Source organism: Lysobacter yananisis (genome assembly GCF_031199375.1).
GTDB classification, from domain to species: Bacteria; Pseudomonadota; Gammaproteobacteria; order Xanthomonadales; family Xanthomonadaceae; genus Lysobacter; species Lysobacter yananisis.
This window is the reverse complement of the sequence record NZ_CP133568.1, coordinates 2,704,739-2,818,351: the sequence shown is the minus strand read 5'-3', so window position 1 is coordinate 2,818,351 and position 113,613 is coordinate 2,704,739. Positions and strand designations below refer to the sequence as shown.

Genomic DNA, 113,613 nt, shown 5'->3' with positions numbered 1-113,613 from the left:
TCGCCGGCGCGCTGCTGCAGCGCGCCGCGGCGAGCCCGTTGCGCTACCGCAGCGCCAACCTGTTCGCCGGCGAAGCCGGCCTCGGCCTGGCCGCGCTGTCGCTGCACGGCAACGGCGCCGGCGGCGCGCTGGCGCTGGCCGCGGACTGCGCCGGCTATCTGCACCGCACCGCGATCGAAGGCGAGCACGGCGTGCACTGGAAGACCGGCGCCCAGGCGGAACGGGTCCAGTACGGCTACCTGCGCGGCATCGCCGGCATCGCCTGGTTCCTGTCCGAATACGCCCGCGCCGGCGACTGCGCGCGCAGCCGCGAGCTGTCCCGGCTCGCCATCGACTACGTGCTCGCGCATGCGGTCACCGACGCCAAGGGCCGGCTGCAGTGGGGCGTGGACATCAAGGACATGCGGCTGATGCCGTACTGGTCCAACGGCGCGGCGGGCATGGGCGGCGTGCTGCTGCGCATGGGCGTGCTCGACCAGCGCCCGGACTACCTCGCCGTGGCCTGCGATCTGGCCCATTCGGCCTTCAGCAAGCTCTCGGTCAACGTCGGCCAGCTCGACGGGCTGGCCGGCATCGCCGACTTCCTGCACGACCTGTGGCTGGTCACCGGCGAAGCCCGCTTCCGCCATCAACTCGACGAAGTGCTGCAGGGCATCGCCTTGTTCGCCACCCGCACCGACGAAGGCCTGGCCTTCCCCGGCGCGCTGAGCCAGCGGCTGAGCTGCGACTTCGCCACCGGCTCGGCCGGCGTCGGCCTGTGCCTGCTGCGCGCGCGTTCCGGCGGGGCGCGCGTCCTGCACGATTTCGCTCTGCCCAGCGTCGCCCTGTTCGGCGCCGCTGTGTCGGGCGCCGGCCCGACGGCCACCGACGCGCTCGGTGCCGGCGCGCTCGACGCCGACACGTACGCCGCCGGAGAAGCGGCGTGAGCCTGACGCGCCGGGCCGGCAACGTCGCGCGGGTGATCGCGCTGTGCTTCCGCTTCCCGATCCGGCAGATGCGCTGGCGGCGGCGCACGCTGTACCGCATCTTCGCCGTGCACCTGTTGGTTACCTTCGGCTGGTCCTTCGGCGATCCGCTGCTGCAGAAGCTCATGGTCGATCACCTGGTCGCCAAGGACTTCGCCGGCCTCGCCGCGGTGCTGGCGGCGATGCTCGGCATCTACGCGGTGGTCCACTATCTGTCGTGGAAGAACCAACTGGCGCAGGCGCGCGTGCATTACACGCTGCAGGCGCGGTTGATCGACCGCGCCGCGGCCTCGCTCTACGCCGAGCGCATCGGCCGCGACCGCAACGCCGGCGCCAAGCTGCTCGGCCGCCTGCACGCCGAACCCGCGCAGCTCACCGAACTGGTCCAGTTCGACCTGGAAGCGATCGGCATCCTCGCCGGCGGCATTTTCGCCCTGGTGTTCTGCAGCCTGGTCTCGCCGTTCGCGGTGTTGCCGCTGCTGATCCTGGTGCCGCTGGTGCTGTACATGACCGTGCGCGATTTCGGCTCGACCCAGACCGCGGCGGTGCGGGTGGAGCGGCGCAAGAACGAGGCCATCGCCCGGCTCAGCGAGAACCTCGACGCGCTGCCGCTGTTCGCGCCGTTCCGCCTGCTCGGGCGGGTGCGCCGCTCGATCGCGCTGGGGTTCCTGCCGTATCAGCGCTCGGCCTATGCGCTCAGCGCTTCGCGGGCCAAGGTCAGCCGCGACACCCGGATGATGATGACCACCGCCGAGTTGCTGGTGATCCTGACCGCGGCGATGGTGGTGATCTACGCCCAGCTCTCGATCGGCGCGTTCTTCGCCCTGACCGCTTCGTATTGGCGACTGGTCGGCTCGCTGCGCGAATTCGCCGAACGCCTGCCGAACCTGCCGATCCACTACGGCCGCATCCGCCGCTTCGAACGCTTCTGCGCGCGCGCGCCCGGCCGCTGGTACGAGAACGCCTGGCGCGACGCGCGCGGCGAGGCGCTGGAGCTGCGGCGCCTGTCGCTGCGCCTGGACGCGCAGCGCAGCGTCGGCCCGATCGACCTGCGGGTGGAACCCGGCCGCAGCCTGATCCTGCTCGGCCCCAACGGCGCCGGCAAAAGCACCCTGCTCGGCCTGATCGCCGGCAACGGCATGGAGCACGAAGGCGAACTGCGCACGCCCTCGCCGATCAGCCTGGCGCTGTCGCCGCCGCGCTTCCCGCACCTCAGCGCGAGCCGGCTGCTGGCGCTGGACGCGCGCAAACCGCTGGATCGCGACCGCCTGCTCGGGCTGGCGCAGCGCCTGGGCCTGAACCTGGAGCGCTTGCAGGAAGTGCCGGGGCACTGGTCCGACGGCGAGAAGCGCCGGCTGGCGATCCTGCTGGCGCTGAGCAAGCCCGCCGCGCTGTACCTGTTCGACGAACCGCTGTCGGGCGTCGACATCCAGTCCAAGGACGAACTGTTGCGCCTGATCCTGGAGGAAACCTCGCACGCGGTGTGCGTGGTCGCCCTGCACGAACCGGAGATGGCCGCGCGCTTCAGCCAGCGACTGGACATCGAACCCGGCGTGCGGCCGGTGCCGCAAGCGCCGGTGCCGCTGGCGCTCGCGCCCGAACCCGCGCCCGAGTACGACCGCGAGCGCGAGCGCGAACCCATGCCCGAATACGCCTCGCCCGCGGCCTAGCCGCGGGCGCCCTACTCGCCGCCTGCGGACGCGGAGCCCGCAGCCGGCGCGACATCAACGCTCCGCACTATCGAAAAGGAGTTTCACAAATGAACAAGGTCCTCTCGCTGCAGAGCCTGGAAAACACTCAGCAGCGCGCCGCCGCCGCCAGCACGGTCAGCAACCACTGCAGCGCCGCCAGCAACCAGAACTGCACCAACCAGCAGCAGCAGGAACTCCCGCAGCTGCCGTAATCGGCACCTGATCCGGGTCTTCGCCAGTCCGCGGCTGGCGGAGCCCTCTGTGCGCGGCCGTACGCGGCCGCGCTCACGACGAGAACACGTTCATGAACAAAGTACTGTCCTTGCAGCGCATGAACCCCGACGACTGCTCACCGTGCCTGCCCAGCACGCTGAGCTTTTTTTGCAGCGTTTCCAGCTGCCAGAACTGCGTGGTGCAACCGCCGGAGCCCCAGCCCTACCCCTGAGCGGCCGCATCCGCCATTCGGTTCGGTAGCGGATGTGTATTGAAGCTTCGCCGGCAGCCTGTATGCTGCCGCCCGAGGCCCTATGACCGTACCGACCACGCAAGCGCCGGAACTCACCACCGAGGGCAGCGAGCCCTCGCGCTTGCGCCTTTCCGGCTGCTGGACGCTGGAGCACGCGCTGGCCGTCGGCGCCGCGCTCAAGCAAGCGCCGCACGAGGTCGCCGAGGTCGACGCCACCGGGGTACAGCGCCTGGATTCGGTCGGCGTGCTGCAGCTGATGCGCTTCGCGCGCCGGCACGAGCTCGACTTCGACGCGGTGTTCCGCTTCCACGACAGCCACCGCGCGCTGGTCAGCGCGATCGAGGACGTCGCCGACGAGCGCCCGAAGAAGAAGCGCGAGTACGGCTTCCAGGCCGCGCTCGGACGCCTGGGCTTCGCGGTCACCGACAACTGGAAGGAAGTGCTGGCGCTGGTGGCCTTCTTCGGCGAAACGCTGGTGAAGATGCTGCGGCTGTTCAAGAACCCCAGCCGCTTCCGCCCCACCGCCACCGTCCACCACATGGAGCAGGTCGGCCTCGACGCGGTGCCGCTGATCGCGCTGCTGTGTTATCTGGTCGGCGCGGTGGTGGCGTTCCTGGGCTCGACCATCCTCAAGGATTTCGGCGCGACCATCTTCGTGGTCGAGTTGGTCAGCATCGCCTTCCTGCGCGAGTTCGGCGTGCTGCTGACCGCGATCGTACTGGCCGGCCGCACCGCCAGCGCGTTCACCGCGCAGATCGGCGCGATGGTCAGCCGCGAGGAAGTCGACGCGATCCGCACCCTGGGCATGGACCCGGTCGACCTGCTGGTGATCCCGCGGGTGCTGGCGCTGCTGGTGATGCTGCCGCTGCTGACCTTCGTCGCCATGATCGCCGGCCTGCTCGGCGGCCTCACCGTCGGCGCCTACGGCCTGGACATCCCGCCGCAGCAATACCTGGCGCGCATGCACGAGACCATGCAGCTGCGCCACTTCCTGGTCGGCATGTCGAAAGCGCCGATCTTCGCCCTGCTGATCAGCCTGATCGGTTGCCTGGAAGGCCTGCAGGTCAAGGGCACCGCGCAGTCGGTCGGCGAGCGCACCACCTCCAGCGTGGTCCAGTCGATCTCGCTGGTGATCGTGCTGGATGCGTTCTTCGCGATCTGGTTCATGGAGATGGGCTGGTGAGCCTGGCCATCGCGAAGCGCGACGCGGAGACGCCACGGTGACGAGCGCCGATTCCCCGGCGGTCCCGACCGCCCGCGCCGACGGCGAGGCCGGCGACGACGTCATCATCCGCATCCGCGGCCTGGTCAACCATTTCGGCGAGCAGGTGGTCCACGACGGCCTCGACCTGGACGTCAAACGCGGCGAGATCATCGGCGTGGTCGGCGGCTCGGGCACCGGCAAGTCGGTGATGATGCGTTCGATCCTGGGCCTGCGTAAGCCCAACGCCGGGCAAATCGAAGTGCTCGGCATCGACGCGCGCAACCCGGACCCGCAACTGCGCCGCGAGATCGAGCGCAACACCGGCGTGCTGTTCCAGGACGGCGCGCTGTTCTCCTCGCTGACCGTGGGCGAGAACGTGCAGGTGCCGCTGAAGGAGTACCACAGCGAACTGCCCGACTCGCTGCGCTACGAACTGGCGCTGCTCAAGGTCAAGCTCTCGGGCCTGCCGGCCGACGCGATCGACAAGCTGCCGTCGCAGCTGTCCGGCGGCATGCGCAAGCGCGCCGGCCTGGCCCGTGCGCTGGCGCTGGACCCGCCGCTGCTGTTCCTCGACGAACCCACCGCCGGCCTCGACCCGATCGGCGCGGCCGCGTTCGACCGGCTGATCCGCACCCTGCAGCAGGCGCTGGGCCTGACCGTGTTCCTGATCACCCACGACCTGGACACGCTGTACGCCATCTGCGACCGCATCGCGGTGCTGGCCGACAAGAAGGTCATCGCCTGCGCACCGATCGAAGAGGTCGAGAAGCTCGACCATCCGTGGGTGCAGGAATACTTCCACGGCCCGCGCGCGCGCGCGGCGCAGGTGGCGCGCGACAAGAACGAACATGGCCGGGACGCGCACGCCAGCCGCACGCACGATGGTGCCGGCAAGCGCGACCCGGCCCACGGCGCGGACGAGGATGCAGCGGCGCGATGAACGCCTTGCTCGCCGATACCGGCACGCTGTGGAGCGTGTCGATCTGGGGGCTGTTGTGCGCGGCCGCGGCGACGCTGTGGTGGCGCAAGGCGCGCATCGCGACGCTGGCGCTGTTGGGACTGGCGCTGGCCGCGGCGTTCGTGCGCGGCCTGCTCGCGCCGCCGGCGCTGGCCGCGTTGGCGTTGCTGGCGCTGGCCGCATGGCTGGTGCGTCCGGCGCGGCCGCGTGCGGCGCGCATCGGCGGTCACGTGGTGTTCGTGCTGACCGCGTTCGCGCTCGGCCTGCACCTGCTGCCGGGCTTCGACAATCCGCGCTTGCTCGCCGACCTCACGCTCAGCGCCGGCTCGGCGCCGATGTCGCTGTACTTCAACTTCGACAAGCCGCTGGCCGGATTCTGGCTGCTGCTGTGCTGGCCGCTGCTGCGCCTGTACGGCCCGGGCGAACGGCCGCTGGCGGCCTCGCTCGGCGCGGGCCTGGCCGGCGCGGCGGCCGCGGCGGCGCTGTGCCTGGGCCTCGGCGTCGCCTTGGGCCTGCTCGCCTGGGCGCCGAAGTGGCCGTGGTTCGGCGCGCTGTGGGCGCTCAACAACCTGCTGCTGGTGGCGCTGACCGAGGAAGCGATGTTCCGCGGCTACCTGCAGGAAAGCCTGCAGCGGCGCTGGCAGTCGCAGCGCTGGGGCGCGCACGCGGCTATCGCGGTCACGGCGCTGGCGTTCGGGCTGGTCCATCTCGGCGGCGGCTGGCGGTTCGCGCTGGCGGCGACGCTGGCCGGGCTGGCCTATGGCTGGGCCTACCGCAAGGGCGGCCTGGCCGCCGCGGTGCTGGCCCATTTCGGCCTCAACCTCGTGCATTTCACCCTGTTCACCTACCCCTGGCTGGCATGATGCCGGCCGTGGCTCTGCCGTTCGAAGGTGCCTGATGGAAACCAAGGCCAACTACGTGCTGATCGGTGCGTTCACCATCGTGGTGACGCTGTTCCTGTTGCTGTTCGCCTTGTGGGCGGCCAAGTACTCCTCGGAGAAGAGCTGGCGCGAATACGCGGTGATCTTCAACGAGCCGGTCACCGGCCTGTCGGAAGGCAGCACCGTGCAATACAACGGCATCGGCGTGGGCACGGTGCAGCAGCTGAGCCTGGCGCCGGACGATCCGCGCCGGGTCATCGCCAAGCTGCGCCTGCAGGCCGACGCGCCGGTCAAGACCGACACCCGCGCCAAGCTGTCGCTGACCGGCATCACCGGCACCCCGATCATCCAGCTCACCGGCGGCAGCCCCAACAGCCCGCGCCTGGCCGAGTCCGGCAACGGCGACGTGCCGATCATCCAGACCGAGGCCTCGGCGCTGCAGAACATCGCCGACACCGCCAACCGCCTGGTCGCGCGCCTGGACCAGGTGCTCAGCGACGACAACGTCCAGCACGTGTCCAAGACCCTGGCCAACATCGAATCGCTGACCGGCTCGATCGCCGACCAGCGCGGCGACCTGCGCGACCTGATCGCCAACGCCAAGAAGTCCAGCGAGCAGCTCAGCCAGACCCTGGCCACCACCAACCGCGCGGTCGAAAGCGTCGACCGCGAACTGGCGCAGAAGCTGCCGGGCGTCATCGACAAGCTCGACAGCACCCTGACCAAGCTCGATTCGGCCGCTTCCGGCGCCAACGGCATCCTCAACGACAACCGCGCCGCGATCAGCAGCTTCGCCAACGACGGCCTGGCCCAGCTCGGCCCGACCCTGGCCGAACTGCGCGCGCTGGTGCGCGACCTGCGCCGGATCAGCGACCGCCTCGACAGCAACCCGACCCGTTACCTGCTCGGCCGCGACGCCGCCAAGGAATTCGAGCCCGAGAAGGCCGCCCGATGAACTCCGCGACCCGCCGCCCCGACCGCCGCCACGCGAACGCCACGACCATGCCGACGACCCGCGCGCTACGCCCCTTCTCCGCCGCGCCGCTGCGCCTGTTCGGCGCCGGCCTCGCCGCCGCGCTGGCGCTGTCGGGCTGCTCGATCCTCGACGAAAAGCCCAAGACCCCGACCGTGCAGTACGCGCCGGACCCGCGCGTGCCGGCCGATCCGTCCTGGCCGCAGGCGAACTGGCAGTTGTCGGTGAGCGTGCCGAGCGCGGCGCGCATGATCGACAGCCTGCGCATCGCGGTGCGCCCGAGCGGCGACGAAGTCCAGGTCTACAAGGGCGCGGCCTGGGCCAAGCTGCCCAGCAACATGATCGAGGACGCGCTGCTGCGCACGCTGGAGGACTCGGGCAAGATCGCCGCCGTCGCGCGCCAAGGCAGCGGCATCGGCGCCGAGTACAAGCTGGTGCTGGACCTGCGCCGGTTCGAATCCGACTACGCCGGCAACGCGGTGCCGTCGGCGGTGATCGAGATCAACGCCAAGCTGTTCCACACCGTCGACCAGAAAGTGGTCGCCTCGCGCACCTTCCTGCAGTCCACGCCGGCGGCGACGACCGAAGTGCGCGACGTGGTCGCCGCGTTCGAGCGCTCGCTGGCCGCGGGCACGGGCGAGATCGCCGGCTGGACGCTGGCGTCGGGCGACGCGCACGAGAACAGCCACAAGCGCTGATCGGACACGTGCCGCCCGCCGTGCCGGCACGCCTCGGAACCACGGCGACGGCCGCGCGCGAGCGCGGCCGTTCGCGTTTGTCGCATGGCGTTTGTCGCGCTGAGTCCGCTGCGCTGACGCATTCGCTCTCGGCTAAGGACCTTAAGACCCGGCGCGTCCGCTCTTGTCGGAGCGCCTCAGATCCGACGCGTTCGCGCTTGTGGGAGCGCCTCAGACCCGACGCCTTGTCTCGTGGGAGGGCCTTCAGGCCCGACGCCTTCCGCTCCGATCGCCGCGCCCCCGATTACCGCCGCGGCGCAATCACCCGGAACGTCAGATTGATCCGCTCCCCCACCGGCCGCGCGGTCCGCGGCAGCGCATGTCGGTAATTCGCCTGGGTCGGCCCGGACATCACCAACAAGCTGCCATGGCCCAGTTCCAGCGCCGCCTTCAACGACGGATCGCGCCGGTGCTTGAGCGCGAAGCGCCGCCGCGCGCCCAGGCTCAGCGAGGCGATGACCGGCGCCGGGCCGAGCTCGGGTTCGTCGTCGCTGTGCCAGCCCATCGCGTCGCGGCCGTCGCGGTAGCGGTTGGCCAGCACGCTGTTGAACGCTGCGCCGAGTTCGCGCGCGAGCCGTTCGCGCACCGGCCGCAGCGCCGGCGGCCACGGCTGCGGGCGGAACTCGGCGCCGGAATAGCGATAGCGCGCGTCGGGGTCGCCGATCCAACTGCTCAGCCGCGGCGAATCGTGCTCGCGCCCGAACAGGCGGATGCGGTGCACTTCCCACGCGACCTGCGCCAGCACCGCCGCGTACAGCGCATCGGCCGCGTCGGCGTCGAGCCAGTGCGGGTCGTAGGCCAGGTCGGCGTCTTGCAGCGGCAGGCGGGTCGGCGGCATCGGTCGGCACGCTAGCACGCGCGCTGCGGCGGCCGCGATCCGATTCCTGTGCCCGCCCGCGCCGGCCCGCGCGACGGCGGGCCTCCATACCCGGCCGCACCGATCCGGCTGGAAATCGTTTCAAACACACCGCGAACGTGCGTGCTTGCGCGTCGCGGGCGCGCGCGCCGCCGCGAATCGCGCCAGCGGAAATGGCGCCTGCCGGGCAAACCCGCGACAATGGCCGGATTGCACGCAAGAGTACCGCCAGCATGAGCGAACAGCCGACCGGCACGGTCCCGTCCGACACGCCAGCCATCGAGATCGAACGCGACGTCATGGAGTACGACGTCGTCACCGTCGGCGCCGGTCCGGCCGGCCTGGCGTTCGCGATCCGGCTCAAGCAGCTCAATCCGGAGCTGTCGGTCTGCGTGATCGAGAAGTCCAGCACCATCGGCGCGCACATCCTGTCCGGCGCGGTGATCGAACCCGGCCCGCTCGACGCGCTGCTGCCGGGCTGGCGCGACAACCCGCCGCCGATCTGCGTGCCGGCCGGGCAGGACGAGTTCTGGTTCATGACCAAGACCGGCGGCTACAAGTCGCCGATCGTGCCGCCGGACATGAACAACCACGGCAACTTCATCGTCAGCCTCGGCGCGATGTGCGCGTGGATGGCGCCGCAGGCCGAAGCCCTCGGCGTGGAGATCTACGCCGGCTTCGCCGCCGCCGAAACCCTGCACGACACCGACGGCCGCGTCGCCGGCGTGCGCATCGGCGACATGGGCATCGCCAAGGACGGAACCCACAAGCCCGGCTTCACCGCCGGCATCGACATCCGCGCCAAGGTCACCGTGTTCGCCGAAGGCGCGCGCGGCCATCTGACCAAGCGCCTGATCAAGCGTTTCGAGCTCGACGCCGACAGCGATCCGCAAGGCTATTCGATCGGCATCAAGGAGCTGTGGCAGGTCCCCGAGGATCGCGTCACCCCGGGCAAGATCGTGCACAGCGTCGGCTGGCCGGCCGACAGCCGCACCTACGGCGGCAGCTTCCTCTACCACCTGGACAAGGGCCGCATCGCCCTGGGCTACGTCAGCGGCCTGGATTACAGCGACCCGGACTACAAGCCCTGGGAAGCGTTCCAGCAGTGGAAGAACCACCCGCTGATCAAGCCGCTGCTGGAAGGCGGCAACCTGGTCTCGTCCGGCGCGCGCGCCATCGTCACCGGCGGCTGGCAGTCGCTGCCGAAACTCGACATGCCCGGCGCGCTGCTGATCGGCGACACCGCCGGCCTGCTCAACGTGCCCAAGATCAAGGGCACCCATCAGGCGATCCGCTCGGGCATGCTCGCCGCCGAGCATCTGGCCGCGCAGCCGCAGCTCGACAGCGCCGGCTTCGACGCCAAGCTGCGCGCGTCCGAGGCGATGGCCGAGCTCAAGAAGGTGCGCAACATCAAACCCGGCTTCAAGAAGGGCTTCTGGTTCGGCATGCTCAACGCGGCCTGGGAAACGGTCACCGCCGGCGGCTCGCCGTGGACGCTGAAGAACAAGGCCGACTGGTCCTCGCTGGACAAGCTCGGCCAGGCCGAACAGCCCAAGCGCGACTACGCCGACCGCACCCTCGCCCCGCGCGACCGCCTCGCCGGCGTGTACTTCGCCGCGACCGAGCACGACGAAGACCAGCCGGTGCACCTCAAGGTCGCCGACACCAACGTCTGCGTGACCCAGTGCGCGAGCGAGTACGGCAACCCGTGCACGCGCTTCTGCCCGGCCGGCGTGTACGAGATCGTCGAGGAAGAAGGCGCCAAGCGCCTGCAGATCAACGCCGCCAACTGCGTGCACTGCAAGACCTGCGACATCAAGGACCCGTACGAGATCATCACCTGGGTCACGCCGGAGGGCGGGTCGGGGCCGAACTACCAGAACATGTAGCTTGGTCGCTTGCGCGCGCCGACGGCGCGCGCGAGGCCCGCAAACGAAGAGGCGCGGCAACCTAGTTGCCGCGCCTCTTGTGTTTTTGCGGTCGCCCTTGCGCGATGCGTGCGCAGTCCGGGCGCGCGAAGCAGGCTGGCGAAACGCGCTTGCCGGTGCGCTCGCGCTTCAACACCGCACGCCCGCATCGACGCATCCGCTCCGCCGGCGATCCGCGGCGCCGGCGTGACGCTACCGAACCGAACCGAACCGAATCGAACCGGATCGCAGCCGCCGCCGCCGCAGCCGCCGTCAGCGGCTGACGATCTTCCAGTTCATGTCGCCGACCGTGTACACGCCGCCGCCGGACTTCACCGTCGGCCCGTCGAGCAGGTGCACGTAGTTCTGGCCGGTGCTGCGGTTGCGCCAGAAGATGTCGTCGCGGCCGTCGCCGTCGTAGTCGCCGCTGTTGGCGACCTGCCAGTTCTGGTCGGGCTCGTTGTGGGCCAGGTTGACCACGCTCGGCGCGATGCCGCTCATCGTCCAGACGTAGCACTCGCCGCTGGCGCTGCTGCGCCAGTAGATGTCGCTGCGCCCGTCGCCGTTGAAGTCGCCGATCGCGGCGACCCGGTAGTTGCGGTCGGCCACCAGCGGCGCGGCGCCGGAGCCGGCGATGACGCGGGTGCCGGCCATCAGGTGGATGTAGTTCTGGCCGTTGGCGGCGTTGCGCCAGAAGATGTCGGCCATGCCGTCGCCGTTGAAGTCGCCCGCGCCGGCCACCTGCCAGTTCTGGTCGGGTTCGACGTGCACGGTGGCGACGCTGCTCGGCTGCAGGCCGTTCATCAGCCACACGTCGTTGGCGCCGGTGGCGCTGTTGCGCCAGTACAGGTCGGTGCGCTTGTCGCCGTTGAAGTCGCCGGTCGCCACGATCTTCCAGTTGCCGTCGGCGACCAGGGTCGAGTAGCCCGAGGACACCACCCGGCCGCCGTCCATCAGGTGGACGAAGGTCTGGCCGGTGGCGGAGTTGCGCCAGAACGCGTCGTAGCGGCCGTCGCCGTTGAAATCGCCGGTGGCGACGACCTGCCAGGCCTGGTCGGGCTCGACGTGCACGGTGGCCGCGCGCGCCAGCCAGGCGCCGCTCATGAACCAGACATCGTTGGAACCGGTCGCCGAGTTGCGCCAGTACACGTCCGACTTGCCGTCGCCGTCGAAGTCGTTGCGCGCGCCGGAACCGACCTTGGTCGCGCGGAACGTGGCCGCGATCGGCGCGGTCTGGTCGAAGGTGCGGGCCACGTCGGCCTGGCCCTCGACGCCGCAGGCGCGGTCGCCGCACAGGTTCACGCGCGGATTGGAGAACACGCGGTAGGCGGTCTGGCCGGAATCGCCGTAGGCCATGATGTCGTAGAAATTGCCTTCGGCCGCACTGGTCTTGTAGCCGAACGAGTAGGCGAAGGCGCCGTACTTGAGCGAACCGCCCGACGACGCGGTGGCGCGGTCGTGCTGCGCGCCGAGGTTGTGGCCCAGCTCGTGGGCGAAGGTTTCCTCGCGGCAGAAATAGGTCGTGCCGCCCTGGACCTCGCGGCCGTCGCTGACCACCGAATAGCCCGAATTGGCCGAGCGCGCGGTATAGGCCTGCTGGCCGCCGCCGATGATCCAGGCCACGCCGCAGCCGTTGTGGGTCGCGCGGTCGTACTTGCGCACGAACGAAACCAGGTCGGCGCCGTATTCCTCGCGCGCGGCGCGCAGGGCGTTGAAGGCCGGATCGATCGTGGCGCCGTTGACCCCGCTGAGCGCGTCGAGCGTATCGCCGTTGTCGCCGCTATCGGTGTAGTTGACCTGCAAGGTGCCGACCAGGCGCAGGCGCGCGCCGGTCTGGCTGTTGCGATAGGCCTCGTTGGTGATGTCGACCAGGTTGCTCACCCGGGTCACCGCCTGCGAGGCGCCGCCGAGGCCCGCGGCGAAACCGTTGCTGTAGCCGATCAGCACGTCGATGGTGGCGACCGCGCCGCCGGCGGCGTTGGCCGACACCGCGGCGGCTGCGGCCACCGGCCCGCTGTAGGCCTGCTCGGCCGCGTGCGGGATCTTGAAGTCGTCGGCCTGCACCGAGGCTTCCTGCCCGGTCAGCGCCAACCGCACCGGATCGGTCTCCACCAGCCAAGAGGCGCCGTCGCGCATGGTCAGCTTCAGCGAGGGCTTGCCGGGCTGGTCGATCACGCCGAACACCGCGTGCGCGCCGAAGGTGACGATGGCCTGCTTGCCGGCGTCGCCGTCCTCGACCTGGCCGATCCAGGTCCAGTCGCCGCTGTCGTGCTCGACATGGCGCTGGTAGCGGAACGACAGGGTCTGGCCCGAAGGCGTGGTCACCCGCAAGCGGCCGCTGGCGATGGCGGCGAGCGCATGGCGCTCGCTGAGCCCGGCGCGATGCCAGGTGTAGGCACCGTCGCTCAGGATTTGCGGCTTGGCGGAGTAATCGACCAGATCGCCGCGGTCGGGGGCGGCGGCGAAGCCGGCGGCGGCGCGTTGCGGCAACGGCGCGGGCACGGCGCGGAAGCCGTCGCGGGCCTGAGCCGCGCTCGCGCCTGCGCTGGCGAAGCCCGCGGGCGCCGCCGGCTGCGGCGCCGCCGGCGGGCCGGCCTGCGCGATGCGCTGCGAGGTTTCGCCCCATCCCCACCAGCCCGCGGCCCCCATCAAGGCCACGGCTCCCACCAAGAACGTACGACGCATGACGAACCGACCGATTTCGAGTTGAACTGCGCTGCGCATCCTGCATGGATGAACGAGCGACTGCAACGGGCTGAACGCCGCCGGCCGCTGTCACGCAAGCGAAGCAATCCACCATTGCGCACAGTTTTCGCATGCGGCGGCGGCAACGCCGGCGATCGGCCGCTGTTCAGCGCCGCGGTTTCCCGATTCAGGCGCCCGGGCGCTGGCCGGCGCGGACGTGAACCACCGGTCCGGGGCCGGTCCGGGGCCGGTCCCGCGTCGGCCGATCGCCGGCCGACCGCCCCCGCCCCCCGCCCGCGGCGCGGCCGGCGCCGCAAACGCAGAAGCCGCCTCGCGGCGGCTTCTGCATCGGTCCGGCGGCGCGGCCCGGCTCAGGCCTTGCGCAGCGGCACGCCGGTCTTTTCCCGCAGTTCGTCCTCGCCGACGCCCGGCGCGGTCTCCACCAGCACCAGCCCGTCGGCGGTCACGTCCATCACCGCCAGTTCGGTGATGATGCGGTTCACCACGCCCAGGCCGGTCAGCGGCAGGGTGCACTCGGGCAGGATCTTGTGCTCGCCGTTCTTGGCGGTGTGCTCCATCAGCACCACCACGCGCTTGACCCCGGCGACCAGATCCATCGCGCCGCCCATGCCCTTGACCATCTTGCCGGGCACCATCCAGTTGGCGAGGTCGCCCTGGTGGGTGACCTGCATGGCGCCGAGGATGGCCAGGTCGATGTGGCCGCCGCGGATCATCGCGAAGCTGTCGTGGCTGCCGAAGTAGCTGGCGCCGGCGCGCGCGGTGACGGTCTGCTTGCCGGCGTTGATCAGGTCGGCGTCGACTTCGTCTTCGGTCGGGAACGGGCCGATGCCGAGCAGGCCGTTCTCGGACTGCAGCCACACGTCCATGCCGTCGGGAATGAAGTTGGCCACCAGGGTCGGCAGGCCGATGCCGAGATTGACGTAGGCGCCGTCGGTGAGTTCCTGCGCGGCGCGCTGCGCCATTTCGTCGCGGGTCCAGGGCATTTCGAATTCCTCAAAGAAAGGGGCGGCGGCCTCAGGCGCGCACGGTGCGCTGCTCGATGCGCTTCTCGGGCGTGGCGTTGACCACTATGCGGTCGACATAGATGCCCGGCAGGTGCACCTGGTCCGGATCGAGCTGGCCGATCTCGACCAGTTCCTCGACCTCGACGATGCAGACCTTGCCGGCCATCGCGCAGGCCGGATTGAAGTTGCGCGCGGTCTTGCGGAACACCAGGTTGCCGGCCTTGTCGGCCTTCCACGCCTTGACCAGCGATACGTCGGCCTTGAGCGCGGTTTCCATCACGTAGTGGTGGCCGTCGAACTCGCGCGTTTCCTTGCCTTCGGCCACCACCGTGCCGTAGCCGGTGCGGGTGAAGAACGCCGGGATGCCGGCGCCGCCGGCGCGCAGGCGCTCGGCCAGGGTGCCTTGCGGGTTGAATTCCAGTTCCAGTTCGCCGGACAGGAACTGGCGTTCGAACTCCTTGTTCTCGCCGACGTAGGACGAAATCATCTTCTTGATCTGGCGCGTTTCCAGCAGCAGGCCCAGGCCGAAACCGTCGACGCCGGCGTTGTTGGAGATCGCGGTCAGGCCCTTGGCGCCGCTGTCGCGCAACGCGCCGATCAGCGCCTCGGGAATGCCGCACAGGCCGAAGCCGCCGACCGCGAGGGTCTGGCCGTCGGCGACGACGCCCTGCAGCGCGTCGTGTGCGTTGGGATACAACTTGCTCTTGGCGGCGACCGCGTCGGCCATGGGACAGCTCCTGTGAGGGATGCGCCCAGTTTAGCGCGCGGCCGCGCGCGGCAGCAGCGGACTTTCGGGCAATGCCCGCACAGCGCAACGGCTGTGCCTGGATTGCAGGCGAAGGCTAGACTTGCGGCATGAGCCGACTCGCCCTGGTCACCGCCATCGCCAGCGCCGGACAGGACGACGACCTGTCGCCGCTGCTCGCCGCCTGCCTCGCCCGCGGCCTGCGCGCCGAGATCCGCGCCTGGGACGACCCCAGCGTGGCCTGGGCCCGATACGACGCCGTATTGCTGCGTTCGCCGTGGGACTACAGCGCCCGCTACGGCGAGTTCCTGGCGTGGTGCGAGCGCGTCGACGCCGCCAGCCGCCTGCTCAATCCCTGGCCGGTGCTGCGCTGGAACAGCGACAAGCGCTACCTCGCCGACCTCGCCGCGCGCGGCGTGCCGGTGGTGCCGACCGCCTTCGTCGGCGCCGACGGCGATCCGCTGCCGGCGTTGCAGGAATTCCTGGCCGCGCACGCCGACGCCGAGGAGTTCGTGGTCAAGCCGACCGTCAGCGCCGGCTCGCGCGACACCCAGCGCTATGCGCGCGCGCAGGAGTTCGCCGCCGCCAACCACCTGGCGCGGCTGCTCGACGAAGGCCGCGACGCGATGCTGCAACCCTACCTGGCCGCGGTGGACCGCGACGGCGAGACCGCGCTGATCCACTTCAACGGCGGCTTTAGCCACGCCATCCGCAAGGGCGCGATGCTGCAGCGCGAGAACGCGCTGAACCTGCGCGCGGTCGAACGCATCGCCGCGCGCGAGGCCGGCGAAGACGAGCGCACCGTCGCCCTGCACGCGCTCAACGCCGCCAGCGCGCGGCTGGACCTGGAAGAGCCGCTGGCCTATGCGCGGGTCGACCTGATCCGCGATGCGCAGGGGCTGCCGCAGGTGCTGGAACTGGAGTTGTGCGAACCGTCGTTGTTCTTCGCCCACGCGCCGGGCAGCGCGGAGCGGTTCGCGCAGGTGCTGGACGAACTGCTGGCGACGTCGGGCGCCGGCTAAGTTTCGATGCCTTCCTGTAGGAGCGACGCAAGTCGCGACCGCGACAACGCGGCTACGACGAGAGTTGCGGCGCAGTTGCGTTGTCGCGGTCGCGGCTCGCGCCGCTCCTACAGGTGGATCACGCAGATTCTCGCGCCTTAAAAAACGAAGACCGGCCTGGGCCGGTCTTCGCAATGCATCGAAAACAGCCGAGCCCTTACGAACGCCCGTACACGTCCTCGAGCCGGACGATGTCGTCCTCGCCCAGGTAGCTGCCGGACTGCACTTCGATCAGCTCGACCGGTTCGGTGCCGCGGTTGCGCAGGCGGTGCACGCTGCCCAGCGGGATGTAGGTGCTCTGGTTCTCGCGCAGTTCGAACACCTTGTCGTCGCAGGTGACCTCGGCCACGCCCGACACCACGATCCAGTGCTCGGCGCGCTTGTGGTGCTTCTGCAGGCTCAGCACGCCGCCGGGCTTGACCTCGATGCGCTTGACCTGGAAACGCTCGCCCATGTCGATGGAGTCGTAGTTGCCCCACGGCCGGTAGACCTTGCGGTGGAACAGATGTTCCTGGCGCCCGGCCTGCTTGAGCTTGTCGACGATCGTCTTGACATCCTGCACCCGGTCCTTGCGCGCGACCAGGGTCGCATCGGGCGTATCGACGATGACCAGGTCTTCCACGCCGATGGTCGCGATCATGCGCCGGTCGGACGCGCGCACCAGGCTGTCGCGGGTGTCGACCGAGATCACGTCGCCCTCGTAGCGGTTGCCGTCGGCGTCGCGCTCGGCCACCGCCCACAGCGACGACCACGAGCCGATGTCGCTCCAGCCGCAGCTGACCGGCACCACCGCGGCGCGCGCGGTCTTTTCCATCACCGCGTAATCGATGGAATCGTTCGGGCTGGCGGCGAATTCGTCCTTGCCGACGCGGATGAAGTCGAGATCGCGGTTGGCCTTGGCGTAGGCGGCGCGCGCGGCGGCGAGGATCGCCGGCGCCAGCGCCTGCAGTTCGTCCAGGTAGCGCTGGGCCTTGAACAGGAACATGCCCGAGTTCCAGGCATAGGTGCCGGCGGCGAGATAGCTCTCGGCGGTCGCCAGGTCGGGCTTTTCGACGAAGCGGTCGACCTTGAACCCGCCCTCGCCGAGCGCGTCGCCGCGGGCGATGTAGCCGTAGCCGGTCTCCGGATAGTCCGGGGTGATGCCGAAGGTGACCAGCCAGTCCTGCTCGGCCAGCACGGCGGCGCGCGCGACCGCGTCGCGGAAGGCGTCGACGTCTTCGATCAGGTGGTCGGCCGGCAGCACCAGCATGGTCGCCGCCGGGTCCTCGGCCACCAGGTGCAGCGCGGCCAGGGCGATCGCCGGGGCGGTGTTGCGCGCGCTGGGTTCCAGCACGATGGCGCCGTTGGCCACGCCGATGCCTTGCAGCTGTTCGCCGACCATGAAGCGGTGGTCTTCGGCGCAGACGGTGACCGGGGCGCCGGTGTCCGGCAGCGCGTTGGCGCGCAGCAGGGTTTCCTGGAACAGCGAATGGTCGCCGATCAGCGACAGGAACTGCTTGGGCTGATTCTGGCGCGACAGCGGCCACAGGCGAGAGCCGCTGCCTCCGCTCAATACGACGGGGTGAAGCATCCTGGCTCCAGATTTCGGAACGGAAAGGGGCGCCAAGGATAGCCGAAGCCCCGTTCTCCCCGGCTTCACGACCGCTAAACCGCACCTGTCGAGCGCCCGTTACTATGACCGGCGTGCCAGCTTGGCGCGGCCCGCGCCGCCATGCTGGCGAATTTCGCCTCCCCATGGACGGAACGATGAACGCGCCTGCCCTGCCCGCCCCCTTGATCCTGAACGGCCCCGGCGACGCCCGGGTCGAAGCCAGCGCCTTCGGCGCCCACCTGCTGTCCTGGCACTGCCGCGGCCAGGAGCGCCTGTACCTCAGCCCGAACGCCGGCTTCGGCGCCGGCAAGGCGATCCGCGGCGGCGTGCCGGTGATCTTTCCGCAGTTCGGCGAGCGCGGCGACGGCCCGCGCCACGGCTTCGCCCGCACCCTGACCTGGGAGGCCGAACCGGCCGATCCGCAGGCCGCGCGCCTGTCGTTCCGCCTCGCCGACCGCGAGGAAACCCGCCGCCACTGGCCGCACCGCTTCGAGGCCGGCCTGGACATCGAGCCCGGCGCCGACCGCCTGCGCATCGCCCTGAGCGTGCGCAACCGCGACCGCAACGCGTTCGAATTCAGCGCCGCCCTGCACACCTACCTGGCCGTGAGCGACATCGCCACGACCCTGGTCCACGGCCTGGAAGACCGGCCCTACCTCGACAGCGCCCGGGCCGGCGCGGCCTGTCCGGCCAGCGACGCGCCGGTGCGCTTCGACGGCGAGGTCGACCGCATCTACGCCGACACCCGCCGCCCGCTGCGCATCACCGACGGCGAGCAGATGCTGCGCTGCGAAGCCGAGGGTTTCGCCGACACCGTGGTGTGGAATCCCGGCGAAGCGCTCGCCGCCGGCATCGCCGACCTGGCGCCCGGCGGCCATCGCCGCTTCGTCTGCGTGGAAGCCGCGCAGGTGCTGCGGCCGGTGCGGTTGGAGCCGGGCGAGGCCTGGACCGGCGCGCAGATCCTGATCCTGGAGGGCTCGGCCGCGCAGTACCGGATCGGCGGCTGAGCGCGCAGCGGTAGCTGACGTCGGCCACGCTGTTGCGGAACGGATCGGTGAGGTCGTCGGAATACTCGCCCAGCAGCAGCCGCTGGCGCGGCAGCAGGTTGCCGCGGAAGAACCGGCTGAAGCCGACCAGGCCGCGGCCGCGCTCGGTCAGGCGCACGCAGTCCTCGATCACCTCGATCGTGCCCGACTGCAGTTGCTCGGTGAGGCGCACGTCGATCAGGCGGTGCTCGACCATGTATTCCTGGGTCACCACGTGGTGCAGGCGGTCGACGTGGATGCCGCCGCCGCGCTGGTGGATCTTCTCCAGCAGGTAGAACGACAGCGAGCGGTCGATCACCGTCGGCACCGAGATCGCGAAGGCGTAGCCGCCGAGCATCCACAGGCACAGCATCTGCACTTTCTCGAAGCGGCTGAACTCGGCGAAGGCCTTCAGCGCGAACAGCCCGCCGCCGACGATCGCCGCGGCCAGGGCCGCGTCCAGGACCGCGCTGTACAGCACCACGTCGACCTTGCCGTAGCGCACGTGCGCGGCGTAGACCGCCAGCAGTACGAGCACGAACGCGAACGTCGCCGCCAACGCCTTGAGGTACTTCATCGCCAGCCTTCTCCTTAGCCGTGCCTGTGCGGGGCTGCCCGTCGGGGCGCGCCTGTCGGGGTATGAACGCAATACGGGCCCGGGCGCGGACCGGATGCGGCCAGGACCGCGGCCGCGGCGCACTGTGCCGGGTCGGTCCGCCGGCTTGCCCCCGCCGGCGCTCGCGATCCCCTCGCGCAGCACCGCGCGCCACGATAGCAGCGCCGGCGACCGCGGCGCTCGCCGCCCGTCCGCCGGCGCCGCGCCGGGGGCGGGCTGCGACCGGCGCCCGTTGCGGGCGTGCCCGCGGTCGCGCCGGGAGCCGGCGCGGGCCGCCCGCGCCGCGCTCGCCCGGCCCCGGGCCCGACGGGGGCCGGACCGGCCGACCTGCGTCGGCTGGCCGTCTCCGCTAGAATCGAGGGCTGTCGGCCGCTCCCGGCCGGACACCCCCCACAAGGAAATCCCGCACGATGAAGATCCTCGTCGGCTACAAGCGCGTGGTGGACTACAACGTCCGCATCCAGGTCAAGCCGGACGGTTCCGGCGTGGTCACCGACGGCGTCAAGCTGTCGGCCAATCCGTTCGACGAAATCGCCCTCGAAGAAGCCCTGCGCCTGCGCGACAAGGGCATCGCGACCGAAGTCGTGGTCGCCACCATCGCCCCCGCCGACGCCCAGGCGCACCTGCGCAACGGCCTGGCGATGGGCGCCAACCGCGCCATCCACGTGGTCAGCGACCAGCCGATCCAGCCGCTGACCGCCGCGCGCACCCTGCTCAAGCTGATCGAGAAGGAACAGCCGGACATCGTCATCCTCGGCAAGCAGGCCATCGACGACGACGCCAACCAGACCGGCCAGATGCTCGCCACGCTGTGGGGCCGCCCGCAGGCCACCTTCGCCTCCAAGCTCGACGTCGAAGCCGGCAAGGCCACGGTCACGCGCGAAGTCGACGCCGGCCTGGAAACCCTGGAAGTCGACCTGCCGGCGGTGGTCACCACCGACCTGCGCCTCAACGAGCCGCGCTTCATCAAGCTGCCGGACATCATGAAGGCCAAGAGCAAGCCGCTGGAAACGATCCAGTTCGCCGACCTCGGCGTCGACGCCGGCGACACGCTCAAGACCACCCATTACGCGCCGCCGCCGAAGCGCAGCAAGGGCGTGATGGTCAAGGACGCGGCCGAACTGGTCGCCGCACTGAAGCAGAAGGGGTTGCTGTAAAGCCCCTTGAGTCAAGGGGCTGCCGCGTCCCGCGCAGCGGGATGCGGCGGGGTTATGGAAGCATGACCTCCTGCAGCCGAAGCCACTCATCTTCAAATTTGGGAAATATTCTTCAATGAGCAAGGTTTTGATCGTCGCCGAACATCTCGAAGGCAAGCTCAACGCGTCGACCGCCAAGTGCGTGTCGGCCGCGCAGGCGCTCAAGCCCGAATCCATCGACATCGTCGTGCTCGCCGCCGATCCGGCCGGCGTCGCCGCGCAGGCCGCGCAGATCGCCGGCGTGAACAAGGTGCTGGCCGTCGCCAACGCCGCCAACGCCAACGCCATCGCCCAGGTGCAGGCGCCGCAGGTCGCCGCGCTGGCGCAGGGCTACAGCCACGTGTTCGGCCCCTCGACCACCTTCGGCAAGGACCTGATGCCGTGCGTGGCCGCGCTGCTGGGCGTGGCCCAGGTCTCGGACGTGATGGCGGTCGAAAGCAGCCACACCTTCAAGCGCCCGATCTACGCCGGCAACGCCATCGTCACCGTCGAGGCCCCGGCCGACCACGCCGTGGTCGCGACCGTGCGCACCGCGTCGTGGCCGGAAGCGGCCGGCGGCGGCAGCGCCGCGGTCGAAGCCGCGTCCGTCGACGCCGCCCTGCCGAGCCACACCCGCTATGTCGGGCTGGCCGCCGGCAAGTCCGACCGTCCCGACCTGCAGAGCGCCAAGCGCGTGGTCTCCGGCGGCCGCGGCGTCGGCTCGCAGGAGAACTTCAAGATCATCTACGACTTCGCCGACAAGCTCGGCGCGGCGGTCGGCGCCTCGCGCGCCGCGGTCGACGCCGGCTACGTCCCGAACGAACTGCAGGTCGGCCAGACCGGCAAAATCATCGCCCCGGAGCTGTACGTCGCCGTCGGCATCAGCGGCGCGATCCAGCACCTGACCGGCATCAAGGACGCCGGCACCATCGTCGCGATCAACAAGGACGGCGAAGCGCCGATCTTCGAGATCGCCGACATCGGCCTGGTCGGCGATCTGTTCAAGCTGCTGCCGGAACTGGAAACCGCGCTGGGCTAAGCGGCGCTGGGATAAGCGGCGCTGGAATAGGCGCTGGCGACGGGCGTCCGCAACGGCCGCCCGTCGCGACCGCGCCGGCGCGCCTCAGGCCTGCCGGTGCGCGGCGGTCGCCGCGGCGAACTGCGCCCAGCTCGGGCCGCCGCGGCGCTCGTACAACATCGCCCCCGCGTGCGGCCGCTGCGCGGTGCGGCGCGGATCAACCGGCTGGCGCCGGAACGCATCGGCGCCGAGCATGCGCCACAGATAGAACGGCAACAGGCCGACGAAACTCTTCCACTGCGAACGGTACGCCAGGCACGCCGCGGCGTAGCGCAGGCGCTCGCCCAGCGTCGTCGGCAGGACCTCGCTCGCGCCGTTGTCCGGCAGCGGCGAGAGCACCTTGAACCACGGGCCGCGCAGGCCTTCGCCGTGGTACAGCGAGAACTGCCACATGCGCGCGCCGCGCGCCTGCGCCACGGCGATGCCGACCAGGTGTCCGGCGTCGTGATCGTGATGGCCGCCTTCCCAGGCCGGCATCAACACCTCGCCGCCGCGCACCGAGCCGAAACGCTCGAGCGCGCGCGGCACCGCCTCGTCCAGGCGCAGATGCAGGCCGCCGTCGGCGATGCCCCATTGCTCGCCGCAGAAATGCATGCGCGCCGGGTCCATCCCCAACGCCGACAGCACCGCGACGCTTTCGGCGCGGCGGCGGGCCATGTCCTGCCCGCCCCAGCCGCCGTCGGTCAGCCACACCGCATCGACCGCGCGGCCTTCGGCCAACGCGCGGCGCAGCCATGGGAACGCGGCGAATTCGTCGTCGGGGTGTACGAACACCGCCAGCAACGGCGGCGCCTGTGCGGGAACGTCAGAACGCATCGAAGTCCAATTGTCCCAGGCGCACCGAGTCCGCGGCGGGCACCGCCACGCCTTCGGCCAAGGGACGGAAGATCATGTTCAACGGGCTCGGACGCAGGCGCTGCGGAATCTCGAACCACAGCCCCTGCGGACGTCCGCCGCCGGGCCGCAGCCCCAGGTGCAGGCGCATCGCCCACGCCGGCGAGCGCGCCGGCGACGGCATGCCGGCCGGCAGCGCGAGTTCGTCCCAGGCCAGCAGGCCGGGCTTGCCGGTCGCGGCTTCCGCCCCGATCGTGCCGTCGCCCGCGCGCACCAGCCGATAGGCGCGCTGCGGGTTGGCGATGCGCCACTCCAGCGCCGCCTGCGACCAGTCGCGACGGAAACCGTCGGCCGCGGCGACCGGCGCCGCGCGCTCGATCCGGCCGAAGCCGACGCGCGCATCGAGCGGCCGCACCAGGGCGAAGCCGAGCTTGCGCAGGAAACCCGGCGTCGAATTCGCGTTGGCCACGCCGTACACCGCGCCGATGCCGGCCTGCGCGCCGAGCTGGTAGGTCGCATCGGCCAGGCGGGTGAACAACCCCTTGCCCTGGAAATCCGGGTGGGTCGCGGTATTGAGCGACAGCATCGTCCGCATCGCGCGTCCGTTGACCACCGCCTGCGCCGGCACGCAGACGTAATGCGCCGCGAGCCGCTCGCCTTCCCAGGCGTCGCAACCGATCACCGTGCCGGCGGGATTGCGCGCATACAGCCATTGCAGGTAGGCGGCGTTGAGATGCCCGGCGCCGGGAAAACAGGCGCGGAACAACGCTTCGTAGCTCGCCAATGCCGCGGCGTCGGTGCCGACCGGACGGATTTCCACGTTCGCTTTCCTCTCGTTACCGGCGCCGCCGCTCAGCCTGCGAGTGTATCGGGGCGCGCGAGGGCCACCTACCCATTGCGTCCATCATGCCGGTCGCGCCCGCGGCCGAGCCAAAAATGCCGCGTCCGCGCGCCGCGCCTCACTCATCGTGCGAAATGCGCTTGATCAAGGGACGCCGGGCCAGCAGCTGCGACAACGGCCGCCGCGGCACCGACGCGATGTCGTAACCGAAGAACGCGAGCAGGAACTGCAGGCCCGAGACCACCGCGACGGTGGCGATCATCACCGTGCCCACCGGCGTGGCGCTTTCGGCCTGGACCGAACGCACCCAGTGCCAACCGCCGAAGCCCAGGCCGAAGCCGAGCAGCAGCACCGCCGCCAGCAGCTCCAGCGAAGCCAGCGACAGGTCGCGCAGGAAGTAGTTGTAGCCCACGCGCTTGCCCAGGTTGCGCGCGTGCTTGAACAGGAATTCGAAGAAGATCTTCGAGGCCTTCAGGCCGCTGGTCTCGTCGCCGTAGCGCGCGTCCATCGGCACGTCGATCACCACCGCGCGCACGGTGTTGAGCCGGAACAGGATGTCGGTCTCGAAGAAATAGCGCTTGCTGATGCTGTTGAACGGCAGCATCGCGGCGACGCGGGCGTGAATCGCGGTGTAGCCGTTGGTCGGGTCGAACACGTCCCAGTAGCCGGTCGACGCCTTGGCCATGAAGCTCAGGCCGAGATTGCCGATGCGCCGCGCCAGCGGCATCTGCCGGATCTGGGCCAGGTCCCAGAAGCGGTTGCCCTTGGTGTAGTCGGCCTCGCCGGCGAGGATCGGCGCGACGAACGCCGGCAGCAGCGCCGGATCCATCTGCCCGTCGCCGTCGATCTTGACGATCACCGTGGCGCCGTCGGCGATGGCTTGCTGGTAGCCGGTGATCATCGCCCCGCCCACGCCCTGGTTGTGCGGATTGCGCAGCACCCGCACGCGCGGGTCGGTGGCGTTGCGCTCGATGAACTCGCCGCTGTTGTCGGGACAGGCGTCGTCCACGCAGTAGACCGCATCGACCTCCGGGCCGATCGCGGCGAGCACGCCGAGGATGTGCCGCGTCACCTTGTAGCTCGGGATGACCACGGCGATGCCGCTGGTCCAGGAGCATGGGGCGTTCGCGTCGCGAGTCATTCGGAATTCCAGGGCGGCTTGCAGCAGGGGCGGGCCGAAGCGGCGGCCGCCGCCGGCAGGTCGGCCATCTTAGCCGATCGCAACCGGACAGGTACGTAAATCAGGGAGTTAGGGCCGCCAGGCGTCGGCGCCGGGGCGCCAAGGCACCCCGGGCCGCGCGGCGCGGCCGGCCTACTTCGTCGGAGCCGGAGCCGGAGCCGGGGCCGGCTTCGACGGCTCGGTCGAGGACAGCGAGATCCCGTCCTCGTCCTCGCGCGGCGTGAGCCCGCACGGCACGCCGATCCCGTGCAGCGCGATCACGGTCGACGGCCCCTCGATCAGGCGGCAGTCGAACTCCTGGCCCGGCTGCAGGTAGATCGCGGTGCCGTCGCCGATCATGTAGAACGCGGAACGGTAGGCGTCCGCGTCGAGCTGCCTGAACAAGGCGAACTGATGGCCCGAGCGCTTGCCCTCGCGGTCGATGCGCTCACCGTAGCGGTCGATCGCGCCGGGCTGGTTGGCCCCGCGCCGGACCTTGTCGACCTGAGTGCTGTTCCATGCCAGGTACAGCACCATCGCCGCCAGGATCGCCTTGCCGGCATGACGCGGCCGCAGCACGAACACCGCCAGCGCCGCCCACGCGGCGAGCATGCAGTTGTAGCGGATGAAGCGGTCATCAAAGGCCGACAGGCCGAGCGCGAAATCGGTGTGGTACTGGTAGACCTCGCGCAGCAGCCACCAGTAGCCCGCCGACGACGCCACCAGCACCGTCGCCGCCACCGCCAGGCGCAGACGCAGGCTCCACAGGCGCCATTCCACCGACGCCACCAGCACCGCGTACATCAGCAGCGGCACCAGCGCGAATTCGTAGTAGCGGCCGTGCACGCGGTCCAGGCTCTCGTACATGCCGGTGCCGGCGACCGCGGCGGAGAACACCAGCGTCACCGCGAAGAAGCAGCCGAAGCCGGCCAGCACGAACCACACCGCCGGACGCATCCAGGCGAACTGTGGCTCCAGCGCCTGCGGACGCAGCAGGTTGCGCACCGCGCTGACCGCGACCAGCAGCAGCGGCAGCGACATCAGCGTGGCCAGGAACGCGAAATGGTTGCGCAGCGCCACGATGCCCTTGCTCAGCAGCAGCGCCGGGCTCAGACCGTTCTCGATGACCGAGGACTGCGCGCCGTAGTGGCCGCCGAACGGATTGAGCACCAGCTTGCCGAAGATCGCGCTCTCCAGCGCGACATAGCTGGCCACCGTCGCCGCCGCATACAAGCCCGCCATGGCCAGCGCCGACGCCGACCAGCCCACGCGCCGCGTGCGCGCGTCGTACACGGCCAGCAGCAGCGCGAACGGCGGCAACAGGAACAGGCCGTGCGGCTTGGTCGCGATCAACAGCCCGTGCAGCAACGCCGCCCACAGCAGCAGCGACGCGCGCGGCTGGCGCAGGTACGCGAACAGCATCGACAGCAGGCCCACGTACAAGGCCGCAAACAGGCTTTCCGGCATGAAAAAGGCGATGTAGCCGCCGAGCCCCGCCCAGGCGAACGCGATCGCCAGCAGCAGCGCGCCGCGCGGCCGGTACACCTGGACCGCAATGCGGTACAGCGGCACGATCGCCAGCGCGGTGACCAGCACGTTGAGCAGGCGCGCCTTGACGATCAACTCGCCGCCGCGCGAATGCGCCAGCGAATACAGCAGCGAGAAGAACCAGTTGTTGACCAGCGGCGCCTGCCCGGGCATGACCTCGCGGTGCAGCACCCAGTACGACCACGCCGCATAGCTGTACTCGTCGGCGAACACCATCGGCGGGCCGAGCGCCGCCACGCGCGAAAGCAGCAGGTAGAACGCGGCGACCATCGCCAGGATGCAGGCGGTGGTCGACAACGGCCAGTCGCGTGGCGGGTTCGCGCCGGAGTCCGCCGAAGCCCCCTGGATACTGCTCATTCAAGCCTGCTTTATGCGTAGAATTAACGACTTACTATAGCCAGCGGCCGGCTCCCGGACAAACCGGCGGCGGCCTTGCGCGGTGCCTCGCGGGGTGCGCCTGGCACAGCAGGAGACCGACCCGATGAGCGCACGATCCTCCCTTCCGTCCCCGGCCTGGGCGGCCCGAGCGCGTCCGCTGCGCGCCGGCGCGGCCGCCGCCGCGCTGGCCCTCGCGCTGTGCGCGTGCAAGCCGCCGGACATCCCGGGCCCGGTCGCCGAGACCGAGTACAAGCTCGGCGCGGTGCCGGAGTCGTCGGTCGGCAAGATCAAGCTCAACTATTGGAAGCTGGAAGGCCCGGTCAAGGCCGGCCAGCCGTTCGCCCTGGGCATCAGCATCAGCAACGGCAGCGAAGTCTGGCTCGCCGCCGGCACCGCCGATTCCCTGCGCCTGTCGGCGAGCTGGCTGGAACCCACGACCTATGCCGCGCGCGCGCCGACCGTGACCATCGAGCGCAAGACCGGAGTCGGCTCGGGCGTGTCCGGCGCTGAGCAATTCACCCTGGTCGCGCCGCCGGCCGCCGGCCGCGTGCTGCTGAAGCTGGTGCTGACCGACGCCGACGGCACGTCGCTGGAAGCGGCCGGGGTGGGGCCGCTGCACTACGACCTCACCGTCGATCCCTGAGCCCGCCCGCCGCCGGCGCGGGCCTCAGCCGCGCTTGCGGATCACCTTGCGCATGCCGCGCAGCAGCAGTTCCTCGCGGGTGTAGCCGCGCTCCAGACAGCGCGCGAAGTTCGGATGCGCCTCGCCGTCGGGATGCGCGCAGCCGGCCCATTCCGACTCGTGCAGGAACTCGGCCCGCGCGCGCACCGAATCGAACGCCGCGCGGTAGTCGGCCAGGCGCCGGCGGTTCATCGCATAACGGTATTCCTCGGCCTCGCCATCGCTGCCGCCGGCGCGCTTGAGCGCGGCGACGAATTCCTCGTCGTCGCTGAGCAGGTGCTGCCACGGCTCCGGCACGCGGTACTGGAAGTGGCTGCCGCTGTCGCAGGTCCACATCGGATCGAACTTCATGCAGATCGTCCCGCCGGGCTTGAGCACGCGCAGCATCTCGCTCAGGGCCTTGGCCGGATCGGGAATGTGTTCGAACGCATCGAAGGAGAAGATCGCGTCGAACAGGCCGTCGCGGTAGATCAGGTCCATCGCGTCGACGCGGTGGAACTCCAGCCGCCCGGACGGCAGTTCGTAGCCGTTGCGCTGGGCTTTTTCCTGCAGCAGCTTGACCAGTTCGCCGCCGAAACGCGCGTTCTGGTCGCTGAAGTCGCTGCAATAGATGCGGCCGACCCGGCCGGCGATCATCGCGCTGTGCGCGCCGGCGCCGCCGCCGACGTCGAGCACCAGCGCATCGGCGGCGGGCAGCGCGCCGCACTGCGCCAGCACTTCGAACGCGTAATCGACTTCGGCGCGGTGGGCGGCGACGTCGCTGGCTTCGTCGTAGCCGCCGGCGGCGACCGCCGGTTCGGCGGAGGATTCGGCGGAGGATCCGGCCGGCTCGGGCGCGGCGTCGATCAGCTCCAGCGCCAGCTCGCGCGGCAGGTAGAACGTGTTGGTGCAGGCGCCGTGGAACTTCGCCATGCCCTCGCCTTCCCAGCGATAAGGCGCGTAATCCAGCCCGTCCAGCAATTCGGTGACGTTGTGCCAGTCGCTGTTCTCGACCAGCAGCGCGGGCCGGCAGCGGCGGATGGTCTCGACCAGCCCGCGCAGGGCCTGCGCTTCGAAACCTTCGACGTCGACCTTGATCAGGTCCGGCTGCAATTGGAAATCGTCGCCGCGCACGATCGGCACGCGCACCGATTCCAGTTCCAGGCCACCGCGCTCCTGGTACTTCTCGCGCACCCAGGGCTTGTCGAACTGCGCCGGGTCCAGCGACGACTCTTCCAGGTAAACCACGCCGTCCACCGAGGGCACCAGCAAGGTCAGTTCGCCGGGCTCGGCGCCGAGGCCGCAGCGGTGGATCTCGATCGCGCCGCCGGCCAGTCCGGCGATGCGGTCCAGCCCCGGCCACAGCCGCGGGTTGGCTTCGAAGCAGTGGATCGCGACGTCGCCGCCGAGCACGGCGCGCAGGGTCGCCACGGTCTGGCCGCCGTTGGCGCCGACATCCAGCACCGTGCGCAGCGGCCGCATCTGCCGCCCGATCCAGTCCAGGGCCCGGAAATCGGGATCGTGGATGCTCTTGCTATGCAGCTGGTGGAGCACCCTCTCGTGCAGCGCCGAAACGTCGTTCATCCAAAACTCCCGAGACAATGTCCCAAAGCCTGTCTGCCACCCCGTCCCACCCGAAGCCGCGGGCGATGTCGCGTCCCGCCGCGCCGTGCCGGTCGGCCAGGTCGCGATCGTCGATATAACGCTTGAGTTGCGCGGCCAACTCGTCCACCGAGTCGGCCAGATACCCGTTTTCCCCTTCTTCGACCAGCTCGGCGAACGCGGCGGTGGAGCCGCGCGCGACCACCGGGCGGCCCGCCATCCACGATTCCAGCAACACGATGCCGAAACTCTCGCTTTCGCTCATGTTGGCCAGGCAGCGCGCCTGCGACAGCGCGCCGACCACCACCTCGCGCGGCTGCGGGCCATAGTAATACACGCCCTCGCCGGCCAATGGCGCGCCGTCGTCGTCCGGGCCGATCAGCACCACGTCGACGCCGGTGCCAGCCGCGTTCAGGCGCTGGCAGGCCTGCACCGTCGCGGCGTAATGCTTGGCCGCGGTCTTGCGCCCCAGCACCAGCACGAACGGGCGCTCGCCGCGGTGCAGGCGGGCGAACGCTTCGCGTCCGCGGGCGACGAAGTCGGGAGCGAAGTCGGCCGCGTTCAGGCCGCCGCCGGCGATGCCCACCGAATGCGCGCCGACCTTGTCGAAGAACGCGCGCCGGCTTTCCTCGGGGAACGCCAGCACCCGGTCGGCGGCGGCGAACGCGTCGTAGAAATCGCGCCAGTGGTAGTAGCGGTCTTCCATGTGGAAATGCGGCAGCACGATCGACGGCAGCCCGTGCCGCGCCGCCGTGCGCACGCCCAGCAGCGAGCTGGCGAACGGCACGCCCTGGGCCAGGATCACGTCGTAATCGGCGGCATGCCGATCCAGCCAGCGCTCCATCTCGGCGCTGTGCGGGCCGCGGATCCTGCAGAAGCGGCGGTCGACGTCGCGCGCGCGGCGCTTGGCCGCGGCGATCAGTTCGCCGATCCAGCGCTCCGGCGCGGCGCGGCGCGCGCGCTCTTCCATGCCCTCGCCCAGGTCGATCGCGGCGGTCTCGCCGTCGGCGCCGACGGCATCGATGGCGGACACGATCACGCCCAGTTCGCGCGCATCGTCCTCGCTGTGCATCAACGCCGACACGCGCAGCTCGAGCAAGGTGCCGGGGCCGGCGAAGGCATGCCGGAACGAGAACCGGCCGGAGACGTTCTTGGCCTCCAGTTCGATGTCGTCCACGCGCACCGACACCCGCACCGGCTGCAAGGCCACGCCGGCGATGCGCACGCCTTCGCTGCCCTCGGGCAGCAGCGCCTGGGCGATCCGCCCGGTCCAGCGCACCACCCGGCCGTCGCTGCGTTCGGGATAGTTCCAGCCGCCGAGCAGGCCCGGGCCGATGTCCACCGCGAGATCGGCGCCGATGCGCAGCGACTCCTGCATCCACGCCGAATTCAGGATCGCGGCCTGGGCGAAGCGGTCCGCCGGCGGCGGATCGGGCCGGAACAGGCGCACCTGCCCCTTCATCGTCGGTACGCCGTCGGTCGCCGTCGGCGGTTCGTAGTCGGCGGAGAAATGCAGGCGGTCGTGGATCGGCCCGACCGCCGGAGCGACCACGTCGATCTCCAGGCCCTCGCGCTTCTCCAGCGCGCGCAGCAGGTTGAGCAGGTAGACCTCGGCGCCGCCGCGCGCCGGTTCGCCGAAGCGGTAGGTCAGCACCAGCATCCGGCACGGGCCGTCGCGGCCGATCAACTGGCGCAACTCGCGGCGCATGCGCCCGCCGAGCACGCGCCAGTCCAGATGGGTGGCGACGTAGTCCATGGCCTCGGCGGAAATGCGCGCGCTCAGGCCGCGGTCGCCGCACAGCTTGGGGATCCACTCGGCCATCGCCTCGGGACCGGCCTCGATGTAGTGGGTGCCCGCGCGCAGGCCGCCGAATCCGCGCACGCCGATCGGCGAGGTCAGCAGCGGCAGGCCCGCGGCGAGGAAGTCGGGTACCTTGAGGCTGGAGCCGCCGCCTTCGAACAGCGGATTCACCGCCAGATCGGCCAGCGCGAACAGCGCCTGCTTGTCGGCCAGGCTCAGGAAGCCGAGCAGGGCCACGTTGGGCGGTACCTCGGCCACGTCGATCGCCTCGCACACCGAGCCGACCAGGGCGAAGTTGACCCGCGGGTTGCGCGCGGCCAGCTCATCGACGATGAACTGCGCGGCGCGCACGTTCGGCGGATGCGCGCTGCCGACGAACACCGCCAGCGGCGGCTGTTCCGGCCGCTCCTCGCGCGCCAGGCCGTTGCGGTGCACCTGCGGCAGGCGCACGCCGTTCTCCACGGTCAGCACCCGGCGCGCGCCGTAGCGCTCGCGCAGGCGCGCGGCGTCGGCGTCGGACACGCAGAACACCAGGTCGGCGCGCGACGCGACCTCGCGCTCGAGTTGTTCGGCCAGCTCGATCCACTTGTCGCCGTCCTCGCGCGAGGCCAGCAGTTCGCGCTTGAGTTCGGCCTCGACGTTGTGCGAGGAATGCACCACCGGCATCGCCTGCGGCACCAGCGACAGCAGCGGCGCCAGGAAGCAGTGCTCGAAATCGACCAGATCGGCGCGCGCGAGCTCCTCGCGGAACGCCGCCAGCAGCGCTTCGTTGTCCAGGCAGTGCTTGGCCGCGACCAGATCGGCCACCGACACGCTGTAGCCCTTGAGCGACTTGACGTCCTCGCGGCGGTGCGCGGCGGTCTTGGGGATCGAGCGCTGGACCACGCCCGGGGCGATCGTGCAGCGCTCCTCGCTCTCGCCGTTGTTCAGGCACAGCAGGGTGACGTCGAACTCGCGCCCCAGCTCAGTCAGCAGTTCGTTGATCCGCACTTGGCCGCCGCCGGCGGCGCGGTGGGTTTCGTAGTCGCACACCGCCAGGATGCGCTTGCGCGCGCTGGCGACGGCCGGCGCCGACAGCGTTTGCGCGATCGCCTGCGCGCTGCGCGCGGCGATGGCTTCCCAGGTGTAGCGCGCGCGCGCGAACCCGGCGCCGCGCTCGCCCAGCGCGCGGCTCGCGCCGGCGTCGTCGAGCAGGCCACGCAACGCGCCGGCGAAGCCGTCGAGTTCGCTGATCGCGGCCTGCGTGCCGGCCTCGATCTCCAGGCCGCGCGCGCCGATCGGCGTGGACAGCACCGGCGCGGCGTGGCCCATGTAATCGAGCATCTTCAGGTTGGTGCCGGCGCCGCTGCGCAGCGGGTTGATCGCCGCGCCGCAGCGCCACAACAGCGCGTCCTTCTCGGCCGCGTCGACGAAGCCCAGCAGCTTCACGTTGGCCGGCACCGGCTTGTCGTAGGCCTTGCAGACCGAGCCCAGCGCATAGAAAGTGACGTCCTTCAGCGCCGGCGCCAGTTCCTCGGCGATGAACGCCAGCGCTTCCACGTTCGGCGGATGCGCGCTGCCGAGGAACAGCGCCGAGCGCTCGCGCGCCGGCGCCGGCTCGGGCGCGGCGACCGGCTCGTAGCCGTTGGGCGCGAGGAAAATGCGCTCGGACGGGAAACCGAACGCGTCGTGGAACGCGCCGCGCTCTTCCTCGCTGATCGCCAGCAGCGCCGAGCAGCAGCCCAGCAGGCGCGCTTCCAGCTCGCGCACGAACGCGGCGCCGCGGCGGCCGATCTCGCCCTCGAACATCTGCTCGGCGAGCCGGTACTCGACGTTGTAGGCGTTGTACATGCGCAGCTTGCCGTCGCTGCCGGCGCCGCGGTCGTACGGCAGGGTGAACGGCGACTCGTGCACGACCACGTCGGCCGCGCGCACCAGCTCGCCCATGCGCCGGCCCAGTTCGGTATCGAACTCGCCGGCCAGCGCCAACGCCAGGCCCGAGCATTCCGGGCCGATGCGTTCGTTGTCGAGCTTCCAGTGGATCTGGTCGGCCTCGCGCGGCTTGGGCACGCGGATCTCGCGGAAGCTCGGCGAGTGCTCGATGGTCTCGGTCTTGGCGTCGGCGTAGGTCGCCGACAGCAGGGTCACGTCGAAGGCTTCGCTGAGATAGCGATACAGCATGTAGTAACGCTGCTCTCCCCCGCTCCGCGGCGGCACGAAGGCCGGGAAGAAGTTGATCGCCAGTAGCTTACGTCGCTTCTCTGCCATTTCCAGTTCCGGTCATTCCTTTAAATCTTTGGATCGCCGCCGGCCCGCCCTCCCCCGAGCCGGCGGTAGCGCTTACCGCGCGCCGAGGCGGCGAAGGTCCGCGTCCACCATCATCGTGATCAGCTGCTGCAGCGAGGTCTTCGGCGCCCATCCCAGCGCGGCCTTGGCCTTGGCCGGGTTGCCGAGCAGGACGTCGACCTCGGCCGGGCGGAAGAACTTCTCGTCGATCACCAGGTGCGCGTCCATGTCCAGGCCGACGTGGCCGAAGGCGATCTTGCACATGTCGCGCACGGTGGTGGTCTGGCCGGTGGCGACCACGTAGTCGCCGCCGCGCTCCTGCTGGGTCATCAGCCACATCGCCTCGACGTAGTCGCCGGCGAAGCCCCAGTCGCGTTTGGCGTCGATGTTGCCCAGGCGAAGCTCCTTCTGCAGGCCCAGCTTGATCCGGGCGACGGCGTCGGTGACCTTGCGGGTGACGAACTCGATCCCGCGCAGCGGCGACTCATGGTTGAAGAGGATGCCGCTGGACGCGTGAAGACCGAAGCTTTCCCGGTAGTTGACCGTCGCCCAGTGCGCCATCAGCTTGGCCACGCCGTAGGGGCTGCGGGGGTAGAACGGGGTGGTCTCGTCCTGCATCTCGGCCTGGATCAGGCCGAACATCTCGCTGGTGGAGGCCTGGTAGAAGCGCGCCTGCGGGTTGACGATGCGCACCGCCTCCAGCACGTTCAGGGCGCCGACGCCGTCGACCTGGGCGGTCAGCAGCGGCTGCTGCCAGGACGAGCCGACGAAGCTCTGCGCGCCGAGGTTGTAGACCTCGTCGGCCTTGGAGGTCTGCATCGCCCGGATCAGCGACGACAGGTCGGTCAGGTCGCCGTCGAGCAGGGTCACCTGGTCGGCGATGCCCAGCTCGCGCAGGCGCCACAGGGTGTCGGAGCTGCGCCGCGCCAGGATGCCGTACACGCCGTAGCCCTTGGACAGCAGCAACTGCGAAAGGTAGGCGCCGTCCTGGCCGGTGATGCCGGTGATCAATGCGTTCTTGTTGCTCATGACTGGTTCCGCTGATCGAGAAGAATGTCTTGCAGGGTCTGTTCCATGGGGATGCGCGGCGCCCAACCGGTCGCCTCGCGCAGCGCGCCGGCCGAGCCGACCATCCGCCGCTGCTCGGCGCGGCGCAGCTTGGCCGGGTCCTGGCGGACCTCGACCTGCACGCCTTCGATCCGGCACATCGCTTCGAGCAGGTCGCGCACCTTGCGCTCCACCCCCGAGGCGACCAGGTACAGCTGGCCGGACACGCCGTCGCGCAAGGCCGCGGCGTAGGCGGCGACGATGTCGCGCACGTCGGTGAAATCGCGGGTGGTGTCGATGTCGCCGGCCTCGATCACCGGCGCCTGCCGGCCCTGGGCGATCGCCGCCACCTGGCTGGCCAGCGCCGGCAGCACGAACTGCCGGCCCTGGCCCGGGCCGATATGGTTGAACGGGCGCAGCACGATCGCGTCCAGCCCCTCGCTGCGCTGCCACTGCAGGCACAGCTGCTCGGCGGCGAGCTTGCTGACCGCGTAGGGATTGCGCGGCGCCGGCAGCAGCGCCTCGGTCACCGGCATCTGCGCCTCGGCCACCTGGCCGTACACGTCGCCGGAACTGATGTAGAGCAGGCGCCCGTCGAACCCGGCGCGCTTGAGCGCCTGCAACAGGTTTAACGTACCCAGCGTGTTGATCTCGAAGGTTTCGCGCGGGTCTTCGAACGAGCGCGGCACGAAGCTCTGCGCGGCCAGGTGCAGCACCGCGTGCGGACGCAGTTCCTCGACCGCGCGGTTCACCGCCTCGGCGTCGCGGATGTCCCAGCCCTGGTCGGGAGTGTGGAATTCGTAGTCGCCGAAATCGCCGGCGCGCACCGCCGCCTCGACGTAGCGGCCGACGAATCCGCTGCCACCGGTCACCAGCAGCCGGCGCGGCGCGTCCGCGGCGTTCGCGGCGCTCATGGACGCCTCGCCACGATGGCGTAGTCCGGAGCGATGTGCATGCTCCACAACATGTCGTTGAGCGACTTGGAGCCCGGCACTTCCGGCGGCAGCAACGGCGGCGCGTTGAGCGGGCGGTGCGCGCTCAGGCGCTCGATGCGCGACTCGGCGAAGCCGCGGTTCTCCACCACCCAGCGCAGCATCGCCGGCGGCAGCGGGTTGAGATGGGTGGGGTCCATGTAGAAGTAGTGCGAGCCGACCATGATGTTTTCCGGGTTCGGCGTTTCCAGCAGCAGCAGGCCGCCGGGCCGCAGCGCGCGCAGCGCCGCGTCGATCAGCGCCACCACCCGCTCGAACGGCAGGTGCTCGACCAGGTGCATCGAGGTGACGGCGCCGAGCGAACCCTCCGGCATCTCGCGCAGCACGTCCACCGCGTCGCCGGCGACCACCTTCAGGCCGGTGCCGGCGCAGCTGTCGACGAAATCGCGGTTGAGGTCGATGCCGCTGGCCTGCAGGCCGTGCTCGGCGAGCAGTTCCAGCCATTCGCCGCGGCCGCAGCCGATGTCGACCACCGGCGCGTCGGCGCCGCCGGCGCCGGCCTCGCGGACCCAGTCCAGGTACGGCTCGATCCGCGCCCGCACCAGCTCGCGCGAGCCGCGGAATTCGTCCTCGAAATCGGCGTAGAGCTTGTCCATGGTCGGCTGGAAGCGCTCGCGCTCGAGTTCGGCGGCGTGCATGCGCTCGAACATCGGCATCATCCGCGCGACGTTGCGCAGCAACCCGGCCTGCTGGCCGCGCACCTGCTTCAACTCGTCCATCAGCAGATTGACGTGGCGGCCCAGCTCGTGCGCCTCGCGCGCCTGGGTCGCTTCGATCGTGTACTGGCGGTCGAACAGGCTGCCCAGCCGCGCCACTCCGTGCAGCCACGACAGCGCGCGGCCGAACACCGGCTTGCGTTTCCACTGCTGCAGCTTGTACGGCAGCATCAACCCGTCGATATGGACCTGCTTGGCCATGCCCTCTTCCGACCAACGCAGCGCGCCGAGCACCTCGACCTTGGTGGTGTGGCCCGAGCGCAGCTCGTGCAGGAAGTAGTTGAAGCCGTCCGGATCGGGCTCGCGCCGCAACACCACGCGATAGGCCATCTCGACGAAGCTGGCGTCGGCCGGGCCGAGCAGTTCCGACAGCACGTATTCGCGCTTGACCGGAATCGAATGGGTGACCGAGCGCCAGTGCTGCAGTTCCTCGCCGTCGCCGCCGCGCCGCGCGAACGCGCGATCGAGCTGGCTGCGCATGCGTTCGACCGCGCCGTCGGCGCCGGCGACGCCGTCGCTCTCGACCGGAATCGCCTCGCGCAGGCGCGCGGAGACGGCCTGCATGACCGCATCGACGTCCAGCGGGTCCAGGGCCTGGTTCATCGCACCGCCTCCGGTCGCGCCGGCGCCGCGGAAGCGGCCACTTCGATGACGGGCGGAATCCAGGCGGTGCCTACGAACATCGGCTTGTCCAGGTTGGCCACGGTGAACACCAGCGCGAGGTCGCGCCATTGGTAGTTCTTCTGCAAGTGGGTTTCCGCGCCGGTCAGCGCCACCGAGAACGAATAGGTGCCCACGCCGAGATTGGCCGGGAAACGCACCCGGAACTCGACCTCGCTGCCGGCCTGCAACTGTTCGTTGGCCTGGCCGGTGTGGTGGGTGTTGGTGCCGTACAGCGCCTGTCCCAACCGGTCGCGGATCATGTAGCCGAACACCAGCCGCTCCAGCGTCTGGTGCACGCGCACCCGCGCGCGCAGCGTCACCGGATGGCCGACGCCGACGAACTCGACCGGCGCGCCGCCCTCGTCCAGCAGCTGCAGGTCGACGATCTCCGCCTCGCCGGTGCCCGACTCGGTCGCGACCTTGCCGTCCTTGGACAGTTCGGTCTTGACCGAGCTGTTCTCGCGCTGGGCGATCAGCGCGTTGTAATAGTCGAAGACCTCGTAGGGATCGCTGTCGAGCACGGCCTTGCCGCCGTCGAGCAGGATCGCGCGGTCGCACAGCGCCTGGATCGCCACCGCGTCGTGCGAGACGATCAGCAGCGTGGTGCCGGCGTCGCGGAACTCGTGGATGCGCTTGAAGCACTTGTGCACGAAGTAGGTGTCGCCGACCGACAGCGCCTCGTCGACGATCAGCACGTCCGGCCGCACCGCGGTCGCCACCGCGAACGCGACCCGCATCTGCATGCCGCTGGAATAGGTGCGCACGGCCTGGTCGAAGTATTCGCCGACCTCGGCGAAGTCCTCGATCTGCGGCATCAATTCCTCGATCTTGTCCTGCGGCAGGCCCATCAGGCCGGCGGCGTGGACCACGTTCTGGCGGCCGGTCAGCTCGCCGTTGAAGCCCAGGCCGAGCTCCAGCAGCGCCGACACCCGGCCGTTCACCGACACCCGGCCCGCGCTGGGCTTGGTGGTGCCGGTGATCATCTTCAGCAGGGTGCTCTTGCCGGCGCCGTTCTGGCCGATGATGCCGATCGACTCGCCCTGGTGGACGCTGAAGGACACGTCGCGGATCACCCAGTGCTCGTGCCGCGGCTTGACCGGGATGCCGAACCAACGCGCGAAGCGCTGCAGTTCGCTGGCGTACTCGACGTACGACTTGCCGACCTTCTCCACCACCATCACCGGGCCGCTCACAGCACGTCCACCATTTCCGCCGAGGCGCGGCGGAACAGGAACATCGCGATCGCCAGCAGCACCGCCGCGGTGACCGCCACCATCACCAGGCTCTGCTGCGGCGCGCGCTCGTAGACGATGACGTCGTGGTAGGCCATCGCCAGCGGCGCCACCGGGTTGAACGCCAGCGAGGCCTTGAACCCGGACGGCACGATCTTGATCGGATAGATGATCGGGGTGACCCAGAACCAGAACTGCAGCAGCACCGCCATCACGTGGCCGACGTCGCGCACGAACACGTTCAGCACGCCGACGATCAGGCCCACGCCGGTGGCCAGGGCCACGGTCAGCGCGATCAGCAGCGGCAGCCACAGGTAATGCGAGTTCGGATAGACGCCCAGGATCGGCAGGATCACCATCACCACGCACAGCAGCGCGATGTTGTTGACCAGCGACGAACCGACCGAGATCACCGGCAGGGCGATGCGCGGGAACTGCATCTTCTTGAGCAGGGTGGTGTTGTCGATGAACACGTTCTGCAGGCGCTGCACGATCTCGGCGAACAGCGACCAGCACAGGATGCCCGACATCAGGTAGATGGCGTAGGCGTACTTGCTGTCGACGCCTTCCAGGCGCGCGGCGAGCACGTTGGACAGGATCGTGGCGAAGATGATGACCTGCGCCAGCGGCTGCAGGATGATCCACAAGGCGCCGAAGGTGCTGCGCGAGAAGCGCGCCTTGAACTCGTTCACCACCGACGAGGCGATGAAACCGCGGTAGCGCCAGGCGGCGCCGAACATACCCACCATGATCAGGGACTCCCCTCGATTGCAGGACGCGACGGCGCGGCGTCGCGCGCCAGGGTCGCGGAAATGTCGCGCAGCCGCGCGGCGATGGCGTCGGCGGCCGCCTGCGGCGCCAGCGTGCGCCGCACCGATTCGCGCGCGCGCCGGCCCAGTTCGGCGGCGAAGGCGCGATCGTCGGCGAGCCGGCGCATGTGCGCGGCGGCCTGCTCGACATCGGCCTGCGCCCACATCGCGCCGGGCGGATGCGGGTACTCGCCCTCGCCGACCGGCACCAGGCTATAGCCGACCAGGCAGCTGTCGTTTTCGTCCATGAATTCCAGATTGCCGGACCAGCCGGTGCCGATCACCGGCTTGCCCAGCGCCATGCTTTCGGCCAGGCCCAGGCCGAAACCCTCGGCCCGGTGCAGCGACACGTAGGCGTCGGCGCAGCGCTGCAGCGCGTGCACGTGGGCGCGATCGATCACCTCGTCGCGCACGACGATGCGCGGATCGCGCGCGCCCAGCGCCAGCAGGCTGAGGAAATTGTCGGGATGACGGTAGCCGTTGCTGGACTTAAGCAACAGCTGCACGTCGTCGCGCTCGGGCGGGAACGCGCGCTGGAACGCCTCGACCACCGCGAACGGGTTCTTGCGGTGGATCCAGGAATTGAAGTCGAAGGTCACCAGGAACACGAAGCGCTCCGGCGCCAGGCCGAAGTCCTCGCGGGTCAGGCCGCTGTCGGGCACCGGGCACAACGGCAGCGGCACGCGCAGGATCGGCTTGGCGGTCACGCGCCGGAACGCGCGCTCGACGAACTCGGTGGCGACCAGGATCTCGTCGACCTGATCCAGCGCCGGCAGCCAGTCGGCCGGAATCTCCTCCAGCTCCCAGAACCAGCAGGCGATCAGATAACGCCCCTTGAGCTTGGCTTCGCCGATGTGGCGCAGCGCCTCGTCGAGGTAATCGGGGTTGACGAAGATGATGCTGATCGCGTGCGTCGCGTCTTCGCCGATGTGGGCGTCGAGGCTGCGGTCGGCCAGGCCGTGCGGCAGGTCGATGGCGATGTCGTGCAGGGCGACCGGATAGCCGGCCTCGATCAGCGCGCGGCCGTACATGCGCGCGCTCTCGGCCAGACCGAACTGGCCGCGCAGGTAGGCGAAGATGTTGACGCCCGGCGTGTCGTCGCGCACGGCGGCCGGCGCGGCGATCGCCGCCTGCTCCGGCAGCGCGCGCGACCACGCCGGCGTATGCGCGAAACGCGCGCGCCGGCTGGCGCGCGCGGCCAGCATGAACGACACCTTGTCGCGCAGGCGCTGCGGGAAGCGCCGGTACAGCGCGCGCAGCCACGACTGCCGGCGCACCCACGCCGACAGCCCGAGCAGCAGCATTCCCGAATCGGCGCTGGACATCGCGGTCTGGCCCGAGGATCGGTCCGGCGTGGCGTCGGCGGAAGCGGCCACCGGCCTCAACCCGCCAGGGCCCGCTCGAGCTCGTCGCGCAGGTCCGCCACGTCCTCCACGCCCACGCTCAGGCGCACGAGGTTGTCGCCGATGCCGAGCGCGGCGCGGCGGTCGGGCGGGATCGAGGCATGGGTCATCACCGCCGGGTGGTTGACCAGGCTCTCCACGCCGCCGAGCGATTCGGCGATGGTGAACAGATGGCAGCGCTCCATCATCCGGCGCGCGCCGTCCATGCCGCCCTTGACGTAGAGGCTGATCATGCCGCCGAAGCCGTGCATCTGGCGCTTGGCCAGCTCGTGCTGCGGATGCGACTTCAGGCCCGGGTACAGGACCTTCTCGACGTTCGGGTGGGTTTCCAGCCATTCGGCCAGCGCCTGCGCGTTCTCGCAGTGCGCCTTCATGCGCAGGTGCAGGGTCTTCAGGCCGCGCAGGGCGAGGAAGCTGTCGAACGGGCCCTGGATGCCGCCGACCGCGTTCTGCAGGAAGGTCAGCTGCTCTTCCAGTTCCGGCGCGTCGCCGACCACGGCGATGCCGCCGACGATGTCGGAGTGGCCGTTGAGGTACTTGGTCGCCGAGTGCATGACGATGTGCGCGCCCAGTTCCAGCGGGCGCTGCAGGATCGGCGAGGAGAAGGTGTTGTCGACCACCACGATCAGCCCGCGCTTGCGCGCGATCTCGGCGATCCGGGCGATGTCGACCAGCTTCAGCAGCGGGTTGGTCGGGGTCTCGATCCACACCAGCTTGGTTTCGGGGCGGATCGCCGCCTCGAACGCGGCCGCGTCGCTCAAGTCGACCCAGCTGAAGTCGAGCCCGGCGCTGCGCCGGCGCACGCGCTCGAACAGGCGGTAGGTGCCGCCGTAGACGTCGTCCATGGCGATCACATGGCTGCCGGCGTCGAGCGTCTCCAGGATCGTCGAGGTCGCGGCCAGGCCGGAGGCGAAGGCGTAGCCGCGGCGGCCGCCTTCCAGGCCGGCGATGCAACGCTCGTAGGCGAAGCGGGTCGGGTTGTGGCTGCGCGAGTACTCGAAGCCCTGGTGCTGGCCGGGGCTGCTCTGGGCGTAGGTCGAGGTCGCGTAGATCGGCGGCATGACCGCGCCGGTGCTGGGGTCCGGGGACTGGCCGGCGTGGATCGCCAGGGTGCCCAGGCCGGGCTTGCGCGAGCCGTCTTGCGGCGGTTGGTGGCTCATCGAATTCGGTTCCGTGCGCTGTATGACGGCCGGGAATTCGGCCGAATAGGCGTAACCGTGAATTCTAACATCGCCTGCGTGAGGCTCCGGGTTCACGCGTTGGCACTTCAGCGCGCATGCAGTGGCACTGTGACGGAGCCCGCGCCTGCGGCCCGGGCCAGACAATCGGGGCGCAGGCTGAACGCGGATTCAGGAAGGCGGCGGATCGCCGCGGCCGCGTGCGCCGGCCTCCGCGCCGCGGCGCCCGGCCGGCATCGGCCGGGAGAGGCGCCGGCCGCCACGGAGGCGGCCGGCGCGGTCGCGATCACTGCACCCGGCGGCGCAGGAAGTTGAGCAGGTCGATGCGGGTGATCAGGCCGAGGAAGCGGTCGCCGTCGGCCACGATCGCGACATGGCCGCGGTCGAACACCGGCAGCAGCGATTCGATCGGCTCGCCGACCTGGATCTTGTCGAGCTTGCTGACCATCGCGGTCGAGACCGGATCGCGGAAGCGCGACTCGTCGCCGTACACGTGCAGCAGCACGTCGCTCTCGTCGACGATGCCGACGATCTGCTCGCCGTCCATCACCGGCAGCTGCGATACGTCGTAGAGCTTCATGCGCTGGTAGGCGGTCACCAACAGGTCGTTGGGGCCGACCACGACCGTATCGCGCTGCGAATACGGACGCAGGATCAGGTCGCGCAGGTCGCCGTGCTGGTCGCGCTGGATGAAGCCGTTGTCGAGCATCCAGTAGTCGTTGTACATCTTCGACAGGTACTTGTTGCCGGTGTCGCAGACGAACACCAGCACCTTCTTCGGCGCGGTCTGTTCGCGGCAGTACTTCAGCGCCGCGGCCAGCAGGGTGCCGGTCGAGGAGCCGCCGAGGATGCCCTCTTTCTCCAGCAGCTCGCGCGCGGTCAGGAAGCTTTCCTTGTCGGCGATGGCATAGGCCTTCTTGACCCGGGTGAAGTCGGAGATCGGCGGCAGGAAGTCCTCGCCGATGCCTTCGACCATCCAACTGGCGGACTTGTCCGACAGCGTGCCGCGGTTGATGTACTCCTCCAGGATCGAACCGACCGGATCGGCCAGCACCAGCTCGGTGGTCGGCGAGTGCTCGGCGAAGGCGCGCGACAGGCCGGTCATGGTGCCGGAGCTGCCGCAGCCGAACACGATCGCGTCGAGCTGGCCGCCCATCTGCGCCAGGATCTCCGGCCCGGTGCCGAACTCGTGCGCGGCCGGGTTGTCGGGATTGCCGAACTGGTTGATGAAGTAGGCGCCGGGGGTTTCGCGGGCGATGCGCTCGGCCAGGTCCTGGTAGTAGTCCGGATGGCCCTTGGCCACGTCCGAACGGGTCAGCACGACCTGCGCGCCCATCGCCTTGAGGTTGAAGATCTTCTCCCGGCTCATCTTGTCCGGGACCACCAGCAGCAGCTTGTAGCCCTTCTGCTGGGCGACCAGGGCCAGGCCGATGCCGGTATTGCCGGCGGTGCCTTCGACCAGGGTGTCGCCGGGCTTGATCTTGCCGGCCTTCTCGGCCGCCTCGATCATCGACAGGCCGATGCGGTCCTTGATCGAGCCGCCCGGATTCTGCGATTCGAGCTTGAGATAAAGCTCGCACACGCCGGTGTCCAGGCGCTGGGCCTTGACGATCGGGGTGTTGCCGATGAGTTCGAGTACCGAGTTGTGGATGGCCATGCGATTCCTGCGAGCCGCTACCGTGCGGCGAATCGCGCCATTCTAGCCAGCCGCGCGGCGGCGGGGGACGGCGGCGGCCGAGGCAGGGCGCCAGGGGCCGGCGTCCAGGCCAGCTAAGACGGCTCCGGCTGGGAGCTCTTGTGGGAGGGGCTTCAGCCCCGACGCTCTTGTGCCCGGTCGCTGCGATCCGAGCGGAAAGCGTCGGGGCTGAAGCCCCTCCCACAAGAGCGGCCCGCCTAAAGACGGCCGGCCCCTGGACAGTCCGCCGAAGCAGGCGGCTGCCCGAAGCCATCGTCCGGATTCGCAAGTATCAGCCGCGGACGGCGGCGACCGACGAGGATGGCCGCCGCCGCCCGCGCTGAGTCTGGAGGCCGCGCCGCGGGTCGGCACCGGCTTCGAGAACGAGGCGGCCTGGACCGGCCCCGCCCTGGATCGATGACCGGCTCCGCGCCGGCCGGCGGACCTCCGGCGCAGCGCCGGGGGTCCGCACCCGCATCCGCCGTCGTGGCGGCGCGGGCGGTGGCTCAGTGGTGTTGCTGTTCGTACAGCAGCAGCAGGCGGTCTTTCGCGGCCAGCTTCTCGCGCTTCATCTGTCCGAGCGTGGTGTCGTCGATCGGCAACACGCCGAGTTCGGCGTCCATGACCTTCTTGTCCAGGTCCTTGTGGCGCTGATAGAGCTGCTTGAACTCGGGGTTGCTCTTGATGAGCGCGTCGATTTCAGGCTGCGGTCGTTCTTCGAACATGAAAAGCCTCCTTCAGCACGAATGCGAACGCCCCGGCCTTGCGGCCAGGGCGTTACGGGGGAGCGTGAGATGGTCGGTCAGGCAGGGCGCGGCGCCGGCTTCACGAAGTCCGGCCGCGCCCTCGTGGGCGGCACCGGACTCCTGCTGAAGGGGTATTTGCGTCATCGGCCTGGCTCTTCGCCGAGCGTTATTCGCGCCGCTCGGATAACCGACCCTACTCCTGCATTTCGGTTCCGGCAAGGGTGCGATGCAAGCGGTTTCAGGTTCCGGCAAGATCGCCGACGAATGGCGGCGCGATGGCACAAGCGGCTGATTTTTCTTGGTTTTCCGAGGCACACCCAACGCGACCCCGTTGTGCGCTCGCCGCGCTCAAACCCAGGCCCCGCCTGGCTTTGGCCGCCGGTCGGGCGAGCCTATCCGCCGGCCGGGCCCGGCCCAGTGGGAGGGGCTTCAGCCCCGACGCTTTGCGTTCGGATCGCGGCGGCCGGACACGGGAGCGTCGGGGCTGAAGCCCCTCCCACAAAAGCGTTCGGGTCGGCGCGCAAAGGCGCTACGCCAGCGGTCGCTTCGCATCCGAAACCGCGGCGCCAAACGCAACGAGCCGGGCGCAGGCCCGGCTCGTCGGCGATGCTCGCAGCGCCCGGGGCCCGGCCCCGCGCGCTCACTTCTTCTTCGGCTTCGGCTTGGGCGTCGCCGGCGGCGGCTCGACCCCGAGCAGCTCGGCTTCCTTGCGCGCCAGCTCGGCGTCGCGCTCGCGCGCGGCGCGCAGCTTGGCCGCCTGCTTGCCGGCGACGTCGTCGAGCAGGCCCTCGGCCTGCTGGCGCGCGGCGGCTTCCTGGTCGGCGGCCTGGCGCAGGCGCTCGGCCTCCTCGGCCTGGATCTGCGCCTGCACGCGCAGGCGCTCGGCCTCGGCGCGGGCGCGGTCGGCGTCGCGGCGGCTGGCTTCCACCAGCAGTTCGCTGCGCTCGCGGTCCAGGCGGTCGAGCTCGCGCTGGGCCAGCTGCGTGCGCACCACGATCTCGGCGGTCTCGACCCGACGGTCGGCCAGTTGCACCGCGGCGGGACGGTCGCGGCTGCGCGCCTCGCGCGCGGCGTCGATGGCCTGGCGCGCGCGGTAGCGCTCGAAGGTGCCGACCTGGGCGGTGTCGGGGCTGGCCTCGAGCACGGTCAGGCGCTGCGACAGGCGGGCGAGCTCCGGATCGTCCGCCGGCGCGGCGGCCGCGCCCGACGCGGCGAGCGAGAGCGCGACGGCGAGGCCGGCGCGCAGGAGCGACTCACGCCGGCTCACTGGCCACCTCCCTGCAAACGGCGGCGCAGCTCGGCCACCTCGTTGCGGCGCTGGTTGAGCTCGGCATTGGTGAGCGCCTCCTTGCTGCGGGCGAAGGCCAGGTCGGCCTCGGCCGACGCGCGCAGCGCCAGCCGCCGCGCGTCCTCGGCCTTGCCCTGCGACAACGCGCCCTGGGCCGCGCTGAGCGCGCTGCGGGCGGCGTTGAGGTCCTGGGGCGCGTACTGGTCGGCGTCGGCGTCGTCGGCGCGCATGACCGCCTGCTGGGCGGCGGACAGCTCGCCGGTCGGCGGAGGCGTGGAGGCGCAACCGGCCAGGGTCGAAGCGAGAACTGCGGCCAGCAGCGGCAAACGAATTTGTGCGAAGCTTGCGGACATTCTGGGGAGTGCCGTGCGGAAGGGAAGACGCGCGGTGAACATTGTCGTCAAGCCGCCAGCCTGCTTGCAACGGCTCGCGGCGTCAACAACGGGGTGAGAACGCATGGACATCGGCTATTTCTTGAAGCTGATGACGGAAAAGAACGCGTCGGACATGTTCCTGACCACTGGCGCGCCGGTCTACATCAAGGTCGAGGGGCGCCTGTACCCGCTCGGCAACACCGGCTTGCCGCCGGGCATGGTCAAGAAGATCGCCTACTCGCTGATGGACGAGGGCCAGGTCCCGCAGTTCGAGCGCGACCTCGAACTCAACATGGCGCTGGCCCTGCCCGACGCCGGCCGCTTCCGCATCAACGTGTTCAAGCAGCGCGGCGAAGTCGGCATGGTGATCCGCGCGATCCGCAGCGTGATCCCCAGCATCGAGGAACTGCAGCTGCCGCAGGTGCTCAAGAGCATCATCATGGCCCCGCGCGGCCTGGTGCTGATCGTCGGCTCCACCGGCTCGGGCAAGTCGACCACGCTGGCCTCGATGATCGACCACCGCAACAGCAACACCGCCGGCCACATCCTCACCATCGAGGACCCGATCGAGTACCTGCACAAGCACAAGAAGTCGATCGTCAACCAGCGCGAGGTCGGCCTGGACACCCACGCCTTCCACAACGCGCTGAAGAACGCGATGCGCGAAGCGCCGGACGTGATCCTGATCGGCGAAATCCTCGACGCCACCACGATGGAGGCGGCCATCGCCTTCGCCGAAACCGGCCACCTGTGCCTGGCGACGCTGCACTCCAACAACGCCGACCAGACGCTGGAGCGCATCCTCAACTTCTTCCCCGAGGCCGCGCACAAGAACGTGCTGATGAACCTGGCGCTGAACCTCAAGGCGGTGGTGTCGCAGCGCCTGGTGGTCGGCACCGACGGGCGCCGCATTCCGGCCGCGGAGGTGCTGATCAACACCCCGCACATCCGCGACCTGATGCGCCGCGGCCAGGTGCACGAGATCAAGCAGGCGATGGAAGAGTCGCTGGAAGACGGCATGGAGTCGTTCGACCAGTGCCTGTTCCGCCTGTACAAGGAAGGCAGAATCGAGATGGAGGAGGCGCTCAAGGCGGCCGACTCGCGCGACGGCCTGGCGCTGAAGTTCCGCCTGTCCGAGGGCGGCACCGGCGAGCACGATCCGTATGCGGACATGTACGACGCGTCGGCGGCGCACTGAGCGATCGCCGGGCAGGAAACAGGACGGCCGCCTTCGGGCGGCCGTTTTCGTTGCAGCGTCCGTCGCGGCGGAGCGGAAAGCGTCGGGGCTGAAGCCTCTCCCACAAAAGCCTTGGCCGCGAAGTCGGCTTTTGTGGGAGGGGCTTCAGCCCCGACGCTTTTGTTACAGCCGCCCGGCCTGTCCCAGCCCGCCGCGCCTCAGGCCGGCGGACAATCCGGCTGGTTCTCCGGCCGCGCCCGATCGAACTCCGGCAGCTCCAGGCAGGCCCGCTCGATCCGCAGCAGGGTCGGGAACGCCTCCAGCGGCGCGCCGAAGCGGCGCGCGTTGTAGAGCTGCGGGATCAGGCAGCAATCGGCCAGCCCGGGCGTGTCACCCTCGCAAAAGACCCCGGTGGCCGGATGCTCGCGCAGCATCGCCTCGACCGCGGTGAAACCCTCGACGATCCAGTGCTTGATCCAGCCCTCGCGCTCGGGCTGCGGCACGTTCCAGGTTCCGTCCAGGTACTGCAGCACGCGCAGGTTGTTGAGCGGGTGGATCTCGCAGGCGATGGTCTGGGCGATCGCGCGCACCCGGTGGCGGTCGCGCGCGGTGGTCGGCAACAGGTTCGGCCGCGGCCAGACCTCATCGAGGTACTCCAGGATCGCGATCGACTGGGTCAGCGTGCGCGAGCCGTGCTGCAGCACCGGCACCAGGCCCTGCGGGTTGAGCGCGCGATAGGCCGGATCGTGCTGCTCGCCGCCGTTGCGGACCAGGTGCACGGGCACGGTCTCGTACTCCAGGCCCTTGAGGTTGAGGCCGATGCGCACGCGATAGGAGGCGCTGGAGCGCCAGTACGAATGAAGACGCAGTTGATCGTTCACCGGTAGACCTTGCTGGGAACTCGTTGGGGCGGAATGCAACGGGCGAAGCGGGGCGACGGAGCGTCGGTGCGGAACCGAAGCGGCGCGGCCCGCACGCGCGTCCGCGTATGCGCGTTGGGCACCTTAGCCGGGCGCGACGGCGCGCGCATCGCCGTTCGTCCCGCGCCCGCCACCGTCAGGCGGGAGCGCGGCGCAACAAAAAAGGGGAGCGGACGCGGCGGGGCCGCGCCCGTTCCCCTGTGGTCGTGCGAGCGTAGCGGGTACGCGCGCCGGCGAAGCGCTTACGGCTTCTCGATGCGCTGCTCGATCGCGCCGAAGATGCTGGCGCCGGCGGCGTCGAACATCTCGATGCGCACGGTGTCGCCGTACTTCATGAACGGGGTCAGCGGCTTGCCGTGCTCCAGCGTTTCCACCGTGCGCTTCTCGGCGAAGCACGACGCGCCGAGCGAGGTGTCCTCGTTGGCGACGGTGCCCGAGCCGACGATGGTGCCGGCCGACAACGGCCGGGTCTTGGCCGCGTGCGCCACCAGTTCGGCGAAGCTGAATTGCATGTCCACGCCGGCTTCCGGCGCGCCGAACCATTCGCCGTTGATGTGGGTGGTCAGGGGGCGGTGCACCTTGCTGTCGATCCAGGCCGGGCCGAGCTCGTCCGGGGTCACGAACACCGGGCTCAGCGCCGAGCGCGGCTTGGACTGCAGGAAGCCGAAGCCCTTGGCCAGCTCGTTCGGGATCAGGTTGCGCAGCGAAACGTCGTTGACCAGGCCGACCAACTGGATGTGGCCGGCGGCCTGCTCCGGCGTCGCCGCCATCGGCACGTCGTCGGTGACGATCACCACTTCGGCCTCCAGGTCGATGCCGTAGGCCTCGTCGGGCACGCGCACCGGATCGCGCGGGCCGTAGAACCCGGCGCTGACCGCTTGGTACATCAGCGGATCGACGTAGAAGCTTTCCGGCACCTCGGCGCCGCGGGCGCGGCGCACGCGCTCGACGTGCGGCAGGTAGGCGCTGCCATCGACGAACTCGTAGGCGCGCGGCAGCGGCGAGGCCAGGGCGGCGAAGTCGAGCGCGAAGACGCCGTCGGCGCGGAACTCGTGGAGCGCGTCGGACAGCGCGTTCAAGCGCGGCGCCACGTTCGACCAGTCCTCCAGCGCGCGCTGCAGGGTGTCGGCGATGCCGGTGGCGCGCACGGCGCAGCTCAGGTCGCGCGCGACGACGATCAGCGTGCCGTCGCGGCCGCCTTCCTTCAGGGTTCCGAGTTTCATCCAGGCCTCGATTCGGTGCAGTCGGTACCGGCGCTCCCCGCTCGGGAGCGCAATTGGTTTCAAGTGTAACGGATTTGCCGGCCGACTCGCGCAGTCGCGGCCGGCGCCCGCGACAGACGCGATTGTGGGCCAGCGCCGGCCGCTTGCCGAGGGCCTGCGGAGCCGCGGGCCGCAGTCGCCAGACCCGACCTCACCGCATGGCGCGGCGCTGGGTAGAGTTCGGGCATGGATTCCCACGCCCCATCCACCACACGCGTCGCCGGACCCAGTGCGTTGCACACGCTCGAACCGGGCGACCGCGACGCCGTGCGCGCATTCCTGCGGCAACGCTGGAACAGCGCCACGATCCTGCTCGACGGCCGCGCCATCGACGCCGCCGCCCTGCCCGGCTTCCTCGCCCGCGACGCCGGCGGGATCGCCGCGCTGATCACCCTGCTCGACGAAAGCGAACACTGCGAGATCGTCACCCTCGACGCCGTGCGTCCGCGCGCCGGCCTCGGCACGGCCCTGATCGAACGCGCCGCGCAGCGCGCCCGCGCGCTCGGCCTGCGGCGGTTGCTCACCCGCACCACCAACGACAATCTCGACGCACTGCGTTTCTACCAGCGCCGCGGCTTCCGTCTGTACCGACTGGTGCCGGGCGCGATCGACCTGGAACGCGAAGCCGACCCGACGATCGCGCTCATCGGCCGCCACGGCATCCCGCTGCGCGACGAAATCAGCCTGATCCGCGAGCTGGACTGAAGCGTCCCGGAGCCCCCTGTAGGAGCGGCGCAAGCCGCGACGCGGCCGCGGCGAATGCCGAGGAAAACGGACGTGCGCGATGTCGCACATCGCGGATGCCGCGCCCGCGAACGGTTGCGCGATGGATGCAGTGTCGCGGTCGCGGCTTGCGCCGCTCCTACAGGGAGCACAGGCTGATCCGCGACTGCGGACAACAAAAAACCCGCCTCGCGGCGGGTTTTTTGTTGCGCCTGGAACCTTGCGGTCCTCAGCGATCTTGTTTGGCAGCCCCGGATGGATTCGAACCACCGAATGTCTGAGTCAGAGTCAGATGCCTTACCGCTTGGCGACGGGGCTATAAAACGGATTCTAGCGCAAAATTCCGCGACTGCAAAAACAATTTGAAGCCGCGGAACGACCAGCCTGCGAAGATTAGCGCTTCGAGAACTGGGTGGCGCGACGCGCCTTGTGCAGACCGACCTTCTTACGCTCGACTTCGCGCGCGTCACGGGTCATGAAGCCCGCCTTGCGCAGCTCGCCCTTGAGCGTTTCGTCGTACTCGACCAGCGCGCGGGCGATGCCCAGGCGGATCGCACCGGCCTGGCCGGTGATGCCGCCGCCGGCGACGGTGATGGTCAGGTCGAACTTGTCGGTCGACTGGGTCAGTTCCAGCGGCTGGCGCACGATCATGCGCGCGGTCTCGCGGCCGAAGAATTCTTCGAGCGAGCGCTGGTTGATGGTGATCTTGCCGTCGCCCTTGCGCAGGAACACGCGGGCGGTGGAGGACTTGCGGCGGCCGGTGCCGTAATTCTGCTGGATAGCCATATTCGTGCCTTTACCTTAGATGTCCAGCGGCTGCGGCTGCTGGGCGGCATGCGGATGCTCGGAGCCCTTGTACACCTTGAGCTTGCGGTACATGGCGCGACCCAGCGGGTTCTTCGGCAGCATGCCCTTGACCGCGATTTCGATCACGCGCTCCGGGTGGCGCTCCAGGGCCTGGCCGAGGGTCTCGCTCTTCAGGTTGCCGATGTAGCCGGTGAACCGGTAGTACATCTTGTCCTGCAGCTTGTTGCCGGTGACCGCGATCTTCTCGGCGTTGATCACCACCAGGTAATCGCCGGTATCGACGTGCGGGGTGTAGACGGGCTTGTGCTTGCCACGCAGGCGGCGGGCCAGCTCGGTGCTGAGACGACCGAGGGTCTTGCCGGTCGCGTCGACGATGTACCAGTCGCGCTGGACGGTCTCGTTCTTAGCGGTAAAGGTCTTCATTGAGAGTCTGCTATGGGTGCCTGGTCGGGCTGGTTCCGGTCGCGGCCCAGGCGGGCAACCTGCGGCGGAACTTCGCCTCGCGTTGTGGAATACGAAACGCAAGAGGCGGAATGATAGCGGCCGTCCGCGCTGCGTGCAAGTCGGCGGAACGGGCCGCCGAACCGCCCATGCTAGCATCGCGCCCATGTCCGCCGCCCCGCCGCAGCCCGCTCCGCCAGGCCCCGGGGCCTTGCCGACCGCCCCGCCCGGGGGCTTCGCAGCGGCTGCGGTCCAGAGCGATCCACTGGCGGCGCTGGCCGACCGCTGCGTGCAATGCGGCCTGTGCCTGCCGGCCTGCCCGACCTACGGCCACGACCGGCTGGAAGCCGAATCCCCGCGCGGCCGCATCGCCCTGGCCCGGGCCTGGGCGCTGGACACGATCCCCGCCACCGCCGCGTCCGACACCCACCTGGACCACTGCCTGGGCTGCCGCAGCTGCGAGGCGGTATGCCCGGCCGGGGTCGAATACGGCCGCCTGCTGGTCGCCGCGCGCAGCCGCCAGCGCGAACGGCGCCCCGCCGGCTGGCGCCAGCGGCTGGTCGAACGCCTGGCGGCGCGGCCGCGCGCGCTCGCCGCGGGCCTGGCCGTCTACCGCGCCGCCTACCCGTTGCTGCCGGCCGCCGCGCGACCGTTGCCGCGGCCGCCAGGCCGGGTTCGCGCCCTGCCGCGCCGGGCCGGCGCGTCGACGGCGCGGGTTTCGCTGTTCGTCGGCTGCGTCGCCGGCGCCTATGAAGCGCCGTTGCGCGCGGCGCTGGCGCGGCTGTGCGGCGGCCTCGGCATCGAGCTCGACATCGCTGCGGACCAAGGCTGCTGCGGCGCCCTGCATGAGCACGCCGGCGATACCGCCGCCGCGGCCGCGCTGGCGGCGCGCAATCGCGCCGCCTTCGCCGGCCGCGGCACCGTGCTGAGCCTCGCCAGCGGCTGCCACGACAGCCTGCGCCGGGCGCTCGGCGACGGCGCCCACGCGACCGACGCGCTGGCGTTCGTGGCCGAACGCGCCGGCGCGCTGCGCTGGCGGCGCACGCCGCAGCGGGTCGCGCTGCACCTGCCGTGCACGCAGCGCAACGTGGTCAAGTCGGTGCCGGCGCTGCGCCGGTTGCTGGCGGCGGTGCCGGGGCTGGAGGTGATCGAACTCGATGCCGGATTCGGCTGCTGCGGCGCGTCGGGGACGCAGATGCTGACCGAACCGGCGCGTGCGGCGGAGTACCGCGCGCCGCTGCTGGCGCAGTTCGAACGCAGCGGGGCGACGAGGCTGTTGAGCGCGAACGTCGGCTGCCGGCTGCATCTCGCCAACGCGACCGCGGCGCCGGTGCTGCATCCGCTGGAGTTCCTGGCCGAGTGCCTGGACGACGGGTCCGCGGCGGGCTGAGCGCAACGCGTCGGGCCTGAAGGCCTCCCACAGGAACCCGTGGCCCGCGCCCGGGACGATTTGTCCACCCCGCTTAACCGACTTCTACCCCGCGCCCGCCGTAGAATCGGCGCATGAACGCCCGTGCCCTCAGCCCCCTGGATCGCGTGCTCAGCGAAGCGCAGCGCGCCCTCGACACCGTGTTCGGCGCGCCGCTGGCCGAACGCCCGAATCCAGCCGGCAGCACCGCCGAACTGGTGCTGGAACCGCAGGAAAAACGCCATTCGGCCGGATTGATGCGGATCAACCACGTCGGCGAGGTCTGCGCCCAGGCGCTGTACTGCGGCCAGGCCGCGGTCGCCCGCGACGAATCCACCCGCGAGCACCTGCTGCACGCCGCCCAGGAAGAGACCGACCATCTGGCCTGGTGCGCCGACCGCCTGCGCGAACTCGACAGCCGCCCGAGCCTGCTCAACCCGGTGTGGTACGCCGGCAGCTTCGCCATCGGCGCGCTGGCCGGCCTGCGCGGCGACGGCTGGAACCTGGGCTTCGTGGTGGAGACCGAGCGCCAGGTCGAGGCGCACATCGACGAACACCTGGAGTCGCTGCCCGAGGGCGACCAGCGCAGCCGCGCGATCCTGCGCACGATGAAGGCCGACGAGGCCCGCCACGCCGCCAATGCCGAAGCGGCCGGGGCGCGGATCCTGCCGATGCCGGTGCCGACGATCATGGCGGCGGCGTCGAAGGTGATGAAGGCGGTGGCTTACCGGCTTTGAGGGCGGCGTTCCAGGCGCGGGGCGATTGATCGAGGCCGCTCGACGTCCGCCGCGGAGGCGTTGCTTGCGCCGGCCGCCTGCTGGCGCGGTCGCGGCTTGCGCCGCCCCTACAGCCGCCGCCGAACCGGCCGTAGCTACCTGTAGGAGCGGCGCAAGCCGCGACGCGGCCCTGTCACCGCCGAGGACTTCCGGACCGGCGACCGCTCCACCCCGCCGCCTCCCCGACCGCTCCACTGCCCTGTCTTTCAGGACCACACGCCTCCGGTGCCCGCGCTGGCCGACGAGCGGCGCGGCCGCGGCTTGCGCCGCTCCTACAGGGGCTTCGGATCGAAGCGAAGCATCCGGCCGGACGCGCCTGAACGGGCCCGGCCGGAGAACCGCCTGAACCCGCCCACGAAAAAGGCCGGCTCGCGCCGGCCTTTTCGCATCCGCGCGGGACCGCCCTGGGGCGATCCCGCGGCGCCGGGCCCCGGCCTCAGTCTGCCAGGTTGCGCCCGTGGTAGAGCTCTTCGATCTCGCGCTTGAGCCGCGCCTCGATCTTCATGCGCTCCTTGAACGAGAGGTTCTTGGCCTTCTCCTCGAACAGGTAGGTGTCGAGGTCGAATTCCTTCAGGTGCATCTTCGAATGGAAGATGTTTTCCTGGTAGACGTTGACGTCGATCATCTCGTAGCGCGACTTGATGTTCTTGGCCAGGTAGTCCTGGATCGAGTTGATCTTGTGGTCGATGTAGTGCTTGCGGCCCTTGATGTCGCGGGTGAAGCCGCGCACCCGGTAGTCCATCACCACGATGTCGGACTCGAAGCTCTCGATCAGGTAATTCAGGGCTTTCAGCGGCGAAATGACCCCGCAGGTGGCGACGTCGATGTCGGCGCGGAAGGTCGCGATGCCGTTGTCCGGATGGGTTTCCGGATAGGTGTGCACGGTGATGTGCGACTTGTCCATGTGCGCGACCACGGCGTCGGAAATGATCTCCTTGCCGGCGTCCTTCTTGTCGATCACCGGCTCTTCCGAGATCAGGATCGTGACCGACGCGCCCTGCGGGTCGTAGTCCTGGCGGGCGATGTTCAGGATATTCGCGCCGATGATCTCCGCCACATCCGTCAGGATCTGGGTGAGGCGGTCGGCGTTATACGCCTCGTCGATGTACTCGATATACCGTCGGCGCTCGTCTTCGGAGGCCGCGAAGCAGACATCGTAGATATTGAACGAGAGGGCCTTGGTGAGGTTGTTGAAACCCTGCAACCGCAGGCGCGGCAACGGCTTGACCACTGTAGGAAGATTCCGGAGGGACGGCGAGGGCCGCGATTATGAGGCAATTAGCCCCGGGGGGAAACGCACTGCGTTTTTGGGCCAAGTCGGTGACAAAAGCGTGACCGTCGCTGAACTTCCATCACAGGTCCCTATCGGAGCGGGATTTTCGGCGGCAGGATTTGCCCCAGCGGCCGTATCGCCCTAAGCTCGGTCGAAAACAAAAAGCCCAAATCCCCAATGTCCGCCAACCCGGTAGCTCCCTTGACCGCACTGCGCCGAACCAACAGCCCGTTGTTGCCCGACGGCGCAACGATCGAACGTTTCCTGGCCCACTGCCACCGTCGGCGTTACCCGTCCCGTACGGACGTGTTCCGCCCCGGCGACCCGGCCAGCACCCTCTATTATGTCGTCTCCGGCTCGGTCAGCATCATTACCGAGGAAGAGGACGGCCGCGAACTGGTCCTGGGCTACTTCGGCCCCGGCGAGTTCGTCGGCGAACTCGGCCTGTTCATCGAGAGCGACCATCGCGAGGTGATCCTGCGCACGCGCAGCACCTGCGAGCTGGCCGAGATCGGTCATGAGCGCCTCTACGACCTGCTGCTGACGCGGCTGTCGCTGGACGCGCCCAAGCTGCTGTATGCGATCGGCGCGCAGATTTCCCGGCGCCTGCTCGATACCAGTCGCAAGGCCGGCCGTCTGGCCTTCCTCGACGTGACCGACCGGATCGTGCGCGCCCTGCACGACCTGGCCAAGGAACCCGAGGCGATGAGCCATCCGCAGGGCACTCAGCTGCGGGTGTCGCGCCAGGAGCTTTCGCGCCTGGTCGGCTGCTCGCGCGAAATGGCCGGCCGCGTGCTCAAGAAGCTGCAGGCCGACGGCAAGCTGCACGCCCGCGGCAAGACCGTCGTCCTTTACGGGACCCGCTGAGCCCCGATGGGACGCGCCGCCCCGTCCGACCAGACCGCACCCACGGTGCGGCTGGCGGAAACGGGAGACGCCAGCGACGTGGCCGAGCTGCTGAGCCAGCTCGGCTACCCGTGCACCCGCGACGAAGCCATCGAGCGCATCGCGCACCTGCGCGAGGATCCGCGCCACTACCTTTTGCTGGCCGAGATCGACGGCCACGCCTGCGGGCTGATTTCAAGCCATACCCGCTACTCGCTGACCCACGGCGCCGAGCTGGCGCGGATCACCGCGCTGGTGGTGGCCCGTTCCTGCCACGGCCAGGGCATCGGCAGGCAGCTGCTGCGCGAAGTCGAGCGCCGCGCGCGGCGCGACGGGGTCAGCCGGGTCGAGGTCACCAGCAACGTGTCGCGGACCGAGGCGCATGAGTTCTACCGGCGCTGCGGCTATGCCGACGGGTCGCTGAAGTTCGTCAAGACGCTGGGCGACTAGGTTCGGCCCTGCCCGCTCCCGCCGCCCAATCGCCGCGCTTGTCGCGGCGATCTGCTTTTATGGGGGCTGCTTTTGTGGGAGGGGCTTCCGCCCCGATGCCCTTGTGTCCGATCACCGCGACCTGAGCGCAAGGCGTCGGGCCTGAAGGCCCTCCCACGACAGCCTTCCGCAACAGCCCTGTGGTCCGCATCCGGCTTCATCCGATCCGCTCGCCGCCGCAAGCCGCAGCGATTTCGCTTTTGTGGGAGGGGCTTCAGCCCCGACGCTCTTGTGTCCGATCGCCGGACCTGAGCGCAAGCATCGGGGCTGAAGCCCCTCCCACAACAACGGATCGCCGACCCCGGGCCGAAGCCGCGGGCCGACTCAGCCTGCCGCGGAACCGACCGGTTCGCCGCTGCGGCCAGGGCAACCCCAATTCAGGATCGGGGTGCCGGGCGGCAGGACGCGCTGGAACATCTCGACCCGGCGCGCTTTCGGGTTCACCACCACCGGCTTGCGCGCGGCCTGCAGCAGCGGCAGGTCGGCGCTGCTGTCGGAGTAGGCGCTCTCCACCGGCGCGGTGAAGCCAGCCTCGCGCAGCATGGTCATCTTCATGTGCGAGTGGCAGTGGCGGCGCGCGCCGAGCGCGCCCAGGCGTGGGCCGACCAGGGTGCCGACCACGGGCACGTCCTCGTGGGCGACGAAGGCCAGGATCGCGCGCGCCAGTTCCGGCGGCGCGCCGGTGGCGACCACGACCTGGTCGCCCTGTTCGCGGTGGCGGTGCAGCACGTCGAGCGCGATCGGCAGCAGGCGGGCGCGGATCTGCTCGGTGTGGCCGGCGACGTAGCGGTCGATCGCGGCGTCGAGCGTGCGCGCGCCGCTCATCCCGACCGTGCCGACCCAGACATAAGCCGAGATGCCGACCCGGCGCGTGCGCAGCCAGGCCACCATCGGCCCGGCCAGCGGCGTGATCAGCAGCGCCAGCGCCATCCGCCACCACGAGCGCTTGATCAGCCAGGCGAACAGATGGCTGCCCGAGTCGCCGTCGTAGAGCGTGTGGTCGAAGTCGAACACCACCAGCGGCGCGCCTTCGCGCACCGCCGGGAAGCGCCCGGCGGCGGCCGGACGCAGGCTCATGCGGCGAACAGGCGCTGCAGCGCCGTGCCGGGATCGCGCTCGCGCATGAAGCTTTCGCCGACCAGGAAGGTCTCCACGCCGGCCTCGCGCATGCGCGCGACGTCGCCGGCGGTGGCGATGCCGCTTTCGGTCACCAGGGTGCGGTCGCGCGGCACCGCGCTGCGCAGCGCCAGGGTGGTGTCGAGCGAGACCTCGAAGGTGCGCAGGTTGCGGTTGTTGACCCCGATCAGCTCGCAATCGGTCTGCAGCGCGCGTTCGAGCTCGTCGATGTCGTGCACTTCCACCAGCACGTCCATGCCCAGGTCCATCGCCAGGCCGGCCATCTCGATCATCGGGCCGTCCTCGAGCGCGGCGACGATCAGCAGGATCGCGTCGGCGCCGATCGCGCGCGCCTCGTAGACCTGGTACGGGTCGACGGTGAAGTCCTTGCGCAGCACCGGCAGCGCGCAGGCTTCGCGCGCTTCGGCCAGGTAGGCGTTGCTGCCCTGGAAGAAGTCGACGTCGGTCAGCACCGACAGGCAGGCGGCGCCGCCGGCCTGGTAGCTGCGCGCGATCTGCGTCGGATGGAAGTCGGGACGGATCACGCCCTTGGACGGGCTGGCCTTCTTGACCTCGGCGATCACCGCCGCGGTGCCGGCGGCGTGCTTGTCGCGGATCGCCTGCACGAACCCGCGCGCCGGCGCCTGGGCGCGCGCGCGCGCGCGCAGGTCGTCGAGCGAACGCACGCGCGAGCGCTGCTGAATCTCTTCGTGCTTGCGCGCGATGATGGTGTTGAGGATGTCGCTCATGCCTTGCTCTTGCTCCCATATGCGCGTTCGACCTTGGCCACGCGCAATTCGAAATGGTCGTACCAGTGCTCGCGCCCGTAGGCGCGGGTGGCGGCGTGGTCGGCCTGGCGCTTCCAGGCGGCGATGGCCGCCTCGTCGCGCCAATAGCTTACGGTGATGCCGAAGCCGTCGCTGCCGCGCGCGGATTCCACGCCGAGGAAGCCGGGCTGCTGCGCGGCCAGCTCGACCATGCGCTGGGCGGCTTCGCCGTAGCCGGCGTCATCGCCGGGGCTGCGCAGGGAGCTGAAGATCACCGCGTAGTACGGCGGCGCCGGCAATTTGGCGAAGCTGGCGGACATGCTGGCTCCTGGGGCGGGAAGGCTTGCGGTGTTGGCGGGCGGCGAGCGGCGTTTATTTTCCTGCGAGTTGCGCGGTCAATGCGACGAACTCGTCGAGCTTGGCCCGCGCCGCGCCGCTGGCCAGGGTGCGCCGCGCCAGCTCGATGCCTTCGGCGATGCTCTCGACCTTGCCCGAGACGTACAGCGCCGCGCCGGAGTTGAGCGCGACGATCTCGCGCGGCAGGCCGTCGCGGTTCTCCAGCGCCTGCAGCACCATCGCCTTGGACTCGACCGCGTCCTCGACCCGCAGGTTGCGGCTGGCGGCCATGGCGATGCCGAAATCCTCCGGATGCACTTCGTATTCGCGCACCTGGCCGTCGCGCAGTTCGCCGACCAGGGTGCCGGCGCCGAGCGAGAGTTCGTCCATGCCGTCGCGGCCCCACACCACCAGCGCGCGCTTGGCGCCGAGCTCTTCCAGCACGCGCACCTGGATGCCGACCAGGTCGGGATGGAACACGCCCATCAGGATGCTCGGCGCGTCGGCCGGGTTGGTCAACGGGCCGAGGATGTTGAACAGCGTGCGCACGCCCATCTCGCGCCGCACCGGCGCGACCACCTTCATCGCCGGGTGGTGCACCGGGGCGAACATGAAGCCGATGCCGGCGCGCTCGATGCACTGCGCGACCTGCTCGGGCTGCAGCTCGATCGCCGCGCCGAGCGCTTCGAGCACGTCGGCGCTGCCGGACTTGGACGAGACGCTGCGGTTGCCGTGCTTGGCCACCTTGGCCCCGGCCGCGGCGACCACGAACATGCTGGCGGTGGAGATGTTGAAGGTGTGCGCGCCGTCGCCGCCGGTGCCGACGATGTCGACCAGGTGGCTGCGGTCGGCGACCGGCACCGGCCGCGCGAACTCGCGCAGCACGGTCGCCGCGCCGGCGATCTCGCCGACGGTTTCCTTCTTCACCCGCAGGCCGGTCAGGATCGCCGCGGTCATGGTCGGCGAGACTTCCCCGCGCATGATCGTGCGCATCAGCGCGACCATTTCGTCGTGGAAGATTTCGCGGTGTTCGATGGTGCGTTGCAGGGCTTCTTGCGGGGTCATGGTGTCGGAACCGAAAGTGGGGAGCGGGAAATGCAGGAGTTACGGGAGCGATGCGGCGACGGGCGACCCTCGCCATCGTTGCCCGCCGTCCACGTTCCCGCCGTTCGTTGCCTTCATGGCGCGCGCCTTCGCTTCAGCGCCGCAGGAAATTTCGCAGCAACGCATGACCGTGCTCGGTCTTGATCGATTCGGGATGGAACTGCACGCCCTCCACCGGGTGCTCGCGGTGGCGCAGGCCCATGATTTCCTCGAAGCCGCCGTCCTCGTACTCGGTCCAGGCGGTGACTTCCAGGCCGTCGGGCAGGCTTTCGCGCTCGACCACCAGCGAGTGGTAGCGGGTGGCCTCGTAACCGTCGGGCAAGCCGGCGAACACGCCCGCGCCCTGGTGGCGGATCGCCGAGGTCTTGCCGTGCATGATCCGCTTGGCCCGGATCACCTGGCCGCCGTAGGCCTGGCCCAGGCTCTGGTGGCCCAAGCAAACGCCGAGGATCGGCGTATGCGCGCCCAACCGGCGGATCACCTCGAGCGAGACCCCGGCCTGGTCGGGCGTGCACGGGCCGGGCGAGATCACGATGCGCTGCGGCGCGCGCCGCTCGATCTCGTCCACCGTCAGCTCGTCGTTGCGGATCACCTCGACCTCGCTACCGAGCGCCTGCAGGTACTGCACGAGGTTGTAGGTAAAGCTGTCGTAGTTGTCGATCATCAGGACGGACATGACGCGCCTCGGGTGCGGGTGGAGCCGGGGTGGAGCGAGCGGGCGCGCCGGCGGACGCGCCGGCGCGGGGACAGGGGTACGGATCGGGACCGCGGCGGCGCCCGTCCCCGGCGGCGTCCCCGGCCGCCCATGGGGCCGGCATTATCGCGTGCGCGGGCGACGCCCGGTGCGATCCGCGAAGCGGTCCTTGCGACCGATTCGGGACCCGGGTCCGGGTGCGGGAAGGATGGCGCCGCGGCGTCGCGCAGCGGGAGAACGGCGGCGGCGCGGCGGGCGCGCCGACCGCGGTCAGCGGTCGCGGGGCGGGAAGGCGATGGCGGGGTCACGCGGGAAATCCTCGGAAGACGGCAGCGGGCGGACGGAGGCGCTACGCCACCATCGCCAGCCCAGGCCGGTCTGCGGGGATTTCGTCGGGATCGCACGGGGGATCATGCGGCTACTGTAACCGTTGCGGGGCCGGCGGGGCGAGAGGGCCAGGCAAACGGAGCCCGGACAGAGCCAAACCCGGCACATCCTGGGGGCACGAAAACTTGGACCCGCTCATTGGACCCGCTCACCTCTCAGTTTCACAGGCTGCCGCCGATCGGCGACGACCGCCCTTTGGAAGTCGCCTCGCAGGGAAGCCATCGCCTCATCCAGAAAAAGCGCGTCCTAAGCTCTAGAGCACAAACGACATGGCACACCGACACACTCCAAACGCTCGTAATCGCACCCATCTCCAATCGCCACACGTTTGTCACGTCACGCCCTTACTTGGACCGATGCCGCTGTCGACGTGGAGCATTGCGTGGACGAGTTCGACCGGTTCATCTGCGAACACCATAAAGACCTGAGGAGAATCGCCAGCCACACCCTACGTGAGCATAGCTATCACGACGTAGTCAACGAAGCCTGGGTAATGGCCAACACAATGGCGACCCGGCTGCGGCTGCCCATAGACTTCGGCGACCCCGAGTTCCGCAATCTTCTGCTGAGCCACCTGTATCAGCACTTGGTCCGGTACACGGACGTGAACGTCCGCCGCGCCATCAGGCTCGATCATGCCTGCCGAGACGACGACTCATCAGGAGCCGCGCATCCGCTCCTGAACTCGCTCGCCAGCGACGATGGGCACGATCCGCTGTCCCTGCTACTCGCGGTAGAGGCAAAGCCATTGCCTCCTTCGGAAGCGAACGAACAACACTCGCTGGCGAGCGCATATCTCACGCTGCTGGATCATTTCGGCAATCGCATGCGCCACGTCGCCCGCCATTTGCTTATTTCGCTCTCATACGCTTACCGACGTTGCGCTCACGCCCGACAGGTTACCGCTCGCCAGCATGCATTGCTGCTCGCCCCACCCGCCCCAGCCTCAAGCTTGCGGGCCTGGCGTCGCGCAAGAGCGGCACGAATGCCTCGACAACTGGAGTTCGATTTCGAGGAAAAGCTCTGGCCATGCGCGGGGCAGGAGCCGCAGTAAAGTGCTGCTCGCATTACGCGCCTGTTCCGCGAAGCACCGGCCGGATGATGCGCTCGGCCTGACTGAAACACTCTTCGAAGCTCATTCGCGGACCGATTGCGTCTATTTCTTCGAACTCACGCCTGAGGAGGGTTTCTCGCAAGCTCAGACCGTCCAGGAACGCAGCGCCGTGCCGGGCCATCCACGGCTTGGCAGCCTCGATCTGCTCAGGCTCGGCCCGATCGACTGCGCACAGATCGAACAGATCGCGCGCTTTGGCGCGATCGCCCCGATGCCACATCTTCTTGGCGACGATTTCGCCCGAGGTTTCGACCTTGATCGTACGCCCGCGGTACTCGACCAGATCGAACGGCTGCTCGGTCAACGGCGTTCCGACGACCACGTCGACCTCCCCGCCTGGCAGGAACAGCTTGAGATACTCGGCAGCCTGCTCATAGTCGGCGCTGATCGACTCGGCGACATCGTTCAACCTCGGGCTGACGTAACCGAGATACTGCGGGTCCGGCACGAACAGGTCGATGTCCCTGCTTTGGCGGTGATCGATGCGCAGCATCAGCACGGTCCCGCCGCCAAAGCTCCAAGCCGCACCGGGAACTTGGCGTTCCAGTTCCGCAGTCAGCTCCAACGCGCGCTCGAACAATTCCCGCCATGGCCCGGAGCGCTCCAGGTCTAGCGTGCTCATTGCCATAGGCCTCTCAGGCTTTTCACTCGTCGCGCGAGGCTGCGATAGCGCTTCCATACCTGCTCACGGGCATATCCGCACTCTTCCTGCAGTTGCCCCGCCAGCGCAGCAAGCAAGGACACTGGGGCGTCATCGAGAAGCGCGTGCAAGTGCGGCGCGTACCGATCCGGCACCTCGCCGGTACTCAGCATGCGTCTGAGCTCGTCCGCCGGCAGTTCGCTGCGATAGCTCACGCTGGCGGTTGCCGCCGCCCGCGCGAGGGGCGACATGCGGCTCGGGAGACGCGACGGCGAGGCGAGCCCCGTTTCCACCCGCAGGGACAGTCCAAGCAACTCAGCCAGCCGCTCTGCCTTGTTGAGCCCTAGGTCGGGCACCGCGCCCATCTCCAACTGGTTCACTGTCTGACGCGATAAGCCGCTAAGCACCGCGACTCGCGCTTGGCTGAGCCCCATCTCGGCACGACGTCGGCGCAGAGCCAGTCCAAGTTCAAGAAGGGCGGTCATGCAGGCATCATAGACCGCACAGAAAAAATGTCAAATATATGCGACAGAAATTCCGCAACCCCCCTCCTCTCCAGCCCCTCACTCCGCCTTCGCTTTTCTCCAAGATTGAGCGCCAGAACATGCGTTGCTTGCTCGCGCCAGAACACGCTTTTTTGCCGGTCCCAATACCGATCACCGATCTATATCCAGGCGCAAGTCGTCGAGTAACTGACCCACGACGGCTTCCTCGGCAATGGCTAAACCCCGCTCGCTCATCGCGGCTGTCAGTTCGGCATCCCACTGCGCCTCGACCATGCCCCCAACCAAATTTCGTGCCCGTGACGGGGCTTGCGCGACCGCGACCCGATAGTCCACCGCCCTGAAGCGCCACGGCGCTGCCCGCCAGGTACGGATAACGAAGTTGCCGATGCCAATGCCGGGCCAATCGTAGTCGCCGTGGTACCAAAGCCGCGCTCCGGCAGAGACCAACTGGCCCAGCAGGATACGTTGCGCAGCGGCCGGCATGCCGTCGGTACACACGAGCGGCGCGCAGGTCGCTCCCAAACGGTCGGCGGCAACGGCAACGATATCCGGGTTCTCGCAGACGTGGATGGATCTACCGGCGACCGGCCAGGCCGGCCGATCTCGCAACAGTTGCCGCAACGACAGATAGCCGGGCTCTCCTGCAATCCAGGCGCAACGACCGCCATACGGGACCGGTAGATTCAGGAACAAGACCGGACGCGCCAGTTCGCTGACCGCCACCCCAGCCCGCGCCCATACGTCACGCGGGCGCTCGATGACGACGTCGGCATCGGCGTCCTCGCCCGCTGTCCGTCCAACCCATGCTTGCTCGGACTCAGCCCTGGTCTGCCCCGCGGCTGCGCCCTCATGCCAGCGCCATCCAGCCAGTACGAGCGCGGCGACGGATTTCCCCGAATCCAACGCATGAGCATCGCCCAGAGTCTCGGCGGCCAGTTGCGAGCGCGGCATACCCGTAGCCGGCAGGCGTTCGAGCACGGCATCGGCCGCGACCAACAGAGCTTCTGCGCGCTCGGGATCGCGCCCCAGTCGCTTCAACAGCCCCGTCGCTGCCGGCGACTCATCCAACCAAGCCCGCAACCGTGGACCCAGACCAGGCGCTTTAGCCACCGCGGCCCAGCGGGATTGGAGTTCCCTGCGCGATCCGGCCAGCGAAACGATGGGGCCATCCAGGTGCTCCAGTGCGTCACGCAGCGAATCGGCCAAGCCCGCGCTGCGCAGGCGCGCGTCCAGGTCGGGGATATTCAAGGTCATCGAGCGCGACAGGCGCGACGGCTTTCCGCTCAACTGACACAGCGCGCGGTGCGCATCCGGATCGAGCTGATCCAGACGCACAGAGACCAGTGGCGTGTCCGATTCGATGCGCTCAAACTGGCGACGCAATCTCTGCCGAACGACGGCCAGTTCGGGGCCGCCCAACAGGCGCCGCAAACGTGCATCCGGCGTGCTCATGTCGGCGGAAACCTGCGGTCCGGATCATCTTCGATACGCCGCGCGTTCCCGTCCCAGAACCAGCGCGAGACGAACACCGCATCGACGCCCTCTCGCCGCTGCAATTGGCAAATCGCCACCCCAGGCAGCTCCGCGTAGCAAGCCCACTCGCGTTCGCTGGTGATGACGAAGTCCAGGTCGAACTCGCGCACCAGGCCCATACAGTGCGCGCGGGCGCTGTCGTCGATGCCGGCGAAGGCCTCGTCCAACAGCATCAGCCGCGGGGCCAACTGGCTGCCGCCGTGTTCGTAGAAGCTGGCGATGGCCGCGAACAGCGGCACGGTAAGGCCGAGCGCGCGTTCGCCGCTGGAGGCCGGCCCGGATAGCTTGCGCCACTGTCCGTCCTGCAGGCGTTGGATGCGGAAGCGGTGCCAGTGCCGATAATCGAGAGCACGCGCGAGCTGGTCGAGCAGACTGCCGCCGATGGCATCGGCCTCGGCACGAGCCCGCTCGGCGTCGATCTGCTGCTGCAGCATTTCGCCGACCGTGCGCCTTTCCTCGGGCGACCACAGGTCGGCACTGGTATTGAGGAGCCGCTGGCGAGCTCGTTCCAACCCGACCGGAGCGCCCTCCTCCACCGACAGCGGCTCCCATTGCAGGCGGTAGCGCACGCCGGTAGTCGTCGGACGCTTGTGCAATTCGGCGTTGATGGCATTGACGCGCTCGCCGGCATCGCGCATTAGGCGTTGGATCTGCGCCGCGATCTCCGCCTGCAGATGGTTTTCCAGCACCTCCCGTTCCTTGGCAGAAAGCAGCTCGCTGCGCTGCGCGATGTCTTCGGCCAGCAAGCGCGCCAGGGTTTCCGGGCGCTCGGCGCGATTGTGGTACTGAATGGAGACCGTGAGGCCGAAATCGCTGGGTTCGGAAATGGCCTGGTGGCCGAGCGCGCCCAAGCCGCGCTGCAGTTCGCCCAGGTCTTCGGAAATGCCCTTTTGCACCCTGCCCCAGGCGCTGTCGTTATCGTCGATCCGGGACAGGGCCTGTTCGATACGTCGGGCCAGGCTCAGCGCCGGGTCGATGCTCCATTGCGCAGGCAGCTCCTGGTCCGGCAGGGCCGAGACCAGCAGCCCGCTGACAGCGAACCCATGCAGGCGCTCCACCGCCGCCGTTCTGGCGGCGCTGCGTTCGGCGAGTACCTGCGCGGCCTGTTCGGCGTGGGCGCTGGCGACGGCATGCTCCTTGTCGGCAGCGCTAGCGTCGTTGCGGCGCCGATCCCATGCCTCTTCGCCGCGCTGGGCTTCTTCGCGTGCGGCCGACAATTGGGCACGCAGTTCCTCCACTTTTTGTCCGATCGAGTCGCGCAGCGCTTGAAGATGGGCACTCGCCTGAGTGGCCTGCTCCTCGGCCTCGATCCGCGCCTGCTCGGCCTGTTCGACCGCTTGCCGAGCATCCACCTCACGCCGCTGCTGCAGCAGATGCTCGGGCCACGCGCTCCTCCAATCGCGCGCCGCCTGAACCAACGCGTTCAGCGCCCGCTCGCAATCGTGCAGCGCCTGTTCCAGCTCCGTCAGGCGCTCCGACTCGGCCGGCAGGCGCAGGTCTGTAGCGGTGCGGTGCAATTCCTCGCGCGAGGTTAGCCACAGCGCTTCGGCTTCCCGGCTGTGATTCTCGGCCCGTTGCAATCGCGCATAGGCGCGCTCGGCTTCGCCGGCGGCCAGCATCGCGGCAGCGATGGCCTCTTGCAACGGCTGATCGGAAGGCGCCTCGCGCCATTCGCGCTCGGCTTCGTCGCGTTCGTCCTCCAGCGCCTGGAGCTGCCGTGCCGATGCCGCGTCGGCGACGTCCAGTTCCGCGAGTTCGGCCGCAATCTCCTCGATCCGCTCGCGCCGGGCTCGCTCGCGGGCGGCGTGGCCGATATAGGTGGCCGCGGGCTTGCGCCATGCGCCGGCCAACGCGCCGAGGCGGAACCGTCCATCAGGCGATACCCAGCCCTCGGCATCGGAACGATCCAGCGGTCCATAGGCGATGCCGGCCAGCAGTCCGGCGACGGCCTCCGGCGCAAGTCCGCTATCGTCCGACGGCGTCGGCGACAAGGCCTCGGCCAGATTGCCGCCGGCGACAGCGGCACGGCGCTGCCAATGGCTGTCGAGCAACACTTCGCCGTCGCTGCCGATCAGCTCGCCCCGCGGCGACACCCAAGCATCGAGCAGGCCGCAAGCCTCCAAGGCCGCTTCCAGCCCGGCCCGCTCTTCTGTCCCGAGCTGCGCCTGAAAATCCACCGCTTGCCACAGCGGCGCGCCGCTACGGTCTGCGCGCACGTCGGCGGCGCGTGTCTGCGGTGCCGGCGGACTGGCGATTTCTCCAGCCAGCAGGCGCTCGCGCTCGGCGTCCAGTGCGCTGCGCCGCAGGCGTTGCGCCTGGCATTGCGCGTTCAGATCCGCCTCGCGCCCGGCCTGGAGCCGCGTAGCCATCCTGCGTGCGCCATCCAGCGCGGATCTCGCCGGATTCTCGCCCTCTGGACGTGCGACCCACTCGGCTAACGCTTGCAACGGTGCGTCGGCATCGAATCGCAGGTGACGCAGGTCGTCGCAATACGCGGTCCAGGCCTGGACCAAGGACTCGCCAGCCAGCTCAGCTTCGAGGTCGGCCTGCTCACGGCGCGCCACCACGTCCGCCACGGTGTTGCGCGCCTCCTGCGTTGCATTTTGCCGTTCCAGCAAGACCGCATGTCGTCGCTCGACCTCGGCATGGCGTCGCCGCAACGACGCGATCTCGCCGCGGCGACGCTGGATCGCCGCCTCCAAGCCAGCATTGGACACCGATGGATCGGTCGCCAAGGCGTCGACCTGTGCAGCGAACAGCGCGTGCCCGACGAATTCGCCATCCAGGCCGACCGCCACGGCCATGTCGAAAGCCCAGGCGCGACGGGCTTCCAACTCGCGGCGCGTTCGCGCGGCGGAATCGGCGCGCTGCTGGCTTTGCTGACTTTCGCGCAGCAACGACGCCCGCGTATCGACACCGCGCTTGCCCGCGGCAGCCGCTTCGCCCTTGCGTTGGTCGGCATCCGTCTCGGCGCGTGCGAGACGATTGGCGTCCTGGTTGGCCGGATCGCTTTGCAGCGTCTCCAAGCGTTCGCGTGCAGCCAGCCAAGCCTGCCGAGCCGCCTCGGCATCGGCCTGGGCCGCCTCGTGTTTGGACCGCGTGGCTTCGCACTCGCCCTGCGCGCGGTTGCGCGCCTCGCTGGCGTTATCGAAACCGGTTTGCGCCTGGCGCAGTTCGCGGGCCTGGCGCCGCGCCAGCATGCCCGCGTAGATGCGGTAACGCTGCTCGAAGCGGGTCACGGCCTGCTCCAACCTGCGTATGTCTTCCAGTTGCGTTCGATCCTCTTCCAATTGATTGAGCGCTTCGGCGATGTCGCCGAGCAGGTCGGCCGGCAGCGGCGGCAAGGATTCGCTCAGGGCGTTGGACAATCCTTTCTCGTCGGGCTTCTTCGACAGCTGCGGTTGGCGCAGTTGGATCAACGTATTCATCAGCGCCGCGTAACGGTGCGTGCCGAGGTGGAACAAGCGCTCGTCCACGGCGCGACGATAGCCCGGAACGTTGTGCTCGAACATCAGACCGCGCCCTGCCAGCGCCTCGCGCAGGCGCTCGCGGGTAAGCACGTGGCGATCGGCCGTGGTCAGCCAGAAATCCTGGCCTATACGCGGATCCGGCGAGTCGTCGCCGCCCTCGAGCAGGAAGAACCAGCTCTCCACCTGCGCGCGTCCCGCGACCGCCAACAAGCCAACGCCCAACGTCAGATAGCGGACGCGTCCGTCCGGCTCGCGCCGCCCGAACTCGATCCAGCTGTAGCCGATGCGGCGATCGTGACGGCCGCCCATCAGCAGATTCCAGGCCATTTTCTTACCGGCGTCGCCGTCGGGTTCGACCCGCGACGGTCGCAGGTGCGCGTCGAACAGCAACGGCAGGGTCAGCGACAGCACCTTGGATTTGCCGGAGCCGTTGTTGCCCCGCAGCAGCAGGTGCCCGTCGTGGAACCAGAACTCCTCGCTGTCGTAGTGGAACAGTTCGATCAGGCCCAGGCGCAGCGGCTGCCAACGCTCGCGACGCGGCTCGGGCAACGCGGGGCGGGAGGATTCCAAAAACTGCAGATGGTCGGTCATGGATCGGCGGCAAGCGGAAGCAAGGAGGCGGTACCGGCCGCATCTCGCACTTCGGTCCGGCCCAGGGCGAAACGGGCGATCGCAGGCAACGGGAGGACGGCGCCGTCGACGCGCGTCAGCAAGCCCAGCCGGCACAACCGCTCCACGGCAATGTCGGTCAGTTCACGCTCGGCACCGGGGGCACGCGCCGATTTTCGCCAGAACTTGCCATAGCGCGCAGCGGCTTCGCGCAGGAAGGAGGCGATCTCGGCTTCGGCCACATGTATCGGTACCCGCGCTCGACGCAGGCGAGTCGCCAGGTACTCCGCCACCAGCAAAGTCACATGCGCCTCCGTGCCTTCCGCAGGCATCGCCACGTCGGTGAGCTGGCCGCTCTCGTCGACCAGAGCCAGGCCTTCGGCTCGCTGTTCGGCCACCAGCCCGGTCGCGTCGCACAGGCGCGCGGCAAGCACGCCCCGCTGGTTGACGAAGTAGCCGTACGTCTCTTCGTCCAGACTGTCCAGGTAGAGCACCGGATCGTCGAGCAGCCGCCGCGTCAGGCGATGACGCATCGCGTCGCGACGCCCCTGCTCGCTGTCCACCTCGAATCCGGCCAGCAGCGCATGCAGCCGTGCCTCAAGTCCAATCGGCGCGTCCTCGGCGCTCCAGGTGGATGGGCCGCGCACGGCCGCAAGCAAGCCGGCCAGGAGCCGCCGGTGTACGTCGTACAACGCATCGGCCTGTTGCCCGACGCCTTCGCGGACGAAGTTCTCTTCTTCGCCGGCGACGCGCTCCAGCACGCCGTGATCGAGCAGGGTTCGGCATACCGCGACCAGTTCGCGGCGCTCGCCCGGGGTACCCAGCGTGAACGCAAAACCCTGCTCCGCCAGCGCGTGGTCGCCGGCCTGTTGCACCACGCGTTCGCCGATCAGGCGCAAGGTGATCTGAGGGTCGGCGCGCTCCAGCACCGCGCAAGCCAAGCACAGAAGGACATAGCGGCGGCGGTCGTAGCCAGGCAGACCACGGCTCGGATCGGAAACGTTGGCCGGGCGTTTGTACAGGCGCGCACCTTCGCGATCGACTTGCAGCGGCCATCCGGCTTCGCGCGCGAACCATTCGCGCAGGCGCTCGGCCTGGCGCCGCACGGCCGAGAATTCGGGGTGGGCCGACGCCATCAGCGGCCACATCAGCAGCGCGCGCAGGGCGCGACGGAATTCATCTTGTTGCTGCGTCTGCTGCCATTCGCCGACCGAACGGCTACGGCGGTGGGGTGGACGCGGACTCATGCCGCCCCCCGCGTCGGCCGAATCGTCAGCAAGTGGTCGCGGCCGGAGAACACGCCGGCCCGCGTCCGGATTCGAGCACGGCTGTCCGCCGCCAGCGGCTCCATTCGAACGGACAGCAGCCCATCGCCGGTTTGGCGTTCTACCGGTTGCTCCGGATCGTCCTGCGCAGCCAGCGCTTCGCCGAGCAACGCCAAGAACAAGCCGAATGCATGCGGATCGAGTTCGCCCAGTTCCGACAGGCGGGTCGGCCGGCCGGTCGCCAGGCGCTGCCGCGCGGCCTCGACCTGCCGCGACTCCTCGGCAAGTTGCCTGGCCATTAGCTCACGATCCCGGCTGCGGTCGCGTATCCGCGCCAGGGGGCCGCGCGGGGCGGCCTCGCCGTACTCGCGCAAGCGTGGGTTGATGGTCAGCGCCGGCGCATCCAGCCACGAGGTGTTGGCCGGCACGTCGTCCTCGGCCAGATCCAGCGAGAAATGCCGTGCTGGGTGTAATGCGAACGCCACGCGCGCAAGCCGATGAGCGTCGTCGTCGCTGCCGCAAGCCGCAAACCATTGCGCCAGCACGCGAAAATCGGCGGAACGATCGCTGCGGCCACTGCGCCGTTCGTTGACGGCGGCGATCGCGCCCAGCAGCTGCGGAATCGCCGCGCGCGCGCGAGCGCGCAACAACTCGGCCTGGGGCAGCTCGTTGCCGCTGTTCAGGAACCAACCGCACAACCCCTTCCAACGTTCACGCCACGCGTCCAGGCGCCGCCCGGCCTCGCCGGCTCTTCCTTCGGCATCGCCGGGCGCCGCGTCGCGCGCCTCGCGCTGAGCCACCGGATGCAGTACCTCGTCGATTCGCGCCGATAAACCGTGCAGCAGCGCGGCGATGGTGTCGGATCGACGGATGAGATCGGACATGAAGCGCTCGAGATAGTCGATCAGCTCGCGCTTGTAGGCGACCAGGTCGGTGGCATCGGCCTGACGCAGTTCGAGGCCGCGCGCCACTTTGGCCATGAACGCCTGCGCATTGCTGGTCATGTCCTCGAACACCCGCACCAGATCGCGCAGGATCTGGTGCGCCTTGGGCACATCGATCTGTTCGGAGGAAGGCGCTGAATCGAGCAGCTGACGCAAGGCCTGCAGGCGGCTATTGATGTCCTCCAACGCCACGGTCTGCAGTTCAGCCCGATGGCGCAGGCTGCTGGCGAACGTTTCCAGGCCAGCCTCCGCCGCCTCGCCGCCACGCGAGAGACGGTAGATGCTGTGGGCGCGATAGAAGTCGGCCAAGGTCTGCTTGCGCGCCATGTCCGGCTGAGATTCGAGATTGCCCCACTCGCTCAGGCGGACCAGGGCTGCCGCCACTTCCTCGCGCGCCGGTGGAGCACCGGGCCAATCCGCCTCCGCCAGAACTTCCTCAGGACGCAGTTGCAGGCGGTACTGGCGCTTGGCTGCGGCGAACACAGCCATGATCGCGCGGTAGAACTCGGCTTTGTCCGCCGTCACGTGGCGGAACAGGTCGGCCGACCCGGCGATCAATGCCTCCTGCACTGACATATTTCTCCTGATGTCCCCACACCCGTTCCTTGACCGATATTAATACCCGATCCGCCTTGCATCCGGTACATATCGCGGCCTTCATGCCGCTAGCGTGACCGAGTCATCGTAACCGCGCGGGCTGGCTCCGCAGCGGCTGCCGGGACGTGAAATGGCCAGCCCCTTTGCAATGCCTAGCAGGGCGTCTGCGGGTCGCGATGTTTTCCATCAGCCCGCGCCGCCCTGCCCGCCCGCCTCGCCCAGCGTCACCCGCACCCGCAGCCCCGGCGCGTTGTCGAGCAGGGCGATATGCCCGCCGTGGCGGTGCGCGATCGCCCGCACCAGGCTCATGCCCAGGCCGGTGCCCGGCGAGCCGCGGTGCGCTTCCAGGCGGTGGAAGCGGTCGAACACCCGCTCGCGCTCGGCCGCGGGGATGCCGGGGCCGCGGTCGTCGATCCGCACGACCACGGCGTGGCGCTCGCGCTGCACGCCCAGGCCGACCTCGGTGTCGGCCGGGGCGTACTTGACCGCGTTGTCGAGCAGGTTGACCAGCATCTGGAACAACTGGTCGGCGTCGCCGCGCAGGCCGGCGACGCCGGGTTCGGGCAGGTCCAGCGTCAGCGCGATGCCGCGCTCGGCGGCGATCGGGGTGTACAGCTCGGCGGCGTCGCGGACCAGGTCGCTGAGGTCGAGCATCGGTTCGTCGTGCACCGGCGGCTGCGCTTCGATCCGCGCCAGCCGCAGCAGCGCGCCGAAGGAATGCAGCAGTTGGTCGGTCTCGCCGATGGCGGCGTCGAGCTGGGCGCCGGCCTCGACCCCGGGTTCGCGCCGGCGCAGTTCTTCCAGGCGGTTGCGCAGGCGGGTCAGCGGCGTGCGCAGGTCGTGGGCGATGTGGTCGGTGGCGTGGCGCACGCCGTCGAGCAGGTCCTGGATGCGGTCGAGCATGGCGTTGAAGCGCCGCGCCAACAGGTCGAAGGCGTCGTCGCTGCCGTCCAGGCGCGCGCGCAGCGCCATTTCGCCGCTGCCGACCCGTTCGGCGGTGTCGTCGAGGTGGCGCAGCCGGTGCGAGACCCAGCGCGAGGTCAGCCAGCCGATCAGCGCGCCCAGGGTCGCCGCGACCAGCAGCGCGGCCAGCGCGGTGCGCAGCATCAGGCCGAGGAAGCGGTCCTGGCTGCGGGTGCGGGTGCCGGTCAGCAGGGTGGTGCCGTCGGGCAGCCGCTGCAGTTGCGCGACCACGCGCAGGTCGCCGTCGGCGCGGTGCTCGGTGAATTCGATCCAGCGCGCGCCGCGGTGGTGGCGCGGCAACGCGACGTTGCCGGCGACGACGCGGCCGTCAGGCGCGGTCAGCGCGTACACCGCGTCGGGATCTTCGTCGGCGTCGATGCGGTCGCGCAGTTCGCCGAGCAAGGCGGCGCGGCCGTCGTCGCGGTACATCTCGACCAATCCGGCGGCGTCGACCCGGACCAGGTCGCGCGCGTCCTGGGTCAGCATCGCCGACACCGCGTAGTGCACGCCGATGCCGAGCAGCACGAACGCGAGCAGGAACGAGGCGGTGACCGCGAGCGCCAGGCGCGCGCTGGCCGAGCGCGGCATCAGCCTCATGCGCGGGCGTCCGCGCCGGCGCGAACGGCGCGGCGGCCGGTCGCGCGCGCGGGCGCGCCGGGCGCGGCGGCGCGCTTTGCAGCGACGCTCACGCGCCCAACCGGTAGCCCGCGCCGCGCACGGTGTGCAGCAACGGCCGCGGATAGCCCTGGTCGATCTTCTGCCGCAGCCGGCTGATGTGCACGTCGATGACGTTGGTCTGCGGATCGAAGTGGTAGTCCCACACCGCCTCCAGCAGCATGGTCCGGGTGACCACGCGCTCGGCCTGGCGCATCAGGTATTCGAGCAGGCGGAACTCGCGCGGTTGCAGTTCGATGCGCTTGTCGCCGCGGCGCGCTTCGCGGCTGAGCAGGTCCAGTTCCAGGTCGGCCACGCGCAGCCGGGTCGGCTCGCTGCCGCCGGCGCTGCCGCGACGCAGGATGCTGTCCAGGCGCGCGGACAGCTCGGCGTAGGCGAACGGCTTGACCAGGTAATCGTCGGCGCCGGCGCGCAGGCCCTCGACGCGGTGGTCGACTTCGCCCAGCGCGGTCAGCAGCAGCACCGGGGTGCGGTTGCCGGCGCCGCGCAGGGTCTGCAACAGGGTCAGCCCGTCCAGGCCCGGCAGCATCCGGTCCAGGACGATGGCGTCGTAGCTTTCGGTGGTGGCCAGGAACAGGCCGTCCTTGCCGTTGCCGGCGTGATCGACGCTATGGCCGTCTTCGCGCAGGCCCTTGGCGATGAAGCCGGCGGTGTGGGGATCGTCTTCGACGAGCAGGACGCGCATACCGCCTCCGAAAGCGCGACGGTGCAGGAAGGGGCGCCGACAGGATAGCGCGCGGGCCGGTGGGTGAGGCGCGAATGCGGCGCGGACGCCGCACGCCCCGCCTGCGAAAAAAGATACCCCGCCGACTCGCGCCGGCGGCGAGCATCTCCCTTGAAAAAAGACACCCCGCCGGCTCACGCCGGCGGGGTGTCACACCCACGCCGACGATGCGTGGGGCTCGGGGGAGCAGGCTCGCGAAGGATCAATTCGAGGCCGGCGCCGCTTCCGGAGCCGCTGCGGCCTTGGCGGCCTTGGCCTTCGAGGCCTTGTGATGCTTCTTGTGCTTGTGCGACGCGGTCTTGGCGGCCGGCGCGGCGGTCGAACCGGCGGCCGCCGGGGCGGCGGCGAAGGCGGAACCGGCGAACGCGGTCAGGGCGGCGGCGAGCAGGACGTTGCGGACGTTCATGGTGTGGCTCCTGGGGAATGGGGCGGGAGGTCTGGACCGGTGGGGTGGGCCCCATCGCGAAGCCAGAGTGCGCCCGCGGCCCTGCCCCGGGCCTTTCCGGCGGATGAACTTTTTTTAATCCGGGCGTGCGCGGTTCTGCGACGCAGCGCGCGGACAAGCCGCCGGCGACGCCGCGGTCGCGATGGACGCCACGGTCTGGCCGTCGCGGGCGCCATCCCGCGACGGCGCGGGGCCTGCCGGGAGAATTGCTACAGTGCGGCGATGAACGATGCGAACGCGTTCCCCAGCCAATGGCGCGCGATGCGCGAAGCGGACGCCGCGCTGCTCGCCTGCCGTTTCCACCTGAAAAAACACGCGGACTTCGCGCACATCCTCGCGCAAGCCCTGGCTTGCGCGTCCGAACGCAACCTCGCGCTGCGATTCCTGCGCGACGATGCCGGCGCGCTGAGCGACGCGCAACTCGCCGAACTGGCGCCGGCCATCGTCGACCTCGCCGTGGACGGGAATCTCGACGACCTCATCGTCGCCAGGCAAACGCTGGTGCGCTACGCCGCCCGTTTCACCTCGAGCCGCGGCGTGGTCGAGGACGCGGTCGCACGCGTCATGGACGGGTATCTGGCGCGCGAGGACGATTTCGTCTTGCGCAGGCTGGCGGAACTGCTGCTCGATGCGGGATTCGCGCACGCGCTGCGGCGCTTGCTCGCGGCGTGCAAGGATCACATGGATCCGGACATCGCCGAGATACACGACGACTTCTCCCGACACCTCGCCTAGACCCGCGAGCGGCGGCACCGCCTCTGCCCGCGCCGCCGCAGGGCAGCGCGCATCGACGCGGGCGTTGCGCGGGAGTTACAGCCCGCGCGCCGCCTCGGCCACGGCGCGGAACAGCGCGCGGCCCTTGTTCATCGTCTCCTCCCACTCCTTCTGCGGGTCGGAGTCGTAGACGATGCCGGCGCCGGCCTGCACGTGCAGGCGGCCGTCCTGGATCACCGCGGTGCGGATCGCGATGGCGGTGTCGGCGTCGCCGTGCCAGCCGATGTAGCCGACCGCGCCGGAATAGACGTTGCGCTTGACCGGCTCGAACTCGCGGATCACTTCCAGCGCGCGGATCTTCGGCGCGCCGCTGACGGTGCCGGCCGGGAAGGTCGCGCGCAGCACGTCGGCGTAGCTCATGCCTTCCTTGAGCCGGCCGGTGACCTCGCTGACGATGTGCATCACGTGGCTGTAGCGCTCGATCACGAACTGCTCGCCCACTTCCACCGTGCCGGCCTTGGACACGCGGCCGACGTCGTTGCGGCCGAGGTCGATCAGCATCAGGTGCTCGGCGCGCTCCTTCGGATCGGCCAGCAGTTCGGCTTCCAGCGCGTGGTCTTCCTCGACGTTCTTGCCGCGCGGGCGGGTGCCGGCGATCGGGCGCACGGTGACTTCCTCGCCCTGCAGGCGCACCAGGATTTCCGGCGAAGAGCCGACCACCTGGGTGCCGCCGACATCGAGGAAGTACATGTACGGCGACGGGTTCAACGCGCGCAGCGCGCGGTACACGTCGACCGGGCGCGCCTTGAACGGCACGCTGAGCCGCTGCGACAGCACCACCTGGAAGATATCGCCGGCGCGGATCAGTTCCTTGGAGCGCTCGACCGCGTCGATGAAGCCTTCGCGGGTGAAGCCGGAGACGAAGTCGCCTTCGTCCAGGCCGACCGAATCCAGCGTTTCCGGATAGCCCGGGCCGCCGATGCGCAGGCGGTGCACCAGTTGGTCGAGCCGGCGATTGGCGCGCGCATAGGCCTGCGGCTGGCTCGGATCGGCGTGGACGATCAGGTACAGCCGGCCCTTGAGGTTGTCGAACACCGCGACTTCCTCGCTCTGCATGAGCAGGATGTCGGGCGTGCCGAGTTCGTCGGGCTTGTCGCCGCCGGCCAGGCGCGGTTCGATGTACTGGATGCACTCGAAGCCGAACCAGCCGACCAGGCCGCCGGCGAAGCCGGGCAGCCCGTCGATCTTGGGCACCTTGTGCTCGGCGCGCAGGCGCTCGACTTCGGCGAAGGGATCGTCGACGGTGCGGCTGTCGACCAGTTCGCCGTTTTCGGTGACGAACAAGGCGTGCCCGGCGAAGGCGTACACGCGCTGCGCCGGCAGGCCGATGATGGAGTAGCGGGCGAAGCGTTCGCCGCCCTCGACCGATTCGAACAGGTAGGTGTGCGGGCCGTCGGCGAGCTTGAGGTAGACCGAGAGCGGAGTGTCGAGGTCGGACAGGACCTCGCGCACGACCGGGATGCGGGTGTAGCCGTCAGCGGCCTGCTGCTGGAAGAGTTCGTGCGAAATCACGCGGGGATTCCTTCATGGACGAGTGGGCAGGAGCGGTGATGACCGACGGCCACCATCGCCAACCCACGTCGGCGCAGAAGGAATGCGGGTTCGCCCAGGCTTGCATGGCCGTCACTGTACCCGACTTCGCGCGCCGTGCGCGACGGTCAGGACGCCGTCGCGTGCACGGCCGCGCCGGGCAGGGTTTCGGCCGCGGCCGGCTCGCTCAGCAAGGGGCAGCCGGGCGGCAGGTGCATACGCACCCGGCCCGGCGCGCAGTCGATGCGGAAGTGGCGCGACTGGACCGGCTCGCCGTCGAGGTTGAGGTTGAGCGGCTGCGGCGATTCGATCTCGACCCAGCGCAGTTGCGCGCGCGCGGCGATACGTTCGAGCGCGGCGTGCTGGCCTTCGGTGAGCAAGGCGCGCACCGTCGCGCCGACCTCGCCGGACAGGTCCGGGACCACGGTCACGTCGAGCAGCCCGTCGTCGATGCGCGCGTCCGGGCACAGCGCCTGGCCGCCGCCGGCCTGGCGGCCGTTGCCGATGCCCAGGGCGATGAAGTCGCCTTCCCACTCGAAGCCCTCGCCGTGCACGCGCGCGCGCATCGGTTCGATCCTGCCCAGCTTGGCGATGCCGGTGACCACGTAGGCCAGGCCGCCGAGCATCTTCTTGAGGCCGGCGTCGGTCTCCAGGGTGACCTGGGTACCGAAACCGCCGCTGGCGAGGTTCGCCGCCCAGTGCAGGCCGTCGGGCGCCTGCAGCCGCAGCAGGTCGACCGGGCGCGGCGGGCAGCGCTGGACCAGGTCCAGCGCCTGCGCCGGATCGGTCGGAATCGTGGCGGCGCTGGCGAAATCGTTGGCGGTGCCCAGCGGCAGCAGGCCCAGGCTCGGCAGCGCGTCGGCGTCTTCGTCGCGATGGGCGAGCGTGGTGGCGACTTCGCTGAGGGTGCCGTCGCCGCCGCCGGCGATCACCGTGTCGACGCCGTCGGCGATGGCCTCGGCGACGTAGCGTTCGGCGTCGCCGCCTTCCCAGGTCACGCGCACGTCCAGCGCGACGCCGCGGTCGCGCAGCGCGGCCACGGCCTTGCGCACGTCGTCGTTGCCGGCGGACTTGCCGTTGAGGATCAGGCGCCAGCGGGGCGAGGTCATGCGCGCGGTTCTCCGGTGGGAAGGCGCGGCGAGGCTAGCAGCCGCGCGCGAGGAACGGATGAATGTACGGATGCGCCAAGTCTGTCACACACGTGTCATGGCCGATCCGGAATATAGGAGGCCATATCAGGGACGACGGGCGGAGGCGGGATTGCCTCCAAATCTTCCGGGACGCGGGCCGCAAGGTCCGCGTCTTTTCGTTTGCGGACGGTCGTTCGCGGGTGGGGTGCGGCGCTGGCCTTCGGGCGAAGTTCGACGCAGTCGCGGTTTCGCGGTCGCTACAGAAGCTGCGGACGGTCCGTATCCGACTGTAGGAGCGGCGCGAGCCGCGACCGCGAAACCGCGGCCACGACGAAACCACGCGTCACTCCAACGCTTCGTCCGCGAACACCACCCCGTCCTCGTCCGCGCACACCCAATCGCCCGGACGGATCGACACCCCGCCGAACGCGAGCGCGACATCGCGCAGCCCCTGCCCGTGCTTGTCGGTCTTGCGCGGGCAGGTGCCCAACGCCTTCACGCCCAGCGCCATCGCGCCGATCGCGGCGCTGTCGCGGATCGCGCCGAACACGACCACCCCGGCCCAACCGTTCGCCACCGCCTGCGCGGCGAGCTGGTCGCCGAGCATGGCCCGGCGCGAGGAACCGCCGCCGTCGATCACCAGCACCCGGCCCGCGCCGGGTTCGGCCACTGCTTCGCGCACCCGCGAGTTGTCTTCGTAGGCCTTGATCGTGCTGACGATGCCGGCGAAACCGATGCGGCCGCCGAAGTCGCGCAGCGGCAGGTCGAGCACGCGCACGCGCGCGTCGTGGCGGTCGCACAGGTCGCAGGTGTTCATCGCGGCGCATCCGGTCGGCGGGGATGCGGGCACGATGCCATGCGCGGCGCGATGGCGACAGCGGTGCGTCCGGCCGCGGCGAGCCGTGCCGAGTGCGCGGTGCGCGGCGCCGACGGGTCGTATGCGCCGCCGGGTCGGAAACGATCGCGATACGGCGGCCGCTAGCGGCGGCCGCCTCCGCACGCAACCGACGCCGATGGCATCGGCCGCGCTGCCGCCGCGGCGCTTACTTGCGCGCCGCCGCCACCGCCGCCTTCATCCGCCCGATCGTGTCGGCGTAGTCGGGCGCGTTGAAGATCGCCGAGCCGGCGACGAAGGTGTCGGCGCCGGCGGCGGCGATTTCGCCGATGTTGTCGGCCTTGACCCCGCCGTCGATCTCCAATCGGATCGCGCGGCCGCTGCGGTCGATGCGCTCGCGCACCCGGCGCAGTTTCTCCAGCGCCGAGGGGATGAAGCTCTGGCCGCCGAAGCCGGGGTTCACCGACATCAGCAGGACCATGTCGAGGTCGTCGAGCACCCAGTCCAGCACCTCCAGCGGCGTGCCGGGATTGAGCACCAGCCCGGCCTTGCAGCCGAGCGACTTGATCAACTGGATCGTGCGGTGCACGTGCGCGCTGGCTTCGGGGTGGAAGCTGATCGTGGTCGCGCCGGCCTTGGCGAAGTCCGGGACGATGCGGTCGACCGGCTCGACCATCAGGTGCACGTCGATCGGCGCGGTCACGCCGTGCTTGCGCAGCGCTTCGCAGACCATCGGGCCGATGGTCAGGTTGGGCACGTAGTGGTTGTCCATGACGTCGAAATGGACCCAGTCGGCGCCGGCCTTGAGCACGTTGTCGACCTCCTCGCCGAGCCGGGCGAAGTCGGCCGAGAGGATGGACGGGGCGATGACGGTGGATTGCGTGGTCATGGACGGGGCCTGGCGGGGAGATGGCTATTGTCGCGCCGGGGGGCTTTGCCTGCAAAAGCCGAGGAGCGAGCGGGGAGGAGCGAGGAGTGAGAAAGAGCCTGCTTTCGCTCGCTCCTCACTCCTCCCCGCTCACTCCTCAGCTTTTCATCCGCGGCGCTTGCGCAGCGCCCGGATCCGGTCGTACGCGCGGTTGATCTCCCGCGCGCGGGCCTCGGCGCGCTCGCGGGCCTCGGCCGGGTCGTTGGCGTAGCGGTCGGGGTGGTGCTGCGAGATCAGGCGGCGGTAGGCCTTGTCGATCTCGGCGTCGCTGGCCTCGCGGTCCAGGCCGAGCGTGGCGTAGGGGTCGTCGCGGCGCAGCCGGAACCAGTCGGTGTCGACGGCGTGGCCGATCAGCAGGCCGACCAGGGCGACCCAGGGGTTGCCGCGCGACAGCGCCAGGCCGACGCAGAATCCCAGCAGTTTGCCGTACCAGTTCTGCTTCATCGGGGCCGCGTCCGGTCCTGGCTGCGGGCCGCCGCGGCCCTTCGCCGCGCATCTTAGCGGGGCGGCTGCCGGCGCGGGGCCGCCGGGCGGGCCCGGGCCAGGGCGGATCGTCGGAAACGACCGGGCGCGGGCCGCTCCAGGCCGCTTCGCGGCACTCCGGCGCGATCCGGGCCGATGCGCGCGCGACCCGCCCGCCGGGGGGCCTGCACGCCGGCCGCAAGCGGCGTACACTGCCCGGCCCCGTTGCGCACGCACGCGCGCGAACCCGGGCGGCCCGGACGGCCCCGGCCAACGACCGCTCAGGCGCGCAGGCGCGCGGGGAGTCGTTGCCTTACGCCATCAGGGGTCCCCACGTTGACGACCACGCTGCTGCAATCCGAACTGCCCGGCCTGCCTCTTCGCCACCGCGGCAAGGTCCGCGATGTCTTCGATCTTCCCGCCGACCGGCTGCCCGCCGGCGCGACGCCCGGCGGCGACTGCCTGCTGATGGTCGCCACCGACCGCCTCAGCGCCTTCGACGTCGTGCTGCCCGACCCGATCCCGGGCAAGGGCGAGATGCTCTGCCAGATCAGCAATTTCTGGTTCGGCAAGACCGCGCACATCATTCCCAACCACCTTACCGGCATCGACGTCGCCGCGGTCCTGCCCGAGGGCGTGGACGCCGGCCTGTACGCCAAGCGCGCGGTGGTGACCAAGCGGCTCAAGCCGGTGGCGATCGAATGCATCGCCCGCGGCTACGTGATCGGCAGCGGCTGGAAGGACTACCAGCGCACCGGCCGGATCAGCGGCATCGCCCTGCCCGGCGGCCTGCGCCAGGCCGAGAAGCTGCCCGAGCCGATCTTCACCCCCTCGACCAAGGCCGCCGTCGGCGACCACGACGAGAACATCGACTTCGACACCGCGGTGCGTACCGTCGGCGCCGAACTGGCCGAGGCCGTGCGCGACGCGACCCTGCGCCTGTACCGCTACGCCGCCGACTACGCGGCGCAGCGCGGCATCCTGCTGGCCGACACCAAGTTCGAGTTCGGCACCGACGCCGACGGCCGCCTGTACGTGATGGACGAGATGCTGACCCCGGACTCCTCGCGCTACTGGCCGGCCGACGAATACCAGGTCGGCACCAGCCCGCCGAGCTACGACAAGCAGTTCGTGCGCGATTACCTGGAGACGCTGGACTGGGACAAGACCCCGCCGGGTCCGAGCCTGCCGGCGCAGGTGATCGAACGGACCCGGGCGAAGTACGCCGAAGCCTTGCAGAAGCTGGCCGGGATTTCGGTCGACTGAGCTGGAATCGAACGTACAGGGCCGCGCGAGCGGCCCTGTTTCGTTGCGGGGGTGTTGTTACATGCGGGGCGCGGTCGTTGCGTGCGGGTGCGCGTGGCCGCGTAAGGTCGCGCCGTGGTCCGCGTTGGCGCGGTCGCGGCTTGCGCCGCTCCTACAGGGGCTTCGGCCGGTGCGTGTCCGACGGTAGGAGCGGCGCAAGCCGCGACGCGGTCAATCGGCCGCCCGGGAACCCCGTCCGGCGACGCTGCAGCCGACCTGGCCTCGGCGCCCCCCGCCTGCGAACTGTCGCCTGGTTTACAGACCCCGCCGCCGCCGCGCGCGACACTGCGGCCAGTCCCGTCGAGTCCGTGCCAGCCCCGGCCATGCGCGCTACCCTGCCGATCCCCCTCGCCGCAGACCCGTACCCGCATGAATCCCGGCTACCTGTACCTGGCCGTCGCCATCGCCGCCGAGGTGATCGCGACCAGCGCGCTCAAGGCCTCGGAAGGCTTCACCAAGACCGGCCCGTCGCTCGTCGTCGCCGCCGGTTACGGGGTCGCGTTCTACTTCCTCTCGCTGGTGCTCAAGACCGTCCCGGTCGGGGTCGCCTACGCGATCTGGTCGGGCGTCGGCATCGTCCTCATCGCCCTGATCGGCTGGCTGTTCATGAAACAGCAGCTCGATGCCGGGGCGCTCGCCGGCATCGGCCTGATCGTGGCCGGGGTGCTGGTGATCCAGCTATTCTCGAAATCGGCGGCGCATTGAGCGCTGCGCCGGGCCGCGGGCCCGTCGCGCCGCACCGCCACAGCCGCGCGCCGTTCGCCGGCGCGTCCGCCACCGCGCGGGCCGCACGCCCGCTTCTCGCCCACGGGAGCCGTCCATGAGCACCCTCGCCCATTCCGCCGCCGTCGCCGACCGCCCGATCGACCGCTGGTTCGCCAGCTATTCCGGCGACCACGTCAACGCCACCAACCAGCGCATCCACGTGTTCGCCGTGCCGGCGATCCTGTGGAGCGTGATCGCGCTGCTGTGGTGCATTCCCTCGCCCGACCCGATGTTCCGCGCCGGCGTCTGGGCCGCGCTGCCGATGTTCGCGGCGATGCTGTTCTACTACCGCTCCTCGCGCGCGCTCGGCCTGGGCATGCTGGTCCAGTTCGTGTTGTTCGCGCTGCTGACCCACTGGATCGCGCAAACCTTCGGCATCCGCGCGCTGCTGTGGACCGCGGTGACGGTGTTCGTGGTCGCCTGGATCGCGCAGTTCATCGGCCACAAGATCGAAGGCAAGAAGCCGAGCTTCCTGACCGACCTGACCTACCTGCTGATCGGCCCGGCCTGGGTGCTGGCCAAGCTCTACCGCAAGCTCGGCTGGTCGTACTGAGGCCGCGCGCGGCCGGCGCGCCGCGCGCTCAGCCGCCGAGCAGCATCGGCGGCGTCAGCCAGCCCAGCAGCAGCGGCACGCTCAGCACCAGCGCGGTCGCCAGCCACCACGCCAGCGCCGCCGGCACCGCGAGCAGGCAGGCGCGCGGCCACGACAGCGGCCCGCGCTCGCCGTCGCGCACCGCCAGGCGCAGCCCCAGGACCAGGCCCAGCCACGGCAGCGCGGCGACCACCACGGCCTGCGCCCACGGCGGCGCCTGCGCGCCGAACAGCCCCCAGGTCAGCGCGGCCGGCATCATCGACATCAGCGCGAACTGCACCGCGACCATCGCCGCGCCGTCGCGCAAGGGCGCGCCCAGCGCGCGGGGCGCCAAGCGCCGCAACACCCAGGCCACCGGCTGCAGCCAGAACAGGAACAAGGCCACGACCACCAGCGCGACACACAGCGCGGCCAGGACCACCTTGCCGACCATAGCGATGTCCATGCGCGGTTGTTCTCCGTTGCGGTGGCGATGTCGCCGGGCGGTATCGGGTGCGGCGGGTGGCGCGGTGACCGGGTTGTCGCGGTCGTTGGGTTGTCGCAACCGTCGGGTTGTCGCAGTCGTTGCAGCGTCGCGGTCGCGGCTTGCGCCGCTCCTACAGGGGCTTCGGCCGGTTCGTATCCGACTGTAGGAGCGGCGCGAGCCGCGACCGCGACAATCGACCGACCGCGATCCCGTAGCGCCGCATTGCCCTCAGCCGAGGCCGCCCCACTCCAGCGCCCGCGGCACCAGCACCGCCTCCGCCCACAGCAGCGCCACCGCCGGCAGCGCCGCCCACAACGCGCGCCGCCACGCCAGTTTGGCGCCGGCCGGATCGGGCAGATACAGCCGCACGCCGACGCCCAGCGCCAGCCACGACAACGCCGCAGCCAGCGCCGCGAACGGCGCGCCCGAACCGATCGCCGAAGCGTGCGTGGCGATCAACGCCGCCACCGCCAGCATCGCCCACAGCACCACCGCGAACAGCACCGTCCACAGCGCCGCGCCGAACGCCGGCCGCGCGCCGACCGCGCGCGCCACCCGCGCCTGCAGCAGCCACGCCGCCGGCGCCAGCCCGAACACGGCGACCGCCAGCAACAGCAGTCCCCAGCCCATCGGTCCCGCAGCCTGCATCGCTTCCTTCACAATAGCCGCCCCATCACGCCATTCGCGTCCGTCCGCAAGGCGGCCACGATAGCCCACCGGCTCCCGCCATGCCCGCCCGCGATCTGCTCCTGCTGTTGCTCGTCGTCCTGTCGTGGGCGATCAACTTCCTGACCTCGGCGCTGGCCCTGCGCGAGATCCCGCCGTTCCTGTTCACCGCGCTGCGCTTCGCCCTGCTGGCGCTGCCGCTGGCGTTCTTCCTCAAGCGCCCCGCGCCCGGCCAGTGGCCGCGCCTGATCGCGGTGTGCCTGTGCATCGGCGTGCTGCATTTCGGCCTCAGCTTCAGCGCGCTGAAGGCCGCCGGCGACCTGTCCTCGCCGGCGATCGTGATGCAGAGCTATGTGCCGATGACCGCGCTGCTGGCGTGGTGGCTGCTCGGCGAGCGCTTCGCCTGGCGCACCGGCGCGGCGATCGCGATCAGCTTCTGCGGAGTGCTGGTGCTGGGCTTCGACCCGATGGTGCTCGACCACCCGCTGGCGGTGGTGCTGATGCTGGTCTCGGCCGCGTTCCTGGCCCTGGGCACGGTGTTGATGAAAGGCCTGCGCGGGCTCGACATGCTCAGCCAGCAGGGCTGGACCGCGCTGATCGCGGTGACCCCGCTGCTGGCGATCAGCCTGGCGCTGGAGCCCGGCGGCGTGGCCGCGTTGCCGCACGTCGGCTGGGTGGCCTGGGCCGGCGTGGCCTACGCCGCGTTCGTGTCCTCGTTGCTCGGCCACGGCCTGTACTACGTGCTGGTGCAGCGCCATCCGGTCGCGCAGATCACGCCGTGGCTGCTGCTGGCGCCGGTGATCGCGATCGGCCTGGGCATCGCGTTCTGGGGCGACCGGCCGGGGCCGAGCCTGTGGGTCGGCGGCGCGATGGTGCTCGGCGGGGTGTTGCTGATCGCGTTGCGCAACCTGGCCAAGTCGCGCGCGCTTAAGCGGGCTTGAGGGGCTGTTGTGGGAGGGCCTTCAGGCCCGATGCTCTTCTTTCAGATCGCCGCGACCTGAGCCCAAAGCATCGGGCCTGAAGGCCCTCCCACAACAGCCCTGCCCTTGCGGGCGCGAGCTCAGCCGCGCGGCGACTCGAACATCTGCGCGCTCGGCCGGAACGGCCGCGGCGCATAGCCGAAGTCGCGCTGCGCGGGACCGGCGTCGAACGCCATGTCGCTGCGCATGCGCCGCACCGCGGCCTCGCCCAGGCCGGTGGCGCGGCCGCTGGCCTGGGCGGCCAGCAGGGCGAGGTTGAACAAGGGCGACGGCAGCTCGATCAGCTTCACCGGCGGGCGCAGGCAGGCCAGGGTGCGCGCGACCATGTCGCGGTAGCTCAGGGTCTCGCCGCCGGGCACCGCGTAGGTGTTGCCGAAGCTCGCCGGTGCCGCCAGCGCGGCGAAGGCGGCGTCGGCCAGATCGTCCACGTGCACCGGCTGGCGCAGGCCGTTGGCGCCGCGCGGCAGCGGGAAATAACGCAGGCGCTGGGCCAGCTGCGCGATCCGGGTCAGGGTGGCGTCGCGGCCGGCGCCGTAGATCAGGGTCGGGCGCAGCACCGTGGCCGCGTCGCTGCGCGGTTGCGCGGCGGCGAACAAGGTCGCCTCGCCCTCGCGCAGCTCGGCGGCGACCCGGCGCTCCTCGGCGTCGGCCGAGCCGCGCTTGGTCTCGGCGCTGGTCGAGCCGAAGCCGACCACGCGGCTGGCCTCGATGCCCGAGGTCTCGTACCACTTGGCGAACTTCAACAGCGGTCCGCAGCTGAAGATCGCGTCCACCCGCTTGGGCAGTTCCGGCATGCGTTCCAGGTCGCCGCGCAGCCAATGCAGGCCGGGCCGGTCGGTCTGTTCGCCGCGCGAGATCGCGGTGACCCGCCAGCCATCGTGGTACAGCCGCTGCAGCAGCGGCAGGCCGATCTGGCCGCTGCCGCCGAACACCAATGCGTGTTTCATCCGTTCGTTCTTAGCCCTGGGCGCCGCCGCGCGCGGGCAACACCGCGCGCAGCCAGACATAACCGATCACCGCCGACAGCAGCGAGGCGCCGAGGATGCCGAGGACGGCCTCTTCGTACAAGACCGGGTCCTGATAGGCCAGCGAGGCGATGAACAGGCTCATGGTGAAGCCGATGCCGCACATCAGGCCCAGGCCGACCATCGCGCGCAGGTCCATGCCGGCCGGAAACCGCGCCCAGCCCAGCGCGCGCATCAGCAGCGCCGCGCCGACGATGCCGACCGGCTTGCCGACCACCAGGCCCAGCACCACGCCCATCGGCAGCGCCGCCATCATGTCCTTCATCTCGATCCCGCCCAGCGACAGGCCGGCGTTGACGAAGGCGAACAGCGGCAGGATCGCGTAGGCCACCCACGGATGCAGCGCGTGCTCCAGGGTCTCCAGCGGCGAGTGTTCCTTGTCGTCGTCGATGTTGTTGGTCTTGTCGACGTGCGGGATCAGCAGGCCGGTGGCGACGCCGGCCAGGGTCGCGTGCACGCCGGACTTGAGCACGCACACCCACAGCACCACGCCCAGCGCCAGGTACGGGCCGAGCGACTTGACCCCGCGCCGGTTGAGCAGCGCCATCATCGCCAGCGCCACCGCCGCCCACACCAGCGCGGTCACCGACAGGCCGTGCGAATAGAAGAACGCGATGATCAGGATCGCGATCAGGTCGTCGACCACGGCGATGGTCGACAACAGCAGCTTCATCGCCACCGGCACGCGCGAGCCCAGCAGCGCCAGCACGCCCAGGGCGAAGGCAATGTCGGTCGCGGTCGGCACCGCCCAGCCGCGCATCGCCGCGGCGTCGTCGCGGTTGAGGGCGAAGAACAGCAGCGCCGGCGCGACCACGCCGGCGATCGCGCAGACCAGCGGCAGCACCAGCTGCGAACGCTCGGCGAGCTGCCCGCTGAGCGCTTCGCGCTTGATCTCCAGGGCGACGACCAGGAAGAAGATCGCCATCAAGCCGTCGTTGATCCACAGCAGCAGCGGCTTGCCGATGTCGAGCGCGCCGATGCGCACCTGCACCGGGATCTCGCGGAAGGCTTCGTAGGCCGCTTGCAGCGGCGAATTGGCGGCGACCAGGGCCAGGACCGCGGCGGCGATCAGGACGATGCCGCCGGCGGCTTCGAGGCGGAAGAACTCGCTGAGCGCGCGCAACGCGCGTCGCGGCAACCGCGGCGTGGGAGTGATTTCGCTCATCCCGCCATTATAGGCGCGAGACTTGCATGGGGTTTGTGGACGCCCGGCTCGGCGCAGGCGCGGGCGCCGCGCCGAAGCGGGCTCAGCCCAGCATCGCCAGTTCCAGCCCGATCCACGCCAGCAGCGCCAGCACCAGCACCGCGCCCTCGCGCCGGGTGATGCGCAGGTCGCCGCGCAGCATCGGATAGAGCATCAGCGCGAACACCGCCGCGGCCGGCAATTCGAAGCGCACGAACGAGGCCGGCAACGGCAGCGTGCGCAGCGCGGCCATGCCGCCGAGCACGAACAGCAGGTTGAACAGGCTCGATCCGATCACATGGCCGACCACGATCTCGCCCTGCCCGCGCCGCGCCGCGGCGACCGCGGCGGCGGCCTCGGGCAGCGCGGTGCCGATCGCCACCGGCAGCAGCCCGGCCAGCAGCGGCGACAGGCCCATCGCCGCACCGATGATCGCCGCGTTCGGCGAGCCGAAGCCGCCGGCCGCGGCCGGCAGCGGCGCGTGCAGGCTCCACAGGCCGTGGCCGCCGACGATCAGATAAGCGCCCAGGTGCAGCAACACCGCGGCGATCAGCAGCCGGATCAGGTTGAGGCCGAGGTGGGTCTGGGTCTGCGCGAACGCGGCGATGGCGTCCTGCACTTCGGGCTTTTCGTGGCGGGTGCGCACGGTGGCGAACACCACCACGGCGACGAACACCGCCAGCATCGCCAGGCCCTCGCCGCGGCTCAACGCGCCGTCCAGGCCCAGGCCGATCACGCCGACGGTGCCCAGCAGCAGCACCAGCAACAAGGGCGCCAACGCGCGCCAGCGCACCGTCAGCGGCGCAGCCAGCGCGGCCAGGCCGAGGGTCAGGCCGAAGTTGACGATATTGCTGCCGACTGCGTTGCCCAAGGCCAGCGCCTGCTGGCCGCGCACCACCGCCTGCAGGTTAACCGCCAGCTCCGGTAACGAGGTGGCGAAGGCCACCAGCACCAACCCCGCCGCGAACGGCGAGATGCCCAGGCGCTGGGCCAGGCCGGAGGCGCCCTTGACGACCGAGTCGCCGCCCAGGGCCAGCAACAACAGGCCCAGCACGAACAAGCCGACGGCTTCCAACATGGCGTTCTTCCCCTAGTGGCTCTGGATGGCGCGGCGGCGGGGCGTTCGGCCCCGGCGCCATCGGCCGATTATGCCCAGCCCGGCCGCCTCAGGAGCAGCCTTCGACGTAATCGACCTGCGGCGGGATGCCGATGCGCCAGCGCGCCACCTTGCCGTCGCCGGCGGTCTCGAACACCAGCACGCCGCCGCTGGCGTCGCCGACCCGCAGCACCTGGGCGCCTTGCTCGTACTTGTGCGGCTGCACTTCGACCCGGCCGGCATAGAGCGTGCCGATCTCGTCGGCGCTCATGCCCTTCTTGCCGCCGCCGGGCGCGATCTCCTTGTCGTTGCCCACGTCCACGCGCACGAACTTGTCGTCCTCGACCATGAAGCCGAACTCGCGCGGATCGCTGCCCCAGATCGGCTGCAGGTAATAGCAGCCGCCGGCTTCGTCGGGCTTGCCCTTGAGCTCGCCGCCCCAGGCCTGCTTGGCTTGCGCGGCGGTCATGCCGAAGCGCATCTCGCCGTAGCCGTCGAAGCGCGCCAGCCCCGCGCCGGACGCGGGCGGCGGCGTCGGTGCCGGCGCGGTCGCCGGCGGCACGTTCTCGGCCGGCTGGTCGTCCGCCGGCGCCTGATCGACCGCGGGCGCGGTGCTGGCCGACTCTTTCGGCGCGGGTGCGGGTTCGCGCTGGCAGGCGCTCAGGCCCAGCGCCAGCAGCGCGGCGGCGAGCAGGGAAACACGGGCGTTCGCAGCGGGAAACATCGGCAGACTCCGGCGCAGTGGGCGCGTTGCGAAAGGCCGGAGCAGCCTAGCGTTTTTGCGTGAACGCAGTGAGAAACGAAGCGGGAGGGACTTCAGTCGCGATGCGTTTTCCGGCTCAGTCCGCGGCGAACTGGAACAAGAGCATCGGGACTGAAGTCCCTCCCACAAAAGCCGTCTGCGCGGGGCTGCGCCGCCGCCGCGCTCAGTCGCGCCCGACCGGATCGAAGTGCTTCTGCAATCCGGCCCAGCAGGCCTGGTAGTCGCGCTGGCGGTGCGCGGCGTCGAAGGCCTGCGCAGCCGGGCGGATCACCGCGCGGGTCTCGAACATGAAGGCCATGGTGTCGGTGATGACGTGCGGCTTGCTCAAGTCGGCGTGCGAGGCCTTCTCGAAGGTCTCCGCGTCCGGGCCGTGGCCGGTCATGCAGTTGTGCAGCGAGGCGCCGCCCGGGGCGAAGCCGCCGGCCTTGGCGTCGTACACGCCGTGCACCAGGCCCATGAACTCGCTGGCGACGTTGCGGTGGAACCACGGCGGGCGGAAGGTGTGCTGCGCCACCAGCCAGCGCGGCGGGAAGATCACGAAGTCGATGTTGGCCGTGCCGGGCGTGTCGCTGGGCGAGGTCAGCACGGTGAAGATCGACGGGTCGGGATGATCGAAGCTGATCGAGCCGATGGTGTTGAAGCGGCGCAGATCGTACTTGTACGGCGCGAAGTTGCCGTGCCAGGCGACAACGTCGAGCGGCGAATGGCCGATGTCGGCACGCCACAGGTGGCCCTGGAACTTGGCGACCAGCTCGAACGTGCCTTCCAGGTCTTCGTAGGACGCGTGCGGGGTGGAGAAATCGCGCGGATTGGCCAAACCGTTGGAGCCGATCGGGCCGAGGTCCGGCAGCCGCAGCAGCGCGCCGAAGTTCTCGCACACGTAGCCGCGCGAGGCGCCGTCGACCAGTTCGACCCGGAAACGGATGCCGCGCGGGATCACCGCGACTTCCATCGGCTCGACTTCCAGCGCGCCCAGTTCGGTGCCGATCAGCAGGCGGCCGAGCTGCGGCACGATCAGGGTCTCGCCGTCGGCGTTGTAGAAGAACCGTCCCTGCATCGAGCGGTTGGCCGCGTACAGGTGGATGCCGCAGCCGTGCTGGCCGGCGGCCGAGCCGTTGCCGGCCATGGTGTAGAGGCCGTCGACGAAATCGACCTCGCCCTCGCTCTCGGGCAGCGGCAGCGGGTCCCAACGCAGCTGGTCGGGCGAAACCGGGCCGTCGCCGAAGTCGTTGTGGAAGCGCGGCTGCGCGAACGGCGAGAACGCGCCGTGCATCGCCGCCGGGCGGATCCGGTACAGCCAGCTGCGCCGGTTTTCCTTGCGCGGCGCGGTGAAGGCGGTGCCGCTGAGCTGCTCGGCGTACAGCCCGAACGGCGCGCGCTGCGGCGAGTTCTGCCCTTCCGGCAGCGCGCCGGCGACGGCTTCGGTGGCGAATTCGTTGCCGAAGCCGCTCATGTAGCCGCGCGGGCGCTGGCGCACGGAGTCGGTGCTGGGCATCGGGATCACGTTGTCGATGTCGTTGGCTGCGGTGCTCATACGGGCTCGCTATCGGACTCGCTATGCGGTTGATCGCCGCGCGCGTCGGCGGCGTGGCGCCGCCGTTCGACGACGCCGTTTCGAATCTTCGCGGCCGCGCACCGGCGCACCAGCGCCGGCGCGGCCGCCGTCTTCACATGACCGGGCGGTGTCCCAGGGAACGCTCGGTCGACGACTCGATCGACAGCGCCAGCGCGCCGGCCAGTTCCAGCACCCGCGCGGTGTCCTTGCGCCAGACCAGCAAGGCGTTCAACTGGTCGCTGAAACTGTCGTCGAGCAGCATCAACCGATAACCGCCGCCGTCCTTGCCGCGCTCGGCCAGCAGCGGGTCGAGCCAGGCGAAGTACTCGTCCGGCAGATACCCGCGCCCATTGGCGTGACGCGGGAAATCGGCCAGCGGCTCGGCGAAGAAATCGCTGACCTGCTCGTGCACTTCGTCGATCTTGTCGCCGACGGCGAGGTGGTTCACCAGCTTGAACACGATCGCGTTCTGGATCAGCTCTTCCGGCGAGGGATCGTCCATCCAGTCCAGGTCCGGATCGTCGCCGGCGTTTTCGATCGACGCCACCAGCTCCGCCAGTTCCTCCGGATCGAGTTCCCGGCAGGTCAACAGGTCGATCAGTTCCTTGAGCATGTCCACAGCCTTGCGAGGAGGAGCGCTTATAGTACGCCGCGCTTCATCTGGTCGCGTTCGATGCTCTCGAACAGGGCCTGGAAGTTGCCCTCGCCGAAGCCTTCGTTGCCCTTGCGCTGGATGATCTCGAAGAAGATCGGGCCGATCGCGTTCTGGGTGAAGATCTGCAGCAACTTGCGCTGGTGGGTTTCCGGATCGGCGTCGATCAGGATCTTGTTCCTGGCCAGGCGCGGCACGTCCTCGCCGTGGTTGGGCACGCGCATGTCGATCACGTCGAAATAGGTGTCCGGCGTGTCCAGGAACTCCACGCCCTGCGCGCGCATCGCCTCGACGGTGTCGTAGATGTTGTCGGTGAAGCAGGCGATGTGCTGGATGCCCTCGCCCTTGTAGGCGTCGAGGTATTCGTTGATCTGGCTCTTGGGGTCGTTGGACTCGTTGAGCGGGATGCGCACGATGCCGTCCGGCGCGGTCATCGCCTTCGACACCAGGCCGGTCTTGGCGCCCTTGATGTCGAAGTACTTGATCTCGCGGAAGTTGAACAGGCGCTCGTAGTAGTCCGACCACTTCTGCATGTTGCCGAAGTACAGGTTGTGGGTCAGGTGGTCGATGAAGGTCAGGCCGAACCCGGTCGGGTTCTGCTCGGCGCCGGCGATCGGCTCGTAGTCGGCGTAGGCGTCGCCCTTGTCGCCGTACTGGTCCACCAGGTACAGCATGCAGTCGCCGATGCCCTTGACCACCGGCGCGTCGATCACGCGGGTGTCGGCGCGGTCGGTCACCGCTTCGCCGCCGTTGGCGAGCACCGCCTTGAGCACCTCGCCGGCCGGCTGCTTGAAGCGGATCGCGAAACCGCTGGCGCAGGGGCCGTGGGCTTCGGCGAACGCGGAAGCGAAGCTGTCGGGGGTCTCGTTGACCAGGAAGTTGACCCCGCCCTGGCGGTAGACGGTGACCGGGCGCGACTTGTGCTTGAGCACGGCGCTGAAGCCGAGCTTGCGGAAGTAGTCGTGCAGCAGGGCGCCCTGGCCCTTCGGCGCGGCGAACTCGACGAACTCGAAGCCGTCGATGCCGAGCGGATTTTCGAAGGTGGTGACCTGCATGCCGAGGTTGGGCTGTGCATTCATGGCATTGTTCTCGATACGTGGCGGGCGGGTCCGCTGCGGGCGGCCTCAGGAAAGTAGCCGTTATAGTTTCAAATGAAACCATAAGCAAGGCATAGCGCAACATGAATCGACCGACTTCCCAATCCGGGGCCGCGGCTCCGTCCGCGACCGGCGCGCCTGAACAGGCCCCGGCCGCGCCGCAGCGCGCGGCCGCGCGCGCCAGCGGCCGTCACGCCGAGCTCGACCTCGACCACTTCCTGCCCTACCGCCTGTCGGTGCTGTCGAACCGGGTCAGCGGCGCGATCGCCCGGGTCTATTCCGAGCGCTACGCGCTGAGCGTGACCGAATGGCGGGTGATGGCGGTGCTCGGGCGCTTCCCCGAGCTGTCGGCCAACGAGGTCGCCCAGCGCACGGCGATGGACAAGGTGGCGGTGAGCCGCGCGGTGGCGCGCCTGACCGAGGCCGGCCGGCTGGAGCGCGACACCCACGACGACGACCGCCGCCGCTCGGTGCTGCGGCTGTCGCCGGACGGCTACAGGATCTACGACGAAGTCGCGCCGATGGCGCTGGCGTTCGAGCAGCGGCTGCTGGCCGGGATCGAGACGGCCGAACGCGACGCGCTGTTCCGGCTGCTGGACCGACTGGACGAGCTGGAGATGCAGGCCGAGGCCCAGATGGCGGCCGAATCGCGCTGAAGTTCCGGTTGCGCCGTGTAGGAGCGGCGCAAGCCGCGACCGCGAAAACACAGCCACGACGGCCGCACCGAACAACCCGGCTTGCGGCGCAGCGACGACGGTTTCGCCGTCGCTGCATTGTCGCGGTCGCGGCTTGCGCCGCTCCTACGGGGGGCGCTGCGGCTGCGGGTCTATTTCCGCCGGTTTGCGAGGTAAGAGATCAGCCACACCGTGCCGGCCGCGCCGCCGATCAGCACGAACAGGATCAGCCAGTGGAAGATGCCGACGTTCATCGCGGGCGCTCCTTGTGCCTCGCCTGTCGCGCACCATCGCACGAACGAAAACGGCGGCCAAGCGGCCGCCGTTTTCGCGTTCAAACCCGCGGCGCGATCACTTCACGCCGTGCATCAGCTTCTGCACCAGCGGCGCGATCAGGAACAGCAGCACGCCGGCGCCGACCAGGGCCCAGAAGCCGAAGGTGTAGCCGCCGAGCGCCGAGGTCGTGGTCATGCCCCCTTCGCCGCTGACGTGGCCGGCGAAGATGCCCGAGAGGTTGTTGCCGATGCCGGTCGACAGGAACCAGCCGCCCATGCCGAAGCCGACCAGGCGCACCGGCGCCAGCTTGGTCACCATCGACAGGCCGATCGGCGACAGGCACAGCTCGCCGATGGACTGGATCCAGTACACCGCGAACAGGGTCCAGAACGGGATCTTGCCGTTGTCCAGCAGGCTGCCCAGGGCGAACATCAGCAGCAGGAACGCCAGGCCGTTGAAGATCAGGCCCAGGCCGAACTTGCGCGGGATCGAGGGATTGGCCTTGCCCATCGCCACCCAGATCCAAGCGATCAGCGGGGCCAGGGTGATGATCGCGACCGAGTTGACCGACTGGAACCACGCGGTCGGGAACACGCGCTCGCCGCTGAGGCTGTAGACCAGGTCGGCGAGGCCGCCGGTGAAGATGTCGCGGTCGACGATCTTGTCGGCGAGGAAGGTGAAGGAGCTGCCGGCCTGCTCGAAGAACATCCAGAACAGGATGTTGAAGGTGAAGATGATCAGCATCGCGACGACCTTGTCGCGCTGCTGCGAACCTTCGCGGAAGCCTTCGGCCAGCAACAGGCCGCACAGGCCCAGGAACATCGCGGTCAGCACGCCCTGCAGCGCGCCGGCGCCCATGGCGAGCAGGAAGTAGACGACCGGGATCGCGACCACCGCGCCGAGGAACACGTACAGCACCTTGCGCGGATCCTGCTGGCCTTCCGGCGGCACGCCGATGCCCTTGAGGCCGGCGCGGCCGAACCAGAACCACACCAGGCTGATCAGCATGCCGATGCCGGCGGAGATGAAGACGATCTTGTAGTCCGGCAGCGATTCGCTGCCGAAGATCTTCTGCGCCAGGTACTGGGTCAGCAGCGGCGCCAGCATCGCGCCGAGGTTGATGCCCATGTAGAAGATGGTGAAGCCCGAGTCGCGGCGTTCGTCGCCGACCGCGTAGAGCTTGCCGACCATGGTCGAGATGTTCGGCTTGAACAGGCCGTTGCCGCAGATGATCGTGGCCAGGCCGAGCTTGAAGATCTGCTCGTTCGGCAAGGCGATCATGAACAAGCCCGCCGACATGATCACCGCGCCGAGCAGGATCGAGCGCTGGTAGCCGAGGATGCGGTCGGCGACGTAGCCGCCGAAGATCGCCGCGGCGTAGACCAGGGCCAGGTAAGCGCCGTAGACGCGGTTGGCCGGCGCCTCGCCGGCGGCGTCGCCGCCGTGGAACTGGTGGACGATGTACAGCACGAGCGCCCAGCGGATGCCGTAGAAGGCGAAGCGCTCCCAGAATTCGGTCATGAACAGCATCCACAACGGCTTGGGATGGCCCAGCCGCGTGGAGAATTCGGGAATGGGCGCCTGGCCCTGGGTCGGTATCGCGGCTCCGCTCATGCGGTGTCCCCTGTCGTGTGGAAACTGAATGAAAATCCCACGCCGACGGCACGGGCCGGGGAGATTTACCGGCACAGGCCGGCGGCGTCAAACATTCGTGAAGGTGCGGGGCGCGTGTTGCGACGCAACATTCGTGCCTGCAAATGCCTGAACGGGCGAGGATTTTGCGCCGGGCGGGCCGGGAAAGTCCGGCTTCTGGCGGGCTTCTTGCCGCTATCGGGTGACAACTGTCATGGTTTGCGGTTTGTTGCGCGGCGAGCTGGCACAAAAGCGTCGGGGCTGAAGCCCCTCCACAACAGCCGGCACCGGCGGGAACTGGCGCTTGTGGGAGGGGCTTCAGCCCCGACGCTTTCCGCTCCGCCGCGACGCCGCCGCAGACGCTGTCTCAGGCCCCATACCCCCCGGCCGGGGCCAGGGTGGTGCGCACCGAGAACAGTTCCGGGAAGAAGGTCAGCTCCAGCGCCTGCCGCAGGAAGCCGACCCCGCTGGAGCCACCGGTGCCGCGCTTGAAGCCGATGATGCGCATCACCGTGCGCATGTGGCGGAAGCGCCACAGCTGGAACTGGTTCTCCAGGTCGACCAGGTCCTCGCACAGCGCGTACTCGCGCCAGTACACGTCGGTGTTCTCGTAGATGCGCTCGAACACCGGCTGCAGTTCGGCGTCGGCCACGTGCGGCTGGCGCCAGTCGCGCTGCAGGTGCGCGGCCGGCACGGCATGGCCGAAACGCGCCAGGTACATCAGGAATTCGTCGTACAGGCTCGGCGCGGCCAGCGCGCGCTCCAGGTCGGCCTGGCCGTTGGGGTCGTAGGCGAAGACCTTGAGCATGTCCTCGTTCTTGTTGCCGAGCATGAACTCGATGGTGCGGTACTGCAGCGACTGGAAGCCCGAGGACGGGCCCAGGGTCTCGCGGAAGCCCATGTATTCCGACGGGGTCAGCGTCTCCAGCACCGACCACTGTTCGGTCAGCAGGCGCAGCACCTGCTTGCAGCGCGCGAGGATCTTCTGGCATTGCCAGACCTGGTCGCGGCGCAGGTGCGCCAGCGCGGCGCTGAGCTCGTGGATGATCAGCTTCATCCACAGCTCCGAGACCTGGTGCTGGACGATGAAGAGCATCTCGTCGTGGTGGCCCGGTTGCGACAGCGGGCGCTGCGCCGACAGCAGCTTGTCCAGTTGCAGATAGCCGCCGTAGGTGATGCGTCCCTGCAGGTCGGTATGGATACCGTCTTCCAGTTCGCGCTGGTTCTTCTCTACGGACATCGGGGGCTCTTGGCGGCAAGCGCCGGGCACGGCAGGGGCGCAAAGCGTAGCGCATCCGGACCGCAGCCGGAGGCGCGCTCGGTTGCCGCGAACGGGCCGCATCGCGACGCCTCGCGCCGCACGCGGGCGCATCGCTCCGCGGCTGCCTGCTTCACGATGGCTTGCTCCACGACCGCTTGCTTCACGACGGCTTGCTTCACGACGGCTTGCTTCACGACGGCTTGCTCCGCGACCGCGCGCTGCGCGGCCGCTGTCGCATCGAGCGCCGGCCGCGCCGAACGCGGACGCGTCCGCGACGCCGGTCACGCGGTCGCGGCCGGTGCGACGCGCGAAAACTAAAATGGTCGCGCCTGCCCACCGTCGCAACGGTCCAGTCTGCAGGCGCACTTTCAAGGGGATTCCATGCAAAAACTCGCTAGCCGCGCACTCGCGGCCGGTATCGCCGTGGCCTTGTCCGGCACCGCCGGCGCCCAGGTCGTCATCTCCCAGGTCTATCCCAACGCCGGCGCCAACGGCTATCACGCCGATTACGTCGAGCTGCACAACACCGGCAACGCCACCGTCAATCTCGGCGGCTGGAGCCTGCAGTACGCGCAGCAGGGCAGCGGCTGGCAGCGCACCCAGATCAGCGGCACCCTGCCGCCCGGCGGCTACTACCTGATCCGCATGGGCACCACCACCGCGGGCCGCGCGCTGCCGACGTCGAACTTCAGCAGCCCGACCAGCATGGCCCCGCAGTCGGGCAAGCTCGCGCTGCTGTCCGGCGGCGGCACGCTCGCCGGCGCCTGTCCGAGCGCGCAAGCGGGACTGGTCGATCTGTTCGGCTACGGCGCGACCGATTGCTACGAAGGCAGCGCGCGCGCCGCCGTCGTCTCGCCGCTCAACGCGTACCTGCGCAAGAGCGACGGCTGCCAGGACAGCCAGTCCAACGCCGCCGATTTCTCGGTCGCCTCGGCCGCCCCGCGCAACGCCGCGTCGGCGCGCCTGGTCTGCGCGCCGACCCTGCCGAAGCTGAGCGTGCAGCCGGTGGCCAAGGCCGAAGGCCACAGCGGCGTCACCCCGTTCGAATTCGAACTCAAGCTCGACGCTCCGGCCGGACCCGCCGGCGTGGATTGGTCCGTGCACGTCAGCGGCACCGGCACCGCCACGCCGGATGCGGACTACACACCGATCAATCTCAGCGGCCGGATCGAGCCCGGCCAGAGTTCGGCGCGCTTCGTCCTGCCGGTGCGCGGCGACAGCGAGGTCGAAGCCGACGAAACCGTGCCCCTGCAGATCAAGGTCCACGCCGGCGCGACCACCGCCAACGGCGACTACCTCGACACCGTCGCGACCCTCCTCAACGACGACACCGCGCCGCCGCCGACGATGAGCGTGGCGAACGTCGCGCGCAGCGAAGGCCACGACGGCTACGCGCCGTTCGAGTTCGAACTGAAGCTGGACCGTCCCGCCGGCGCGGGCGGCGCGCAATGGCGCGCGCTCAGCGTCGACGGCGGCACCGCCACGGCCGGCGCCGACTATCTGCCGATCGACCTGGCCGGCACCATCGCCGAAGGCCAGAGCGCGGCCAGGTTCGCCCTGCCCGTGCGCGGCGACACCGTGCCGGAAGCCGACGAAACCGTGAAGCTGCGCATCGACCTGGGCGCCGGCGCGCGCGCCGCCGACGGCAGCGCCAGCCTCGCCACCGAAGCGGTCATCCTCGACGACGATCCGCTGATCACCCCGATCCACGCGATCCAGGGCCGCGGCGAGCGCTCGCCGATGCTCGGCCAGCAGGTCCAGGTCGAAGGCATCGTCACCGCGATCGTCAAGGACGGTTTCTTCCTGCAGGCGCCGGCGACCGAAGCCGACGCCGATCCGCTGACCTCCGAAGCGCTGTTCGTGCAGACCGGCACCGCGCCGAATCCCAACCTGCAGGCGTTGCGGGTGCGCGCGGTCGGCATCGTCGCCGAACTGTACGCGCCGGGCGATCAGCCCGACCGCGCGTCGATGACCGCCATCGTCGCCACCAACCCGGCGCAGAACGTCGGCAACGTGCGCCAGCCGCTGCCGCCGGCATTGGTCCGGCTGCAACCCGATCCCGGTCTCGGCGCGGCCGGCTACGAAGCCTTCGAAGGCATGCGCGTGCAGCTCGACGACCGCCTCGTGATCGGCGCGACCGGCGGCCGCACCGATGCGGGCCTGGAAACCACGGTCAGCGACGGCGTGTTCTATCTCCTCGACGGCGCCGCCGACGCGCCGCCGCCGATGCGCGAACCCGGCGCGCGCTACGGCGTGCGCGACAACGGCGCGCCGGCCGGCTGGATCCCGCGCTGGGACGGCAATCCCGAGGCCATCGGCGTGGACAGCGCCGCGACCGGCCGCGCGCCGTTCGATGTCGCCGTCGGCGCGCGCGTGGGCAACGCGGTCGGTCCGCTCGATCAACGCAGCGGCCGCTACACCGTGATCCAGCAGGCCGACCAGGCGCTGCTCGCGCTCGCGCCGGCGCCAGCGCCGAGCGGCGTCGACGCGGCCGATCCGTATCGCCCGCCGGTCGATGTCGCGTACTACGACCTCGGCGCGTTCCACGACGAAATCAGTCCGCCCAACTCCGGCCAGCCGGCGAGCCAGCCGTTCGCGGTCGAGCGGCGCCTGGACAAGCTCGCCGAAGGCATCGCCGGCAAGCTGCGCCTGCCGCACATCGTCGCGATCGGCGGCGTCGAGAACCGCGCGCTGCTGGAACGCCTCGCGCAACGGCTCAACCAACGCGCGGCGACCGCCGGCCAGGCGAATCCGAACTATCGCGCGGTGTCGTTGGAAAGCGCTTCGCCGCTGCAGTTGGGCTTCCTGCTGCGCAGCGATCAGGTCGGGCCGGCGCCGCGGGTGCTGCTCGACGGCCACGTCCAGATCGGCCGCGAGGAAACCCTGGCGCTGCCGTCGGGCGACTGGATGCCGCTGTTCGAGCAGGCGCCGCAGTTCGTCGACGCGACGGTGCGCGACAACGGCGCCGAGTTCCGCCTGCGCGTGCTGCTGGCCGCGCTGGCGCCGCTGGACGGCAGCGACGCCGACAACGCGCAAGGCCGCGCGCTGCGCTTGCGCCGCCACGCCCAGGCCGATTTCCTCGCGCGCTGGGTGCAGCAGCACCAACAGGCGGCGAACGCGCTGCCGCTGCTGGTGCTCGGCGATCTGCAAGGCTACGGCTTCGGCGACGGCTACACCGATCCGGTCGGCACGCTCGTCGGCAAGCCCAGCGATCCGCTGTGGACGCTGGTGCCGGGCGACGGCATCGATCGCATCGATCCGAACCTGATCGCGCTGACCGCCACCGGCGCCGACGGCGAACGCTATTCCTCCATCGTCGAAGGCTCGCGCCAGCAGTTGCAGCACGCGCTCGCCGACGAGCGGCTGGTGGCGGCCACCGATGCGATCGAGCTGCGCCACGCGCGCATCAACGCCGGCCAGCCGGCGACGGCGCGCGACCAGGCCGGCAGCGAACTGCGCGCGGCGAACGTCGATCCGCTGCATGTGCGGCTGTTGCCGCGCACCCATGCCGATCTGTCGCTGTCGGTGCAGGCGCCGCAGCCGCCTACCGCGGGCCAATGGCTGGAGTACCGCGTGGTTGTCGACAACCTCGGGCCCGACGACGCGCATGGCGTCGGCGTCGGCATGGCGCTGTCGCAGGCCTTCGACCGCGTGCGCGTGCAGGCCCCGCCGGACTGGAACTGCGGCGCGCCGCAGATCGAGGCCGGCCGCACCAGCGCGGCGTGTTCGGCGCCGCGCATGTGGCGCGACAGCGGCGCGTCGCTGAGCCTGTTCGTGCTCACCTACGCCGACCAAGCCGGCACCGACCTGACCCTGGCCGCGTCGGCGACCGCGCAATCGGCCGATCCGCAACCCGGCAACAACGCCGCCCAGGCCAGCGCGAGGCTGACCGCGGCACCGGCGCCGTAAAACCCTGAACAGGCGCCACGCCGCCGCACCGAGGGGTGCGGCGGCGCACTGCCGGGCACGCGCCGAACCACGGGCCGGGCGCGTCCGCGCATGCTGCACTGCATCGCGCGGCGTCGCATAAAACGATTACGTGCACATTACCGATGGCAGAACTCGCACTGCGTCATCGCACTGCAACGCCAGAAAGTGAGTATTCGTGCACAATCCAGCTGTCTGCGGCCGGGGAGGCCGGCAGACGCTCACTTGGGGAACTACATGGACAAGAACACGAGCCGCCTCTGGGCGGCGGTGGTATTGGCTTTCGCCTCGGCCGGCACGGCCCAGGCGCAGGTCGTAATCAGTCAGGCTTACGGCGGCGGCGGCAACTCCGGCGCACCGGTCAAGAGCGACTACATCGAGCTGCACAACAACGGCGCCACCGCGGTCGACCTGACCGGCTGGAGCGTGCAGTACGCGTCGGTCACCGGCACCAGCTGGCAAGTCACCACGCTCAACGGCTCGATCGCGCCCGGCGGCTATCACCTGGTCAAGCAAGGCGACGGCGCCGGCAGCCAGCCCGCGCTGCCCACGCCCGACTCGGTCGGCGCGATCAACATGTCCGGCGCCAACTTCAAGGTCGCGCTGGTCAACAACATCGTCGCGCTCAGCGGCGCGTGCCCCGCCGGCACCATCGATCTGCTCGGCGTCGGCCCCACCGCCAACTGCGCCGAAGCCAACGCGCCGACCCCGGTGGTGAGCAACTCCACCTCGGCGATGCGCAACGACAAGGGCTGCGTCGATACCAACAACAACGCCGCCGACTTCTCCATCGCCACCATCACCGCCACCTCGCCGCGCAACAGCGCCTCGCCGGCGTTCGTGTGCGGCGGCGTCGGCCCGGTGCTGCCCGCGCTCACCGTCGCCGACGTCTCGGCCGACGAAGGCAACAGCGGCACCACCGTGTTCACCTTCACCGTGAGCCTGAGCCAGCCGGCCGGCGCCGGCGGCGTGAGCTGGAAGGCCTCGACCATCGACGGCACCGCCACCGCGGGCAGCGACTACGCGGCCGTGTCCGATCTCGCCGGCACCATCCCGGCCGGGCAGAGCAGCGCCACCGTCGCGGTCAGCGTCAACGGCGACACCGTTTCGGAAGCCAACGAAACCTTCAAGCTGCGGTTCCAGAATATCAGCGGCGCGACCCCGGCCGCGCCTGGCTTCGTCGACGCCACCGCGACCATCGTCAACGACGACGTCACCGTGGTCGCGATCCACGACATCCAGGGCAACGGCGCCAAGTCGCCGCTGGAGAACCAGGTCGTCACCACCGAAGGCGTGGTCACCGCGCGCAAGAACAACGGCTTCTACCTGCAGACCACCGACGCCGAAGCCGATGCCGACCCGATGACCTCCGAGGGCATCTACGTCTTCACCAGCTCCGCGCCGACCGCGGCCGTCGCCGTCGGCAACCGCGTGCGCGTGACCGGCACGGTCGCCGAGTACATTCCGGCCGCCGACCCGGGCCAGCTGCCGCTGACCGAACTGACCTTCGCCACCTACAACCAGATCGGCACCGCGCCGTTGCCGGTGCCGGTGGTGCTGCCGGTGGTGCAGCCGACCTCGCCGCTGGACGCGCTGGAGCCGTACGAGGGCATGCGCGTGGCGATCCAGAGCTTCAAGGTCACCGCGCCGAACCAGGCCAACTCGGTCAACGAGACCAACTTCACCAGCACCAACCGCAGCTTCTTCTACGGCGTCATCGGCGACGTGCCGCGGCCGTTCCGCGAAGCCGGCATCCCGCCGGGCACCAACCCGCCGGCCGGCACCGTCCCGCCGATCCCGCGCTGGGACGGCAACCCGGAGCTGATGGTCGTCAACAGCGACGCGATCGGCGGCGCCAAGCTCGAGTTCGCCGCCGGCACGGTCATCGCCGGCCTGGTCGGCCCGCTGGACTACAGCTTCCGCCGCTACACCCTGCTGATCGAACCCGGCGCGTCGCTCAACGTGACCCCGGCGCCGCAGCCGCGTCCGTCGGTGGAGACGGTCGATCCGAACGCGGTGTCGGTCGCCGGCTACAACATGCAGCGCCTGTTCGACACCGTCGACGATCCGAACATCAAGGAACCGCTGCCGACCGCCGACGCCTACGCGCGGCGCAAGCAGAAGGCCTCGATCGGCATCCGCGACTATCTCAAGACGCCGGACATCCTCGGCGCGGTCGAGATCGAGAACCTGAGCACGCTGCAGGACCTGGCCGCGAAGATCAACGCCGACGCGGTCGCCAACGGCCAGCCGAACCCGAACTACGTCGCTTACCTCGAGGAAGGCAACGATCCGGGCGGCATCGACGTGGGTTACCTGATCAAGACCGCCGAAGTGCTGCCGGGCAAGCCGCGCGTGGAAGTGCAGGCGGTGACCCAGGTCGGCAAGGACACCCTGTGGGTGCAGCCCGACGGCAACAGCGACGAGCTCAACGACCGTCCGCCGCTGGTGCTCGACGCCGTCGTCCACTACGCCGACGGCCGCGCGTTCCCGCTGACCGTGGTGGTGGTGCACCAGCGTTCGCTGAGCAAGGCCGAAGAGGTCGGCAGCGAGGGCGACCGCGTTCGCCTCAAGCGCCAGCGCCAGGCCGAGTTCCTGGCCACCTACGTCAACCAGCGCCAGACCCAGAACCCGGCCACCCGCCTGATCGTGCTCGGCGACTTCAACGCGTTCGAGTTCAACGACGGCCTGACCGACGCGATGGGCACCGTGATCGGCGCGCCCAGCCCGGACGACGCCACCGCCGTGCCCGGCGACGGCGCCGACCTGGTCGAGCCGAACCTGATCAACCTGGCCAGCACCATCGACCCGATGGAGCGTTACTCGTACAGCTTCGACGGCCAGGCCCAGAGCCTCGACCACACCCTGGTCAACGAGGAAATGGTCGTCGCCACCAGCTCGATCAAGTTCACCCACGCCCGCATCAACGCCGACTACCTGGAAGCCAACCGCGCCGACGCCAACTCGCCGACGCGCATGTCCGACCACGACCCGATGGTGACCTACCTGGTGCCGCGCGAAATCGCCGATCTGGGCGTGACCGCGGCCGCCAGCGCCGCCTCGGTGCAGGTCGGCCAGAGCATCGGCTACACCGCGGTCGCGACCAACCACGGTCCGGGCCGCGCCGACGCGGTCGGCGTGGGCTTCGCCCTCGACGCCGAACTGCCGTCGCTGAGCGTGACCAAGCCGGCCGAGTGGACCTGCGACGCACCGCAGATCGCCTCGGGCAAGACCTCGGTCGCCTGCCGCACCGGCGCCCTGGCCAACGCCGCCAACGCCAACTTCGCGCTGTCGGCCAACGCCACCGCCGACCTCGCCGGCAAGACGGTCAAGCTGGCGGTCAGCGGCGAAACCACCTCGCAGGACGCGGTCGCGGGCAACAACGCGGCCGAAGCCAGCGTGGCGGTGATCGCCCAGGACGACGGCACCCCGGCGCTGCTCAACGGCAAGGCCGTGGAACTCGGCGGCGCCGCCGGCGAAGCCAAGACCTTCCGCCTGGAAATCCCGGCCGGCGCGCGCGGGCTGCGGATCATCACCCAGGGCGGCACCGGCGACGTCTCGCTGTACGCCAAGCGCGGCGCGCGTCCGAGCGCGACCGACTACGACCTGCGTTCGATCCGCAGCGGCAACAACGAAGCGGTGTTCTCCACCGTGCCGCAGGCCGGTACCTGGTACGTGACCGTGCAGGGCGGCGCCACCGCGTTCGCGCGGGTGCTGTTGCTCGCCAACTTCTCGCCCTGAGCCTCGCGCCCATAGCGACGACCCAGACCCCGGCTTCGGCCGGGGTCTTTTTTTTGGCCCGCCATCGCCGCGGATTTTTTTCGCCGCGGCGCCGCCGCATCGCCGAATCTGCGACGTCGGTCAGGCACACTCTGCGCACCGCCGCAGGAGCGTCGGTCCAGTCAACAGGGAATGCCATGAACAAGTCAGGGGGCCGCCTGCTGGCGGCAGCGCTGGCCTTCGCCGCGGCCGGCTCGGCCCAGGCGGGGGTCGTCATCAGCCAGGTCTACGGCGGCGGCGGCAGCGCCGGCGCCAGCTACTCGCACGATTTCATCGAGTTGCACAACAACGGCGACACCGCCGTCAGCCTCAACGGCTGGTCGATCCAGTACAACCTGGCGCCGAGCCCGGCGCCGTGGCAGCGCACCGCCCTGTCCGGCAGCATCGCGCCGGGCGGCTACTACCTGATCCAACAAGCCAGCAGCGGCGTCGCCGGCCTGCCGCCGCTGCCCGCGGCCGACGCCGTCGGCACGATCCAGATGCAGACCAGCGGCGGCAAGCTGGTGCTGGTCGACCACAACGGCGCGCTCAGCGGCGCCTGTCCGTCGCCGCGCATCGACGCGGTCGGCATCAGCGGCTCGGCCACCTGCTCGGAAACCCGGCCGCTGCCGGTCGTGCTGACGGTGACCACCGCCGCCGCGCGCAAGGACGGCGGCTGCAACGACACCGGCGACAACGGCGCCGACTTCGAAACCGCGACGCCGGCGGCGCGCAATTCGGCCTCGCCGGCGCGCCTGTGCAGCGGCGGACTGCCGCAACTGCGGATGCAGGACCTCGCCCTCGACGAAGGCAACGCCGGCCAGACCCTGGCGACGGTGCGGGTGCTGCTCGACCGCCCGGCCGGCCCCGGCGGCGCCAGCTTCGCCTTCGCCACCCGCGACGGCAGCGCCCGCGCCGGCGAGGACTACGCCCAGACCGCCGGCAACGCCAGCATCGCCGCGGGCCAGAGCGAGACCACGCTGAACGTCCCGATCTTCGGCGACACCGCGCCGGAGCCGAACGAAACCTTCTTCGTCGACGTCTCCAACCTCGCCGGCGCCACCGGCGCGGACGTCTCCGCGCAAGTCACCATCAACAACGACGACATGGCGATCACCGCGATCGAGGCCGTGCAGGGTACCGGCCCGGTCTCGCCGCTCAACGGCCTGCCGGTGACGGTCGAAGGCATCGTCACCGCGCGCCGCGCCGACGGCTTCTTCCTGCAGTCGGGCGCCGGTTCGCAGCCCGGCCCGGCCCCGTCCGCGATCTACGTCGCGGTCGGCTTCGAGCCGCCGGCCAGCGCCGGCATCGGCAACCGGGTGCGGGTCAGCGGCACCGTGGTCGAGTACGCACCGATCGGCCAGGCCGGCCGCGGCACCCGCACCCAGATCGCCGGTTCGCCGCTGATCACATTGCTGCAAACCGATCAGCCCCTGCCCGACCAGGTCCGCGACCTCGCCACCGTCGCCAGCGGCGATCTGGAGCGCTACGAAGGCATGCGCATGGTCGTGCATTCCCTGCGCGTCATCGCGCCGGCCGACGGCATCCTCGACGAAGCCCAGGCGCGCGCGCGCAGCCGCGGGCTGATGTACGTCACCGCGGCCGGCACCACGCCGCTGCGCACGCCGGGCATCCGCTACGGCGATCCGTTTCCGCCCGGCGGCGACGTCGAATCCGGCGACTGGCACTACGAGACGCTCGTGCTCGACGCCACCTCGACCCAGGGCCACAAGGAGATGAACCTGTCGGAGGACACCAGCGTCATCGACGCGCACGGCGTCGTCGACTTCGTCGATGGCCGCTATGTCCTGCTGCTGGATTCGGAGAACACGCCCGATTACGGCGGCTACGAGCTCGCCGACGGCGCCATCGCCCTGGTTCCCGCCGCGCAGGTCGACCTCACCGACGGCCCCGGCGTCTCCATCGCCACCTTCCCGGCCCTGCGCCTGTTCGACGCGACCGACGCCGCCGGCATCGCCGAGCCGGTGTTGAGCGTGGCCGCGTTCGAGCGCCGCCTCGCCAAGCTGTCGCTGGCGGTGCGCGGCTACCTCAAGCAGCCCGACGTGGTCGGCTTCACCGACGTGGAGAACCTCGCCACGCTGCAGGCGCTGGCGACGCGCATCAACGCCGACGCCGTCGCCGCCGGCCAGCCCAGCCCGCAGTACGCCGCGCACCTGCTGGAAGGCAACGACGCGCTCGGGCTCGACGTGGGTTATCTGGTCAAGACCGCCGACGTGCTGCCCGGCAAGCCGCGCGTGCAGGTGCTGCAGGTCGCGCAGATCGGCAAGGACACGTACTGGGTCGGCGCCGACGGCAACACCTCGCGGCTCAACGACCGCCCGCCGCTGGTGCTCGACGCGGTCGCGCATTACCCCGACGGCCTGGCGTTCCCGTTCAGCGCGGTGCTGGTGAGCCAGCATCCGGCCGACGGCATCGTCGCCAACGACCTGGCCGGCCAGCAGGTGCGGCTCAAGCGCCAGCGCCAGGCCGAGTTCCTGGCCGGCTACGTCAACCAGCGCCAGAGCGCCGAACCCAACACCCGGCTGGCGGTGCTGGGCGACTTCAACGCGCCCGAGTTCAACGACGGCTACGCCGACGTGCTCGGCGTGGTCGCGGGCGCGCCGAGCCCGGACGAGACCACCGGCGTGCCCGGCGACGGCGCCGACCTGGTCGAGCCGAACCTGGCCAACCTGACCAGCCTGATCCCGCAGAACCTGCGCTACTCGTCCTTCCTGGACGGCCTCGGCCACAAGCTCGACCACATCCTGGTCAACGAAGCCATGGTCGGCGCGACCTCGGCGATCGAGATCCAGCGCGCCAGGATCAATATGGGCAAGCCGGAGTACCTGCGCGAACAGGCCGATTCGCCGGCGCGCGAATCGCTGCGCGATCCGTCGGTGGCCTACCTGATCCCGCCGCCGCGCGCGGACGTGGCGGTGAGCCTCTCCCATCCGTCGTATGTGTCGCCGAACCAGAGCTACGTCTTCACCGTCACCGTGACCAACCGCGGCCCCAGCCGCGCGCGCAACGTCGGCGTCGGCTTCGCCATCTCCTCGCTGAGCGCCTCCAGCCGCGTCAGCGCTCTGGACGCGCCGTCCGGCGACGGTACGCCCACCTTCGCCAACGCGATCTTCCCGGTGCCCGCCGGCTGGACCTGCGAAGACCCGCTGGCGAGCGGCGAGCAGAACACCTTCGCCTGCAACGCCACGACGCTGGAGGTCGGCGCCAGCACGGTGTTCACCATCACCGGTCCGGCCGCGCTGGTGCCGAACTTCATCAACTACGGCGTGACCTTGGCGGTTTCGGCCGACGCCACTTCCATCGATACGCAGCAGGACAACAACAGCGCGGGGGGCACGATCCAGGCGGTGTATACCCCCGGTCCGCCGGATCCTTGCTGCGTCGTTTCGGACATGTGATCGCGCTCGGCCTCGCGCATCCGCGCGCGGCGCAGCGGCCGACGTCCGGCCACGCCGCGCGCGGGTGCGCGACCACCGACTTGCGATCGCCCGCGAACTCCGGCCGCCTGCCGGAGTTCGCGTTTCACCCACGGCACGTTTCACCCACGGCGCGTTTCGCCCACGGCGCATTTGCCGATACGGGCGGTTGGGGCATCGATGCACCCGCCGCGCGCCGCCAGCGAGCGGCGGGTGCAAAGTCCGCCGCACGCGAACCATGCCGAACGGCACGATTCGTCGCAGGCCGCGCGCTTGTCATCGATACCGATGCCCACCCGCCACGCGGCGCCCGCACGCTACGCTGGCCTGCACGCGCCACCGCCGGTCGTCAGTCCGATACGGTACGGTGGCCCGCGAACGCATCCGCATCGCGCACGCGCCCCGCGCCTAACTGCCGGACGCGCATGAGAAAACCCCGGCCCGCGCGGAGATTCGCCGAGGCCGCCCGCGCCGCCGCGAACCGCGCGAATTGCGACGCCTAGCGTTTTTCCTTGCGCAATGCATGCCGCAGCGCGCAACGGCGCTTAACGCCGCTTTCGGTATCATCCGCGCCATGACGCAGCGCCCCGCCAGCATCGAACGCGGGGCGCCGCGGCTTTAGCCCGGCCCGGAACCTCCGTCGCTTCACGACGGTCTCCGGACCCAGCCGTCTGAAGCTGACCAGCGCGCCCGGCACTGGATCCGGGACCGGAACGATTCGGACCTCATCCCCACCCGTGAGGACCTTCTCCCGATGACCGTCGCCGCGACGTTCGAAATCGAATACCTCCAATACCTCGGCGCCGACGGCAAGCCCGTCGCGCAGATCCCGGACGCGTTCAAGGACGCCAACACCCTGCTGCCGCTGTTCAAGCAGATGCTGTTCGTGCGCACCTTCGACAGCAAGGCCATCGCCCTGCAGCGCACCGGCAAGCTCGGCACCTACGCCGCGTGCCTGGGCCACGAAGCCACCCATGTCGGCATCGGCGCGTCGATGCGACCCGACGACGTGTTCGCGCCGAGCTACCGCGAATACGGCGCCCAGTTCATGCGCGGCGTGCAGCCGCGCGAAGTGCTGATGTACTGGGGCGGCGACGAGCGCGGCAACGACTTCGCCGGTCCGCGCAAGGACTTCGCCTGGTCGGTGCCGATCTCGACCCAATGCCTGCACGCCGCCGGCGCCGCGCTGGCGTTCAAGCTGCGCAAGGAACAGAACCTCGCCGTGGCCTGCTGCGGCGACGGCGGTTCGTCCAAGACCGACTTCTACGCCGCGCTCAATTCCGCCGGCGCTTACCAACTGCCGCTGATCCTGTGCGTGATCAACAACGGCTGGGCGATCTCGGTGCCGCGCAAGGCCCAGACCGGCGCCAAGACGCTCGCGCAGAAGGGCATCGCCGGCGGCCTGCATTGCCTGCAGGTCGACGGCAACGACCTGATCGCGGTGCTCGAAGGCATGCGCCGCGCGGCCGAACTCGCGCGCAACGGCGACGGCGGCAGCGTGATCGAGTTCATGACCTACCGCCTGCACGACCACACCACCGCCGACGACGCGCGCCGCTACCGCGACGACGCCGAGGTCAAGGACGCGTGGACGCGCGACCCGATGCCGCGCCTGCGCACCTACCTCACCGACCAGGGCGTGTGGAACGAAGAACTGGAAAAGGCCTGGCTGGAGGAATGCGGCAAGAAGGTCGACGTCGAAATCAACGCCTATCTGGAAACGCCGGTGCAGCCGGTCGAGGCGATGTTCGATTTCCTTTACGGCGATATGCCGGCGGACCTCGCCGCGCAACGCGAGCAGGCGCTGCAGGAGAACCGTCGATGAACGCCGCCACCCAGAGCAAGATCGAAACCGCGCAGACGGCCGCGACGCCGGCCGCGATCACCCTGATCGAAGCGATCACCCAGGCGCTGGCGTACGAGATGCGCAACGACCCGAGCGTGCTGGTGCTCGGCGAGGACGTCGGCGTCAACGGCGGCGTGTTCCGCGCCACCGCCGGCCTGCAGCAGATCTTCGGCAGCGAACGCGTGCTCGACACGCCGCTCGACGAAACCACCATCGCCGGCCTCAGCGTCGGCCTCGCCGCGCAGGGCATGAAGCCGGTGGCCGAAGCGCAGTTCGACGGCTTCGTCTATCCGATGCTCGACCACCTGATCTGCCACGCCGCGCGCCTGCGCCATCGCACCCGCGGCCGCCTGAGCTGCCCGCTGGTGCTGCGGGTGCCGTGGGGCGGCGGCATCCGCGCGCCGGAACACCACAGCGAGGCCAACGAATCGCTGTTCACCAACGTGCCGGGCCTGCGCGTGGTGCTGCCGTCTTCGCCGGCGCGCGCGTACGGCTTGCTGCTGGCGGCGATCCGCGATCCCGACCCGGTGATCTTCTACGAACCCAAGCGCATCTACCGCCAGTACAAGGAAATCGTCGCCGACGACGGCGAGGCGCTGCCGCTGGACGTGTGCTACGTGCTGCGCGACGGCAGCGACATCACCCTGGTCAGCTGGGGCGCGCAGGTCAAGGAAACCCTGGAAGCCGCCGACAAGCTCGCCGGCGAAGGCATCAGCGCCGAAGTGATCGACGTGGCCACGCTGAAGCCGCTGGACTTCGCCACCATCGCCGAATCGGTGGCCAAGACCGGCCGCTGCGTGATCGTGCACGAAGCGCCGAAGACCGCCGGTTTCGGCGCCGAGATCGCCGCGCGCCTGGCCGAGGAGTCGATGTACGACCTGCTCGCGCCGGTCGAGCGCGTCACCGGCTTCGACACCCACATCCCGCTGTTCCGCCTGGAAATGAAGTACCTGCCCAGCGTCGACAAGATCGTCGCCGCGGCCAAGCGCACGCTCGGCCACGGCTGACATGCGCGCCGTCGTCCTCGCCGACTACCGCAGCCAGTACCCCGACCCGATCGCGTTCGCGCGCGGCGCGGTGGTGCGGCTCGGCGAGCGCGACGACGAATGGCCGGCGTTCGCCTGGACCACGCTCGACGACGGCCGCGCCGGCTGGGCGCCGCTGCGCTGGCTGCGCCCGCTCGGCGACGGCCGCGCGCAGGCGCTGCGCGACTACGACGCGCGCGAGCTCGACGTCGCCGCCGGCCAGGACCTGCGCCTGATCGACGAGCACGGCGGATGGTGGTGGGCGCAACGCGACGACGGCGCGCAGGGCTGGGTCCCGGCGCGCCACCTGCAAACGATAGCCGAGGGCGCCTGACCGCGCCGATGCCAAGGACGACGCCGGCCCCGCCGCGTCGCCAACCTACTCAAGAGACCGACGAGTTATGAGCGATACCAAGACCTTCCTGCTTCCCGACCTCGGCGAAGGCCTGCCCGACGCGACCATCGTCGAATGGGCGGTCAAGGTCGGCGACACCATCCGCCTCGACGACACCCTGGTGTCGATGGAGACCGCCAAGGCGGTGGTCGAAGTGCCCTCGCCCGTGTCGGGCAAGGTGCTCAAGCTGGCCGGCGCCGCCGGCGATGTGATCGTCACCGGCACCATGCTGGCCGAGTTCGAGATCGATCCGAACATGCCGCAGCGCGCCGACGGCCAGGACACCGGCCACCACCACGGCGGCGGCCATGCCGCGCCGGCGGCCGCGCCCGCTCCCGCCAAGACCGAAGAATCGCCGGCCAAGGCCGAAGGCAACGAGCGCGCCGACAGCGGCACCGTGGTCGGCGCGATGCAGTCCTCCGACGCCGTGCGCAGCGAGCAGGCGGTCGCGGTCGGCGGGGTCAAGGCGATGCCGGCGGTGCGCGCGCTGGCGCGCAAGCTCGGCGTCGACCTGGGTCGCGTGCGCGCCACCGGCGCCGACGGCACGGTCAGCAGCGACGACGTCAAGCGCGCCGCCGCCGACGGCTCCGCCAAGATCGGTTCCGCACCGGCCGCCGCGGTCGCGCCGCGCGCGGCCGCCGTCGCCGAGGCGCCCGCGCCCGCCGCCGCGCCCGCGCGCAGCACCCTGTCGCAGTCGGGCCGGCCGATGCGCACCCAGCCGCCGGGCGCCGCCGTCACCGGCCAGCCCGAGCAGCTCAAGGGCGTGCGCCGCAACATGGCGCGGGTGATGGCCGACGCGCACAGCAAGGTCGTGCCGACCACGCTCGCCGACGACGCCGACATCCACGCCTGGCTGCCGGGCAACGACATCACCGGCCGCCTGGTGCGCGCGATCGTGGTCGCGTGCAAGACCGTGCCCGCGCTCAACGCCTGGTTCGACGGCGACAAGCTCACCCGCACCCTGCATCCGCACGTCGACATCGGCATCGCCGTGGACACCGACGACGGCCTGTTCGTGCCGGCGCTGCGCAACGCCGACGTGCTCGACCCGCGCGGCGTGCGCGAGGCGATCAACCGCCTGCGCGCGCAGGTCGAGGACCGCAGCATTCCGGCGTCGGAACTCAGCGGCTACACCATCTCGCTGTCGAACTTCGGCATGTTCGCCGGCCGCTACGCCACCCCGGTGGTGGTGCCGCCGACGGTCGCGATCGTCGCCGCCGGCAAGGGCCGCCACCAGATGACGCCGGTCATGGGCGGGTTCGAATCGCACAAGGTGATCCCGCTGTCGCTGACCTTCGACCACCGCGCCTGCACCGGCGGCGAGGCGGCGCGGTTCCTCAAGGCGATGATCGACGATCTGGCCCGGGCCAACTGAGGCTCGCGTCCGTCCCTCTCCTTGCGGGGAGAGGGATGGGCGGCGCGATCGGACACAAAAGCATCGGGCCTGAAGGCCCTCCCACAACAGCGGCGCTGTCGCCTGCTCTTGTGGGAGGGCCTTCAGGCCCGAGGCTTTCCGCTCCGACACCGCGCAACCCCGCACCCAGCCGCATTCGACGGCAACGGTCACGAACGCGAGCCTCCACCGCGCCGAACCCGCGCATCGACACTACCGCCGCGACAGCGAACGAGGCAGGCTGGCCGTCCACCCGCACAGGAGACCGCCATGGCCCACCGCAGCCGCTTGGCCGGATTCATCATCGACTGCGAGACCGGCGAGATCGACCAGGCCGCGCGCTTCTGGGGCGGCGCGCTGGGCCTGGCCCCGGGCGAAGTCGAGGACGACGAAGGCGCGCTCTACGTCAGCCTGCCCGACCATCCCACCCACCTGTACGTCGCGGTGCAGAAGGTCGATCACCCCTCGCGCGTGCACCTGGACATCGAAACCGACGACCTCGACGCCGAAGCCGCGCGCCTGGAAACACTCGGCGCGAAGAAGCTCAAATTCGTCAAACGCTGGTGGGTGATGCAAGCGCCGACCGGGCATCGCTTCTGCGTGGTCAAGATGCATCACCCGGACAAAGGCCCGGCGCCGAACGTCTGGGAGTGACTGTGGCGGGAGCGCCTTCAGACCCGATGCTTTCCGATCCGCCGACCGCGGCTGAGACAAGAGCATCGGGCCTGAAGGCCCTCCCACGTCAGCCCTCGCCTTTGCCGCGAGCCGCCGCCAACGGCAGCGCCACCCGGAAACACGCGCCGCCGCCCTGCGCGTCCGTCGCCTCGACCGCGCCGCGATGCAGGCGCACGATGTCGCGCACCAGGTTGAGGCCGACGCCGGCGCCGCGTTCGTGCGGCTGCAGGCGGAAGAAGCGTTCGAACACGTGCTCGCGGTGCGCCGGCGGAATGCCCGGCCCTTCGTCGCAGACCTCGACCACGCCGTCGCTGGCTTCGATCGCGACCCGGATCGTCACCGTGCCGCGGTTGCCGCCGTACTCGATCGCGTTCTGCACCAGGTTCACCAGCACCCGCTCCAGCGCCAGCGCGTCGCCGTTGACCGGCACCGGCCTGGCCAGGGCGTCGAACGCCAGTTCGTAGCCCGCGGCGATCGCCAGCGGCGCCAGGTCGGCGGCGACGCGCTGGCCGATCTCGCCCAGGTCCAGCGCTTCCAACTGCGGCTCGGGCCGGTCCAGGCGCTGCAGGTCGAGCAAGTGCTCGGCCAGCACCGACATGCGCGCCACGTCCTGCAGCAGGCGCTCGCGCTCGGGCAAGGCCGGCATCGATTCCAGCCGCGCGCTGAGGATCGCGATCGGCGTGCGCAACTCGTGCGCGGCGTCGGCGAGGAAGCGCCGGCGCCGCTCGAAACCGTCGTCGTAGCGCGCCAGCGCGCCGTTGACCGCGCTCACCAGCGGCCGCACCTCGTCGGGCACGCCGGCCTCGGGCAGGCGCGCGCCGCGCCGTTCCACGTCCAGCGCGCGCGCCTGCGCGATCACCGGCTCCAGGCTGCGCAGCGACCAGCGCACCACCATCGGCGTGGCGATCGCGGTCACCAGCGCCATCACCGCCAGCAACGGCAGGATCAAGGTGGCGAACAGCGACAGCGCCATCCACATCAGCCGCGAGGCCGACATCACCCGGCCCTTCTCGGTGGTCAGGATGCGGACCTCGCCGAAGCCGGCGTCCACGCGCTTGAGCCGCGCGCCGGCGATGCGGTCGTCGCCGAACAGGTAACCCAATCGCGCCTGGCTGACCCGGTCGAGCGCGCCGCCGATGCCGGCGAACTCGGCCGGCACCGGGCCATGGCGCAGTTCGCGCCCGGCTTCGTCGCGGATCACGTACCACAGCCGCGGCATTTCCTCGCGCAACTCGCGCAGGTCGGCGGTATCGCGCAGGCTCAGGCGGCCGTGCGCGTCGCGCTGCAGCGCGTTCTGCAGCACTTCCACCGCGTTGTCCTCGTCGACCGCGACGTTGGCCGCGTGCAGGCTCAGCGCCACCAGCACGCCGAACGCGGTCAGCAACAGGCATTGCAGGCCGAGCATCCGCCACAGCAGGCGCGCACGCAGCGACGGGGCGGCCTTCATGCGCCCTCCGGCAGCGCGCTTTCGCGCAGCAGATAACCGACCCCGCGGATGCCGTGGATCTCGACCCCGGCGCCGGCCTCGGCCAGGCGCCGGCGCAGGCGCGAGACGTGGGCGTCGAGGGTGTTGGACTGGATCTCGTCGTCGTAGCCGTACACCGCCTGCTCGATGGTCTCGCGCAGCACGGTGCGGCCGCGCCGGCGCAGCAGCGCTTCCAGCAGCAACAATTCGCGCCGCGGCAATTCCAGCGCGCGGCCGTCGACTTCGCCGGTGCGCGCGTCCAGGTCGAATGCCAGCCGGCCGATGCGCACGCTGTCGGTCTCCGCGCGCGGCGGCCGCCGGCGCAGCGCGCGCAGCCGCGCCAGCAGTTCTTCCACCGCGAAGGGTTTGACCAGATAGTCGTCGGCGCCCGCGTCGAGCCCGACCACGCGGTCGCTGAGCTCGCCGCGCGCGGTCAGCACGATCACCGGGGTGTCCAGCCCGCGCGCGTGCAGGCGCGGGATCAGCGCCAGCCCGTCGCCGTCGGGCAGGCCGCGGTCGAGCACGATCACATCGTGCGCCTGGCTCGCCGCCGCCGCCTCGCCCTCGGCCAGGCTACCGGCGTGGTCGGCGACCATGTCGTAGCGTTTGAGCGCGGCGACCAGGGCCGCGGCCAGTTCGGGTTCGTCTTCGATCAGCAGGATGCGCATGCGCCGATCATCGCCCGCCGGCGCCCGCCGCGTACCGTGCCATCGGTGCTCTTACACGCGGCGCTCTTGCACGCAGTGCTCTCACATGCGCTGCTCTCATACGCGGTGCCCTCACACGCGGCGCCCTCACACGCCCATCAGGCGCCAGTCGCGGCGACGGGTGACCCGGTACACCGAGGCCGGCGGCAGGTTCAGCCGCGCCGCGCCCAGCCGCTGCACCTTGAAGCCGTAACGCTCCAGCCAGGCGCGCGGCAGCGGGAAGCTCAGGCCGTAGGTGAACTGGTAGTAGGCGCCGTCCTCGCCGAGCTGGGCGAACGCGCCCAGCAGCACCGCCAGGCGCTGGCGCGGCGGCAGGTTGCGCAGCGGCAGGCCGCTGACCACCGCGCCGGCGCCGGCCGCGCCGAACAGGCGCGCGCGGCGCAGCCGGCGCGCGTCGGCGCACAGCACCCGCGCCTGCGGGAAGCGCTCGCCGAGCA

General features: G+C 70.0%; 100 protein-coding genes, 1 tRNA gene and 1 pseudogene (2 of these 102 only partly in view). 38 read left to right on the top strand and 64 right to left on the bottom strand.

Annotated elements, in window-relative coordinates; all coding sequences use genetic code 11:
• From lanKC to RDV84_RS11905, 8 genes and pseudogenes are all read left to right on the top strand, one after another.
• Positions 1-926 carry the 3' portion of a class III lanthionine synthetase LanKC gene (lanKC, locus tag RDV84_RS11940; RefSeq protein ID WP_309153526.1) on the top strand. Its footprint begins 1,852 nt before the window's first position, so only the last 926 of its 2,778 coding nucleotides appear in the window; its start codon lies beyond the left edge, outside the window; its stop codon occupies positions 924-926.
• Positions 923-2,635 carry an ATP-binding cassette domain-containing protein gene (locus RDV84_RS11935; protein ID WP_309153525.1) on the top strand — a complete coding sequence of 571 codons (1,713 nt, stop codon included), beginning with the start codon at positions 923-925 and terminating at the stop codon, positions 2,633-2,635. Before lanKC ends, RDV84_RS11935 begins: the two co-directional genes overlap by 4 nt.
• Before the next feature lie 89 nt (positions 2,636-2,724).
• On the top strand, positions 2,725-2,868 hold the full coding sequence (locus tag RDV84_RS11930; protein WP_157490432.1) for a class III lanthipeptide: 144 nt from the start codon (positions 2,725-2,727) through the stop codon (positions 2,866-2,868).
• Positions 2,869-3,183: 315 nt separating this feature from the next.
• Positions 3,184-4,305: an ABC transporter permease gene (locus tag RDV84_RS11925; RefSeq protein WP_309153524.1), complete on the top strand. Its 1,122-nt coding sequence runs from the start codon at positions 3,184-3,186 to the stop codon at positions 4,303-4,305.
• Positions 4,306-4,408: 103 nt separating this feature from the next.
• Positions 4,409-5,161 (top strand): annotated as a pseudogene (locus RDV84_RS11920) (ABC transporter ATP-binding protein); the annotation flags it as partial.
• Between the two features lie 101 nt (positions 5,162-5,262).
• A complete protein-coding gene (locus RDV84_RS11915) occupies positions 5,263-6,147 on the top strand; it encodes a CPBP family intramembrane glutamic endopeptidase (RefSeq protein WP_309153523.1) in 885 nt (294 codons plus the stop codon).
• Between the two features lie 34 nt (positions 6,148-6,181).
• Entirely contained in the window at positions 6,182-7,120 is a 939-nt protein-coding gene (locus RDV84_RS11910) for an MlaD family protein (RefSeq protein ID WP_057948878.1), read from the top strand.
• Between the two features lie 47 nt (positions 7,121-7,167).
• Positions 7,168-7,836 (top strand): ABC-type transport auxiliary lipoprotein family protein, encoded by a 669-nt coding sequence (locus RDV84_RS11905; RefSeq protein ID WP_425606405.1) that lies wholly within the window; start codon positions 7,168-7,170, stop codon positions 7,834-7,836.
• Between the two features lie 283 nt (positions 7,837-8,119).
• On the opposite strand, the gene RDV84_RS11900 is transcribed toward RDV84_RS11905, so the two are convergent.
• Positions 8,120-8,713, bottom strand: coding sequence for an alpha-ketoglutarate-dependent dioxygenase AlkB family protein (locus RDV84_RS11900; RefSeq protein ID WP_057948879.1), 594 nt, complete (start codon positions 8,711-8,713; stop codon positions 8,120-8,122).
• Positions 8,714-8,964: 251 nt separating this feature from the next.
• Between RDV84_RS11900 and RDV84_RS11895 the strand changes: the two genes are divergently transcribed.
• Positions 8,965-10,620, top strand: coding sequence for an electron transfer flavoprotein-ubiquinone oxidoreductase (locus tag RDV84_RS11895; RefSeq protein ID WP_309153522.1), 1,656 nt, complete (start codon positions 8,965-8,967; stop codon positions 10,618-10,620).
• 291 nt (positions 10,621-10,911) lie between these two features.
• Here RDV84_RS11895 and RDV84_RS11890 read toward each other — a convergent pair whose 3' ends face one another.
• The 3 genes from RDV84_RS11890 to RDV84_RS11880 form a co-directional block, all read right to left on the bottom strand.
• A complete protein-coding gene (locus RDV84_RS11890; protein WP_309153718.1) occupies positions 10,912-13,287 on the bottom strand; it encodes a reprolysin-like metallopeptidase in 2,376 nt (791 codons plus the stop codon).
• A gap of 407 nt (positions 13,288-13,694) precedes the next feature.
• The gene (locus tag RDV84_RS11885; RefSeq protein WP_057948883.1) at positions 13,695-14,327 is read right to left on the bottom strand and encodes a CoA transferase subunit B; all 633 of its coding nucleotides are present in this window, start codon (positions 14,325-14,327) and stop codon (positions 13,695-13,697) included.
• Between the two features lie 31 nt (positions 14,328-14,358).
• Positions 14,359-15,075 carry a CoA transferase subunit A gene (locus RDV84_RS11880; protein ID WP_057948884.1) on the bottom strand — a complete coding sequence of 239 codons (717 nt, stop codon included), beginning with the start codon at positions 15,073-15,075 and terminating at the stop codon, positions 14,359-14,361.
• Between the two features lie 128 nt (positions 15,076-15,203).
• Between RDV84_RS11880 and RDV84_RS11875 the strand changes: the two genes are divergently transcribed.
• Entirely contained in the window at positions 15,204-16,115 is a 912-nt protein-coding gene (locus RDV84_RS11875; protein WP_309153521.1) for an ATP-grasp domain-containing protein, read from the top strand.
• Between the two features lie 196 nt (positions 16,116-16,311).
• Here the strand turns inward: RDV84_RS11875 and RDV84_RS11870 are convergent, their stop codons facing one another.
• Positions 16,312-17,724 carry a mannose-1-phosphate guanylyltransferase/mannose-6-phosphate isomerase gene (locus RDV84_RS11870; RefSeq protein WP_057948886.1) on the bottom strand — a complete coding sequence of 471 codons (1,413 nt, stop codon included), beginning with the start codon at positions 17,722-17,724 and terminating at the stop codon, positions 16,312-16,314.
• Between the two features lie 176 nt (positions 17,725-17,900).
• Between RDV84_RS11870 and RDV84_RS11865 the strand changes: the two genes are divergently transcribed.
• The 3 genes from RDV84_RS11865 to RDV84_RS11855 all read left to right on the top strand — a co-directional run bounded on the left by RDV84_RS11865 (position 17,901) and on the right by RDV84_RS11855 (position 21,600).
• Positions 17,901-18,752, top strand: coding sequence for a D-hexose-6-phosphate mutarotase (locus RDV84_RS11865; protein WP_309153520.1), 852 nt, complete (start codon positions 17,901-17,903; stop codon positions 18,750-18,752).
• A 1,044-nt stretch (positions 18,753-19,796) separates the two neighbouring features.
• The gene (locus RDV84_RS11860) at positions 19,797-20,543 is read left to right on the top strand and encodes an electron transfer flavoprotein subunit beta/FixA family protein (RefSeq protein ID WP_250449236.1); all 747 of its coding nucleotides are present in this window, start codon (positions 19,797-19,799) and stop codon (positions 20,541-20,543) included.
• Positions 20,544-20,658: 115 nt separating this feature from the next.
• Positions 20,659-21,600, top strand: a complete 942-nt coding sequence (locus RDV84_RS11855) for an electron transfer flavoprotein subunit alpha/FixB family protein (protein WP_309153519.1) — start codon at positions 20,659-20,661, stop codon at positions 21,598-21,600.
• Positions 21,601-21,684: 84 nt separating this feature from the next.
• On the opposite strand, the gene RDV84_RS11850 is transcribed toward RDV84_RS11855, so the two are convergent.
• The 4 genes from RDV84_RS11850 to RDV84_RS11835 all read right to left on the bottom strand — a co-directional run bounded on the left by RDV84_RS11850 (position 21,685) and on the right by RDV84_RS11835 (position 26,378).
• Positions 21,685-22,455, bottom strand: a complete 771-nt coding sequence (locus RDV84_RS11850) for a PIG-L deacetylase family protein (RefSeq protein WP_309153518.1) — start codon at positions 22,453-22,455, stop codon at positions 21,685-21,687.
• Entirely contained in the window at positions 22,445-23,293 is an 849-nt protein-coding gene (locus tag RDV84_RS11845) for a GNAT family N-acetyltransferase (protein WP_309153517.1), read from the bottom strand. Before RDV84_RS11845 ends, RDV84_RS11850 begins: the two co-directional genes overlap by 11 nt.
• Before the next feature lie 139 nt (positions 23,294-23,432).
• Complete coding sequence (locus RDV84_RS11840) at positions 23,433-24,455, bottom strand: glycosyltransferase family 2 protein (RefSeq protein ID WP_057948893.1); 1,023 nt, start codon at positions 24,453-24,455, stop codon at positions 23,433-23,435.
• 171 nt (positions 24,456-24,626) lie between these two features.
• Positions 24,627-26,378: a glycosyltransferase family 39 protein gene (locus tag RDV84_RS11835; protein ID WP_082644648.1), complete on the bottom strand. Its 1,752-nt coding sequence runs from the start codon at positions 26,376-26,378 to the stop codon at positions 24,627-24,629.
• A gap of 124 nt (positions 26,379-26,502) precedes the next feature.
• Between RDV84_RS11835 and RDV84_RS11830 the strand changes: the two genes are divergently transcribed.
• Positions 26,503-27,042: a hypothetical protein gene (locus RDV84_RS11830; protein WP_250449231.1), complete on the top strand. Its 540-nt coding sequence runs from the start codon at positions 26,503-26,505 to the stop codon at positions 27,040-27,042.
• Between the two features lie 24 nt (positions 27,043-27,066).
• Here the strand turns inward: RDV84_RS11830 and RDV84_RS11825 are convergent, their stop codons facing one another.
• The 10 genes from RDV84_RS11825 to RDV84_RS11780 form a co-directional block, all read right to left on the bottom strand.
• Positions 27,067-28,644 carry a class I SAM-dependent methyltransferase gene (locus RDV84_RS11825; protein WP_309153516.1) on the bottom strand — a complete coding sequence of 526 codons (1,578 nt, stop codon included), beginning with the start codon at positions 28,642-28,644 and terminating at the stop codon, positions 27,067-27,069.
• The gene (locus tag RDV84_RS11820) at positions 28,595-32,710 is read right to left on the bottom strand and encodes a glycosyltransferase family 4 protein (protein WP_309153515.1); all 4,116 of its coding nucleotides are present in this window, start codon (positions 32,708-32,710) and stop codon (positions 28,595-28,597) included. The genes RDV84_RS11825 and RDV84_RS11820 overlap by 50 nt, the downstream gene beginning before the upstream one ends.
• A 72-nt stretch (positions 32,711-32,782) precedes the next feature.
• Positions 32,783-33,757 (bottom strand): GDP-mannose 4,6-dehydratase, encoded by a 975-nt coding sequence (locus tag RDV84_RS11815; protein WP_057948898.1) that lies wholly within the window; start codon positions 33,755-33,757, stop codon positions 32,783-32,785.
• Positions 33,754-34,689: a GDP-mannose 4,6-dehydratase gene (locus RDV84_RS11810; RefSeq protein ID WP_309153514.1), complete on the bottom strand. Its 936-nt coding sequence runs from the start codon at positions 34,687-34,689 to the stop codon at positions 33,754-33,756. Before RDV84_RS11810 ends, RDV84_RS11815 begins: the two co-directional genes overlap by 4 nt.
• On the bottom strand, positions 34,686-36,086 hold the full coding sequence (locus RDV84_RS11805; RefSeq protein ID WP_057948900.1) for a methyltransferase domain-containing protein: 1,401 nt from the start codon (positions 36,084-36,086) through the stop codon (positions 34,686-34,688). The genes RDV84_RS11810 and RDV84_RS11805 overlap by 4 nt, the downstream gene beginning before the upstream one ends.
• On the bottom strand, positions 36,083-37,339 hold the full coding sequence (locus tag RDV84_RS11800) for an ABC transporter ATP-binding protein (RefSeq protein WP_198944554.1): 1,257 nt from the start codon (positions 37,337-37,339) through the stop codon (positions 36,083-36,085). Before RDV84_RS11800 ends, RDV84_RS11805 begins: the two co-directional genes overlap by 4 nt.
• On the bottom strand, positions 37,336-38,127 hold the full coding sequence (locus RDV84_RS11795) for an ABC transporter permease (protein WP_057948901.1): 792 nt from the start codon (positions 38,125-38,127) through the stop codon (positions 37,336-37,338). The genes RDV84_RS11800 and RDV84_RS11795 overlap by 4 nt, the downstream gene beginning before the upstream one ends.
• Before the next feature lie 2 nt (positions 38,128-38,129).
• Entirely contained in the window at positions 38,130-39,512 is a 1,383-nt protein-coding gene (locus RDV84_RS11790) for a glycosyltransferase family 4 protein (protein ID WP_309153717.1), read from the bottom strand.
• Between the two features lie 56 nt (positions 39,513-39,568).
• Positions 39,569-40,750: a cystathionine gamma-synthase gene (locus tag RDV84_RS11785; RefSeq protein ID WP_309153513.1), complete on the bottom strand. Its 1,182-nt coding sequence runs from the start codon at positions 40,748-40,750 to the stop codon at positions 39,569-39,571.
• Between the two features lie 304 nt (positions 40,751-41,054).
• Positions 41,055-42,425 carry a pyridoxal-phosphate dependent enzyme gene (locus tag RDV84_RS11780; RefSeq protein WP_250449226.1) on the bottom strand — a complete coding sequence of 457 codons (1,371 nt, stop codon included), beginning with the start codon at positions 42,423-42,425 and terminating at the stop codon, positions 41,055-41,057.
• Between the two features lie 140 nt (positions 42,426-42,565).
• Between RDV84_RS11780 and RDV84_RS26315 the strand changes: the two genes are divergently transcribed.
• Positions 42,566-42,787: a DUF6053 domain-containing protein gene (locus tag RDV84_RS26315; RefSeq protein ID WP_425606273.1), complete on the top strand. Its 222-nt coding sequence runs from the start codon at positions 42,566-42,568 to the stop codon at positions 42,785-42,787.
• A gap of 162 nt (positions 42,788-42,949) precedes the next feature.
• On the opposite strand, the gene RDV84_RS11775 is transcribed toward RDV84_RS26315, so the two are convergent.
• From RDV84_RS11775 to RDV84_RS11765, 3 genes are all read right to left on the bottom strand, one after another.
• The gene (locus RDV84_RS11775; protein WP_057948905.1) at positions 42,950-43,168 is read right to left on the bottom strand and encodes an HP1242/YdcH family protein; all 219 of its coding nucleotides are present in this window, start codon (positions 43,166-43,168) and stop codon (positions 42,950-42,952) included.
• A gap of 661 nt (positions 43,169-43,829) precedes the next feature.
• The gene (locus RDV84_RS11770; protein WP_123646876.1) at positions 43,830-44,456 is read right to left on the bottom strand and encodes a hypothetical protein; all 627 of its coding nucleotides are present in this window, start codon (positions 44,454-44,456) and stop codon (positions 43,830-43,832) included.
• Positions 44,453-44,830 carry a DUF4398 domain-containing protein gene (locus RDV84_RS11765; protein ID WP_078996049.1) on the bottom strand — a complete coding sequence of 126 codons (378 nt, stop codon included), beginning with the start codon at positions 44,828-44,830 and terminating at the stop codon, positions 44,453-44,455. Before RDV84_RS11765 ends, RDV84_RS11770 begins: the two co-directional genes overlap by 4 nt.
• A 103-nt stretch (positions 44,831-44,933) precedes the next feature.
• On the opposite strand from RDV84_RS11765, the gene RDV84_RS11760 reads away from it, so the two are divergent.
• Positions 44,934-46,049 carry a PilT/PilU family type 4a pilus ATPase gene (locus RDV84_RS11760; RefSeq protein WP_057948907.1) on the top strand — a complete coding sequence of 372 codons (1,116 nt, stop codon included), beginning with the start codon at positions 44,934-44,936 and terminating at the stop codon, positions 46,047-46,049.
• Positions 46,050-46,246: 197 nt separating this feature from the next.
• Here the strand turns inward: RDV84_RS11760 and maiA are convergent, their stop codons facing one another.
• On the bottom strand, positions 46,247-46,909 hold the full coding sequence (gene maiA / locus RDV84_RS11755; protein WP_309153512.1) for a maleylacetoacetate isomerase: 663 nt from the start codon (positions 46,907-46,909) through the stop codon (positions 46,247-46,249).
• A 281-nt stretch (positions 46,910-47,190) separates the two neighbouring features.
• Positions 47,191-48,171 carry a fumarylacetoacetate hydrolase family protein gene (locus RDV84_RS11750; protein WP_078996051.1) on the bottom strand — a complete coding sequence of 327 codons (981 nt, stop codon included), beginning with the start codon at positions 48,169-48,171 and terminating at the stop codon, positions 47,191-47,193.
• Positions 48,172-48,444: 273 nt separating this feature from the next.
• On the opposite strand from RDV84_RS11750, the gene RDV84_RS11745 reads away from it, so the two are divergent.
• On the top strand, positions 48,445-48,915 hold the full coding sequence (locus tag RDV84_RS11745) for a GNAT family N-acetyltransferase (protein WP_309153511.1): 471 nt from the start codon (positions 48,445-48,447) through the stop codon (positions 48,913-48,915).
• Positions 48,916-49,176: 261 nt separating this feature from the next.
• Here RDV84_RS11745 and RDV84_RS11740 read toward each other — a convergent pair.
• The 3 genes from RDV84_RS11740 to rplM all read right to left on the bottom strand — a co-directional run bounded on the left by RDV84_RS11740 (position 49,177) and on the right by rplM (position 50,163).
• Positions 49,177-49,251: transfer RNA gene (locus RDV84_RS11740), tRNA-Gln, on the bottom strand.
• Positions 49,252-49,326: 75 nt separating this feature from the next.
• Positions 49,327-49,719 (bottom strand): 30S ribosomal protein S9, encoded by a 393-nt coding sequence (rpsI, locus tag RDV84_RS11735; RefSeq protein ID WP_057948911.1) that lies wholly within the window; start codon positions 49,717-49,719, stop codon positions 49,327-49,329.
• 15 nt (positions 49,720-49,734) lie between these two features.
• Positions 49,735-50,163: a 50S ribosomal protein L13 gene (rplM, locus tag RDV84_RS11730; RefSeq protein WP_057948912.1), complete on the bottom strand. Its 429-nt coding sequence runs from the start codon at positions 50,161-50,163 to the stop codon at positions 49,735-49,737.
• A 229-nt stretch (positions 50,164-50,392) separates the two neighbouring features.
• Here rplM and RDV84_RS11725 point away from each other — a divergent pair, with 229 nt between their 5' ends.
• The gene (locus tag RDV84_RS11725) at positions 50,393-51,571 is read left to right on the top strand and encodes a (Fe-S)-binding protein (RefSeq protein ID WP_057948913.1); all 1,179 of its coding nucleotides are present in this window, start codon (positions 50,393-50,395) and stop codon (positions 51,569-51,571) included.
• 113 nt (positions 51,572-51,684) lie between these two features.
• Positions 51,685-52,326 (top strand): 2-polyprenyl-3-methyl-6-methoxy-1,4-benzoquinone monooxygenase, encoded by a 642-nt coding sequence (coq7, locus tag RDV84_RS11720; protein WP_057948914.1) that lies wholly within the window; start codon positions 51,685-51,687, stop codon positions 52,324-52,326.
• A gap of 475 nt (positions 52,327-52,801) precedes the next feature.
• Here coq7 and speD read toward each other — a convergent pair whose 3' ends face one another.
• Positions 52,802-53,596 carry an adenosylmethionine decarboxylase gene (gene speD / locus RDV84_RS11715; RefSeq protein ID WP_057948915.1) on the bottom strand — a complete coding sequence of 265 codons (795 nt, stop codon included), beginning with the start codon at positions 53,594-53,596 and terminating at the stop codon, positions 52,802-52,804.
• Between the two features lie 243 nt (positions 53,597-53,839).
• On the opposite strand from speD, the gene crp reads away from it, so the two are divergent.
• Together crp and RDV84_RS11705 are read left to right on the top strand one after the other, a co-directional pair.
• Positions 53,840-54,505 carry a cAMP-activated global transcriptional regulator CRP gene (crp, locus tag RDV84_RS11710; RefSeq protein WP_036148366.1) on the top strand — a complete coding sequence of 222 codons (666 nt, stop codon included), beginning with the start codon at positions 53,840-53,842 and terminating at the stop codon, positions 54,503-54,505.
• A gap of 6 nt (positions 54,506-54,511) precedes the next feature.
• Positions 54,512-54,973 (top strand): global regulator CLP-associated N-acetyltransferase, encoded by a 462-nt coding sequence (locus RDV84_RS11705; RefSeq protein WP_057948916.1) that lies wholly within the window; start codon positions 54,512-54,514, stop codon positions 54,971-54,973.
• Here RDV84_RS11705 and RDV84_RS26300 read toward each other — a convergent pair.
• From RDV84_RS26300 to RDV84_RS11680, 7 genes are all read right to left on the bottom strand, one after another.
• On the bottom strand, positions 54,954-55,163 hold the full coding sequence (locus RDV84_RS26300; RefSeq protein WP_425606275.1) for a DUF6053 domain-containing protein: 210 nt from the start codon (positions 55,161-55,163) through the stop codon (positions 54,954-54,956). The two genes, RDV84_RS11705 and RDV84_RS26300, sit on opposite strands and share 20 nt — an antisense overlap.
• Positions 55,085-55,270: a DUF6053 domain-containing protein gene (locus RDV84_RS26295; protein ID WP_425608199.1), complete on the bottom strand. Its 186-nt coding sequence runs from the start codon at positions 55,268-55,270 to the stop codon at positions 55,085-55,087. Before RDV84_RS26295 ends, RDV84_RS26300 begins: the two co-directional genes overlap by 79 nt.
• A 66-nt stretch (positions 55,271-55,336) precedes the next feature.
• Entirely contained in the window at positions 55,337-56,089 is a 753-nt protein-coding gene (locus tag RDV84_RS11700; protein ID WP_309153510.1) for a haloacid dehalogenase-like hydrolase, read from the bottom strand.
• Positions 56,086-56,877: an indole-3-glycerol phosphate synthase TrpC gene (gene trpC / locus RDV84_RS11695; RefSeq protein ID WP_309153509.1), complete on the bottom strand. Its 792-nt coding sequence runs from the start codon at positions 56,875-56,877 to the stop codon at positions 56,086-56,088. The genes RDV84_RS11700 and trpC overlap by 4 nt, the downstream gene beginning before the upstream one ends.
• A complete protein-coding gene (locus tag RDV84_RS11690; protein ID WP_057948919.1) occupies positions 56,874-57,215 on the bottom strand; it encodes an antibiotic biosynthesis monooxygenase family protein in 342 nt (113 codons plus the stop codon). The genes trpC and RDV84_RS11690 overlap by 4 nt, the downstream gene beginning before the upstream one ends.
• 52 nt (positions 57,216-57,267) lie before the next feature.
• Positions 57,268-58,296 carry an anthranilate phosphoribosyltransferase gene (gene trpD, locus RDV84_RS11685; RefSeq protein ID WP_057948920.1) on the bottom strand — a complete coding sequence of 343 codons (1,029 nt, stop codon included), beginning with the start codon at positions 58,294-58,296 and terminating at the stop codon, positions 57,268-57,270.
• Between the two features lie 133 nt (positions 58,297-58,429).
• The gene (locus tag RDV84_RS11680; protein ID WP_309153508.1) at positions 58,430-59,011 is read right to left on the bottom strand and encodes an anthranilate synthase component II; all 582 of its coding nucleotides are present in this window, start codon (positions 59,009-59,011) and stop codon (positions 58,430-58,432) included.
• Positions 59,012-59,798: 787 nt separating this feature from the next.
• Between RDV84_RS11680 and RDV84_RS11675 the strand changes: the two genes are divergently transcribed.
• Positions 59,799-60,470: a hypothetical protein gene (locus tag RDV84_RS11675; RefSeq protein WP_197414759.1), complete on the top strand. Its 672-nt coding sequence runs from the start codon at positions 59,799-59,801 to the stop codon at positions 60,468-60,470.
• Between the two features lie 13 nt (positions 60,471-60,483).
• Here RDV84_RS11675 and RDV84_RS11670 read toward each other — a convergent pair whose 3' ends face one another.
• The 9 genes from RDV84_RS11670 to RDV84_RS11630 form a co-directional block, all read right to left on the bottom strand.
• Complete coding sequence (locus RDV84_RS11670; RefSeq protein WP_057948923.1) at positions 60,484-61,152, bottom strand: nucleotidyl transferase AbiEii/AbiGii toxin family protein; 669 nt, start codon at positions 61,150-61,152, stop codon at positions 60,484-60,486.
• The gene (locus RDV84_RS11665; protein ID WP_082644651.1) at positions 61,149-61,655 is read right to left on the bottom strand and encodes a helix-turn-helix transcriptional regulator; all 507 of its coding nucleotides are present in this window, start codon (positions 61,653-61,655) and stop codon (positions 61,149-61,151) included. The genes RDV84_RS11670 and RDV84_RS11665 overlap by 4 nt, the downstream gene beginning before the upstream one ends.
• A gap of 171 nt (positions 61,656-61,826) precedes the next feature.
• Positions 61,827-63,128, bottom strand: coding sequence for a TIGR02679 family protein (locus tag RDV84_RS11660; RefSeq protein ID WP_309153507.1), 1,302 nt, complete (start codon positions 63,126-63,128; stop codon positions 61,827-61,829).
• Positions 63,125-67,270 (bottom strand): TIGR02680 family protein, encoded by a 4,146-nt coding sequence (locus RDV84_RS11655; RefSeq protein ID WP_309153506.1) that lies wholly within the window; start codon positions 67,268-67,270, stop codon positions 63,125-63,127. Before RDV84_RS11655 ends, RDV84_RS11660 begins: the two co-directional genes overlap by 4 nt.
• Positions 67,267-68,535: a TIGR02678 family protein gene (locus RDV84_RS11650; RefSeq protein ID WP_057948927.1), complete on the bottom strand. Its 1,269-nt coding sequence runs from the start codon at positions 68,533-68,535 to the stop codon at positions 67,267-67,269. The genes RDV84_RS11655 and RDV84_RS11650 overlap by 4 nt, the downstream gene beginning before the upstream one ends.
• Positions 68,532-70,073 carry a TIGR02677 family protein gene (locus RDV84_RS11645; protein ID WP_057948928.1) on the bottom strand — a complete coding sequence of 514 codons (1,542 nt, stop codon included), beginning with the start codon at positions 70,071-70,073 and terminating at the stop codon, positions 68,532-68,534. Before RDV84_RS11645 ends, RDV84_RS11650 begins: the two co-directional genes overlap by 4 nt.
• Before the next feature lie 207 nt (positions 70,074-70,280).
• Positions 70,281-71,654 (bottom strand): sensor histidine kinase, encoded by a 1,374-nt coding sequence (locus RDV84_RS11640; protein WP_250449219.1) that lies wholly within the window; start codon positions 71,652-71,654, stop codon positions 70,281-70,283.
• Positions 71,655-71,742: 88 nt separating this feature from the next.
• Positions 71,743-72,417, bottom strand: coding sequence for a winged helix-turn-helix domain-containing protein (locus tag RDV84_RS11635; protein WP_057948930.1), 675 nt, complete (start codon positions 72,415-72,417; stop codon positions 71,743-71,745).
• Positions 72,418-72,658: 241 nt separating this feature from the next.
• Entirely contained in the window at positions 72,659-72,862 is a 204-nt protein-coding gene (locus RDV84_RS11630) for a hypothetical protein (protein WP_057948931.1), read from the bottom strand.
• A 39-nt stretch (positions 72,863-72,901) separates the two neighbouring features.
• Between RDV84_RS11630 and RDV84_RS11625 the strand changes: the two genes are divergently transcribed.
• Positions 72,902-73,636, top strand: a complete 735-nt coding sequence (locus RDV84_RS11625; protein ID WP_309153505.1) for a hypothetical protein — start codon at positions 72,902-72,904, stop codon at positions 73,634-73,636.
• 75 nt (positions 73,637-73,711) lie between these two features.
• Here RDV84_RS11625 and trpE read toward each other — a convergent pair whose 3' ends face one another.
• From trpE to RDV84_RS11600, 5 genes are all read right to left on the bottom strand, one after another.
• Positions 73,712-75,187, bottom strand: coding sequence for an anthranilate synthase component I (trpE, locus tag RDV84_RS11620; RefSeq protein WP_309153504.1), 1,476 nt, complete (start codon positions 75,185-75,187; stop codon positions 73,712-73,714).
• Between the two features lie 146 nt (positions 75,188-75,333).
• Positions 75,334-76,314: a lipid kinase YegS gene (gene yegS, locus RDV84_RS11615; protein ID WP_309153503.1), complete on the bottom strand. Its 981-nt coding sequence runs from the start codon at positions 76,312-76,314 to the stop codon at positions 75,334-75,336.
• A 364-nt stretch (positions 76,315-76,678) separates the two neighbouring features.
• A complete protein-coding gene (gene rraA / locus RDV84_RS11610) occupies positions 76,679-77,152 on the bottom strand; it encodes a ribonuclease E activity regulator RraA (RefSeq protein ID WP_078996061.1) in 474 nt (157 codons plus the stop codon).
• Positions 77,153-77,378: 226 nt separating this feature from the next.
• Complete coding sequence (rpe, locus tag RDV84_RS11605; protein WP_057948936.1) at positions 77,379-78,059, bottom strand: ribulose-phosphate 3-epimerase; 681 nt, start codon at positions 78,057-78,059, stop codon at positions 77,379-77,381.
• A 144-nt stretch (positions 78,060-78,203) separates the two neighbouring features.
• Entirely contained in the window at positions 78,204-78,542 is a 339-nt protein-coding gene (locus RDV84_RS11600; protein WP_057948937.1) for a J domain-containing protein, read from the bottom strand.
• A gap of 354 nt (positions 78,543-78,896) precedes the next feature.
• Between RDV84_RS11600 and RDV84_RS11595 the strand changes: the two genes are divergently transcribed.
• From RDV84_RS11595 to RDV84_RS11585, 3 genes are all read left to right on the top strand, one after another.
• Positions 78,897-79,826 carry a phosphoribosylaminoimidazolesuccinocarboxamide synthase gene (locus RDV84_RS11595; RefSeq protein WP_057948938.1) on the top strand — a complete coding sequence of 310 codons (930 nt, stop codon included), beginning with the start codon at positions 78,897-78,899 and terminating at the stop codon, positions 79,824-79,826.
• Positions 79,827-80,234: 408 nt separating this feature from the next.
• Positions 80,235-80,570 (top strand): DMT family transporter, encoded by a 336-nt coding sequence (locus RDV84_RS11590; protein WP_309153502.1) that lies wholly within the window; start codon positions 80,235-80,237, stop codon positions 80,568-80,570.
• Positions 80,571-80,685: 115 nt separating this feature from the next.
• A complete protein-coding gene (locus RDV84_RS11585; protein WP_057948940.1) occupies positions 80,686-81,183 on the top strand; it encodes an Mpo1 family 2-hydroxy fatty acid dioxygenase in 498 nt (165 codons plus the stop codon).
• Positions 81,184-81,211: 28 nt separating this feature from the next.
• Here RDV84_RS11585 and RDV84_RS11580 read toward each other — a convergent pair whose 3' ends face one another.
• Both RDV84_RS11580 and RDV84_RS11575 read right to left on the bottom strand, forming a co-directional pair.
• On the bottom strand, positions 81,212-81,667 hold the full coding sequence (locus RDV84_RS11580; protein ID WP_309153501.1) for a hypothetical protein: 456 nt from the start codon (positions 81,665-81,667) through the stop codon (positions 81,212-81,214).
• Positions 81,668-81,916: 249 nt separating this feature from the next.
• Entirely contained in the window at positions 81,917-82,336 is a 420-nt protein-coding gene (locus tag RDV84_RS11575) for a hypothetical protein (protein WP_309153500.1), read from the bottom strand.
• A gap of 80 nt (positions 82,337-82,416) precedes the next feature.
• On the opposite strand from RDV84_RS11575, the gene RDV84_RS11570 reads away from it, so the two are divergent.
• Positions 82,417-83,295, top strand: coding sequence for a DMT family transporter (locus RDV84_RS11570; RefSeq protein ID WP_309153499.1), 879 nt, complete (start codon positions 82,417-82,419; stop codon positions 83,293-83,295).
• Between the two features lie 9 nt (positions 83,296-83,304).
• Complete coding sequence (locus tag RDV84_RS26290; RefSeq protein WP_425606406.1) at positions 83,305-83,355, top strand: DUF6053 domain-containing protein; 51 nt, start codon at positions 83,305-83,307, stop codon at positions 83,353-83,355.
• Here RDV84_RS26290 and RDV84_RS26285 read toward each other — a convergent pair.
• From RDV84_RS26285 to RDV84_RS11550, 5 genes are all read right to left on the bottom strand, one after another.
• A complete protein-coding gene (locus tag RDV84_RS26285; protein ID WP_425606407.1) occupies positions 83,337-83,387 on the bottom strand; it encodes a DUF6053 domain-containing protein in 51 nt (16 codons plus the stop codon). The genes RDV84_RS26290 and RDV84_RS26285 overlap by 19 nt on opposite strands.
• Positions 83,388-83,414: 27 nt before the next feature.
• Positions 83,415-84,281, bottom strand: a complete 867-nt coding sequence (locus RDV84_RS11565; RefSeq protein WP_309153498.1) for an NAD-dependent epimerase/dehydratase family protein — start codon at positions 84,279-84,281, stop codon at positions 83,415-83,417.
• A 10-nt stretch (positions 84,282-84,291) separates the two neighbouring features.
• Positions 84,292-85,524: a Na+/H+ antiporter NhaA gene (gene nhaA / locus RDV84_RS11560; protein WP_101943940.1), complete on the bottom strand. Its 1,233-nt coding sequence runs from the start codon at positions 85,522-85,524 to the stop codon at positions 84,292-84,294.
• 82 nt (positions 85,525-85,606) lie between these two features.
• Positions 85,607-86,620 carry a sodium:calcium antiporter gene (locus RDV84_RS11555; protein WP_078998167.1) on the bottom strand — a complete coding sequence of 338 codons (1,014 nt, stop codon included), beginning with the start codon at positions 86,618-86,620 and terminating at the stop codon, positions 85,607-85,609.
• 88 nt (positions 86,621-86,708) lie between these two features.
• Positions 86,709-87,362, bottom strand: coding sequence for a lectin (locus RDV84_RS11550; protein ID WP_309153497.1), 654 nt, complete (start codon positions 87,360-87,362; stop codon positions 86,709-86,711).
• A 101-nt stretch (positions 87,363-87,463) separates the two neighbouring features.
• Between RDV84_RS11550 and RDV84_RS26280 the strand changes: the two genes are divergently transcribed.
• A complete protein-coding gene (locus RDV84_RS26280) occupies positions 87,464-87,622 on the top strand; it encodes a DUF6053 domain-containing protein (protein WP_486624513.1) in 159 nt (52 codons plus the stop codon).
• On the opposite strand, the gene hmgA is transcribed toward RDV84_RS26280, so the two are convergent.
• The 3 genes from hmgA to hppD form a co-directional block, all read right to left on the bottom strand.
• On the bottom strand, positions 87,565-88,896 hold the full coding sequence (hmgA, locus tag RDV84_RS11545) for a homogentisate 1,2-dioxygenase (RefSeq protein WP_078998186.1): 1,332 nt from the start codon (positions 88,894-88,896) through the stop codon (positions 87,565-87,567). The genes RDV84_RS26280 and hmgA overlap by 58 nt on opposite strands.
• A 172-nt stretch (positions 88,897-89,068) precedes the next feature.
• Complete coding sequence (locus RDV84_RS11540) at positions 89,069-89,569, bottom strand: hypothetical protein (RefSeq protein ID WP_057948948.1); 501 nt, start codon at positions 89,567-89,569, stop codon at positions 89,069-89,071.
• Between the two features lie 26 nt (positions 89,570-89,595).
• Positions 89,596-90,687, bottom strand: coding sequence for a 4-hydroxyphenylpyruvate dioxygenase (gene hppD / locus RDV84_RS11535; protein ID WP_309153496.1), 1,092 nt, complete (start codon positions 90,685-90,687; stop codon positions 89,596-89,598).
• 101 nt (positions 90,688-90,788) lie between these two features.
• On the opposite strand from hppD, the gene RDV84_RS11530 reads away from it, so the two are divergent.
• Positions 90,789-91,361 (top strand): MarR family winged helix-turn-helix transcriptional regulator, encoded by a 573-nt coding sequence (locus RDV84_RS11530; RefSeq protein ID WP_309153495.1) that lies wholly within the window; start codon positions 90,789-90,791, stop codon positions 91,359-91,361.
• 369 nt (positions 91,362-91,730) lie between these two features.
• On the opposite strand, the gene RDV84_RS11525 is transcribed toward RDV84_RS11530, so the two are convergent.
• The gene (locus tag RDV84_RS11525) at positions 91,731-93,269 is read right to left on the bottom strand and encodes a peptide MFS transporter (RefSeq protein ID WP_057948950.1); all 1,539 of its coding nucleotides are present in this window, start codon (positions 93,267-93,269) and stop codon (positions 91,731-91,733) included.
• Positions 93,270-93,654: 385 nt separating this feature from the next.
• Positions 93,655-94,527, bottom strand: a complete 873-nt coding sequence (locus RDV84_RS11520; protein ID WP_057948951.1) for a tryptophan 2,3-dioxygenase — start codon at positions 94,525-94,527, stop codon at positions 93,655-93,657.
• 402 nt (positions 94,528-94,929) lie between these two features.
• Here RDV84_RS11520 and RDV84_RS11515 point away from each other — a divergent pair, with 402 nt between their 5' ends.
• The 8 genes from RDV84_RS11515 (at position 94,930) to RDV84_RS11480 (ending at position 110,983) form a co-directional block, all read left to right on the top strand.
• Entirely contained in the window at positions 94,930-98,457 is a 3,528-nt protein-coding gene (locus RDV84_RS11515; RefSeq protein ID WP_309153494.1) for a lamin tail domain-containing protein, read from the top strand.
• 255 nt (positions 98,458-98,712) lie between these two features.
• Positions 98,713-102,216 carry a lamin tail domain-containing protein gene (locus RDV84_RS11510; protein WP_309153493.1) on the top strand — a complete coding sequence of 1,168 codons (3,504 nt, stop codon included), beginning with the start codon at positions 98,713-98,715 and terminating at the stop codon, positions 102,214-102,216.
• A gap of 176 nt (positions 102,217-102,392) precedes the next feature.
• A complete protein-coding gene (locus RDV84_RS11505; protein ID WP_309153492.1) occupies positions 102,393-105,653 on the top strand; it encodes a lamin tail domain-containing protein in 3,261 nt (1,086 codons plus the stop codon).
• A 772-nt stretch (positions 105,654-106,425) separates the two neighbouring features.
• Complete coding sequence (gene pdhA / locus RDV84_RS11500) at positions 106,426-107,496, top strand: pyruvate dehydrogenase (acetyl-transferring) E1 component subunit alpha (protein ID WP_309153491.1); 1,071 nt, start codon at positions 106,426-106,428, stop codon at positions 107,494-107,496.
• Positions 107,493-108,524, top strand: coding sequence for an alpha-ketoacid dehydrogenase subunit beta (locus RDV84_RS11495; protein WP_078998174.1), 1,032 nt, complete (start codon positions 107,493-107,495; stop codon positions 108,522-108,524). The genes pdhA and RDV84_RS11495 overlap by 4 nt, the downstream gene beginning before the upstream one ends.
• 1 nt (position 108,525) lies before the next feature.
• The gene (locus RDV84_RS11490) at positions 108,526-108,876 is read left to right on the top strand and encodes an SH3 domain-containing protein (RefSeq protein WP_078998175.1); all 351 of its coding nucleotides are present in this window, start codon (positions 108,526-108,528) and stop codon (positions 108,874-108,876) included.
• A gap of 67 nt (positions 108,877-108,943) precedes the next feature.
• The gene (locus RDV84_RS11485) at positions 108,944-110,311 is read left to right on the top strand and encodes a dihydrolipoamide acetyltransferase family protein (RefSeq protein WP_309153490.1); all 1,368 of its coding nucleotides are present in this window, start codon (positions 108,944-108,946) and stop codon (positions 110,309-110,311) included.
• 288 nt (positions 110,312-110,599) lie between these two features.
• Positions 110,600-110,983, top strand: a complete 384-nt coding sequence (locus RDV84_RS11480; protein WP_250449206.1) for a VOC family protein — start codon at positions 110,600-110,602, stop codon at positions 110,981-110,983.
• Between the two features lie 88 nt (positions 110,984-111,071).
• On the opposite strand, the gene RDV84_RS11475 is transcribed toward RDV84_RS11480, so the two are convergent.
• From RDV84_RS11475 to RDV84_RS11465, 3 genes are all read right to left on the bottom strand, one after another.
• Positions 111,072-112,451: a sensor histidine kinase gene (locus RDV84_RS11475; RefSeq protein WP_078998178.1), complete on the bottom strand. Its 1,380-nt coding sequence runs from the start codon at positions 112,449-112,451 to the stop codon at positions 111,072-111,074.
• Positions 112,448-113,137, bottom strand: coding sequence for a response regulator (locus RDV84_RS11470; RefSeq protein WP_309153489.1), 690 nt, complete (start codon positions 113,135-113,137; stop codon positions 112,448-112,450). Before RDV84_RS11470 ends, RDV84_RS11475 begins: the two co-directional genes overlap by 4 nt.
• 126 nt (positions 113,138-113,263) lie before the next feature.
• A protein-coding gene (locus RDV84_RS11465) for a class I SAM-dependent methyltransferase (RefSeq protein ID WP_309153488.1) crosses the window boundary here: on the bottom strand, positions 113,264-113,613 show its 3' portion. It continues 283 nt past the right edge of the window; only the last 350 of its 633 coding nucleotides appear in the window; its start codon lies beyond the right edge, outside the window — the gene reads right to left on this strand; its stop codon occupies positions 113,264-113,266.

Coding starts and splice junctions, on each gene's coding strand:
- RDV84_RS11930 (WP_157490432.1), top strand. CDS start 2,725: ATGAACAAGGTCCTCTCGCTGCAGAGCCTGGAAAACACTCAGCAGCGC.
- RDV84_RS11925 (WP_309153524.1), top strand. CDS start 3,184: ATGACCGTACCGACCACGCAAGCGCCGGAACTCACCACCGAGGGCAGC.
- RDV84_RS11915 (WP_309153523.1), top strand. CDS start 5,263: ATGAACGCCTTGCTCGCCGATACCGGCACGCTGTGGAGCGTGTCGATC.
- RDV84_RS11910 (WP_057948878.1), top strand. CDS start 6,182: ATGGAAACCAAGGCCAACTACGTGCTGATCGGTGCGTTCACCATCGTG.
- RDV84_RS11905 (WP_425606405.1), top strand. CDS start 7,168: ATGCCGACGACCCGCGCGCTACGCCCCTTCTCCGCCGCGCCGCTGCGC.
- RDV84_RS11900 (WP_057948879.1), bottom strand. CDS start 8,713: ATGCCGCCGACCCGCCTGCCGCTGCAAGACGCCGACCTGGCCTACGAC.
- RDV84_RS11895 (WP_309153522.1), top strand. CDS start 8,965: ATGAGCGAACAGCCGACCGGCACGGTCCCGTCCGACACGCCAGCCATC.
- RDV84_RS11890 (WP_309153718.1), bottom strand. CDS start 13,287: ATGGGGGCCGCGGGCTGGTGGGGATGGGGCGAAACCTCGCAGCGCATC.
- RDV84_RS11885 (WP_057948883.1), bottom strand. CDS start 14,327: ATGCCCTGGACCCGCGACGAAATGGCGCAGCGCGCCGCGCAGGAACTC.
- RDV84_RS11880 (WP_057948884.1), bottom strand. CDS start 15,075: ATGGCCGACGCGGTCGCCGCCAAGAGCAAGTTGTATCCCAACGCACAC.
- RDV84_RS11875 (WP_309153521.1), top strand. CDS start 15,204: ATGAGCCGACTCGCCCTGGTCACCGCCATCGCCAGCGCCGGACAGGAC.
- RDV84_RS11870 (WP_057948886.1), bottom strand. CDS start 17,724: ATGCTTCACCCCGTCGTATTGAGCGGAGGCAGCGGCTCTCGCCTGTGG.
- RDV84_RS11865 (WP_309153520.1), top strand. CDS start 17,901: ATGAACGCGCCTGCCCTGCCCGCCCCCTTGATCCTGAACGGCCCCGGC.
- RDV84_RS11860 (WP_250449236.1), top strand. CDS start 19,797: ATGAAGATCCTCGTCGGCTACAAGCGCGTGGTGGACTACAACGTCCGC.
- RDV84_RS11855 (WP_309153519.1), top strand. CDS start 20,659: ATGAGCAAGGTTTTGATCGTCGCCGAACATCTCGAAGGCAAGCTCAAC.
- RDV84_RS11850 (WP_309153518.1), bottom strand. CDS start 22,455: ATGCGTTCTGACGTTCCCGCACAGGCGCCGCCGTTGCTGGCGGTGTTC.
- RDV84_RS11840 (WP_057948893.1), bottom strand. CDS start 24,455: ATGACTCGCGACGCGAACGCCCCATGCTCCTGGACCAGCGGCATCGCC.
- RDV84_RS11835 (WP_082644648.1), bottom strand. CDS start 26,378: ATGAGCAGTATCCAGGGGGCTTCGGCGGACTCCGGCGCGAACCCGCCA.
- RDV84_RS11830 (WP_250449231.1), top strand. CDS start 26,503: ATGAGCGCACGATCCTCCCTTCCGTCCCCGGCCTGGGCGGCCCGAGCG.
- RDV84_RS11825 (WP_309153516.1), bottom strand. CDS start 28,644: ATGAACGACGTTTCGGCGCTGCACGAGAGGGTGCTCCACCAGCTGCAT.
- RDV84_RS11820 (WP_309153515.1), bottom strand. CDS start 32,710: ATGGCAGAGAAGCGACGTAAGCTACTGGCGATCAACTTCTTCCCGGCC.
- RDV84_RS11815 (WP_057948898.1), bottom strand. CDS start 33,757: ATGAGCAACAAGAACGCATTGATCACCGGCATCACCGGCCAGGACGGC.
- RDV84_RS11810 (WP_309153514.1), bottom strand. CDS start 34,689: ATGAGCGCCGCGAACGCCGCGGACGCGCCGCGCCGGCTGCTGGTGACC.
- RDV84_RS11805 (WP_057948900.1), bottom strand. CDS start 36,086: ATGAACCAGGCCCTGGACCCGCTGGACGTCGATGCGGTCATGCAGGCC.
- RDV84_RS11795 (WP_057948901.1), bottom strand. CDS start 38,127: ATGGTGGGTATGTTCGGCGCCGCCTGGCGCTACCGCGGTTTCATCGCC.
- RDV84_RS11790 (WP_309153717.1), bottom strand. CDS start 39,512: ATGTCCAGCGCCGATTCGGGAATGCTGCTGCTCGGGCTGTCGGCGTGG.
- RDV84_RS11785 (WP_309153513.1), bottom strand. CDS start 40,750: ATGAGCCACCAACCGCCGCAAGACGGCTCGCGCAAGCCCGGCCTGGGC.
- RDV84_RS11780 (WP_250449226.1), bottom strand. CDS start 42,425: ATGGCCATCCACAACTCGGTACTCGAACTCATCGGCAACACCCCGATC.
- RDV84_RS11775 (WP_057948905.1), bottom strand. CDS start 43,168: ATGTTCGAAGAACGACCGCAGCCTGAAATCGACGCGCTCATCAAGAGC.
- RDV84_RS11765 (WP_078996049.1), bottom strand. CDS start 44,830: ATGTCCGCAAGCTTCGCACAAATTCGTTTGCCGCTGCTGGCCGCAGTT.
- RDV84_RS11760 (WP_057948907.1), top strand. CDS start 44,934: ATGGACATCGGCTATTTCTTGAAGCTGATGACGGAAAAGAACGCGTCG.
- RDV84_RS11750 (WP_078996051.1), bottom strand. CDS start 48,171: ATGAAACTCGGAACCCTGAAGGAAGGCGGCCGCGACGGCACGCTGATC.
- rpsI (WP_057948911.1), bottom strand. CDS start 49,719: ATGGCTATCCAGCAGAATTACGGCACCGGCCGCCGCAAGTCCTCCACC.
- rplM (WP_057948912.1), bottom strand. CDS start 50,163: ATGAAGACCTTTACCGCTAAGAACGAGACCGTCCAGCGCGACTGGTAC.
- coq7 (WP_057948914.1), top strand. CDS start 51,685: ATGAACGCCCGTGCCCTCAGCCCCCTGGATCGCGTGCTCAGCGAAGCG.
- RDV84_RS11705 (WP_057948916.1), top strand. CDS start 54,512: ATGGGACGCGCCGCCCCGTCCGACCAGACCGCACCCACGGTGCGGCTG.
- RDV84_RS26300 (WP_425606275.1), bottom strand. CDS start 55,163: ATGCGGACCACAGGGCTGTTGCGGAAGGCTGTCGTGGGAGGGCCTTCA.
- RDV84_RS11700 (WP_309153510.1), bottom strand. CDS start 56,089: ATGAGCCTGCGTCCGGCCGCCGCCGGGCGCTTCCCGGCGGTGCGCGAA.
- trpC (WP_309153509.1), bottom strand. CDS start 56,877: ATGAGCGACATCCTCAACACCATCATCGCGCGCAAGCACGAAGAGATT.
- RDV84_RS11690 (WP_057948919.1), bottom strand. CDS start 57,215: ATGTCCGCCAGCTTCGCCAAATTGCCGGCGCCGCCGTACTACGCGGTG.
- trpD (WP_057948920.1), bottom strand. CDS start 58,296: ATGACCCCGCAAGAAGCCCTGCAACGCACCATCGAACACCGCGAAATC.
- RDV84_RS11680 (WP_309153508.1), bottom strand. CDS start 59,011: ATGTCCGTCCTGATGATCGACAACTACGACAGCTTTACCTACAACCTC.
- RDV84_RS11670 (WP_057948923.1), bottom strand. CDS start 61,152: ATGAGCACGCTAGACCTGGAGCGCTCCGGGCCATGGCGGGAATTGTTC.
- RDV84_RS11665 (WP_082644651.1), bottom strand. CDS start 61,655: ATGACCGCCCTTCTTGAACTTGGACTGGCTCTGCGCCGACGTCGTGCC.
- RDV84_RS11660 (WP_309153507.1), bottom strand. CDS start 63,128: ATGAGCACGCCGGATGCACGTTTGCGGCGCCTGTTGGGCGGCCCCGAA.
- RDV84_RS11655 (WP_309153506.1), bottom strand. CDS start 67,270: ATGACCGACCATCTGCAGTTTTTGGAATCCTCCCGCCCCGCGTTGCCC.
- RDV84_RS11650 (WP_057948927.1), bottom strand. CDS start 68,535: ATGAGTCCGCGTCCACCCCACCGCCGTAGCCGTTCGGTCGGCGAATGG.
- RDV84_RS11645 (WP_057948928.1), bottom strand. CDS start 70,073: ATGTCAGTGCAGGAGGCATTGATCGCCGGGTCGGCCGACCTGTTCCGC.
- RDV84_RS11640 (WP_250449219.1), bottom strand. CDS start 71,654: ATGAGGCTGATGCCGCGCTCGGCCAGCGCGCGCCTGGCGCTCGCGGTC.
- RDV84_RS11635 (WP_057948930.1), bottom strand. CDS start 72,417: ATGCGCGTCCTGCTCGTCGAAGACGATCCCCACACCGCCGGCTTCATC.
- RDV84_RS11630 (WP_057948931.1), bottom strand. CDS start 72,862: ATGAACGTCCGCAACGTCCTGCTCGCCGCCGCCCTGACCGCGTTCGCC.
- yegS (WP_309153503.1), bottom strand. CDS start 76,314: ATGACCTCGCCCCGCTGGCGCCTGATCCTCAACGGCAAGTCCGCCGGC.
- rraA (WP_078996061.1), bottom strand. CDS start 77,152: ATGAACACCTGCGACCTGTGCGACCGCCACGACGCGCGCGTGCGCGTG.
- rpe (WP_057948936.1), bottom strand. CDS start 78,059: ATGACCACGCAATCCACCGTCATCGCCCCGTCCATCCTCTCGGCCGAC.
- RDV84_RS11600 (WP_057948937.1), bottom strand. CDS start 78,542: ATGAAGCAGAACTGGTACGGCAAACTGCTGGGATTCTGCGTCGGCCTG.
- RDV84_RS11590 (WP_309153502.1), top strand. CDS start 80,235: ATGAATCCCGGCTACCTGTACCTGGCCGTCGCCATCGCCGCCGAGGTG.
- RDV84_RS11585 (WP_057948940.1), top strand. CDS start 80,686: ATGAGCACCCTCGCCCATTCCGCCGCCGTCGCCGACCGCCCGATCGAC.
- RDV84_RS11580 (WP_309153501.1), bottom strand. CDS start 81,667: ATGGACATCGCTATGGTCGGCAAGGTGGTCCTGGCCGCGCTGTGTGTC.
- RDV84_RS11575 (WP_309153500.1), bottom strand. CDS start 82,336: ATGCAGGCTGCGGGACCGATGGGCTGGGGACTGCTGTTGCTGGCGGTC.
- RDV84_RS11570 (WP_309153499.1), top strand. CDS start 82,417: ATGCCCGCCCGCGATCTGCTCCTGCTGTTGCTCGTCGTCCTGTCGTGG.
- RDV84_RS11565 (WP_309153498.1), bottom strand. CDS start 84,281: ATGAAACACGCATTGGTGTTCGGCGGCAGCGGCCAGATCGGCCTGCCG.
- nhaA (WP_101943940.1), bottom strand. CDS start 85,524: ATGAGCGAAATCACTCCCACGCCGCGGTTGCCGCGACGCGCGTTGCGC.
- RDV84_RS11555 (WP_078998167.1), bottom strand. CDS start 86,620: ATGTTGGAAGCCGTCGGCTTGTTCGTGCTGGGCCTGTTGTTGCTGGCC.
- RDV84_RS11550 (WP_309153497.1), bottom strand. CDS start 87,362: ATGTTTCCCGCTGCGAACGCCCGTGTTTCCCTGCTCGCCGCCGCGCTG.
- RDV84_RS26280 (WP_486624513.1), top strand. CDS start 87,464: ATGCGTTTTCCGGCTCAGTCCGCGGCGAACTGGAACAAGAGCATCGGG.
- hmgA (WP_078998186.1), bottom strand. CDS start 88,896: ATGCCCAGCACCGACTCCGTGCGCCAGCGCCCGCGCGGCTACATGAGC.
- RDV84_RS11540 (WP_057948948.1), bottom strand. CDS start 89,569: ATGCTCAAGGAACTGATCGACCTGTTGACCTGCCGGGAACTCGATCCG.
- hppD (WP_309153496.1), bottom strand. CDS start 90,687: ATGAATGCACAGCCCAACCTCGGCATGCAGGTCACCACCTTCGAAAAT.
- RDV84_RS11530 (WP_309153495.1), top strand. CDS start 90,789: ATGAATCGACCGACTTCCCAATCCGGGGCCGCGGCTCCGTCCGCGACC.
- RDV84_RS11525 (WP_057948950.1), bottom strand. CDS start 93,269: ATGAGCGGAGCCGCGATACCGACCCAGGGCCAGGCGCCCATTCCCGAA.
- RDV84_RS11520 (WP_057948951.1), bottom strand. CDS start 94,527: ATGTCCGTAGAGAAGAACCAGCGCGAACTGGAAGACGGTATCCATACC.
- RDV84_RS11515 (WP_309153494.1), top strand. CDS start 94,930: ATGCAAAAACTCGCTAGCCGCGCACTCGCGGCCGGTATCGCCGTGGCC.
- RDV84_RS11510 (WP_309153493.1), top strand. CDS start 98,713: ATGGACAAGAACACGAGCCGCCTCTGGGCGGCGGTGGTATTGGCTTTC.
- RDV84_RS11505 (WP_309153492.1), top strand. CDS start 102,393: ATGAACAAGTCAGGGGGCCGCCTGCTGGCGGCAGCGCTGGCCTTCGCC.
- pdhA (WP_309153491.1), top strand. CDS start 106,426: ATGACCGTCGCCGCGACGTTCGAAATCGAATACCTCCAATACCTCGGC.
- RDV84_RS11495 (WP_078998174.1), top strand. CDS start 107,493: ATGAACGCCGCCACCCAGAGCAAGATCGAAACCGCGCAGACGGCCGCG.
- RDV84_RS11490 (WP_078998175.1), top strand. CDS start 108,526: ATGCGCGCCGTCGTCCTCGCCGACTACCGCAGCCAGTACCCCGACCCG.
- RDV84_RS11485 (WP_309153490.1), top strand. CDS start 108,944: ATGAGCGATACCAAGACCTTCCTGCTTCCCGACCTCGGCGAAGGCCTG.
- RDV84_RS11480 (WP_250449206.1), top strand. CDS start 110,600: ATGGCCCACCGCAGCCGCTTGGCCGGATTCATCATCGACTGCGAGACC.
- RDV84_RS11475 (WP_078998178.1), bottom strand. CDS start 112,451: ATGAAGGCCGCCCCGTCGCTGCGTGCGCGCCTGCTGTGGCGGATGCTC.
- RDV84_RS11470 (WP_309153489.1), bottom strand. CDS start 113,137: ATGCGCATCCTGCTGATCGAAGACGAACCCGAACTGGCCGCGGCCCTG.